Genomic DNA, 94788 nt, shown 5'->3' with positions numbered 1-94788 from the left:
GCAGCCAACACCGCGACAGCGCAAAATATGACGAATATTTCCATTCGATATTATTTTATGAACCATTTAATTTTAATACTCTAGCCAATACTCTAAATAGTTTGGGTTGTCGCTAGGCGGCAAACGAAGATATCGCGGGGAGCATACACAAGTATGTGACTCGCGTAGCTGAGTGTAGCCAACACCGCGACAGCGCAAAATATGACGAATATTTCCATTCGATATTATTTTATGAACCATTTAATTTTAATACTCTAGCCAATACTCTAAATAGTTTGGGTTGTCGCTAGGCGGCAAACGAAGATATCGCGGGGAGCATACACGAGTATGTGACTCGCGTAGCTGAGTGCAGCCAACACCGCGACAGCGCAAAATATGACGAGTATTTATGACGAGTATTTAGTCTTCGTCGTTATACGCAGGCCCCGCATAATTATCAAAGCGCGACCACTGCCCATTAAACGTCAACCGCACAGTACCAATTGGCCCGTTACGTTGCTTACCTAAAATGATTTCAGCAACCCCTTTGAGCTCGCTATTATCGTGATAAACCTCGTCGCGGTAGATGAACATGATTAAGTCCGCATCTTGCTCGATAGACCCCGACTCACGTAAGTCCGAGTTAACGGGGCGTTTATCCGCACGTTGCTCAAGGCTACGGTTCAACTGTGATAACGCCACCACAGGCACATTAAGCTCTTTCGCTAAGGCTTTGAGTGAGCGAGAAATCTCGGCAATTTCAAGGGTACGGTTATCAGAAAGCGAAGGAACACGCATTAACTGAAGGTAGTCAATCATGATCAGGCTTAAACCACCATGTTCACGGTAAATACGCCTCGCACGGGAACGCACCTCTGTCGGTGTCAAGCCAGACGAGTCGTCAATGTACATGTTGCGCTTTTCCATCAAAATCCCCATCGTGCTGGAAATGCGCGCCCAATCCTCATCGTCTAATTGTCCGGTACGAATACGCGTTTGGTCAACGCGAGAAAGTGACGCGAGCATACGCATCATGATCTGGTTACCTGGCATCTCCAAGCTGAAAATAAGCACCGGTTTTTCTTCTGTCATCGCCGCATTTTCACACAAGTTCATCGCAAAGGTGGTTTTACCCATCGATGGACGTGCTGCCACGATAATTAAATCTGAACCTTGTAACCCCGCAGTTTTCTTATCAAGGTCTTGATAACCTGTAGAAACCCCCGTTACCCCATCATGAGGTTGCTGGTAAAGCTGCTCAATTTTTTCGACGGTTTCGGACAAAATAGCTTCAATACCTTTTGGCCCTTCATCTTTGTTCGCTCGGGATTCTGCGATTTGGAAAACTTTGCTTTCCGCTAAATCCAACAAATCTTCACTGCTACGCCCTTGTGGATCGTAACCTGCGTCAGCAATTTCATTGGCAACAGAAATCATATCGCGCACAACCGCACGTTCACGCACGATGTCTGCATAAGCATTAATGTTTGCCGCACTTGGCGTATTTTTGGATAATTCAGCTAAGTAGGCAAAGCCCCCTACGCTATCAAGCTCACCTTCTTGCTCTAAGGATTCAGACAGGGTAATTAAGTCGATAGGCTTGCCCCGCTCTAGCAATAATTGCATCTGCGAGAAAATCGTGCGGTGAGGGCGGCTAAAAAAGTCAGCGTGTGTGACCCGCTCAGAGACGGTATCCCAACGTTCGTTATCCAACATCAAACCGCCTAAAACAGATTGCTCAGCCTCAAGAGAGTGCGGTGGAAGTTTCAAACCTTCCATTTGGTGATCCCGAGGGGCATCTGTTTTAAAATTCGATGAGGGTTTTTTAGCCATACATTTGCATCCAAGTCTATAATTAACGAACAGCTTCTAGTATACGCCAATCTGATTTTTGTTGTGGCTTTCTTTACGCCCTCAGGCAAGAGAATTGCCTGCTAACGTTTTCAACAAAAAGCACAAACCAATAATTCTTCTGATTGAAACATGGCGTTATAGTAAAACGATTGATATTGTAAACAAAACTAAATAGTTCTTACTGGAGATTGTCATGGCAAAACGTATCGAGTTCGCGCAACATGGCGGCGCTGACGTTCTAAATTTTGTAGATTATTCCCCAACCGCACCTGCTGATAACGAAATTCAAATCGAAAACCGCGCAATCGGCATTAATTTTATCGACACCTACGTTCGCAGTGGCCTTTACCCTGTTGCTAAACTGCCAAGTGGTCTCGGAACTGAAGCCGCTGGTGTCGTCGTTAAAACAGGTGCTCACGTCACAGGTTTCAAACCCGGAGACCGCGTGGTGTATGCCCAAGGCCCGCTGGGTGCCTACAGCGAAGTACACAATGTACCTGAACACGCTGTTGCTCACTTACCTGATGGTATTACCTTTGAACAAGCCGCAGCGAGTTCACTCAAAGGAATGACGGTGTATTATTTATTCCATCAAACGTATCAACTTAAGCGTGATGAAGTGTTTTTATTCCATGCTGCCGCAGGTGGCGTAGGCCTAATTGCCTGCCAATGGGCAAAAGCACTGGGTGCCAAAATGATTGGTACCGTGGGCTCTGCGGATAAAGCACTGCGCGCAAAAGACGCGGGTGCATGGGAGGTGATTAACTACCAAACTGAAGACATCGCTGCACGCGTTAAAGCGATTACTCAAGGCGAAAAAGTCAGTGTGGCTTATGACTCTGTGGGGCAATCCACATGGCTTGCTTCTTTAGATTCACTGAAACGCCGCGGGTTGATGGTGAGTTTTGGTAATGCATCAGGCCCTGTCACGGGTGTAAATTTGGGCATTCTCAACCAAAAAGGCGGTTTATACGTCACTCGCCCATCTTTGGGGGTGTATGTGACTAACCGTGCTGAGTTAGACCAAGCCAGCCATGCGTTGTTTGATATGATTTTAAGTGGCAATGTGAATGTGGATGTGCCGCAATCACAAATTTTTGCCCTAAAAGATGCGCAAAAAGCCCACGCAACGATTGAATCCAGAAAAACCCAAGGATCAAGCTTGTTGATCCCGTAACGGTTATCTCACCGATCAGAAAAAGCGCCTATTTGGGCGCTTTTTCTTTATAATCAACATGCTATTCACCGCGAGTCACGAACTCTAAAGCTTGCTCAACGACCGCTAAGTCAGCACCTTTTTTATGGGCATTTTCACTCAAATGGCGACGCCATTGGCGAGCACCAGGAATGCCTTGGAAAATTCCTAACATATGGCGCGTCATATGGCCTAAATAAGCACCTTTAGACAATTCACTTTCAATATACGGGTACATCGCCCGCACAGCATCAACACCATTCGTCACAGGAAAGTGCTCGCCAAACAATTGGTTATCAACCGCCGTTAAAATAGTCGGGTTTTGATAGGCTTCACGGCCCACCATCACGCCATCGAGATGTTGAAGGTGCTCTTTTGCTTCTTCTAACGTTTTAATACCGCCGTTAATCGCCATCGTTAAATGCGGGAAATCGCGCTTTAATTGATAAACACGTGGGTAATCTAAGGGGGGGATTTCACGATTTTCTTTCGGGCTTAGTCCAGATAACCATGCTTTACGCGCATGGATAATAAACATTTCACAGCCGCCCTTGGTAGAGACTGTTTCGATAAAATCACACAAAAATTCGTAGCTATCTTGCTCATCAATACCAATGCGAGTTTTAACCGTAACAGGAATGGATACCACGTCTTGCATCGCTTTTATGCAATCCGCCACCAACTGCGCATCCCCCATCAAGCACGCACCAAAACGGCCATTTTGCACACGGTCAGATGGGCAACCCACGTTTAAGTTAATTTCATCGTAACCGCGTTCTTCCGCCAATTTAGCACATTGGGCTAATGCCGCAGGGTCGCTACCACCCAGTTGCAGCGAAACAGGGTGCTCTTCTTCACTAAACGCAAGGTAATTTCCCTTTCCATAAATGATAGCCCCGGTTGTCACCATTTCAGTGTACAGCAAGGTGTTTTTGCTTAACAAACGATGGAAATAGCGACAATGACGATCAGTCCAATCGAGCATAGGCGCAACGGAAAAGCGGTTTAAATTTTGATAACCTTGTTTTGGTGTATTTTGATGCATTATTTACTTGCTTTATAAAATCAATGGAATAGCTCAAAAATAAAGAGCTAAGAAAAAATAATGAGCGAGTATACCATAGCGGCCACTTTGTGTGACGGCTAACTATCGTTTTTGATGAGCAAAAAACCCTCAATACCGTTTTGGCACTGAGGGCTGATAAATTTATCATCAGGTTAAAATAAAGGCTATTTTTTCCCTGAAAGCAATGCATAGCTGGTCATCAGATTACGATAATCTGGGATATGGTTTGAGAATAGCGTTCCTAAACCTTCCACGTCATTACGCCAGTCACGGTGTAATTCACATGCTGCACCAAACCAACTCATCAGCTGAGCACCTGCTTTGGACATTCTATCCCAAGCGGCATCACGTGTAATTGGGTTGAACGTTCCCGATGCATCCGTTATTACGAATACTTCATAATCCTCTTCTAAAGCAGATAGCGCAGGGAATGCCACACAGACCTCTGTTACCACACCTGCAATAATTAACTGCTTTTTACCTGTTGCTTTCACGGCTTTAACAAACTCTTCGTTATCCCACGCATTGATTTGTCCTGGGCGTGCAACATATGGTGCATCTGGAAACATTTCTTTTAATTCAGGGACTAATGGACCATTAGGGCCATTTTCAAAAGAGGTCGTAAGAATCGTTGGTAAGTTAAAATATTTGGCGAGATCAGCTAATGCTAAAACACTGTTCTTAAACTTGTCTGGGTCTTGGTCTCGAACCAGTGATAACAAACCTGTTTGGTGGTCAACAAGTAATACTGCAGCATTGTTTTTATCTAAACGGTTATATTTGAAACTCATGGCAACAACTCCTTAGAACAGGGGAAGTACTCTTATTTAGTATAGAAGATAATAATTTTCTTGATGGCGCTTACATTTAAAAATTAGCTAAGCGCCATTTTGGATAAAATATTTCAATAAGTTTTTTAGACTACCAAATTATTTAGTTTCTGCACTCATTGTGACAACATTACCCATACGAGCACTGGTAATTGTGTAGCTATCTGCACCTGCTGCTTTTGCTTTAGCGGCAATAATCGCTTCTGCTGAGTCCAGCGTATCGCCTGTTGCAGTTAATGTTGCTGCTGAAGCGCCAAATGCCATCATAGATAATACAGAAGCTGCCATCAGAGTTTTAAACATGTTCATAATATAATTCCTTCGGTGTTTATTTGGGGAGGCAACCCGTGTTGCCTTCGATGGATGTATCATAGCCCCAAAAGTTATTTGAGTTAAAGCTAATAAAATAGCTTGTTTAATTCAAATAAATTGAATAAGTAAAATCACTTAATATCAATTAAATGGTGAAGGAAAAATAGAAGGATTAGTATTGTGGGTGATGATATAGCGAGGTAAAGCAACCTCGCCATTGATGATTAGCTATTGAGTAATTCAATAATTTGGTCTGCAAGCTCAGGGCTTGCGGCAGATAATAAACTCCCCGCAAACATGGCTTGCTCACGTTCGCCATTAAGTGCACAAACGTCACCGCCCGCTTCACGAATACAAGGGATCAGTGCCGCACTGTCCCATGGCTTCATAATGGTATCAATCGCGCCATGAATGCGCCCTGCTGCAACCATTGCGTGTTGATATGCATCGTTAGCAAAAATAAAATCACGGGCTTGCCCCACCACGGCATCAAGGTTATATGCCTGTGTGCCTTCACGCCGGTTGTAGTTACTGCTATGAATGCCCGATGCACTAATCACCGCGTTTGAAAGTAATCTTGGCGAATCTTGCCCTAATGTTAGCTGCCGTAACGGCTGCCCGCTGATATCTATCCAGCACCCTTCGCCTTGAGAGGCATACACCATCATCGAAATTGCAGGGAAGCTAATTACGCTAAGTAATGGCTCACCATTTTCCACATAAGCAATCAAAGTGCTGAACAATGGCACACCATAGATAAATGCACGCGTTCCATCAATTGGGTCAATTACCCAGCCAGAGGTAAATTTTTGCTCCCCCGTAAAACCAAACTCCTCACCTAAAACAGGTACACTGGGTGTACGCTTGGCAAATAATTCACGAATTTGTTCTTCGACACGTAAATCTGTTTCGGTTACCACCGAGCGATCTGGCTTGTAATCGAATTTCCCTGCACTTTGAAACGCATCAAGGGCGAGATTTTTAACTCGATGGGCTGCATCGAGTGCAATCGTTAACATAAAGCGGATCCTGTTTAAAAACTAATTATAAACAATAAGATAAAATGACATAGATGCGAAAATGCCCCATTAGAAGCCAGTAAGGTAGCAAATTTAGTTTTGACGAAGGGAAACGTCACCAAATGTCATAAAAATCAAAGTATGCCCTGCAATACCACGGTAAACACCTTGCTGCTGGTTCAGTTCACAAGCCAGTGCTGTTAATTGCCAGGCATCATATTCTTCTATTTGGCTAACACGAGCCGTCAGTAATGCATTGTCTTTACGCTCACCATAAGCTTTTACTGTGATCGCATCTTGCGCTAACGTACTATCAATTGACGTATTCGCCCAACTCCACATCCAGCTACCTTGGCTTTGATCATAAGTACCAACAATCTGAACAGGCGCCGTCGCGACAATGTTATCAGGGGCATGAAAGATAATGGTACCTTCGTCTTGATCAACCGACCAATCAGCCTCATCCAGCTTCCATGTCTCACAATGAAATTGGTTTTTCGCTTGTAGGCTGTTCATACTACGTTCAATCAACGCCTCGTAAGGCAATTGTTCTAATTCATTACTCATTGATTATCCAATATTTTTTAAAGAATTCACAATTAATTGCCAAAACTTTTGATGATCAAGTTTGACGGCAACCTGCGTATGGCAATCCGCTGGAGCAGGATGACGGAAATCAGCAACGGTCATGCCAAGTGTTAGCGAACCTGTCAGTTCGATATCCACAGGGACTTTTTGCGTGGTCATCACTGAAGGGTCAATCACATAAGCGACTGCACAAGGGTCATGAACAGGTGGGGCATCAAAGTTTTGAGCTTGCTTGTACATCTTGCCGAAAAAATCCAGTAGTTCAACGACAAATTGCGAACAATCGGTACCAATCGCAGCAATTTCGTTTACGACTTCAGGCGTTGCCAATGCTTGATGGGTCAAGTCTAGCCCAACCATCGTTAATGGCCATTTTTCATTAAAGACAATATGTGCCGCTTCAGGGTCAATTTTGATATTGAACTCCGCCACCGCACTCCAATTACCGACATGGTAGCCACCACCCATCAAAACCACCTCTTTCACCCGCTCAACAATACGTGGCTCCAGACGAGCAGCAAGGGCAATGTTTGTCAGTGCGCCTGTCGGGACTAATGTGACGGTTTTCGGTGGGTGAGACATGATGGTATCGATAATCAATGAAACAGCATGCCTTTCATCAAGCTGTAAAGTTGGCGTGGGTAGAACAGGCCCATCAAGCCCTGAATCGCCGTGAATATCAGGTGCAACCTCAATGCCACGAACTAATGGGCGAATCGAACCCGCAGCAAATGGAATACCCGTGATCTTCGCCATTTCAGCGATCGCCAGTGCATTACGAGTAACTTTTTCAAGGGTTTGGTTACCTGCAACGGTTGTTACAGCCAATAAATCGATATCAGGGTTACCGTAAGCCAGTAATAATGCGATAGCATCATCATGGCCAGGGTCACAATCAAGAATGATTTTTTTGCTCATACCTTACCTCATAAAATTGGAGTCAGAGATGGCTCTGACTCCAATGTAACGACCCGATAAGGCAAAATCTACGCTTAAAGTCTGAATACGAAGGAAATTATTTTAAAACATGCGCATAGACACGTTTTTTCTCGCCTTCGTTTTTCGAAATATACACGCCTTGCAGCTCAGGAGCGAAACCTGGTAACGCATTAATCCCCGCTTCAAGTGCTTTGAAATAACGCAGCACAGGGCCTGACCACACTTCCCCAGGCACAACACACAAGACGCCAGGTGGATACGGCAAAGCGCCCTCTACCGCAATGCGCCCTTCGAGCTCATCTAATGGCAATAACTCACAATTACCACGAATAAATTCTAAATGCGCTTGCTGTGGGTTCATTTTGACTTCAGGGAAATGCGCCTTACGAAACATCTCTTTTTGCAACTGCTTGATATTGTCATTAACACTCAATTGATGCATTTCTTGGCATAAACGACGCAACGTATAACCTTGATAATGCGCTTGATAGCGCTGGTATACTGATGGAAGTACATCTTCTAATAACGCATCTTCATCTAATAATTGTTCAAAGCGTACTAAATGAGAAACTAACAGTGCGAGTTTTTCCGTCGTTTCTGCCGGGGTCAATAAAAACAAAATCGAGTTTAAGTCGCATTTTTCAGGGATCACACCGTGTTCACGTAAAAAATGCGCCAAAATAGTTGCAGGTACGCCAAACGACTCATATTCCCCACTTTCGACATCAATACCCGGCGTCGTTAACATGAGTTTGCACGGGTCGACGAAATATTGGTCTTGGGCATAGCCCTCAAAAGCATGCCAACGTTCCTTAGGAATAAAATTGAAAAAACGTTGTTCCGAAGCAATTTGTTCTGTCGGGTATTCATGCCATGCTTTTCCGTCAATCAATTCAGGCACAAACGGCCTAAAATAGCGGCAGTGCTCGAAAATTGATTTGCGCACTTCAATGCCCGTTTTTACGCAATCCATCCACATCATTTCACCCGCAGCACCTTGGTGAATGCGTGCATTAACATCTAACGAGGCAAATAAGGGATAAAATGGGCTCGTTGAGGCGTGCATCATAAAGGCATTATTCAGTTTCTTATGGGAAACAAAACGTTCTTGCCCTTTGATATGGTTATCTTTTTTATGAATTTGTGACGCTTGTGAAAACCCCGCCAGTTGCTTGTGCACTGACTGAGTGACCATAATGCCTGGGTCGTTTTCATTTAATTCAAGCAACAAAGGGGAACACTGGCGCATCATCGGGATGAACTGTTCATAGCCCACCCACGCAGAGTCGAACAAAATATAGTCACATAAGTGGCCTATTTTATCGACCACTTGCCTTGCGTTATATACGGTTCCGTCATAAGTACCGAGTTGAATTACTGCCAAGCGAAAAGGGCGCGTTTGTTGCGCTTTTTCAGGCATCACATCTTGGATTAACTCACGTAAATAATGCTCTTCAAAGCAATGGGCATCAATACCACCAATAAAACCAAACGGGTTACGCGCCGTTTCTAAATAAACGGGGGTTGCACCCGCTTGAATTAATGCACCGTGGTGGTTGGATTTATGGTTGTTGCGATCGAATAACACCAAATCACCGGGTGTTAATAATGCATTGAGCACCACTTTATTGGAAGATGATGTCCCATTGAGAACAAAATAGGTTTTGTCTGCATTAAACACTTTTGCCGCAAACTTTTGGGCTTCTTTGGCTGCACCTTCGTGGATCAGCAAGTCTCCCATCGCAACATCCGCATTGCATAAATCAGTACGGAATAAATTCTCACCATAAAATTGGTAAAACTGTTCACCTGTTGGGTGGCGGCGGAAAAATTGCCCACCTTGATGACCGGGGCAGGCAAACGTGACGTTATGACCCGCAGCATAATCCATCATTCGCGCAAAAAATGGCGGTAATAACTGCTCAAGGTACTGATTGGCAGCATCAAGCAATTGGCGGCTATTTTCTTCCCGCTCCGATGGCGTTGGTGGTAATAATGCCGTGATGTATGGCGGTAAACTCTCATTTGTTGGCAGCTGTTTATCACTGATGATAAACAGCGGAATACTCAATTTACTCTGAGCTATCCTTTCCCACAGCCCTTGGTCAGCATCTTGTTCAGATAGCACTACCGCAGCAATATTGTTTAACTGTGCATCGCGAACATCTACCCACTGAAATTGGTTAGTGAAATAGATTGCGACCCCCTGGCTACATGCCACATTGATTTTGTTCATAGCAGTCTGGCTCTTAGTTAGCTGAGGAAAAGAGGCGGTCAATATACTTGATAGATCAGGGAATTGAAATGATTTGCACTGCGGTAAAAAAGCGGTAAATGAGTGGAGTCGAATATTTTTTATAAGCCACTGGTTAATAGCATAAAAATATTCATGCTACTCAACACATCAACTGAAACATAAAATCAGATAAATTAAAATTTATAGATAAAATGACCAACTAATAACAGGAATCTATGAAATCAGTCGGTCAATTTATCCTGTATGGGACATTAGTGGTTTTTTTCCACATACAATGTTTGAGAAGGGAATGCAAAGTCTGCGCCGTGACGCTTAACAATCTCAATAATCTTTAAATAGACATCCTGTTGTGCCGCTAACCACTCAGCCCAAACCGTCGTTTTAGTAAAGCAGTACACCATAATATTTAACGATGAATCTGCAAATGCATCAAAATACACCAGCAGAGTTTGGCTGGTATCAATATTTTCATCTTGCTGCAGCATTGTGCGAATATCGTCGACGATCGCACCAATTTTATCGGAATCTTCATAACGCAAACCTAATTCAGTTTTGATCCGACGGTTAGTCATTCTCCCAGGGTTTTCCACGCTAATGGACGAAAATACTGAGTTTGGAATATACAATGGCCGATGGTCGAACGTGATGATCTTAGTGATCCGCCAACCAATTTCCACTACCGTACCTTCAATATTTCTATCGGGTGAACTCACCCAATCCCCAATATTAAACGGGCGGTCAAAATACAGCATCAACCCTGAGAAAAAGTTACTCAGGATATCCTTACCCGCCATACCGATGGCAATACCACCGATGCCACCAAAGGCCATCAGTCCTGATAGGCTCATACCAAAGTGTTCACCAAACAACAGTACCATAACGACAAATACCGTGGTTTTAAACACCCGGGCCACAATACGGGCCGAAGTTGGGTCACTGCCCTTTTTGATTTGTGTCTTCTCTAATCGATTGGCAAGTTGAAACAATTTTCGCATTAAAATCAAAGCAATTAATGCGATCGTGATAAAATTGACCAGCGGCGTGGAAATAAAATTCAAATCAAAATCAGCCGCGGCCATATCCACATATTGCGCCGCGACCACAACGACAGCACATAATACAACTGTTTGAATAACATGAATAATAATGCTTTTATGTTTGTGCTTATGTTTACGTCGTTTATGGAATATCTCAAAAAAGACATACAGCATGAGACATGCTGCGATGATGGTCATGCCAATGGCATATTTTTCAAGTAAGACTTCTATCATCTCTAACCGCCCTAAAATTCATCTGATAGATATTTTTTAATCGTTTTACTGTGTATTGTTTTACGTTATCTTGTTATTAAGATAACAATTATAAATATTATTTTCCCAATAATTATCAATTACTTTTTAGACCATCCAATAACGAATAATCCAATAATGAATAGTCCAATATTTTCCCCTAATGAGAAAGAAATTCAAAACGTTTTGGCTTTAAGTACTTCACAAAAATACCGCTATTTTGTCGGTAAAATTGCCGATTGGCAGCAAGTTTGGAGTATCGGCGATGGACAAAACCTCGTCACTACATGGCATGATGATAAGTGCCTTTCTTTACCCTTATGGCCTGCAAAAGCGTATGTCGAATTGTGTTTAATCGGTGAATGGGCCAATTTTACGCCCATGCCATTTACCCTTGAACACTTAATGACAGAAATTTTACCTGATATGCATGAAGCGAATATTAAAGTCGCGTTGATGATGCAATCTGATGGGAAAAAAACACCCGTTAATGATGCAGCGCAATTACTGGCCGATTTAGAAGAAGAGTGTCAACAATATGAATAAAAGGCAGCAAATTGCTGCCTTATGTTGTGAAAAACTACTTTTCAACACCTGTAGTTACCGTAAACTCACGGGTTTTTCCTGCCTCTAACCAAATTAGGGTTTGGTTATTCTTCGCCGCTAAGAAACCTTCAGGTCTGCACGTTGCAGGTAATACGAACGCCCCCACTTTTTGGTCGCCATTATATAAAATCCAACGCGTCGCATAATTCAATTCGCTGGACTTAAATTGCGTAACAAAGGTATCTCCTGCGGGGGAAGTCATTCTAAACTCAGGGTTTTCTGTATGTTGGCTCAGGTTATCCATAAAAAACACAATTTCAGGGTCGCACATTTGTGGCTGATTAAGCTGATTTAATTTTATGGCTCCCGATTTCAATGCCTCGTTAAATTCAAGCCATTTTTCCGTTGGGTGAACATGCCCTGGTATCGATTCACGTAATTTGATCACTTGCTCAGGAATATTTTGGGTCAATGTAGCATCATCCACATAGGCATAATTCATATGGCACATATATTGAAGTGGCATTGGTACTGAAGCCAAGTTTGTCACAGACATATGAATATCAAACAATGAGCTATTTGCCTTTAATGAAACAGACGGCGCGGCACGATAATGATGGCCAAACCCCATCACATACTCATATTCGCCGCAAATTTTCAAACCGTTTTCGGTGATTTCCAGCCATGCGCTGTCCATCGGTGCGCAAGGCATTTCGCCGTGCAATGGGTGGTTATCCTCTGGTGAAGGGCAGCCGTTACTGATTAATCCTGAGTGAAAAGCAAAGCAACCGTAGGTTTCAATTACCGTCGGAACTGATTTAGGTGCTGAAAACATATTTTCCATTTTCAGATTTTGGCCACAAAATTCGGCATCCCAAATCATTTGCCCTAAAAAAGGTAAAATCGTTAGATAACCTTGTTGGTTTTCAATGCGCAAACCTTCCACGCCAGTGTGATAACGAAATGCAGTGGCAGTGAATTGGTCATTTTTAAGAATAAGCGTCGGTTTTTCCGTAAATACGCTTTTGTGAAGAGGAATTTGTGTATTCATTTTCATACTCACGGTTAATAAAGGAAATTGGGTAGCTTTCACTACCCAAACTAGAGATTATTTGGCTTCTTGCTTCGCTTTAAAGCGGCGTTCTCCAACAAAATAAATACCGACATACACAAAGCACAGCATTGAAACTAAGAAAGAGAGTTGTAGGGAATGTAATACGTCGGCCACGTAACCTTGAACGGCAGGCACCACAGCTGCACCGACAATTGCCATCACAATCACAGCCCCTGCCATTTCTGTGTGTTCGTTATCTACTGTATCCAATGTGCCTGCATAAATTGTTGCCCAGCAAGGCCCAAACAGAATGCTCACCATCACTGCTGCATAGACCGCAGTGAAGCTCGGAATAAATGCAACGTAAATTAAGAACAGTGCGCCAATCACAGAGTAAATAATCAGGACTTTCTCAGCATTAAAACGGGTCATTAAGATATTGGCGATAAACTTACCAATAAAGAAACACGCGAAGCTGTACACCATGAAATTCGACGCATCACGTTCGTTAATATCACCCATTTCTAGCGCTAGGCGAATAGTGAATGACCAAACTGCAACTTGCATACCTACATATAAGAATTGGGCAATGATCCCTTTTCTAAAGCGGCTATTTTTTGCTAAATATCTTAAGGTTTCTAATGCGGTTGGGCGTTTATGATCTTGGGTTTCTGCCACTTTACATTTCGGGAACTTAGTAATGAGGAAGAGGATCATCACCACCACCAATACCATAATCATATAACGGTAGGGTTCGAGGGTGTTTTCCAACATCGCTAAACGGAACTCATGAATTTGCTCTGCATTCATGCCTGCCATCTGGCTTTGTAAGCTATCCCCTTCGGAGAAGACTAAATATTTACCCAGTAAGATCCCGCCCGCAGCACCAATTGGGTAGAATGTTTGGCTGATATTTAAGCGTAATGTGGCGTATTGTTTAGGGCCAATCATTGAGCTGTAAGTGTTCGCTGCTGTTTCAAGGAAGCTTAAGCCAATCGCAATGGCGAAGATTGCTGCCAAGAACATGGTATAAGTCGCCATATGGGACGCAGGGAAAAACATACTGCAACCTGCGATATAGAGAATTAACCCCACCATAATCGCATATTTATAACTGGTTTTTTTGATCACTAAAGAGGCAGGAATCGCAATTAAAAAGTACCCGCCATAGAATGCACTTTGTACTAAAGCTGATGCGAAATTACTGAGTTCAAAGACACTTTTGAACTGGGTAATTAAAATATCATTTAATGCTGCGGCACATCCCCACAGAGGGAATAAGCACGATAGTAGGATAAATTGGAATAGAGGAGTCCGGCTCAGGTACCCATCAGGCAACTGAGTGATGTTCTTAATGTTCATAGTAACCCTTATATTTTTATAATTTATACCCTAGGAGTTCCTATTCAGCTCTAATGGCGGATTAATACGTCAAAGGGTATACAGCTACGTTGAGTTTTATTATTTAGCTATGCATTTGAGGTGTTGATTTGCACAAATTCATTGAATTGCTCAACACTTGGATAAGAAGATTGAGTCCCTTTCCCTGTCACACTAAACGCAGAAAACATCACTGCTTTTTTCAGTGCTTCTTCAATATTCCCCGTATGTACATAGTAATGAGAGAAACAACCAATAAAGGCATCTCCCGCACCACTTGTATCGATGGCATTCACTTTGATTGCCGGTATGTATAACTCGCTATCGCGGGTCATCCACAAAGCGCCTTTTTCTCCTAAGGTCACAATGAGGTTTTTTAACCCTTTATCCAGCAGAGATTGTGCTGCTCGGCGGACATTATCCATCGTGTCGACTGGCATATTGGTTAAAATTTCTAATTCTGTTTCATTCGGCACAAAGAAATCACAGCGGCAAGCAAAATCCAGATCAAGTGAGCGTTGCGCAGGAGCTGGGTTAAGCAGGACAGGGATCCCATGTTTGTTACCAAATGAAATCGCGTGATAAACTGTTTCTAGCTGCACTTCTAATTGCAGAACGATCAACTTACATTTCTTCAGATCTTCCGCTGCACGGTCGATATCTTCAGGTGATAAGAACTTGTTGGCGCCTTTAACGATCAAAATACTGTTTGATGAGTTTTGATTAACAAAAATCGGCGCAACACCGCTTGATGTACAAGGCACTTTTTCAACATAACGGGTGTTAATACCGTAAGATTCAAGGTTACGAATGGTATTATCTGCGAAAATGTCATCTCCAACTTTAGTCAACATAATCACTTTTGAATTTAATTTAGCAGCGGCAACCGCCTGATTCGCACCTTTACCACCACAACCTATTTTGAATGCGGGCGCTTCTAACGTTTCGCCTTCTTTTGGCATTTGATCGATGTAAGTGATCAAATCAACCATGTTTGAACCAATAACTGCTATATCCATGATGCCCCTCGTGTTAAATAAATCACATAATGATATGATAGTAACATTATCATGTTGCAAAAATATCATTTGTGATTAGGATCTCGAATAACGAATGATCAAGTGTTACATCTACCACATTTCCTCATTCTTTGTTGTCTATCCCACATTTATATAGGAAAGTTGAAAATGCAAGACTTAGCAAAATATATTGATCACACTTTACTTGCTGCTAACGCAACTGTCAGCGATATCACAAAATTGTGTGCAGAAGCAGCTGAACACCACTTTGCTTCCGTATGTGTAAATACAGGCTATGTTCCTTTAGCCAATGAACTTTTAAAAGATAGCGATGTAAAAGTTTGCTGTGTGGTAGGCTTCCCATTAGGTGCTTGCTTAACAGAAGCGAAAGCTTTTGAAGCGGCTGAAGCAGTACGCCGTGGTGCAGATGAAGTGGACATGGTGATTAATGTTGGCATGTTAAAAAGTGGTGATTTAGACTTTGTCCGTAAAGATATTGAAGCTGTATTTGCTGCCTGCGGTAATGCAACATTAAAAGTGATTTTAGAAAATTGCCTGTTAACTGATGAAGAAATTACACAAGTTTGTGAAATTTGCCGCACAATTAAAGTCGGTTTTGTGAAAACCTCAACAGGTTTCAGTACAATGGGAGCGACCGAACACCATGTTGCGTTAATGCGTAAAGTGGTTGGTAGCGAAATCGGTGTCAAAGCCTCTGGTGGCGTGCGTGATCGTGAAACTGCGATTAAAATGATTGAAGCGGGCGCAAACCGTGTTGGTGCGAGTGCCAGTGTTGCGATTGTCACAGGAACGACAACAAAGCCGAGTGACTACTAAGTGATGGGGCGCGGTCTAACCGCGCCAATTTTGTATATCATAAAAGGATTGTAGGGTGATAGAAACTAAACAAAAAGAACGCCTTCGCCGCTTAAGTGAATGTTTGAAGCGTTCAGGACGGATTCATCTTAAAGAAGCCGCTAGGATACTCGAAGTCTCTGAAATGACTATCCGCCGAGACCTTAACGCAGATGCAGAAGGCCCTATTCCGATGTCACTGCTTGGTGGCTACATTGTTTCTGTTACCCAACCTGTAAATTTAGTTGCCCAAGAGCAGCAAGCCGATGTTTTCACGCCAGATCAAACCGAAGAACTCTACATTCCTAACCTCGCAGCCAGTATGGTGATAGAGGATGACGTTATTTTCTTTGATAATGGCATTGAGATGGCAACCTTGATTTCTCTGATCCCCGAAGAAATCAGCTTTACGGGGATTTGTTATTCCCATAACGTTTTTCTCGCTCTTAGCCAGAAAAAAAACGCCACCGCCTTATTATGTGGTGGTGAATACCGCCCTAAAAGCGATTCATTTTACAACCCTTCGCTGCCTTCCTTGCTTGACTCCATTAACCCCAAAAAGGCCTTTATTTCTGCCGCAGGCGTCCACAGCACATATGGCGTAACCTGTTATAATATTGACGATTTACCAATGAAGAAAAAAGCGATGGAAAAGTCCATCCGTAAAATTTTATTGGCGCCTTATAACTTGTTTGATGAAGTAGCGACCGCCAATATGGGGGAATTATCACAATTTGATGTGATAGTCACAAACAGGCAGCTTTCCGATGAGTATGAAACCTACTGTCGTAATGGATTTGTGAAAGTGATTTACTGAGTCAAAAATAAGTGGCGGGCTCACATTGCCCGCCAAATCAAACCTTCACCGTCAAATAATCTTCGGCAATTTGGGTCTCCGCGAATTCAGCTTGGCACTCCATTAATAACCTTGGAATATCTTCGCTCATATAACGCCCGCTCAAGTGAGTGGCAATAAAACGCTTTACCCCTGCTTCACGGGCTAATTGTGCCGCTTGCACTGTTGTTGAATGCCCACGCTCATTCGCTTTTTCTGCAAAAGCTGCTTCCAACGTGGTTTCATGCACCATCACATCTGCATTTTTAGCCAGCTCAAACGCTTTCGGGGTCGGTTGTGTATCACCAAAAATAGCGATGACTTTACCAGGGATAGGTTCACCAAGGTAATCTGCACCATTAACCACACGGCCATCTTCAAGGGTAATGGTCTCACCTGCTTTAAGCGCTTGCATCCATGGGCCACGGGGAATGTTATCACTCGCCAACTTGTTCGCATCTAACGACCCACTTTTGGCGTGTTCTTCAATACGATAACCATAACATTCTACGCGGTGATCAAGAGAGTAAGCCGTCACAATCAACTCGCCATCATCAAATAACTGACCTGCTTCAATTTCAATAATTTCAATTGGATAAGTCATATAAGACACACTAAGAGACAACACCGTTTCAATATATTGCTTGAGCCCTTTTGGCCCATACAATGTCAATGGCTCCGTTGCCCCGCCCATTGAACGGCTGCATAAAAGCCCTGGTAAGCCAAAAATATGGTCGCCGTGCAAATGGGTAATAAATATTTTCTCAATTTTTGGCGCTTTAAATGGGCTATTAAGGATACGGTGCTGTGTCCCTTCGCCACAGTCAAACAGCCAATAACTTTTTCGAATGCCGACCAAATTTAATATCATACTGGTGACATTTCGGTCTTTTGTGGGAACGCCAGCACTGGTGCCTAAAAATGTTAACTCCATGTTTTTACTCCTTTTACTACACAGAACACGATTTATCTATTGAATATTTTCCCAATCTAACCCAAATTTCGCCAAATATTTTCGTAGTCTATCTGCATCATTAGGTTGCTTTTTCTGTTGCCGAGATACTGCAAATAGTGCACGCCCCGCCTCTGAAAGGGATGAAGAACGGCGGCACACATCCAGTACTGTGGCTAACTGTTGTTGGTCGAATAAATCAATTTCACCCACGTGTTTAGGTAATGAATTGCTCGATTTAACTTGCCACTGGGATTGCAAACGCCCAATTTCCTCTTCAGCTATCGGCTTGGTGATCCGCCCTTTTTCCGCAAAGGTCGCCATTCGGCTAATCGATGCCCCCAGTTCACGGAAGTTACCGCGCCAGAGTGCTTGTTCGGAGCACGCAAATTTCACATACACGCTGCGCGCCTCGCTATCAAAACGGATTTGGTTTTGCGCATCTTGGCTGAACTTCACAAGTTCATAATCGATATTCGGCTCAATATCTTCACGACGATCGCGCAAACTGGGTAAAGCAAACGTCCACATATTGATACGGGCGAATAAATCTTCACGAAATTTCCCCTCTTCCACCTGTTGCGCCAAGTTGCGATGGGTTCCCGCAATTAATTGAAAATCACTATGAATTTCTTCATCGGCACCATAAGGGAAAAATCGTTTTTCTTCGATGGCTTTAAGTAGCATCGCTTGCTCATCAAGGCCGAGCTCAGCGATTTCATCAAGAAATAAAATGCCGCTATCCGCTTCTTTTAACAATCCTTTTCGGGAGTTTAACGCCCCCGTAAATGCCCCTTTCACATGGCCAAATAACGTCGACATGGCATTATCACCGCGTAACGTGGCGCAGTTCACTTCGACAAACCGCCCTTTCACTTGGTGGCGGCTTTCACGCAATTGGTAAATTCGTCGAGCCAAAAACGATTTCCCTGCACCTGTCGGGCCATTCAATAAAATAGGGGCTTTTGAGCGCAGCGCCACCCGTTCAATTTGCTCAATCATGGTATTAAACGCGCTGTTACGCGTGGCAATACCCGATTTTAAAAACGAAACTTGCTGCTGTTGCTCTTTTTGGAAGCGGCTAGTGATGTGGGTATAACGGCTTAAATCAAGGTCAATCACCGTATGAATACCCATCGGGTCTTTTTCCCTGCCCTTTTCACTGGGTGATGTTTGAATGAGTTTAGCCGGCAAATAATGCGCTTCAGTTAATAAAAACCAACAAATTTGCACCACGTGCGTCCCTGTAGTGATGTGCACAAGGTACTCTTCGTTGTCCGTATCAAAGGGGTAGCTCGCAGAAAAATCGAGCAGCGAGGTATACACCTCCTCGAAATCCCACGGATCTGCAATATCCACCTCATGCAATACGACCTCCGTTTGCGGTGAGGCTTGCTCAATATCCTCTTTAACACGCTGCGCCATCGAGTAGTCATTGACCTGATGAATCAGTTCAAAGCGGCCAATATTGATATTCGGCTGTTGGCATAGTCCCACAGTTGGGCGCCATTTGGTCCAGCGATTGGCTTTTTTACCTCGCCTGTCTAATACCGTGCCAAGCACACCTATCACAACCCTACGTTTTTCGCTCATGATTTATATAAATTTATAAAATACGATATAAAAAGATAACAAATAGCCTAATTCATTTTCTATCCCATTGTAAGTAACATTTAGCCAAAAAATAATTAATTGTTATTTTTCATTGAGATAAAAATATTTTTCATCTCATTTAAAAAGTTGGCATGCTTCTGGCAATTATAAATTCATCCACTGCCGGAAAATGTCTGAACTTCGCGTTCAACCGGTGCAGACATGGTGGCTGTTGTCACTACATGGTCTGTATACCGCCGTCGGTAAGATACCTTGGTAATAGCCTAGCTATCAGGTTCGACTCCTGAACTTAAAATACGATTCCAAACGTAAATAAAACCTAGCTGAAGTTTAGCTAAAAACTGGCACTCGAGGGCCTCACCGAGTGATGAGCAGAAATTTAGACAGCCGATCTGGCGCTCTTTCTTTCCCCTCATGGCTTCGTTTTGCTCTTCAGCGTCAGACACATAAATAAAAGGAAAAATAATGAAAAAAATAAATGTTGCTCAAGGACTTATTGCACTAACCTCAAAAAATGGTGATTTCAAACAACTGTTAGTGGCAGGCGAGCACCGCGTACAAGATTGGTTTAATAAACTGACAGTTTCATTTTTCACATTAAACAATGAACCGATTGAAGAAAAACTGGCAAACCATTTGCGCCAATTCCATATGGATTGGGTAAATGCGTATTGTGTTGACGTTAATTTATCCGATGATGAAGTCGCTTTTTTATACTTACATCATCATTTAGTTGAAATTATCGCGCCACAAACACGCCGTTTATACTGGAAAACCAACGATGATTTACGTATCGAAAAACATAACGTGACCCAATTAGCCATAACCAATGAATTAACAGATCAGTTAGTGCACAAAAAAGGGGTTAAAGGCCGTGATTTATGTGTAATAGCGCAAATTTTTGCAGGACAAATTGGCCTGCTCAAAGTGGATGGTGAAATAAAAAGCCTTTTAGAGGCAGGTAATTACGGTTTTTGGTCAGTTAAACAGAAGCCTGAAATTCAAATCATTGATGTTTGCTCACAGTCCATTGATAAACCAATTGACTCTGTGCTTGCTGAGCAAATTCGCCAATATCACCCAAATTGGGTAGCCTCCTATGGCGTTGATATTGATTTATTAGATGATGAGATTGGTTTTTTATATTCACACAATAACTTAGTTGAGATTTTATCGCCAGCAACACGCCGTCTGTACTGGAAATCTGGCAATACACTGCGTGTCGAAAAACAAAAAGTGGGGCATTTAGTGTTACCAGAAGTGTTAACACAGCGCTTAGCCGCGAAAAAACGTATCAAAGGCAGCGAACTGTGCCTTGTCGCTCAAATACCCGCTTGGCATATTGGCGTGTTAAAAATTGATGGTGAAATCACGGGTTTACTTGAAGCAGGTACTCACGGTTACTGGCGTGTAGAACACACACCTGAAATTGACATTATTGATACGCGTTTACAATCACTGGAAGTCAGCGGGCAAGAAATCTTAACCAAAGATAAAGTGACATTACGCATTAATTTGTCGGCTAACTGGCGCTATGCCGATGTACTACATGCATTTTCTCAATTGAGTCAGCCAGTAGAACATTTATACCGTGAATTACAGTTTTCATTAAGGGAAATCGTGGGCACCCGCACACTGGATGAACTATTAGAAAACAAACAGTTAATCGATGAGCTTATGCTAACGCAAGTGGTGAAAAGCATTGATGAGTTTGGCTTAGAGGTAGATAGCATTGGTGTGAAAGACATTATTTTACCGGGCGAAATGCGCACTATATTGTCCCAAGTGGTTGAAGCTGAAAAATCAGCCCAAGCTAATGTGATCCGCCGCCGCGAAGAAACGGCCGCCACGCGTTCACTGTTAAATACAGCCAAAGTGATGGAAAACAACCCTGTTGCGCTGCGCTTAAAAGAGCTCGAAACCTTAGAAAGCATCGCACATCGAATCGACCAAATATCCGTTTACGGTGGATTAGACCAAGTATTAAACGGATTGGTAAAAATTAAGGAATAACAATGAGTAATAATAATTTCAATCAATTAATTCAAGAAACTGGCGTGCCTGTAAAAATGTGGACTAACGGCGTTCCTGTTGACCCGAAAGCGGTAACACAATTGCAAAATACCGCCAAGATGCCCTTTATTTTCAAACACTTAGCGGTAATGCCCGATGTACACGTAGGGAAAGGGTCAACCATCGGGAGTGTGATCCCAACCAAAGGGGCGATTATCCCTGCCGCAGTGGGAGTCGATATCGGTTGTGGAATGATTGCAGTGCGTACATCCCTAACTGCATCTGATTTGCCTGATAGCTTACAAAATATTCGTTTTGCTATCGAAGCCGCTGTACCGCACGGACGAACTACTCATCGACACGGACGTGATAAAGGTGCATGGCACCGTACACCAGATATTGTGGATACCCATTGGGCACATTTAGATGAGGATTTTAAACGTATTTGCGATAAGTACCCAAAACTACGTGGGACTAACCATTATAACCATTTAGGAACATTGGGAACGGGGAACCACTTTATTGAACTGTGTTTGGATGAGCAAAATCGTGTGTGGGTGATGTTACATAGCGGGTCACGCGGGGTTGGGAATGCAATAGGTAACCTGTTCATTTCATTGGCACAAAAAGATATGCAACAACACATCGCTAATTTGCCAGATAGGGACTTAGCGTACTTTGAAGAAGGCAGCGTACATTTTAATGACTATATGGAAGCCGTGGGTTGGGCGCAGGATTTCGCCCGCCATAACCGCGAAGTGATGATGCACCGTGTGTTGGAAGCGCTTTCACGGGAAATTCCAAAACCGTTTACCACTCAACAAGAAGCGGTAAATTGCCACCATAATTATGTGCAAAAAGAGCAACATTTTGGTGAAGAAATTTTGGTGACGCGAAAAGGCGCAGTGTCTGCTCGAAAAGGCCAAATGGGGATCATTCCAGGGTCGATGGGAGCGAAAAGCTTTATTGTGCGCGGACTGGGCGATGAAGAAAGTTTTTGCTCTTGCAGCCACGGTGCAGGTCGTGTGATGAGCCGAACTGAGGCCAAAAAGCGTTTTTCAGTCAGCGACCAAAAAATGGCAACGGCGCACGTTGAGTGCCGAAAAGATAGCGATGTGATTGATGAGATTCCAATGGCGTATAAAGACATCGACGCTGTAATGGCAGCGCAATCTTCATTAGTTGAAATCGTGCATACCCTACGCCAAGTGGTGTGTGTGAAAGGTTAAAAAAGGAGAAAGCATGGAAACCAACAGTGGAAGCGTATCCGTGCTAATGAAAGAACGGATATGCCGTACCTTAAAAGAGATAGAAGAAAGTCACCACGTTAAAGTTCTTTTTGCTTGTGAATCAGGCAGTCGCGGTTGGGGCTTTGCCTCCCGCGACAGCGACTATGATGTGCGATTTATCTATGTTCATAAATTAGACTGGTACTTAACGCTAGACCCCAAGCGGGATGTTATAGAGAAACCGATAGATGATGAGCTGGACGTGTCTGGCTGGGAATTATCCAAGGCTTTAAAATTAATGCGTAATTCAAACCCCGCATTAATAGAATGGCTACATTCCCCTATTGTCTACTTTAAAGACAATGTTTTTTTTGCTGAGCTAGAGCAACTTGCTGCAAAATTTTATTCACCATTAAAGTCTAGATATCATTATTTATCCATCAGTAAGCGGAACTTACATACGGATTTTAAAGGTAAAGAAGTCAAACTTAAAAAGTATTTTTATCTGCTTAGAGCCGTTTTAGCACTGCGTTGGATAGAAATGCATAAAAGTATGCCACCGATGGCTTTTTCAGAATTAGTGACTGCAACCGTTACCGATAAATCTGTGTTGGCAGAAATTGAAGCGCTGTTAGTGATAAAGTCGAATGTCGACGAAAGCCATTATGGTGCAAGGCGCCTGGCGATAGATGCGCTAGTGATGGAGACCGTTGAACGCGCAGAGCGTTTGGATTTTCCTGAGCCAGCATGTCGAAACAGCAGCTTGTTAGACCTATTTTTCCGCGAAACTGTGTTGAAAAACGACTAATTCAACAGGTTATTGTTCAAAAAAAGAAGACCATCAGAAAATTTTGATGGTCTTCTTTCAAAAGCAATATCAAATACCTAATGAAAATTAACTTATCGCAAAAACGAATTTTTATAAATGAGAATGGGGATCTTGCGTATGATGTAATACTGCCAGCACCTCAATACCTTCAAGCGCTTTTCGATAATAAATAATATGGCTTTCGACAGGGAAGCTAAAAATCCCTAAATACAAATCTTCACTGCGATCACGACCAAGAAATGGCTGGCTTGCGAGCATGTCGGTCATTGTCACTCGTAATGAGTTAGCGTAAGCCTCTGCAATATTAGCCCCCCATCTACGCATAGAATAAAGCCTAATTAAGCGGATATGGCCTTTCGCTTTCTGAGTAAACCTAACGCTCATCCTTAAGCCTTATTATTAAGTTCATCCCTAGTTAACGGAGCAAATACATCATCGATACTATGCAATTCCCCACGCTCTGCTTGCGAAATAGATTCAGCTAAAACTGCTTTTAAGTTCTGTAATTTTAACTGCATTAACTGGTCATATTCATCAGAAGAGATAACAACAGCAACACGCTTCCCATGTTTACTTATTTCAACAGGCGCACGTTGAACTTTCATCAATAAATCACCAAATTGATTTTTAGCAACTTGTGCGGAGATCGTTTCCATACATCACCTACAGGACAAAATGGCTTGTTTAACCATTATAGCTAAAATGGCTTAAATTACCAATAATGCAAAAGTATCGCTCACCTTGAATTTCCAGTACGTTGGACAAAAAAATAAGACCATCAGAAAATTTTGATGGTCTTTTCTCAAAGCAATGTCAAAACACTTAATTAAAATTTATTTATCGCCAGCATGCATTGCGCATCACTGAAAATCGTCCTGATCCCATAAATGCCAATGCAATGGCACTTAAGAAGAAATACACAATACTTTCAATCGCCCATGCCCCTGTTTTATCCAGAACAAAGGTTTTATCTAAACCAATCATCAGCCATGCAACAACCATGGTGAACGCCACTAGCAATGCAGATGGACGAGTTAATATCCCTAAAATAATAAAAATAGGGGCAACGACCTCACCTAAAATAGTGCCGTAAGCGATAAATTCAGGTAGACCGTAAGAAGCCAGTAACGCCTTGATACCACTAGCACCTGTCATTAATTTACTCATTCCATGGAATAGCATTAGCCCGCCCACAGAAAGACGTAACAGTAATTTTCCCGCATCTTCATGGGACAACAGCCGATTAAATAGATTGACCACTTTATACCCCCTTCGCTGTAAATACCTATCATTAAGTAGTATGACGTAAAAATGTATTATGGCTTAGAAAATTAAAGTGGGAATCATTTTAATTTGCATTTCTTATAACTAAATCAATTTTCATTTAATTATAAATTGTTAACTATTTCCTCATTCAAATATTACGTTTAATTAACCATTTAACATTCAAATATACTGAACAAAAAGTCACCTTGATAAAAGACTAGCGGCATGATTTAACTGTCACTAGCGCTAACTCAGTTAATGGCGAATAAAAAGAATTTGGCATTGTTCTATTTAGTTGATGGTAAAACTGTGGTAACCAACTTTCCAAATGGTCAACAAGTAATTCTTTTAATGCACGCTCTCTCACCTCTGACGCTAATACCGCTGCCTGAAATAACATTAAACCAACATGGTCTGAAGGTTCTGGGTAACGTGTTTGCACTTTTAACCGCTCGCGTTGTAAAAATGCACTCAACGCTTGCGTTGAAGAACCTTGCAATACCCCCTCCGGGTCGAGATACACCGAGCCCCAAGGTGGGGCTGGTAATGTATTGGGGCCAATAAACAAATCAGCCCATTGCTTATGTAGTTGTTGCCGTTCAATATTTAGAGACTGCGTAATTTGATGACTCAATTGGGGACTTATTTTACAAGGCCATTGTTCAGCAAAATCATCCAATTTAAAAAAGCTTAATGCATAGTGACTTGCATCATCATTGGGCGAAAACAAATAGCAAGTCCCCAAAATATTAAAAGCCGCTGCGTAGTGTGAAAAGTGGATCATAATGACCAAGACTTCCTAAAAAATGAATCACAATTGCCTTAAATATGAATAGAGTAAAAGCAATAACGCAGCATAAACTCAGCAACAATCGCACAGGCACACCCCAGCACTAAATAGCCCTGACCGTTTGAAGTTAATACCTCACTTGGCGCTGGGCGCATACGGCGGAATATACCAACGCCTAAAACTATCACTGCTAACACTCCTACCACCCAGCTGGTCATACGTAATGACCAAATCGCTTGATAAGCATGAATGGAATCGATAGGAAAGGTTATCGACTCATTGTTATAACTCGTGTGGACAAGGTAACTTTCATAAGCAGATTGATAAACCAGGCGAATAAATAAGCTCACCCCTATAACTGTCCATAATATCCACAGCCCGCGGGTCGGAATTTGTACCCCACCGCTACCTGCTTTAAAACGCAGTAATAAACTGATTAATAAATAGTAACCCGCAGCGCCAGCCGTCAGCATCGTGCCGTAGAACATCAGGTAAGTATTATCATTCATCCACGTTAACATCGACGTATAACGATAGATTGACGCCATAGCATATACATCACACAGTCCAGCAATGATTGCCATCCCCAGTAGCAGATAAGACAATTCCTTTTTAAACCAAAGCCATAAAAAAGTGAGTCCTAAAAATGTAAAGTAGGTGGCGGTAAGCACCACTTCTCGACTTAGCCAAGAGGAAAAAAGATTTAACAATGAATTAGGTGCATTGAGTGGCACACCTAAGTGGGTAATCGAAGATAATAATCCCACCCCCGCGAAAACACAGGCCACAAATAAATACCACAAGAAAAATTGCGAATTAATTTTACCCGCAAACACCGAAGACAGTTTCTTTGCAAAAACGCCTAACATGATGCTTAACCCAATAGATAACTGCATCAAAAAGGTGAATAACAATAATGGCCATTCGTTCATTTGGTTTCTCCTTGTGTGCCTTGAGACTGGCGACCAGAACCTTGGTGTGGGTGAATAACAAGGTTAGGGTGTGTAATCGAGGAATCTGGTAACCCTCGTACATCCGCCAATTCACCATAACGTTTTCTAAGCTCGTCAATTGGGCCAAACTGAATTGCACCTAATGGGCAAGTTGCCACACATACGGGTTGCTCACCTTTAAGTTGCAGGTCAATGCAAAAATCGCATTTTGACATTTGTTGTATCTCAGGGTTCATTTGCGGTGCACCATACGGACAAGACCATGCACAGGTGCCGCATCCAACGCACTTGTCCGTATTAACCATCACAATGCCGTCACCTTCGCGCTTATGCATTGCGGTGGTCGGGCAATTTTTGACACACATAGGGTCGGCACAGTGGTTACATGAAATGGATAACGTATAGGCAAAGACATTATTCACCAGCCCCCCTGTGCCGTTTTCGATAAACTCACCGCCAGTTACTTCGTAAACACGGCGGTATTTGCGCCCGACGTCTAGGTTATTTTTATCTTTACAGGACACCTGACACGCTTTACAGCCAGAGCAGCGTGCAGAATCAATATAAAACCCGAGTTGTTTGTCGCTCACTGCGGGATAAACGTGGAATTTACTCATGCTTTTGTTACCTCCACCAATAAGGTTTGATGGGCATTTCCGTGAGCCATTGCCGTGCTACGCGCTGATGTTAATACGTTGGCGCACCCGCCTTGGTCAATGCCATTTTCATCAGGCTGCCACCATGCACCTGCTTGCAGTGCAACGACCCCGGGCATAATGCGCTGAGTGATTTTTACTGGTACTTGCGTTACTCCACGGTCATTGTTCACTTTGGCATAATCACCTTCAACAATGTTTCGGCGCTTAGCATCAATTGGATTAATCCATAGCTCTTGACGCTGGACCTCTTGCAGCCATGGGTTAGCAAATTGCGTTGAGTTAGCACGGTTTCGGCCTTTCCACGTAATAAGCTGCAGAGGGAAACGTGTCGTTAATGCATCTTCTGGCCCTTCAATCGCTGGGACATAATGAGATAACGCTGGAATATCAACATCATGACGCTCATACAAACGCTTAGAGAAAATCTCAATTTTCCCAGACGGCGTTTCAAATGGGTGTTTTTCAATATCATTAATGTTTTTTTCAAATGCCACATGCCCAATATGCGGTTTGTGTTTCAGCAAATGACGACGTTTTACCAGTAGCTCATCAAAGGTAGGAATTCCATCCTCAGGGCGTTTTTGGTGGGCATCATTTACAAGATGTTCAATCCACTGTTTTTCCGTACGACCTTCACTAAATTTCTCGCCAACACCAAGCTTTTCAGCTACTTCACACAACCATTCATAATCACTGCGGCGTTCAAACTCTGGCTCAATGACTTTTTCAGATAAAATAATGTAGTTACCCGTTCCCCAAGTTCCCCCCACATTCCAGCGCTCTAAAAAACTGGTTTCGGGCAGTAAAATATCGGCATATTTCGCGCTCGGTGTCATATATAAGTCGCTATAGACGATAAATTCCACCTTGCTTTCATCCTCCAGCACTTTGGCGGCATGCAATATATCGGGATTTTGGTTAGTCATATAATTACCCGCTAACGAGAAAATCATTTTTATCTCGGTATCGAGCTTTTCAGCATTTTTCAGGCCGTTATTTGGCGTGACAAGGCTTTTATCTTCACAGGCTTGAACCCAATTGGTAATGTTGATCTTCGCCTTAACTGGGTTTTCGAATAAGCTAGGGCCCGCCAACGTTTTGCGTAAATCTGGCGTAACGGCCATCCCATATCCCGCAGCCCATCCCCCTTTTACACCTACATTACCCGTGATAGTCGCTAATAACGTTGCACCACGCGCTGAGCGCTCGCCACAAATATGGCGTTGTGGCCCCCAACCTTGCATCAATGCTGCAGGTTTAGTACCCGCATATTCACGTGCTAACTGGCGGATCGTATCTGCGGGAACTTTGGTTATGGGTTCCGCCCATTCAGGGGTTTTCACTACCCCATCTTTTTTGCCCATTAAATAGGCCACCAATGACTCATTTTCAGGCACACCATCGGGCATCTGATGCTCATCAAAACCGACTGTATATTTATCAATAAAGGCTTGGTCATGGCGATTTTCGCTGATGATCACATACATCATCGCGTCCATCATTGCGTTATCCGTAGTCGGTAAAATGGGGATCCATTGGTCAGCTAACGACGACGCAGTATCGGAATAGCGTGGGTCGACAACAATAAATTTGGTGCCATTTTTCTTCATTTTTTGGAAATAATGATTGGAATGCCCAAAAATGGTTTCATTCGGGTTATGCCCCCATAAAATCACCAATGGGGTATTTTCCAACGTATCCAAAGTACTGCCACTCGCGGAAGTTCCGTAGGTATAAGGTGTTACCGCCATGGTATTGCCATTACTGACCGAGTGGTAATTCTCTAAAAAACCGCCCGTGATATTGAATAAACGGCGTAACATGTTCGCACCAGAAAAAATCCCCCCGGTAACCCCCGTACTTAAGCTAACAAAGCGTGAAGCGGGGCCATATTGTTCATTGATGCGTTGCATGTTACTTGCGATCAGCGTGGTCGCTTCCTCCCAACTGATCCGCTCAAAACGCCCTTCTCCACGTTTACCAACACGTTTCATTGGGTATTTCAGCCGGTTAGGGTGGTAAACAAATTTCCGATAACTACGACCACGCACGCATGCACGCATGATTGGCATCTCTTCATCAAGATCAGCATCAGGTCGCGTGCTAATACGCGTGACAACACCTTCTTTAACATGTGCACGAATATCGCATTTCCCACCACAGTCAAAACTGCTGCAAGTGGAAACCACACGCTCACCCTCATTATTAATCGTTTTTGTTGGAATGATATCTGGGTTTTCTGGCGTTGAAGCAACCGTATTTGTGGCTAAAAAAGGGACAGCCATGAGTGCAGAGCTGCCCTGAATAAACCGACGACGGGTTAAAGGTTCAATCAGGCCGACTTGCTCATCATTCTGATTGTTGTAATTTTCCATGATAACTCTACCTCAGGCATACATTGGGTTTCCGCGCTAGGGTAATCATTTTCCGTTTTACCAACTTTCGAAAAACAGCCAAAGAGATCGGAATTTCAGCCAACCATAGAAAACATGTGGTTATATCAATAAAAATTGCCTATATTCGAAAAAAAAATCATTATGTTTGTATTTCAGCCAAGAGGAATTTCCATGAGAAATATCCCCCTTAAAACCGTTGATGCAGTTCCACGTGATGTTCTCGCGATCGGAACTGATTACTTACCGAATGTGTTACTGGACTCTCATGTTCACCGCCGCGCACAATTTTTATATGGCGCAACAGGTTTGATTGAAGTAAGCACAGATGATGGCGAGTGGGTTATTCCTCCAGATAGCGGTGTGTGGATCCCCTGCAATACGCCCCATGAAACCCGCATGCTAAATGTGAGTACGCGCAGCTTGTATATCGAGCCCGCAGCGGCACCACGCAAAGGGAATAAATGCGAAGTGCTCCGCGTTTCGCCATTACTTCGCCAGTTATTACTGGAAGCTGTCGATACACCGATCGAATATGACCTTCATGGCCGAGATGGCGTTATGATCCAATTGATCTTGCATGAAATTGAGCGTGCGGAGCCTTTGCCATTTTATGCGCCGATCCCACGGGATGAGCACCTCGCTCATATGTGTCGTGAATTTTTAAAGGCGCCTCAAATCACCTCCCTTCCCCAAGAGTGGGCAGCGAAACTCCATAAAAGTGAGCGTTCTTTTAGCCGCTTTTTCGGAGCTCAAACGGGATTGTCTTTCTCAGATTGGCGCCAACAAGCTTGCTTGCTCAGTGCTATCACTCATATTTCCGCAGGGAAATCGATTACCGAAGTGGCTTTTGACTTGGGCTACAGCAGTGTCGGGTCTTTTTCCACTATGTTTAAAAAGTGGCTGGGACAAAGCCCTTCGAGTTTTATCCAGCGCATTGGTGAGTAATACCAGCCTATTATTCACTCATTGCTATCCACTGACTGCTAACTTTATGCGTTCATTGCATTTTTCATTTTTTAACCTTACGCCAGCCCCTATTATCCGTTAGGATAAAACAAAAAAGGAGCTTGCAATGACAACCAAATTCTATAGTTATCAACCAACTAAAGGGCATGGACTTCCCCATGACCCTATTCCATCTTTAATCGGCCCACGCCCTATTGGTTGGATCTCAACCTGTGATAGCCAAGGCCGAACCAACCTTGCTCCTTATAGTTTTTTCAATATTTTTAACTATTCACCCCCCATTTTGGCCTTTTCCAGCGTGGGTAAAAAAGACTCTGTCACCAATGCCATCGAGACAGGGGAATTTGTCTATAACCTTGCGACACTAAGCCTTGGCGAGCAGGTTAATATGAGCAGTGCCGCCCTTGAGCGAGGAGAAAGTGAGTTTGCTTTAACACAACTTTCTACCCTACCTTCAACATTGATTTCGCCACCACGCATAGCACAAACTCCCGTTTCGATGGAATGTGTGGTCACTCAGTATCAGCAACTTAAACGCGCTGATGGCCAATTACTGGATACGTGGATGGTCATGGGAGAGGTTGTCATGGTGCATATTGATGAATCCACCCTAACTGATGGACTGTACGATTGTGCAGTGCAAAAACCATTGCTGCGTGCGGGCGGCCCCGCTGATTACTATTGGATTGAACAACAACAAAATGTCAAGATGTACCGTCCAAAATAATCAATATTTTCAGCAGTCTACGAACAAGTTAGACCGCTGAAAATATCCCCTATTTAGGATAAAACTGACAATTTAATAGTTCATCTGGCGCAGGGTAAGAAAAATGTGCGGTGATTAAATCAAACTGTGTGTCTGAGGTGTGAAAAGGGTTTTCACCTGTTAAATTACGCGCTGCAAGGCGTGCTTTGCACTCATCACTGTCAACCTGTAAAACGTGAAAAACATACGGCACATCCGATAATTGGGCGAGTGACTTTAACCATTGTCGCTGATTCGGCGTATTCGCGGGGAAGTCCATCACTACCGTATTACCAGCATCCATCAATTGTTTGATATGTTTTTCCAACACTTTTTTCACCAACGTACTTTTGGCAATATAGTGGGCAAGCTCAGTGATTTCATTAGGGTACAACGTCGAAAGCCATTCATCTTCACTCAATAAAACCGTCCGAGGCTGCTTAGCTAACTGTTTGGCAAGCGTTGACTTCCCGGACGCAATTTTCCCACAGAGAAAATGCAAACGAGCTTTGTTATCAGAGAGTTGTGGTGATCCAGTTAAATTCATATATATTTCCTTGCTGATAATTGACCAGACAAGGAACAAAAAACCCGCCTTGCCTGGCGGGTTTCGGTTGTCGATTACCCCCACCACTAAGTGATGGTAATAATCATGCTTAAACGTGCGACAACCTGTGACATATTTTTTTCCTAAATAGAATTAACACTAACTTATCAGCCATCAATATAATTAGTCAAATACGGTTTTCACTCTCATTTATATTGTTCAGAAAAAGGCCTGAACATATTCAGGCCTCAGACTGCTGACAAACCGATTAGGTTTGACTGCAGGTTGGATAGGTTTTGAAAATAAACTAGTGTTTACCGTTTTTATGGTGATTCAGCGTTTCTTCTTTCAGATCCAATTCATCGCGTAAACGGTGATAAACCCGCTCATTAATGTTTTTATTTTTCCGCATGAGATATAACGCTTCACGTTTTGCTTTCAATGCAGAATTAGACATTTGTCGTTCCATCTCAATCATTCGATGTAAATCATATACATCAGATTCTGTTTCATCGGTATTATCGAGTCGTCTACCATAAATTTCTAACAATTGTGCCCCAACCTCGGTACGCATGGCGATTTCATCCATATCCTCTGAAGGGTGGTTCATTAGCTCACGTAAGTGGGCCATAGCCGCTTCATTTAGCGCTAACCGAGCACGAATTTCATCATTGTCATACGGTAAATCTTGGACTAAACCTTTTGTTAAAATCGGTAATGCAATACTGGCTATCAACAATGAACACAAGATAACGCCCATTGCCAAGAAAATCGCCACATCACGATTCGGGAATAAAGAACCGTCAGGCATCAATAATGGCAGTGTTAAAATACCCGCCAATGTAATTGCACCTCGTACACCAGCCGTCGCCATAATCGCCATCATGCGAATATGCACCACATCCGCTTCTTTACCACGGCGACGGTTATGGAATACGGTCAAGGTCATTGAGATCCAAACCCAACTAAAACGTAAGATTGCCAGTGCCACTGTAATAATTGCAACATAAACAAATAACATCCAAGGATGGCTTGCTCCTGCGGCGGCCGCAACTTCTGGCATGTTTGTCCACATACCTGGTAATTGCTCACCCAGCAAAATAAAGATCATCCCATTCAATGCCGTTTGAACAGTGTCCCAAACGGCTTTACTTTGCATCCGTGTCGCGGCCTGCATACGCCCTGCAATTTTCTCATAGTGCATAGCAATACCCGCAACAACCGCGGCTAAAATACCAGATACATGCAAGTGCTCTGCAAGTAAATAAGCCGTAAACGGCATTAGCAGGCTGATCATGATTTGGATAGCAGGTTCTTCACCTGTACGCTTAACCAAAAATTGGTTTAACCAACCAATTGCCCAAGCGACTACTAAGCCAATTAAAATTCCACCGAATGCGACAAAGACGAATTCTCCCGCCGCTGAAGCAAGGGAAAATGTCCCCGTTAACGCGGCCACTACGGCAAAGCTAAAGCAGACTAAACCTGTTGCATCGTTGAGCAGTGACTCGCCTTCCAGTATGTGTGCCATCCTTGATGGTAACGGCGAGTTTACTGTCATCGCAGAAACCGAAACAGGGTCGGTCGGTGATAAAATTGCGGCAAGCGCAAAAGCAACGGCCAATGAAATGGCAGGAATTAACCAATGAATAAAGAACCCCATGCCAATAACAGTAACCACAACGAGGCCTATCGCTAATGACATAATCGGTTTAATTTCTTGGAATAAAGCTTCTTTTGGAATACGCCAGCCATCAAGAAACAGCAATGGTGGAATAAATAAGAACAGGAATAAATGAGGCTCAAATTCAACCGTAAAACCATACAGAGACAGCCCTGCTCCCAGCGCTATCTGAATAAGGGGTAATGGAATAATATCTTTGAGCAATCGCGAGATAAATACACTCACAATAACCGCAAGTAAAAAAACGAGTACAAGTGTCACAACTGACATTGATTGCTCCATATTTAGCTAATCATTAATTATCAGTAATGAAGTTAATAGATAAATTGAATCAATGTAAAGTAGCAATTAATTAACAGATACAAAAAAAACAAAATTCAGAAATTACCTATCTATCATTAGGTTACCATTTATCCCAATAGTGTCACCAAGTGTGAGAAAGTTATCTATCAATTTGATAATTAACAATAAAAGCATCTGTAATACAAAAACCATTCATCTAAGATAAGATAGCTATCTAAGTTGTCATTAATTGATTATTCAATTGAATTTTTAGCGTTATTTTTATTTCTTATTTGTTTTTTGCTGACTGTTTTTTTCTCAGTATTTCCTGTCTCACTTACACTTTCTAAGCTATGACGCTCAATTAACTCCTGTAAGACTTCTTTGAGCATCTTACTCTTACGCAAACCTAGTGGAGCGAGTACCACCTCTTCATGTTGTTGTGCTTCAACTAAGAGACCATCAACTAATGCCATCCCACTGGAGGTAACACTCACCAATGTAATTCGCTTATCACTCCCACTATGATTATTGTGGCGCAGCACATGCCCTTGCTGTTCTAAGCGTTGTAAAACACGAGTAATTGTGGGTTGTTTACTAACTGTTTTTTGCGATAGTTCAGTGATCCCCATCGAGCCATTACCCGCCAATGTTGATAACACCCGCCACTCCAATACCGATAACCCTTTTTTTTCAACAATTGCATGAAATTCAGATGAAACTAACATCCATGCCTGCCCTAATAGGGCAGGCAAATAATTATCAACAAAAACCTTTGAGTCTGACATCTGTCCCTCTCGATACGCGCTATGCATAATTGCATTTAATCTAGCCCCTCAAGAGTAGCAGAAGGAGACGATAATTCAGCTAAAACTTTCCACTGAGTAAAGACCCAAACCCATCAGTCCGAGTCTCTAAGCCAAGCTTTTTCAACATCATATAGGTTGTCGCCACTGAAGAAGACAGTACAGGCAAACCCACTCGGTCTTCAATCAATTGCACTGATGGCAATGATGGCATTTGCACGCAAGCCGATGCAACTATCGCATCCACGTTGGTGTTGAGTCGCTTAGTGATTTCCACTGGCGCCAGCGGGTCTTGCCTACCTACCGCTAAGTTATCAGGGATTTCCAACGAAATGCTGTCCACCACTTCAATGCCTTCGCTTTCAATATACTCAATCACTAATTGCGTCAACGGCTTCATGTATGGTGTCAAAATAGACACTTTTTTTGCACCAATGGCATGTAGCCCATCCACTAACGCCCCCGCACTGGTCACAATCGGTGCGGGGTGCCCGTTATCCACCGTACGTTGGTGTAAACGGCTTTCCGATACACGGTGGTAACCTTTCCCCATGCTCATGATGGCAACCAAGCAGGCATACCCTAGGACATCCACCGCCGCATCCGATAGCTCAAGAGCGCAGCGGTCGCTGTCAGAGTCCATTTTGGCCAGCTCCTCTTTGGTCACTTTTTTCATCCGCATACGACTGGAATGAAAGGTAAAACGCTCCGCAAACTGCGCTTCCCGTGCTCGTAAAATAGCAGGAATTTCCGTTTCCATGGTGGTGTTCGAGGACGGAACAATCTGCCCAATCCGAAATGTGCGTGCCAGACTCATCATTTTTTCTCCCCAAACGGTTCATCGCTCTCAGTCATGGGATTTAATTCATCCACACTTTGCCCCTCGCCATAAAAGCGGGCAGCACTCAATGGACGGCGATTTACCTGTAAATCGAAGATATCAAAGCGGTTATAGTGCCCCGTGATATCGTGCATTTGCCGCGGTTGAATACAACGGTTTAAATCAATATCACCGTACACAATCCCTTCTTTATCAATCAGTGGTTCCCCCACCACACGACCATCGGGGCCGATAATGCCCGAAAATGCACTGTTTGGGCGAGCCAACAGATCACGCGCTTCAGGGTGGCTCGCTGACATCGCGTCGATAATCTCCGCCGACACCGTCGAACAGGAAATGATGGTGAACACTTTCCCCTCAAAACAATGTGCCGACGCACGCAGGCGGATGGCCTCAGCCATGTCATAATCTTTCGGAGCCACAGGCAGTGCAATATAGCTGGCAATGTGCACTAATTCCCCTTGTGCCAATAACGCGAAGCGCGCCAAAGTGTTGGTATTTTCACCGCACGCCAAGGCACCCAGTGGCCCTACGCTAGTTTGGTGCACTTTTAACGAAGACGCATCGCCATTTGCCCATGTAAGTTTTTCCGCCCATGTCGGCACCAATTTGCGGTGACGCCCCAGAATTTTACCCTCATCAGAAATGGTCACCAACGTGTTATACAAGGTGGCAATACCGTGCGGGTTACGCTCATTGACGCCAATCACCACATTGATACGGTGACGCGCCGCAGCTTGGGCGATTTTTTGGATTTCTGGCCCTGGAACTTCAATGGCCGATTTGCACAGTTTTTCAAACCACGGGCTGCCGTCAATCGGGTTCATCACCCAACTCCAATACGGGTAACCCGATATAAACACTTCAGGAAACGCCACTAATTTGGCACCGTTATCCGCCGCCTCTTCAATCAGCCGACAGGCTTTATCCACAGTGGCATTCGTGTCCAAAAACACAGGGGCCGCTTGCACCGCTGCGGCTTTAAATTGCGCTAAGTTCAACATGCTTTAGCTCCTTTTTTATACCGCCACTACAGGATGACGCAGCTCACCAATGCCTTGTACATATGCCTCAATCACATCCCCTGGCCACACCCACTCTTGCGGTGAACGTCCTGCCCCCACACCTTCAGGGGTACCTGTGGCAATAATATCCCCTGGCTCAAGAGTGATCCCCTTGCTGATATCTTCAATTAACGCGTTCACGTTAAACAACATATGACGGGTGTTGGATGATTGCTTAGTCACGCCATTAACTTTTAAGCTTAAGTCCAAGGTGTGTGGGTCTGGAATCTCATCCGCAGTAACAATACATGGGCCAAACGGTGCGTAAGTATCTTGCCCTTTTGAGTAAATCCATTGCCCAGCACGACGGCAATCGCGGGCGCTCATATCAATCATGAGGCTATAACCAAACACATAGTTCAGTGCATCTTTCGCTGAAACCCCTTTGGCTCGCGTCCCCATAATCACCGCCAGCTCCACTTCCCAATCCAGTTGTTGGGTAATTTGAGCGTTATGTTCAATTGCATCTCCTGGGCCAATCACTGTGGTTGGTGGCTTAGAGAAAATCACGGGCTCTTTAGGAAGCTCTTTCGATGTGTCTAAGGTACGACTGGATTCTGCCACGTGCTCAACATAATTGAGCCCAATACCAAAGATGTTTTTGCGGGGACGTGGGATCGGTGCCAAGATTTTCACGTTTTGCACTGGCCATGCGGTTCCTGCGGGAAATTGCCCGTCAAAACCATTAAGCAGTTCAGTCCCTGCACGCACCCCTTGCGGCCCTAAATCGATAAAGTCCAACATATTGTCTGGCAAGTATTGCCCTTGCTCTTCAGCAAGACGAGCTAAATCAACCACTTGGTGGTCAACAATCGCTCCCAAGCGAGCTGCAGCAGTGATATCAGAACGGTAAGTAATTAAGCGCATGGTGTTTTCTCCTCGGCTCACAGCATCTCGCTGCCAGCCTGTTTCACGTAAAATCGGTTAATCGAATAAAAATAAACTAATAAAATCAATTAGGTAAATAACTCCATCGAGATTAGGACGTGAATATTGCCCCTTACTCCGCCACCTAGCTCGTCACTTTTTGATGGCCATCGTTGTCCACTAAAGCCTCTTCGTAATACAGCCCCAATGACTGCATCACGGGTAAGTCGTTAAAACAGAATAGGCACGCATCATCAGTCTGTGAGGTGTTCACATGTTCATGGAACATCCACGATGGCACACAGAAAATATCCCGTTCTTGCCAATCAAAGCGTTGTCCATTAATAATCGAATACCCTTGGCCTTTCGCCACTTGGTAAATAAAGCTCCCCGTGTGACGATGGGCTTTGCCCACAAACCCTGGGCGCAGCAACTGCATACTCGCACCGATGGTGGGCATCACGTGCCCACCCGTTACAGGGTTGGTGTAATGCATTAGTACATCATCAAATAGCGAACCGTCGGCCACGTTTGCGGCGCGGCACAGTGCCTCATAGGTTGGCCCCCATTGGTATTTAAATAATGGCGAATAGGGTTTATCCCAGCCGATATCGTGTGGGCGCAAGGCGGTACCGCCCCACATCCCCACAGGGTAATCAATAGGGCGCGTGTGTGCTTGGTGTAAGTCAGGATGGACTTTGTAAAAACCCGCTTCCATCGCATTGACCAGCGGAATGTCCAGCCCATCCTGCCAAATGCATGGCAAGCCATCTTCTGCGACACCGTGTTCGTGCCACGTCCCATTCGGGGTTAACACAAAATCATTCGCTTCAAGCATCATCTTTTGCCCTTCCACGATGGTGTACGCCCCGCGCCCTTCCATAATAAAACGCAGTGCTGAAGAGGAGTGGGCATGGGCAGATGCTGCTTCCCCTGGGTGCATCACTTGCAAGCCAGAGTACAACCAGCCCACGGCTGCCGCCACATCTTGACGACCGGGATTATTGAGATAGACCACTCTCCTCCCCGCTTTTTCAGGGGTCACCAGCTCCACTGAACGCAATACATGTTCACGCAAGTCACGGTAACGCCACAACACAGGGACTGACGACGACTGCGGCTGCCATGGCTCAATCTTGTTTGCTACCGTCCACAAAGCCCCCGTTTTCAGGTCAGCTAACTCTTGGTAATACGCCACAAGCTCAGGGGTATCAGCTACATCTGCGCGGCCTGCCACGCTTTCACGGTATTGGTCATGGGATTTCATGTTCATCGGCTCGTTCTCCTCATTCACGGGGCGATTAACGCCCGTTGGATTTGACTTGCTGCAACAGCTGTTGACGCCCATATTCATACGGCGCAGGCCACGTGACCTCCCAACCGTGACGGGCACATTCGTGCAGCAGCCACGCAGGATCCGATAATAACGGGCGAGATAAAGCACAAAGGTCGGCACGACCCGCGGCAATAATGCTGTTGACTTGGTCAGCATCCGTAATTGCCCCCACCGCTATCACAGGGACTCCCGCCTCATTGCGCACACGGTCTGCCATCGGTGTTTGAAACATACGTCCGTATACGGGTTTTTGTTCAGGTGACACTTCTCCTGATGAACAATCGATAAGATCCGCACCCGCTTGTTTCATCGCCTTGGCCATCAATACGGCCTCGTCCACAGTAGTGCCTCCCTCAACCCAATCGATGGTCGAAATACGTACCGCCAACGGTTTCCCCCACACGTGACGTACCGCCTGAATAACCGCCAGTGGGAAACGCAGGCGGTTTTCAAGGTTACCCCCGAAGTTATCAGTGCGCTTATTCGTCAGTGGCGATAAGAAGCTCGACAATAAATAGCCATGCCCCGCTTGCAGCTCTAACCAATCAAACCCCGCATGGTCTGCCCGTTTAGCTGCTGCCACAAATTGGTCAATCACCGTCGCCATTTGCGCTTCTGTTAAAGCCGCTGGCGTTTGAGACACGTTCGGTAAATACGGCAAGGCAGAAGCAGAAACGAGCGGCCAATTCCCACTCGGCAATGGGTGGTTTTCCTGCTCCCACCCCCGCTGGGTTGAGCCACGGCGCCCTGCATGCCCCAACTGAATGCCGATTTTGGCCGTACTGTGTTGATGCACAAATTTTGTCACACGTTGCCACGCCACCGCCTGCTCATCATTCCATAACCCTGGGCATCCCAATGTCATACGAGCATCTGGAGCAATAGCCGTCATTTCGGTCATTACTAATCCCACACCACCTAAGGCACGGCTTCCCAAATGCACTGTGTGAAAATCCCCCACCACGCCATCAATGGCGCTGTACAACAAAGTCGGCGAGGCCACAACGCGGTTGTTCAACGTAATATCGCGCACCTGAAATGGCGTAAGCATTGGAGGAACGTGCCTTGTTGCGCCTGCTTGCGTAGCAAACCACTGCTCATAGTTATCCAGCCACGCTGCATCACGAACGCGTAAATTTTCATGGGAAATGCGCTGAGAACGTGTTAGCAGTGAGTAGGCAAACTGCTCAGGGGCAAGGTTTTCATAGCGACGAACATTTTCAAACCACTCTGTCGAGTTACGCGCTGCATTTTGAATTTTTAGCACTTCTACACTGCGTACCGCTTGGTAATGTTCAAGCCCTTTACGCAAATCCCCTTCTGTGGTTTTCAAGCTTTCGCACAATTCAATCGCGTCTTCTAAGGCCAGTTTAGTGCCTGACCCAATAGAGAAGTGGGCGGTGTGCGCTGCATCCCCCATCAGCACCACAGGTACGTCTTTACTTGGTGAAGGTTGTGTCCAATGCACCCAGTTATCACAAATCACCCGAGGGAAACGGATCCAAATTGCTGCACCGCGCAAATGCGCTGCATTGGCAATCAATTTCTCCCCATCTAACCACGGGGCAAACAGTTTTTCACAATACGCAATGCCATCTTCTTGGGACATCTGATCGATACCCGCTTTGAGCCATGTTTCTTCGGTGGTTTCAACGATAAAGGTCGATAACCCCTCTTGGAACTGGTACGCGTGAACTTGAAACCAACCGTGTTCATTTTTGGCGAATAAGAAGGTAAAGGCATCGAAAATCTTTTTGGTGCCTAACCAGACAAAGCGGCAACGACGTGGGTCTATGTCGGGTTTAAAGACATTTTCATAGCGGGTACGTACCGCGCTGTTAATCCCGTCAGAGGCAATCAGTAAGTCCGCGTTGTACTCACGCGCAATGGCTTGGTCATCCGTTACTTGGGTTTCAAATACCAGCTCTACTCCCAGCTCAAGGCAACGATCTTGTAAGATATTCAATAGCTTTTTACGGCCAATCCCAATAAACCCGTGCCCACCGCTGCGATTACAGACACCATTAAAGTGAATGTCGATATCGTCCCAGTGACTAAACTCCGCAGAAATTGTCTGCGCAGACACGGGGTCAGCGTGACGCAAATTGTTAAGCGTCGCATCAGAGAACACGACACCCCAACCAAACGTGTCAAACGGGCGATTGCGCTCAACAACCACTACGCGGTTCTGTGGGTTTTGCAGTTTCATCAGTAGCCCAAAGTACAGCCCAGCGGGTCCCCCGCCAATACACACTATATTCATGAAAGTACCCCTTTTTTTATACCGCTGACTGAGCCGTGAGTGCCTGATGTAAGGCCTCTGGAATAGGAATCGCTTGGTGTGTAATCAACGACGTTGTAACGTAGGTTTGTGTCACTTGCATGCGCAGCTCCCCCGTCACACTGATACAACGTTGGCGCAGCGTGAGTGACTTGCGCCCAATTCGCTCAACTACCAACTCTAAGATGACGTCATCCCCCATGCGGCTAATGGCTTTAAACTCAGCCTCTAGGTGCACAGTAGGTAACCCGAAACGTTGTTCGAGGATGTATCCCGCAAACCCTTGGGGGATCAGCGCATCAATCCAACGTTCAAGGAGGTTATTGAACATCACAAAATATTGTGGGTAAAACACGATCCCAGCAGGATCACACTCAGAGAAATGGATCTTATGGGGTTTAGTAAATTTCAATAAACTCATGATGTTATCCTTAATCCATAGCCAAACGTTGGCGACATTTCTTTAATTCATGACCATATTCATCAGCAAGCGCAGCTTCACGTAACTCGCGTAAGCTAATCGGTGCTAATTTGCTACCTTGTTGCGTCACGATGTCCATCAAAACCTGAAAGTTACGCAAACCCCTCGCATGAGTATCGCTATAGCCTTTTACTACCCGTTGGCATTGCGCAATTTCAGTTGCCAAAGCGGGGTTTGTCCGTGCGGCATCAACCACTGCTGCGAGCCATTTTTCAATTCGCTGATTTTCTAATTGATAACGTAAAGTTGAGCGTCTGCCTTTTCTCCAAGCGGCGAGCACATATAACTGTAAAAACCCCCACAAAGAACTGGTAGTGATTGTTCGCCCCCGTTGCGTAAGTTTGCGAAGCGCTTTGTGAAACCAATGTGGCTTCATCAACCAATTACCTAAATTCTTGGGAAGCGTTTCGCAAATCTCTTCAATACGTGGATGCATAAATTCATTGATATCCAATAATTGGTTATCTTTAGCGTGAACTTCATTACGTACTCGGGTGAATCGGCTATCACGAATTTTGAGGTCAGCCACGCGAATGGTGTCCTCATAAGACATCCATAATGCTAAGTGGCGAGCAAGTGCTCGTTGTAAACGTTCATCTTGGCCACCTTCTTGCGCAAATAGGTTGTTAAGGCGGTCTAAATACAACGCGGCATAAGCAGGGTCTTGGTAATCAACTAACCGGCGAACACCTTCCGTCACTAAATAATGAACATGAGGAGCGAATTCATGATCAATACGCGCTAATAACGCAGAAATTTGTTTATTTTTAGGGGGTGACGAAACTGTTTGAGCTGATTGAGCTTGGTATGCCTCTTCGGGTTGCGCGGCTTTTTCAGCGCCAAGTGCAAATGCACGCAGGCTGGGTTTTACCCCGACACCACCGCGCACGATGGTTTCTTCAAATTGCGCGCGGCTAAAAGGTAAAACACCTGAACCAAATAAAGCGCCAAATAATACTGCGCTGATCACGCTACCGCTTTCCTGAGCAGCTTGCGCCATATCAAAGTGAATGAATTGGCGAGCTGCAAGCCCCGCGTGGCGGATCAATGCTTGGCTATCAACCCGACCGTCACCCATGGCTGATTTCTCAGCAATAGAGTAAACACGGTGTGTAGAGCTAATTAACGTTGTGCGTTCTGGCGTAACAAAACCACGTTGAACAGAGCGACCTGCCTCCATGAGTTCAGAGGCAAGGACAACATCCACATCACCTGGCATTGGCATCAATGCCAAAACAGGTGCTGGCGTTTCTGGGTTATCCGCGCCAGGGAACAATTCAACGTAATAAATCGTTGCTCCTGTACGTTGAGCAACGCCTGGTACAGAGGTAGTTTGTGCGAAATAGCCATTCTCTTCGCCTAAATTAACAATCCAGTCCGCGAGAACGCCGCCGCCCTCCCCCCCCATGGCTAAAATGGCGATTTTAATGGGCTGTAATGCGATTGATGATGAAGATAAAAGCATTTATGCCCCCTTAGAAACTGAGTTCTGCACGACGACGTGCATCACGACGTTGTAGATAGCCAATAAACCAACCGCGGACACGGTGGCGTAATTTGTCCCAGCGATTTGGATTGGTAATAATTTGTGCTTTAAAAAACGAAGGGCAGAGAACGGCAGCGTGTGAGACCTCACCGCATAAACCGCATCCCACACAGCTGTCCATCACAGTCGCCACAGGATCTGTTCTTAATGGATCTGGATTTGGTTTTATCGATAACGATGGGCAACCCGAAAGGCGAATACAGGAGTGATCCCCCGTACAGGTGTCAGGATCAACACCAAAGCGCTCACGGACAACACGTTTTCCTGCAGCAACATCGCTACGAACTTTTTTCTTTTCACGACGCTGTAGATTTAACATGCATTCACTTTGCGCAATCAGTACTTTAGGGCCTTTCTCATCGGTGGTCAGTGCTTCACGCAATGTATTAGTCATTGTTTTTAAGTCATAAGTGCGCTTGATGGTTTTCACCCAATTCACACCGACTCCTTTCACTGCTTTTTCGATTTCATGGCCTGTGCTGCGGGTTGGGTTAAGGGCTGTTGATGACAGGATGTCTTGCCCACCCGTTGCTGATGTATAACTGTTATCAATAACAATGGTTAAGTTATCACTACGATTAAATACGCTATTAGCGATACCACTGGTTAAGCCGTTATGCCAAAAACCGCCATCCCCCATGACTGAAATCGCGCGTTTCCCTGCTTTGGCATTTAATGCCGCTGCTCCTGCACCACCCAGGCCGTACCCCATTGTTGTATTACCGAGATTGAATGGCGGAAGAATAGAGAATAAATGGCAGCCGATATCAGCACTGACATGGTGTTCACCAAGTTCGCGCTCAACCAGTTTCATTGCTGTAAAAATAGGTCTTTCAGGGCAACCTGTACAAAACCCTGGTGGGCGCGCATGCACAGTTTCATCAAGTGTTGGTTCTGCTGCATTGACATATTCAGGCAATGATTCTTCGGTTTGCCCAGCAGCAATGTTAATTGTTGGAATACGAATTTGTTTCGCAGCCGCTTTGACTTGAGGTTCTATTTTTCCGTATCGTTCAAAAAAAGAACGCAGACCTGCAAGTACCGTTGCCGTGTTATACTCTCCCGCCATTGGCAACATATCTTTACCATGTAATTCAATATCGATGTTTCGCTGACGTAAAATGCTAGCTACATTCTGCTCAACAAAATTCGGCTGTCCTTCTTCCAACACTAAAATCGCTTTTTTATTACGACAAAAACGTTCAAATTCCTCATCAATTAATGGGTAAGCAACATTCATGACGTATAGTGGAATTTTGCTATTACCAAACACATCGGCTAAACCAATCTGGTTAAGCGCGCGGATCAATGTGTTATAGCAGCCCCCTTGTAACGCGATGCCAACATCATCAGCATCCTCAGCAAAAAACTCATTTAATTCACGTTGTTGAATAAACTTAACAGCCGCTGGCCAACGTGCTTCGATTTTCTCTTTTTCATGCAAAAAGCTCGCAGGCGGCAATACAATGCGGCTCACATCGCGAGTTGGGTTTTCAAGTGCATCTTTAACTGTAAATTTTGGATGCTGATTATCTGCACAAACAAATTGCCCATGCACATGACATGAACGAATACGCATTTGCAGCATAACGGGCGTATTACTGGCCTCAGATAAATCAAAACCATCTTTAACTGCTTGAACAATCGAAGGTAAATTTGGGCGAGGGTCGAGTAACCACATTTGTGATTTCATCGCAAATGCATGGCTGCGCTCCTGCATAATTGAGGAACCTTCACCATAATCTTCCCCAACAATAATCAGTGCGCCACCTAATACGCCGCCTGACGCAAGGTTTGCCAGCGCATCGGAAGCAACGTTTGTTCCAACAGTTGCTTTAAATGTTACCGCGCCGCGCAAAGGATAATTAACAGAAGCAGCTAACGTTGCGGCAGCAGTCGCTTCGCTTGCACTATTTTCGAAACGAATACCATATTCAGACAGAATATCCTGTGCATCTGCCAGAACATCCATGAGATGTGAAATTGGTGCGCCCTGATACCCTGCAACATAGGAAACACCAGATTCTAATAAGGCTTTTGTCACTGCAAGAATGCCTTCACCACTGAAAACATCACCTTGCCCTTGTCGTAACTTTTGAACTTCTTGAACAAACGAGCGCTCAGCCATTTTAACCTCACCAGTCAACGTCAGAACGTTTTTTATCTTTTTTGTGTTTCTTAGTTGTATCTCTTTTGTTAATTAGAGGTCAATCCATGATTAATCATGTAAATTGAATTTATGCAGAGAGTGGATAAGCCCTGCAGATAAGGGACAAATCACCTTTAAAAACAAGAGAAAAAGAGAGATTTACGACAAGAAACAGCCCATAAAGAAGAACAAAAGATAATGTATAAAAAAGGCGTAAAATCATTAAGTAACAGTCAATTAACCCTACAATAAAAAAGGTTTTGGCGTTTTAAACTACAAAAATGTTAATTTTAAGATAATAAAACTAATCAGAAGTGAAATTTAAATACAAATAGATCAAACAATATGATTAATCATATATATTTTACTGAAATAAAATAAAAATAACTTTATTTTTTATATTGTTATGGAAATCACAATAACCACACTGTTTCTGATTTCTTGCACTTTCTGGATAGTTTTTGCACATATTTAGCTAGGTAAGAAAAATTGTTTATGATATGTTCAACTGGCAGTTGGTTAAAAATATTTTAATAAAATGTTAATAATAAAAAGGTTAATCATCATAATAAATAAAATAAAGTATGTTGAATAAAAGCCTAAAGCACTTTTGCCTTAAATAAAATAATTAATTGAATTCATTGAGAAAATCCATAATAAGCAAAAATAGCCAATCCACTACTTAAATCAGTCACTGGGGGGTTGGCGACTCATTTTGGAGGTACCTTCGATGTTGAGCAACTCGTGGTCCCATTCATCTGCACCTCAGATTGAAAATCAGATCTGTTCGTCAGAACGTTTGTTATTTACATCCGCTGATCCTGAAGAAATAAAATCAATGGTAGGTCGAGTAATGAAACCGCACCAATTTCATCAACTCAATCCCCATCAACGCCTTGATGCACGTATGCATTATATTCCTATGGGTGATATTTCCTTAAGCCGCTTACGCTATGGCGCGGATGTGACAATTGCACCAGGAAAATTAGAGGATTTTTTCCTTTTACAAATGCCACTTGCAGGCAGTGCGATCATTGAAAGTGGTGGAAAACGTCTAGAATCTACACCGCAAATGGCTTCTTTATTAAGCCCTGAAGAGTCAACAACCATGCGTTGGAATAGTGATAACGACCAATGCATGTTAAGAATTTCTCGATCATTATTAGAGAGATCATTAGTAGGCCAACTTGGTCATACGCTGGATAAACCACTCGTGTTTGAATTAGGCTTTGCATGGCAATCTTGTATTGAATGGCGTACGCTGATGAATTACCTGATTGAATGCGCTACGAGAACCCCTGATCTTCTGCAACATAAGTTAATTGCCACACAAGTGGAGCAATTAGTCTCTGTTACGCTACTTTCTACGCACGCCCATAACTATACTGAAGATTCGAGCTTACGCCGAGCGACAATCCGTCCCCGTCATGTTCGCCGCGTGCAGGAATACTTAGAAGCTCATGCCCATGAGCCAATTACAGTGGAGCAATTAGCACATATTGCAGGTGTCAGTTTACGTAGCTTATATGCCGGGTTTAAAGAGTTTTTAGATATTAGCCCCATGCAATATTTACGTGATTTGCGTATGGAGCGTGTGCGTGCAGAGTTATTATCAGGTGAGGCTACTAATGTCACCGGAGTCGCACTACGTTGGGGGTTTGCACATATGGGCCGTTTTAGCGCTGAATATAAACAACGCTATGGTGAATCACCAAGTCAAAGTATAAAAAAAGCTTAATAACAATAATTATTATATTTATTAAGCTGTTGTATATAATCTGATATTAAAATATAAGAAAAAAACCCCTCTTTACTCTAAAGTATAGAGGGGTATCTAATATAGAGACAAAAATGAAAAATACGTTATTCAGATTTTTAATTAATTTTCAACCCACACATAAAAATTCAAAAATAAGGCCATAAAGCATTCATATAATTTTTTACGTTAAAGTAAAAATGTTATCTTTTCAAATAATTAAAACACCATGATAAAATAAACCAATTAAAATCAATACAATAAGAGCACCTTAATATAGAACATTTAATGCTAGTTTATATTAAAACTAAAAATCGAGCGAGATAATATACACTTAAAACATTAAGTCAACTCTATTTTCAATATTAAGGATAAATTAGTTAATTTAACTTACACCAATAAAATGGAAGTTAAATTACATTAAACCTTCATTTAAATATAAAGATACATTTTTATCTTTTTATTCACAAAGAATATCATTTATATATTTACAGCATAAATAAAAATGCACAGCATGGTTTTTATTATGCTATGCATTCAAATCAATAAAATTAAATAGTTAGAAAGGAATAGAGGCTTTTAAATAAATTTGTGAACCTTCTGGGCGATTTCTGACTTCAAAATCTTTTTCCCATTTAGCAGTAAACAACCAGCCTTGTGAATTCGCGTAGCGAATTGAAGGGCCGATGGAATAAGCACGCGCTTTTCCTTGGGCCGAATTCGGGCCACTGTCATCCGTTGTTTGCCAAAAAGCATAGCCGCCTATCCCTGCTACCCACCCATTACCAAACCCCCAACCTAAACCATAATCTGCATGAAAGGCTTGCCCTGAGCGAGTTTTCGTGTCGTTATTGCGAAAATTGAAGTCATACATCATTTTTAAATCCGCATTCACGCCCACAGGGGGAATATAGCTAATTGCCCACACGGGTTGTAACGCCCAATAATTTTTACCTAAACTAGAAGGGTCTGTTTTACTGTATTTTCCTGTCGGTGCATAGGCATCTAACCCAACCACATAATGTAAATCAGCCGAAGGATGGAAGCCCAGTGCAGGTCCAAACGTTACATCTCCTAGCCCACGGCTCGTCTCTTTTTTACCTGCCGCTTTTGCGGTGACATCCAATAATGGCACGATGGTATGGAAGGCTAAATCACCACCCAGTATTTTTTGATCCGTTACCCAAATTAAGCGGGGAGCCAATACATTCACATTCACGCTAAAACCTGGCACAGGAATTTTATCCCCTTTATTATCGCGAATGCTGTCATAATGGGCATTTCCACCATACATCAGCACATGTACACCTTGCGGAGGTAATGCACCTGACATAAAGTTTTCGAGACCATCAGGATAAATTCCTAGCCCGCCCCCTTCCGTCGCGAGGGTACCAAACGAAAGTATGCTGAGACACGAACCTGCAACAAGCTGACTGATTATTTTTTTATTCATCATGTTTCCTGCCATAGTGGGTTGTCTTACTGTGTGTGCTTTGCCTGTTATCTCGCGGTTCCCTTGCGTTTTATTTATGTCCTATTTTTTCGCCAATTTTTGCGCAACAAGGTAACCTGAACCACCGCTAAGACCGGGCCCTGGATGTGTTGATGCACCAATATGAAAAAGGTTTTTAACTGCCGTTTGGTGTGTTTTTGTTTGGCCTGATGCTGCAAAAGGCCGTAACCAGAAAAACTGGTCGGGGGAACAAGTACCTGAGTAGGGATCGCCACCGACAAGATTACAGTTATAATTTTCTAAATCTGCTGGAGAAATTGCGTGACGCCCCACGATCAACGAAGAAAAACCAGGCATAACTAACTCTAAACGTTGCTGAATTCTATCCGCGACCGCCTCTCGTACGTCTTCATTCCACCGCCCATCTTCAGGGATGCGAATTTCCCCTGCGGAATCGCCTTTTAGTCGCCTTGGCAATTCTTGCATTTGGATCCATAAAATCCACCCGCCATCTGGTGCACGGCTGGGATCTAACGTAGTAGGTTGCCCAATGCCAAACGTTGGTTTTTCAGGTAGATAACCATTATTAGCTTGAGTGACAGATAAGCAGACCTGCTCCATGCTTTCGGTAAAATGAACAAGAGGCACATTTAATAATTCGGGATTACACCAAGGTGGTGGCGCACTTAACGCAAAATGAATTTGCATGCCTGCACGACCATAGCGGTAGCCTTTTGCTCTTTCCATCACCTGAGGAGACACATTATCGAGTAATGAGCCATACAGCTGCGTTGGGGTCACGTTACATACCACACTTTCGATGGCATTAATCATTTGCCCATTAACGATAACGCCTGTCGCACGGTTATTTTTCCCCTCACCTTGAGTCACTATTTTCTCAACATGCATTCCCGTTTTAAGCTCGCCACCATGGGCTTCAATCACTTTTGCAAAAGCCTCAACGATGCGATAACTGCCGCCTTTGACGACAGGCATCCCACCAGCAACAACAGCTGCAAAGGTTAATTTACCAATTAACGCAGAGCTTGCTTCATCAGGCCCTAATCCTGTATGAAGTACCCATGGCGCCATCAATGCGCGGCTAAAATCGTGCTGTAATTCACGCTCTGACCAGCGGCGAAAGCTTTCCACACCTGATTTAGCAAAATCCAGCAATCCATCAACACCGCGTTTACGCCATTCAGAAAACAATAGTTTTAACATGCCACCGCTATAGGGATTTTGCCCTAATAAACCAAACGTGAGCGCTGCATCTTGGGTAAACAATTTGTCTGCCATTTTACGAAATGCTAGCCCATCACCGGGCGCGATAAGATCTAGCTGTTTCGCTGCCTCAGCAACATCCCGCTTCAATGCGATAGACTGTCCATCAGGTTGCACTAACCCTGTTGAGTAATCACACTGAGCAAACGCTAATCCATACTTTTTCAGATGTGGTTCTAATTCTTGGTAGCCAGGACTGCCAACAAATAAGGAATACCAGCAAGAAAGCAAATCATGGGTATAACCTTCAAATAAATTTTCAGTCCGAATACAACCGCCTAAGCGGTCGTTTCGTTCTAGCACCAACACCGACTTTCCGCGCACAGCTAACAAAGCAGCACACATCAAGGAGTTCATTCCGCTACCAACGACGATCACTTGTGGGTTAGAAAGTGTTGCCATACCTCACCCCACAAGCGCCAAGACGCGTAATGGGCTACCTGATCCCCCTTCGATTTTCAGCGGTGCCGCAACAATTACCACGCCTGTTGGTGGTAATTTATCGAGGTTTTTCAAGCACTGTAGGCCATATTTATTATTGCCATGCATTAAGGTGTGGCATGGGTAAGGTACAGGCCAACTGTAGGACTGCCCTGCATCAGTATTGATGGTCTCAACACCAAACCCTTTTACGTCACGCTCATGAATGAGCCATTCAACCGCTTCTTGAGAAGGCCCTGGTGTGTGAGCCCCATCTTCACGCATGCTCACATAAGCCGCAGGGTCATCCGCTTTTTTCGACCAATCCGTTCTAAAAAGTACCCAAGCCGCTTTGGGAATTTTGCCATGCTTTTCTTCCCATTTTTGCAGAAACTCGACTGTTAACACCCAGTCTGAATTTTCAGCCACTTCTTTGCTTGCATCAACCACCACGGCAGGGGCAACAAAATTTTCAACAGGGATGGTATCGACCGTGTTATTCGCTTGGTCTTTACCACTGATCCAGTGAATAGGTGCATCAAAATGCGTGCCAGTATGTTCGCCACAACTAAAGTTATTCCAATACCAAGCAGGGCCGTTCTCGTCATAACGGGAAATTTGCTCCATACTGAACGACCACACCTGCCCAAACTGCTCAGGTAATTGCAGTGCAGGGAATGATGGCGATAAGGTTTGTGTTAGGTCGACAACCTGAATATTGCCTTGCTGTAATTCTTTAGCGAATGTCATCAATGCTTGCTGATTCATGGTGTTTCTCCTACGCCAATGGCGATTCATGTAAAGCGGTAAAGCCACCGCCGTGGAAAACTAACGGCTTACCCGTTTCACTACTGATACGGCGCACATGCCCCACCATCAATAAATGGTCGCCTAGAGTGTCTTGCTTATGGTTTTCACAAACCAGCGTCGCAATCGCACCGTGCAAGGCAGGCACGCCTTCAGGGGTCAGATGGATAGCCACCTCTTCAAACTTGTTTTCAATGCGTGGATTCGCAAAACGCATAGCAAGTTCTTGGTGCCCATGCCCTAAGATATTGATGGTGAAATGTGAGCAATCACGAAATACCGCCAAGTTTGGTGAATGATTCACTAGACTCCATAAAACTAATGGAGGATCGAGAGATAACGAGGCAAATGAGTTAATGGTTAGCCCCACGTCACGCCCATCTTTGGTGCGTGTCGTTACGATTGCCACCCCTGTTGGGTAGCACCCGAGCAAGTTGCGCAAGGTTTTCGATTCAAATTCGGTATGACCCCATTCCCTTTCGCACATAAATGTATCCTCTGCAATCATAGACATAGCCAATCCTCCCCGTTAAGCGCGGGCTTCTTCCATCATTTGTGATTGAATATAGGCCTCACATGCAGCCCCATCTTTCCACCAAGGGAACAGGACTGGCGGGTAGTTAAAGGCATTTGCGATAGTGTGTGCGAGGGATGGTAATTGCTGAGCAGCACCTAACAGATGCAAAATATGTGGCTCTGGTGGCGCTAATAATGAGTTTGTCCATTCCACAACATGGCGACCATATTTCCAGAACTGTTCGAAAGTGTCGTTCATCCACTGTGCGGTATAGGGCTTATCACCGTGCGCTAAGATCGCGTCATAGTAAACTTTACAAGCCTTAGTCGCGTTATTCGAGCCTTGGCCTGTTAATGGATCGTTTGTCACTAACGCATCCCCTAAACCAAATACAATCTTACCCGATGGCAACGTTAATACAGGCTTGCGCACCGTCGGTGCAAAGCGCCCAGCTAAGATGCCGTTATCATCCGTCAATTCGATATTGCGACAGCGATCCGCTTCCCAAGGCAAATAGGTGTTAAGGATTTTTTTACTGTACGCCAAATGCTCTTGCGGTGTACGCGCCTCACCCCACTGATCCATTGGGCCACCAGGGATACCTTCAAAGACCATAATGTGGCAATCACCGCTATTGGTCAGGGATGGAAACACAAAGTACTCACCAACACCAGGGATCAAGTTAAACGACACTTGGGAGTATTCAGGCGTTGGCAACATGCCGTGCACATAAGTGAGCGCCAAGGCACGTTGGGGTTTATCATATGGAGAGCGCGTTTCATCACGTTCAAGCAATTTAACAATTTCCCCTTTCCCTCCCGCCAACACAACAAGGTCATGGGTTTCTGCCAAACGCTCCAGCTCTGCAACGCCAACATCTTCAATACGCAAATTGCCGCCACGTGCTGCAAATAACTCCATCCAATAAGGCATTTTAATGCGCTGATCGACGGCTTGTGCATAGTTGTCTAAGCGCGAGCGCCAAGAAATGGCTTTTTCACCTGCTTTTTCAGGATGAGGAACAGTAAAACCAATGCCTTCAACAGGAGGACATTTGTCTTCCCAAAAGTTAATCCCCAAATCACGCTCAAATTGCAGCGAAATGTCAAACATGCATTGGCTCGACATCACACGACCATTTTTAACATCCTCTGGTGTGCGGTTTGTCGCAACAGTAACGAAATAGCCTTTATCTAACAAACCTAAAGCCAACGGCATCCCCGCTTGACCACCACCTACGATAGCAATACGACGCATAGTATTTTCCTCAGTAAAGTTTAAATGGTGTCTTATTGTGCAAGACGGGGAATTGCAGGTTTCGCCTGTTCAGGCCCCATAGCGGAGTACCCGCCATCAACAGCGTAATCTGCGCCAGTCACGAAACTCGCCAGATCAGAAAGTAGGAACGCAACAACTTGAGCCACCTCTTCAGGGTCACCCACGCGTTTTAATAAGTGATAATCCGCAGCAACACGGTCGGTTTTTTTGCGGTCGCCCCCCGTGATTTCATCCATTACACGAGACCATGTCCAACCAGGGGAAACCGAATTCACACGAATACCGTTATCGGCATAATCCATCGCTTGGCTACGAGTCACTTCCAGCATGGTGGCTTTCGATGCGGGATAGAGCCAACGGCCTGTTTGAGCAACAGAAGACGAAATACTGGTAAAGTTGACGATGGCACCTTTACCTGCTTTCACAAAGTGTGCTTTGGCAAATTGTGCCGCCATAACGGCACTGACCACATTGATATTTAATGCAGTTAACCAATCTTGTCGTGAAGATAACTGGCCTTCGTCAAGGTAAGTCGCCGCCAGATTAACCAAAAAATCGAGTTGCCCATACTTTTGAGCAACTCGATCAATACCCTGTTTAAGTTGTTGATCATCAGTGATATCCACAGGTAAGAAATCAATATTTGTCTCATTCTGTGCGACTTTTTCACCATTAACGGCGTCAATATCAAAAATAGTGACTTTAACACCATAACTGCTCAGCACTTTTGCCACCGTAGCACCAATTTTGGTGGCGCCTCCAGTCACAATTGCAATTTTGTTATTCAAACCTTTCATCGTTGACGCCCTCTTTTTGCTCTCATTCCATTACAATGAATTTACAAAAAATTAACATGACTAATAATTACGCAGAATGAGCGAAAAGCTGTAGCCGCTGGGCGCAAAAAATATCCACCCAGTGCGGCAATTTAGTCAACAAATCGATGATATATGAAGGGAAATAGCCACTTTTCGCAGCAGCTATCCAAAAAATGAAAAGTGTGATTAATGGCAGGACATCATTCTATCGTTATTTAAGGTCGCTCTAAAATACGTGCACCTGGGCCTCTTTTCCCTAATACGTCATCAGGGTTACGTAACGGGCAATCACTTAATGATAAACAACCACAACCAATGCAATTATCCAATTCATTACGTAAACGCGTGAGCTGCCGAATACGTTTATCCAACGAAACACGCCATTGTGTGGACATCTCCTTCCACTGCTCGGACGTAAGTGCACTATTTGCAGGAAAACGGCCTAATGCATCCTGAATTTCTTGCAATGGAATACCTGTACTTTGCGCAACTTTAATAATGGCAATATAGCGCAATACGACTGAATGGAATCGCCGTTGGTTGCCGTGTGTTCGGGTACTTTGTATTAATCCTTTTGATTCATAAAAGTGCACAGTAGAAACAGGAACACCTGAACGTTTAGCCACCTCACCAACCGTTAGTGCCCTTGTAGGATCGATGTTTATTCCGCCATTTTTTTGGGGTTTTATCGCTTTCGTGTCTTTACTTGCCATTTTTGCTTACCTTTGCTTGACCTCAACTTAACTTAAGGTTTTATAGTGCGACCCTGTGACTTTGTCAATTGACGTTATTTTTTGAAAGGGGATAGGTTCATGCCATTGGTTATCACCAAAATGTTAGAAAGCAATAGCTTATGGTTTATTGCTCGCTTACTTGTCTTGGTTTTATTTATTTCATCAGGGTTAGCCAAAGTACTTAACTATGAAAGTAGTCTCGCTGAAATGCGTGCAGCTGGTCTGCATCCAGACTGGTTCTTCAATATTGCCTCTGCCGCTGTAATGCTGATTGGCTCAGTTTTCGTATTACTTAACCGTTTGTTATGGCTTGCAACAGGGGCACTTGCCACCTTTTTGTTCCTCACCATTGTGATAGTGCACACATTTTGGAGTTACACGGGAGAACAAGCACAAATCGCCATGTTTTGGGCTATTGAACATATTGCCGTCATTGGTGGATTAATTGCCATCGCGATTGCAGGGCATTTTCGAGGTCTTTATTTCTCGCTGAAAATGCAGAAATAGAAGGAAAATTAAATGAGTAAAAAAACAATAATCACACTGTGTACTATTTTAATCGCAGCAGGGGGCGGTAGCGCCATTTATTCCACCTACGCACAAAATGAGGACGGCGAAAAAGCGGCATACCAATACCCGCCAACTAAGGTTGCACTCGCAGCGGTCACTCTAGATACTGCACCACGAACATTTTACGGTGTGGGAGAATTAGAGGCTGGCAGCCAAGTGCAAGTTGCGGCAGAAACAAATGGCCGCATTACTAAAATAACCTTTGAATCTGGACAACAAGTTAAAAAAGGCCAAGTTTTAGTGCAGCTCAATGATGCTGTAGAGCAAGCGGATTTATCTCGCTATCAAGCACAGTTGCGTAATGCAGCACGCTTATATCAAAGAACCAGTTCGTTATCTGCACAACATTTAGTGGCTGAAGCCCAAGTTGATAGTACTCGAGCAGAGCGCGATATTGCTCAAGGGCTCATTCGCCAGACTCAAGCGTTAATTGCGCAAAAAACTATTCGTGTACCTTTTGATGGCACGATTGGTATTCGTCAAGTGCATGAAGGACAGTATTTAACACCTGGTGAAACCATCGCAAGCTTGGTTGATACCAAAACGTTAAAACTGAATTTTTCATTAGATGAACAAGCATCCCCTGAATTACATCAAGGGCAAGTGGTTGATGTTACGGTAGATGCCTACCCAAATAAAACCTTCCCTGCTCGCATTACTGCGATTGATCCTCTCATTGGTAAATCACGCACCATTGCGCTACAAGCGACATTAGAAAATAGCGATGGCACGCTCAAAGCAGGTATGTACGCCAACGTGAATGTGGTTCGCCAAGCCAATAATCAGGTACTTACTATCCCAGAAACGGCTGTCACTTACACCGCTTACGGGGATACAGTCTTTATTACAGAGGGTGAAGGTGATGCCATGACGGTCAAACGCGTTTCCGTCAAAACCGGTCAACGCTGGGATGGCAAAATTGAAATTGAACATGGGTTAAGTGCTAACGATAAAGTGGTCACATCAGGCCAATTACGCCTCAATAATGGTTCTGCAGTTACGCCAGTTGCACAAGATACCTTGTCTGAACCCACCGCACACACTCAGCAAGGTTCATAAGGAGGCGCGATGAAATTTACTGATATTTTTGTACGCCGCCCCGTTTTAGCTTTAGTGGTCAGCGCGTTAATCGTGTTGATTGGCTTATTTGCTCTAAGCAAATTACCCATTCGCCAATACCCACAGCTAGAAAGTGCCACGGTAACGATTACGACACAATATCCTGGTGCATCAGCAAAACTGATGCAGGGGTTTGTCACTCAGCCTATCGCCCAAGCCGTTTCTTCAGTTGAAGGCGTCGATTATTTATCCTCATCTTCTGTACAGGGTAGCAGCCTTGTCACCGTGCGTATGGAATTAAACCGCGACTCAACTCAAGCCCTTGCGCAAGTGATGGCGAAAGTTAACCAAGTGCGCTACAAGTTACCGAAAGAAGCTTATGACCCAGTCATCGAGTTATCTTCTGGAGAATCAACCGCGGTTGCCTATATTGGGTTCTCAAGTACCGAGTTGTCCATTCCTGCGCTAACCGACTATATTTCTCGTGTGGTCGAACCGATGTATTCTTCTATTGAAGGCGTCGCGAAAGTACAGGTATTTGGTGGGCAACAACTTGCCATGCGCTTATGGCTTGATGCCGATAAACTGGCTGGCCGTGGGCTTTCCGCTGCTGATGTTGCGCAAGCTGTTCGCCAAAATAACTACCAAGCTGCACCAGGTAAAGTCAAAGGCGAGTATGTCATTTCTAATGTCTATGTGAATACCGACTTAACCAATGTGGATGAATTCCGTGACTTAGTGATCCGCAATGATGGTAATGGATTAGTTCGCTTAAAAGATGTTGGAACCATTGAACTCGGAGCCGCTTCAACAGAAACGAGTGGCTTAATGAATGGTGAACCCGCAATCTACCTTGGTTTGTTTGCAACACCAACAGGCAACCCACTTGTCATCGTTGATGGCATGAATAAATTAATGCCAGATATTGATAAAACTTTGCCACCAGGAGTGAAAGTGGAAATGGCCTTTGAAACTTCACGGTTTATTAAGGCCTCTATCGACCAAGTTATCAATACGTTAGTCGAAGCTTTGCTGATCGTTATTGCCGTAATTTACCTATGTTTAGGTTCAATTCGCAGCGTAATTATTCCTATCTTAGCTATTCCTTTATCCATGTTGGGTGCTGCCGCTCTCATGATGGCTTTTGGCTTTAGTATCAACTTATTAACCTTACTAGCCATGGTCTTAGCGATTGGGTTGGTGGTCGATGATGCCATCGTGGTAGTAGAAAACGTCCATCGCCATATTGAAGAAGGGAAATCCCCTGTATTAGCCGCCTTAATTGGTGCTCGAGAAGTCGCAGGCCCAGTTATCGCCATGACAATTACCTTAGCCGCCGTTTATGCGCCTATTGGTTTGATGTCTGGCCTAACAGGTGCGTTATTTAAAGAATTCGCCCTAACGCTTGCAGGTGCGGTGATTGTTTCTGGTATCGTGGCATTGACCCTTTCCCCTGTCATGAGCTCCTTTATGTTGAACTCAAAACAAAATGAAGGCCGCATGGCGCGGATGGCGGAAACGTTCTTCAGCACACTGGCTCACTATTACACCATTTTATTGAACTTTTCATTAAAAAACCGCTGGATAACAGGTGTGATTGCTGTAGCGGTGTTCATCAGTTTACCGATACTTTACCAATCCGCCCCGCGCGAATTAGCCCCTGTTGAAGACCAATCGAGCGTATTAACCGCGATTAAGTCCCCACAACATGCCAACCTTGAGTATGTCGAACGGTTTTCTCGTAAATTACATGATGTTTTTATGGAACTCCCTGAAACAGAAAGCACATGGATTATTAACGGGACTGATGGCCCATCCGCAAGCTTTGGTGGAACTAATTTATCCTCTTGGGAGCAACGAGATAGACCTGCCTCTGCTATTCAAGCGGATTTACAAGGACGCGTTGGCGATGTAGAAGGAAACAGTATTTTTGTTTTCCAATTACCAGCCTTACCTGGTTCAACAGGCGGATTGCCGATTCAAATGGTGTTAAGAAGCCCGCAAGATTATTCAGTGCTGTATAAAACCATGGAAGAAATCAAGCAGCAAGCACGGGAGAGCGGCTTATTTATGGTCGTAGACAGTGACCTCGACTATAACAACCCTGTGGTAGAGGTACGCATTAACCGCTCTAAAGCCAACAGTTTAGGCATTCGCATGCAAGATATTGGTGAATCCCTGACTTTATTAGTCGGCGAAAACTATATTAACCGTTTTGGGATGGATGGCCGTTCTTACGATGTGATCCCACAAAGTATGCGCAACCAACGCCTGACGCCAGAAGCGCTTTCACGCCACTATGTCAAAGCAGAAACTGGCTCAATGATACCTTTATCTACGGTAGTGGATATTCATACGCAAGTTGAACCGAACAAACTTACGCAATTTAACCAACAAAATGCGGCAATATTCCAAGCCATTCCTGCTCCTGGTGTTACTTTAGGACAGGCAGTTGCTTACCTTGATGAAATTGCCAATGAACTTCCAGCTGGCTTTAGCCATGACTGGCAATCCGATTCGCGCCAATATAAACAAGAAGGTAACACCCTCGCCTTCGCCTTTATGGCGGCGCTTATCATTATTTATTTAGTCCTCGCAGCACAATATGAAAGCTTGGTCGACCCGCTGATCATTCTTATCACCGTACCATTATCGATTTGTGGTGCACTAATCCCACTTGCCTTGGGCTATGCCACACTGAATATTTATACCCAAATCGGCCTTGTGACCTTGATTGGTTTAATCAGTAAGCATGGAATATTGATGGTGGAGTTTGCCAATGAATTACAGGCTAATGAAGGATTAGACCGCCGTCATGCCATTTTAAAAGCCGCGCAAATTCGTTTACGCCCAATTTTAATGACAACAGCGGCCATGGTGATTGGCTTGGTGCCGTTGTTATTCGCCACGGGTGCGGGTGCTAACAGCCGCTTTGGCCTCGGGTTAGTCATTGTTACAGGGATGTTAGTTGGGACGCTATTTACGTTATTTGTTCTACCAACTATTTATTCAGTATTGGCACGCAATCACAGTGCTACCGCATTGACACCTAGGCGTTATGAGCTTGCTGAAGCCAATCGCCTGATCAAAGAAACTCAGGAGACTTCGCAATGAGAAATACAGCAAGTAACAAGCAAAACCACCGCCAAACGCCCCATACTGTAGAGATGAATACGATGAGTAACAGTATGGCAATGCTGTTAATTTACCACGGGTTAGCGAGTAACACAGGCAAATCCAGCATTGCAGATAATGAAATAATGACGACTAAACCAACCCGTTAATTAGCCTTTTCAAACCAAACCGCATAACTCATTATGATTATGCGGTTTTTTGTCATTATCCTTCGTAAAAGGCGAATATCAAATTGCCCTCTCGAATAATTATTGGATTGCCAGGAAGCGCATCAATCAATTCATGTTGTGAGCCTTCCACAACGACAGCCACATTTTTGTATTGATGACTTTCTAATAATGCAGGTAATTGACTTAAGCGATAAAAACGGTTTGCAGCATCAGGATATTGCAGCCCGTAGCCTAATTCCCCCGTTTGATGCAACATCGTAATATCACTGCGTTTTAACACCCAAGCTAGTGCCGTGCCTAAACCCACATTGTTGGTCAATAATACCGATTTATTTTCCAGTTGATGGGAATACTTGGCGACTAACTTCTGAGGTGTATTATTACTTGCCACATAATTTGGGATCACATGGCCCACACTTAAGCTAATCGCTACCGTACATACAGCGGCTAAATACCAAAACCGCGGCTTCATTGAAATGAAAGCAACCACTAGCCAAAAAATAAAGGCCCCTGCCGCCAACCCTAATTTATGGCTTTCATCTGCCTGGTAAATATTAATTTTAGGTATATATGGTGATGCAATGATTACGCCCGCAGCCAGCCCGCCAATCACCATATTAATCACCGCGTTTGCACGGATGGCGAGTGTTTTTTTCTCTATTAGCATTTTTTCAATATACGCCGCCATTAAGATCGCAACAGGTGCAATACACGGCAAAATATACGTAAGTAGCTTACCTTTAGTGATGCTAAAAAAAACAAACGGCGCAAGGAACCATAATAAGAAATAAAAATGCATCCCTTTTTGCTGCCATGCTTGGCGCAAAGCACCAAATAAGTAACCTAACCACGGCAAAACTGCCGCCATCATGATAGGAATATAAAACCAAAATGGCGATTTGTTTTGAGCGTTATCTGCCATAAACCGCTGAATATGTTCGACCCAGAAGAAATAACGCCAGAAATCAGGTTCACGGCTGGCAATCACAAACGCCCATGGCAAGCAAACCACAAAAGCCGTGAAAATCGACACAAATGAAAAAACAAAAACATCTTTAAATTTTTTAAAATAAATCCCAGCAACCGAACACACTAACACTGGCAAAACTAAAACTAAGAACCCTTTCGTTAATACCCCTAAACCACAGGCCACCCCCAGTAAAATATAGGCCAAGAGCTGGTGGGCAAATCGTTTAGTGGTCAACCCCCATTGGAAAAAGAAAATCACCATCGTGATAAATGCAGTAACGATAGGGTCAAGAATGTTATAAGTGCCAATGGTAAACACCATCAACATAGAAAGGTAAATAAACGAGGCATTAAACGCGATACGTGGGTTTTTCCACGCCATTTTAGCGCTAAGGTAAACAAATAACCCACTGATTAGTGTACTAAATACAACACCAAGGCGAACAGAAACGTTATTCTCGCCAAATAACATTTGAAAAATAGCACCAACCCAATAACCAAAAATGGGTTTTTCGAAATAACGAACATCCAGCAGTTCCGGCACACTCCAATTATAACTGATGATTAATTCACGACTAATTTCAGCATAACGAAGTTCATCAGGTTGCCATAACAGCCGCCCGTTTAACGGTAAAAAATAGGTTGCAACAATAAATACAAATAGTAGGCACCACTTAAGGCAGGCAATTTTATTATTTGCCATAATCATCTCATCTCAACCATTCTTGTTATTAATATTTAATATTTTTAAGCTGTTAGCGTGAAGGTAACGCTTGCCATTTCCTATTAGGTTATTATCATTGCGACAATTAAACCCTGTATAAACAAATCAATGATTACCCTGCTTTCACATTACGATTTATAAACAATCAATAAATGAATACCATATTTTATTCATCATAAAAAAGAGATAAGAATCGAGTATTAAGACTCGTTATATAAAAAATAGTTCATTTCGAATAGTATTCTATTAATATTAAAAATTAATTAATTCTTAATGTTTAAAATTAAAATAAAATCCTTTTTATTTATGCTAAAACCAAAAAAATCAGCCATGGTATTACCCATGACTGATTTTTCTTGATAACAGCTAACAACTATTTTGCAGCGACTAAGGCTTGCTCAAGGTCTGCAAGAATATCGTCAATATGTTCAATCCCGATAGATAAACGGATCATATCTCGTGAAACACCTGCTTGGGCGAGTTCAGCATCATTTAACTGACGATGAGTCGTGGATGCAGGGTGACACGCCAGTGACTTGGCATCACCAATATTCACCAGACGAACAATCAGTTGCAGTGCATCAATAAAACGAGCCCCTGCTTCTTGTCCGCCTTTAATACCGAACGACATAATGCTCGCAGGCTTACCGTTCATGTATTTCTGCGCTAACGCGTGCTCTGGATTACTTGGTAACCCCGCATATTTAACCCATTCTACTTGAGGGTGTTTTTCAAGGAAATTAGCCACTTTTAGCGCATTTTCTGTGTGTCTATCCATTCTTAATGCCAAGGTTTCTAAACCTTGTAAAATCAAGAATGAATTAAATGGGGATAATGCAGCCCCCGTTCCACGTAAAGGGGCGACACGGCAACGAGCAATAAAGGCTGCTGCACCAAAGTGTTCGGTATAACTGACTCCGTGATAAGCCACATCGGGCTCAATCAGTAGTGAAAAACGATTTGGATATTGTGTCCATGGGAATTTCCCTGAGTCAACAACCATACCTCCCAGTGATGTACCATGACCGCCAATATACTTAGTCAATGAGTGAACAACAATATCCGCGCCGTGTTCAAAAGGTCGGCATAAATAAGGCGTTGCGACCGTATTATCTACAATGAGTGGTACGCCATGACGATGTGCAACTTCCGCCAGCGCAGCAATATCGACAATAAACCCTGCGGGGTTCGAAATAGACTCACAAAAAACCGCACGGGTTTTTTCATCAATCAACGCTTCTAATGCGGCTAAATCATCGTGTTCTGCGAAACGAGTTTCAATCCCTAAACGAGGCAAAGCATGAGCCAATAAGTTATAAGTTCCGCCATACAGCTTTGCAACGGAAACAATGTTATCCCCAGCTTGAGCAATCGTTTGAATCGCGTAGGTAATCGCCGCCATCCCAGAGGCAACCGCCAGCCCAGCGACACCGCCTTCCAGTGCAGCAATACGTTTTTCCAGCACATCATTGGTTGGGTTCATAATTCGCGTGTAAATATTACCCGCAACTTTTAAATCGAACAGATCCGCACCATGTTGCGTATCATCAAAAGCATAAGAGGTGGTTTGGTAAATCGGAACGGCGACAGACTTCGTTGTCGGGTCTGGAGAGTAGCCGGCGTGAATCGATAATGTTTCTAATTTCATTTGTTATCCTTGTTATGATGCACTGGAAAAACACTGCCAGATTAGGTATCGAGTAAGAGGTTCGATGCTGTGTTAACACTAGATATTACCTAAGACTCTTTGGTAGACAACTATCTGAACTTGAAATTATTTCATATGAGTTAGTTCATTTAGTTATAACTGTGCGTGATTTTCATCTCCTTCAGCTTAACCATCAGGTTATATCGATGTCGATGCTTATAACCTATTGCATCTTGATATAAAAAAAGCCACGTCCCGTAAGGCAGTGGCTTTCTCTGTACGTTATTCTCTCAGATATTTACTGGAACGCGCCGTAAATAACCGATGTAATCGAAGCTAATCCGCAGATAAAGGTAAAAATTTGTGCCAGTTTTGATGTGCTAAATTTCTTCATTGCAGGAATAATATTCATCGACACGACAGGCAAAATAAACAGGATAGCGGCAATCATTGGTGCCCCCATCGTTTCAATCATGCCTAAGATGCTTGGGTTACGAATGGTGACAATCCATGTCGTAATCACGATAAACAGCATCGATGCCATTTCAATTTTCTTTAGTGAGAAAGAAGAACGTGATTTGATTAAACCCACTAAGCCTTCATGAGCCCCTAAAAAGTGCCCAAAATAACTTGATACGATTGCGGCGAAGGCAACAATTGGGCCTAAATAAGACAGGATCGGGGATGGATTAATATTCGCAATATGCGATAACACACTGATATTTTGTTCTTTGGCGATAGCCAGTTCTGCTGGGCTCAACGATAACACCACAGAGAAAACGAAGAACATCACAAAACCTGTGAGCATCAGAGCTGCGCCGCCAGTGATCATGTCAGTTTTGATAATTGCCTTATCACCAAATTGTTGGCGTTGGTCTTTGGTGAATTGGCTAATGATAGGGCTGTGGTTAAATGAGAATACGATCAATGGGATAGCCATCCATACCACCACTGGCATTGAACCCCAGTCTGGGGCGACTTCTAACATTGACATATTCCATTCAGGAATTAAATACAAAGATAGTGCTAATAAAATAAATACCAGCGGGTAGACCATAAGCGAGGTCAGCTTTAACATTAAATCACGACCAAAAACCACGCCTGCTGTCATTGCTGCAATCAAAACACCCGATAATAACCAACGTGGAAGCGGGTCCATACCGATTTGATTCACGAGGAAAGAATCAACCGTATTTGTTATCCCAACACCATAAATTAATACGATTGGGTAAATCGCAAAGAAATAGGCAAAAGTAATAATATTTGCGCCTGTTTTACCGAAATGCTCTTCAACGGTATCGGTAATATCCGCGTTTGGATTTTTAGACGATAAAACAAAACGTGCAAGCCCTTTATGCGCTAACCAAATCATTGGCGTTGCAATCAATGCCAACACGACTAATGGCCAAAAACCCCCCGCTCCCGCTTTGATAGGTAAAAATAAAACGCCTGCTCCAACTGCGGTACCAAATAAAGAAAGTACCCACGTAAAATCCTTATACGTCCATTTACTTACTGGCTTATCCGTCGCAACCACTGCTTTTTCAATTGTGCTCATAGTGTGTTTTTCATCATTAACGTTATTAAAAATAGATGAGCCGATTTTGCATTAAATGCGTACCAGTACCTAATTTAATCGCGTTATTTCGCTCAACTTTTTGGCGTAGATCTCGTTAATAACGTAAAATAAAAAAATGAGATGTCATTGTTCTGCTAAAAAATATTTTCCTACGTTATTAAAATGGTATTTTTTATATATAAAGCATTTAATTTCATACATACAAAAAAATGGCTGGGTAAAATTAACCCAGCCATTTATGACACTCATTAAAAATTTACAGATGAATAGGCACTAAAATTTCAGTCGCAATAACCACAACAACCAAGCCCACTAAGACTGGAACTGAAGTTCTTTTTACTACTTCAAACGGTGAGATTTTCGCCATACCAGAAACTGCAACCACAACCCCTGAAACTGGGGATAAAGTACGTCCCAAGTTAGATGCTTGTAGCATTGGAATAACCAAGTAAGCGGGGTTAACCCCCATTTGTTTTGCTAAGTGTGGGATTAATTCCACAAAAGCATAGAATGGTGCATTACCTGAACCCGTAGTCATCGCAGCTAACATGGTGATGATCACTAATGCAATCATCATCACAATAGCACCTGACCCAAAAGATTGTGCAAGGTTAATCAGCCCTGAAATAAAGCCAATTGTGCTTAAACCTTGCGCAAATACCCCAGCAGCTACTAACAGCATGACCACCGTTGCGAATGCTTCTGCCATACCTTTATAGCAAACTTCCAAACCGCCATAGACGTGTTTAGCGCTGAAACTGCGTAAAAATTCAATAATTGCAGCTAAAATAATACAGCCAACAATAATCGTAACAATGTGCAATTCAGGTGCCCATTTACCGTCAAACACGAGCACACCAATAATAGGTGTGAATGGTAAGATGGCATAGAAAGAAGGTGCATGGGTTTTGATTTCATTCACATCTAACATTTCTGTTTTAACGTGCTCTTTCCTATCGAGATAGCGTTGCCAGAAGAAATGCGCAATCGACATCGCAACAATCGCAGCGATGGAAATTGGTAATGTGGTTTTAAAGGCAAAATCAATTAATGGCATTTCTGCAGCTTGTGCCGCCAAGATCACGTCACCCGATGTTGGCGCCAAGATAATCGCAGCGGGTGAAGCACAAATTGCAGCGGCAGCACCGCGGCTAATCCCAACGTTTACCATCACGGGGAACAAGGTTGCCATTAATAGCACCCCTAAGCCAGTTGCTGATGAAACCGCCAGTGACATCAAGCATGCTACAATATAAGCCGCTACCATTAATAAATACGGTGAGTTGATCATTTTCAGTGGTTTCGAGGCGATTTTCACCACGACATCGTTGGCACCAATATGAGTCATATACGATGCAAACCCACATAGCACCATGATCATCATACCAAGGTCACCACCTCGGCTCATTAAGAGGAATTTAATGTATTCCAGAATGTCTGTTACACGCCACCCCGTCGTTGGAACAGAACCTGGTAAAATACTTTTTCCCATAATAGCGGTAATAATTAGCAGTAAAATACCGCCTGTCATTAACACGCCCGTTGCCGAATACCCTTTGATGATATAACGCCCAACTCCAATGGCGACAATGACGCCGATTAAGAGCTCAATCATTTGTTTCTCCTGCCTGTCTTATTTTGTAATTATAAAAAATCACTCTGCCTAATAGTTAAGCAAAATTCACTGACGATGATCATGTCAGCAGGTGTTTTTTAATATAGAAATGAGTAAAAATACAAGAGAAATAAATAATAAATCTTTTTACTAACTTACTTTGCAGATAATCTTATCGATTATTATTTAAACACTGGAGGATAAGGCTTTTATTCATAAGGAAATAGTGAGCATGATAGGCCGACTTAGCAATATTTCTGTTTATCATCGCTAATTAAATACGTAAATTTACCCATTAAAGAGTTCGTAAATCATATCGCCAAAAAAACCACGATATTGTAGATAACGGATTTGCTTACTTTTCTCTTTAAAATCATCGGGCAACACATCACCAAATTTTTTGTTGCGCACTTCAGCCGCTTTTTCAAACCAATCTACCTCAATATTGGCAAGATGTTGGTCAACAAGCGTTTGAGGAAATCCCTTTTGGCGCATTTCTTGTTTGATACGTAGCGGCCCGTAACCTTTGCGTACATAGCCTTGCAGTAATAGAGCAACCACTCGGTTATCATCGAGAAAATGTTGATCACTTAGTCTCTCCAATACTCTTTCAATCAAGGTTTCATCAATGATGCCGTCATTTTTTTCGTACATACGCCGTTTCATCCGAGCAAATAACTCAGCTTTTCCATAGTCACGGCGTGAAAGCATAAACAGGGCGTATTGGTAGAGGTCAGATTCATTCATCACATTAAGCTTTTAACAGTAAATTGGGCGCATTACGCGCCCAGTCTACCATGCCAAAAGCGACTAATGAACTTGTGCGCCGCTAAGCAACTTGTATATTGTGTCAGGGGTGTAGCTGCCGTCTTGGAAATAAATTGTCCAATCCGTAATGTCATCACGGGTTAATGGATAAACCTCCCCTTCTTGCATTGTTTGCACATAGAAAGGATGGTTAATTAAGCGCCCTTCAAATTGGTCTCCATTCCATGATACAGGCTCGAACCACATGTGTTCATGGCCATCAAAGTCCTCTTCCGCATCATGATAACCAATGCCGCACTTCACCAAGAAACGCCATTCAGACCCTTGCTCTTCATCATTTTTACCAAGGAACTTAGCAAAGAAACCTTTTTTCTGCACCACGGGTTTCGGGCCATAGTTATCCAACATATGGGTGAAATATTCCCAACGCAGCTTCGCTTTACGGGACATATCCGCCGTTTCTTCATCTGTGCGCATAAACATCATCGCATTTTGCTCTTCAAACCCTTCAAAGAAGCTTTCCAGTGTTGGATTTTCTTGCGTTACGCGAAATAACATGGCGGACGGGTGCTGGTGAGACTCGTCTCTATCATGCCAATCCCCCATAAAGCGTTCAGATGTTTCATCACCAAATTCGAAATTCATCTCTTCCAGTGGTTTTAAATCATCCACTGGTGTTGATTTACCCACGTGCAGCAATCCTTCTTCAAAAGGTAATGCCACCAAGTATTCATAACCTGATTGTGTTTGCCCAATAAAAATCGGCTCATTAAAGACAATTTTACCGTGGGTGATGCTGTTATTCACGAAACTCCAAAACAATTCAGGAATACCATAATAAGAAGAAATCGGATGCGGGATAATAATTTCAGCTTCAGATAACCCACAACGCGCTAGACCATGGGTATGGAACCAGTACATAGTCGGTGCGCGTTCCTCTTCAGGTTTATCTTCGTTATCGTCTTGGTCATAAATCGCATGAACAACATATAAAGAATCAATACTTGGCATTAAATCATCAATTAATTGGAAGTTTAACCATTCACGGGTAAAGACTTTCCCTGCCGCTGAAATATCCAGCCCTAATAATAAATCGGGCACTAAAATTTGGATGATTTTTAATTGCTGCAAGTAATTAACCAGCGGTTGATCTTGGAAGACGCACTCAACAATAACCGCTTGTGCCGCAGCACTCGCTTCAGCATAGAGCTCAGGGGTAATGGGGTCAGTCGCAAAATAAGGATTAATTGTATAATCTGGGTCGCTATCCACTAACGCCACATAAAAACGCAGCTCTTCTTCCCCTTTTTTACAATTAAAGAAAAAACCGTCTTCATCTGGAATATAATCAATTTCACCTTCAGTGAAATAGGTTTGTTCTTCTAAACGCTGTTCAAGTAATGCAGAGGTCAATTCAGATGCAGGAATAGCAACCATCATGGAGGCTTCTTTTTCACCTTCACCTGCAGCTGTATCAAGGTAGTATTGTTTATTGTTCATTATTCAGACCCGTTAATAAGTGACTGAGGCGAGGATATCAGCTTATATTCATTAAGAATATTGTGAATATTCTTAACCAATTCAGATTGTGATTTGATCCCTCACATTTCATCTAAGTAGATAAATTATCATTATTCGACAATGATTTATTCTACTTTTCATACGCTATTGGCTGAGGCACAATAGTGCTCTTTCTTTTATTTCCCTTAAAATAACGGGTAAATAACTCCATTCCAATATAGGCGATGAAAATATGGCTGACTTAACAAAAGAACAAAAAGAATATGTTGATGACCTCGCGATGCAGCGTGTTTTCGATATGAATAATGACGATGTATTTGTAAATGCGTTAGAGCAAAAAATCCATCAGATGGAAGATCACCTAAAAGCCTATTTCCATGAGCGTGTCCGTTTTCACCAACAAAATAAGCCATAAATCCATTTTTTATTTAAGCCGATATGGTTCATATCGGCCGAGGTTGTTGACAAAGCAGGATAAAAGCGTGGTTTTTCCTGCTTTGTGTTATCAGCCGAAAACCAATAAATTGATTTTCCTTGTTTATTTTCAAAACCAATCCAACCTGCCGTCAAACCTAGTCGGTTTGTCTGCAGTCTGAGCCGATATGGTTCATATCGGCCTTATTTTTACGACAGAATAACCATCTTAAATATTCCTTCAACAAACTTGGGTTAACTTAGTTTCGTGGTTTAAAAAGCATTAAGCGCCACCCGAATAATCAACATCAGTGATAAAATTCCGACTATTATTGTGAGATTATCAATAAACCGCTTTATCCACTTCATTGTTCCCTAAATATTGAGTTAACTTTATGAGACGCATTCAACTCAGCACTGCGCTGATCCTTTCATCCTTTATAAGCATTTCTACCAGTTTTGCCGACAGTGACCGTCCTTTATTTTCAGTCACCATGAGTGAGTCTGGTGTCCCTCAAAATAATGACCAAGGGGGTATTACTCGTTCTTCTTCCTCAGAGTCACGAGTACTGCCTATTTGGGGGGATGAAGCCCGTGCCAGAGGTTATGACTTACCTGAGCCTTTTGGGGTGAGTTATGGGTATATGAATATGCGTCAAGACATTGTGGTAGATAGAATCGGTTTTATTACCCCAGAAAACCCTGGTTTTTCAGATGCATTACATATTGAAGCTGGCCACACTCGACAAAAAAGTGAAACTCACACATTAAAGCTTGATTCATGGGTGTTCCCATTTCTAAACATCTACGGTTTATATGGCCACACAAAAGGTAAATCGCATACCACACTAAAAGGTGGGAGTATGGACTTTGGCGGTGGTTTTGTTATCCCATTAGATCCTATCCTCAAAGGTGAACCTTTTGATTTAGATTTTAAAGGGAAAACCTACGGTGCTGGTTTTACTTTAGCAGGTGGCTATAACGACTTTTTCACCACGTTAGATTTAAACTATACAAAAACCGATCTTGATATTATTGATGGTGATATTAAAGCTCTCATTATTTCTCCACGAGTTGGTTATACTTTTACTTTCAATCCGCTTATTGAAGGACAAGGAGATACTAAAGTTCAAATATGGACAGGTGCGATGTATCAAGATATCACTCAACGATTTAAAGGTGATATTAGTAAACTTAGCCTACCGGCTAAATTCCAAGGTATTATTGACTCCATGGATGAGCCTGGTATGAAATTCGATGTTAAACAACACCTTGCCCATAAATGGAATAATACGGTTGGAGCACGCGTCGAATTTACACGTAACTTTAACGTTCTCACTGAGTTTGGTTTTAATAATCGCAATACTTTCTTTGTCTCAGGAGAATTTCGTTTTTAATGAAGCGATTGGCTCTTATACAGGGGCTGGCACTCGCTAGCCTTTTTATACTCTTTCCTGCAAAAGCAGATATTTTCCCCGATCGTCCGCAAATCGATGGCTGGCTAAATGAGCTTGGGGGCGAAAACCACTTTGATGAAAGCAAAACGATTGATTGGGGCGTTTTGCCTGGCCCATTTTATACCCCAGAAATGGGCATTGGTATAGGCACCGCACTGGTCGGGCTATATCGAGTAGACAAAGACGATAAAACAACACAACCTTCTTCCATTGGGCTCAGTGGCTTTGCCTCCTCCACAGGGGCTTTTGGTTTAAATTTCACCAATTATAATTTTCTCGATAATGACCAGTGGCGGTTATTTGTCTCTGGTACAATAAACAACGTGCCAACCTATTATTGGGGGAAAGGCTACGCGGCGGGGAAAAATGACCATAATAAAGAAAAGTATCATTCTCAAGAATTTCAAATTACCCCAAGAGCACTTTATAAACTAACGGATGCTACCTATGTTGGCCTTGGCTGGAATTTCTCATCTATCAATGCCAGTGATCCTGATGATGGTGCAAAAACCTATTTTGCAAAATCCGTGGGGGGACGGTCAGTCTTAAATTCAGGGATCAGCGCTTACTATAGTTTTGATACCCGTGATTTTTTACCCAACGCACATAAAGGCCAAACTTTTGAGGTGACTTATACTTATTTTGCACCAAGTCTCGGTAGCGATACGCGTTTTCAAACCACACAATTTCAATATGCCTACTATTATGAGCTAACGCCAAACACCGTTGTTGCCCTTGATAACTATGCTCGTTTTGCGACAGGGAATGTACCATGGAATCAACTGTCCCTATTAGGTAATGGCAACCGCATGCGTGGTTATTACGAAGGGCGTTATCGCGATAACAATATATTCACTAGCCAAATAGAAGTGCGGCAGAAGCTGGATTGGCGCCATGGTATTGTCGGTTGGTTAGGCACAGGGACGATGAGTGATGCATCATCGGACTTAGGTAAAGGGCACTGGCTACCAACGGTTGGTGTAGGTTATCGATTTGAATTTAAACCCAGAATGAATGTGCGTTTAGATTTTGGCATGGGCCGTAACAGCTCTGGGGTTTATTTTCAGGTAGGAGAGGCATTTTAATGGGTAAGTTGTTGACAGCACTAAGTTTTACACTATTTTTAGCCGCTTGCCAAAGCCGTGAGCCATTTGAGCTTCCCACCGTAAAACCTGTGTTAACCACATATTCATTCGAAGAAGCACCTCAAGCCTGGCCTGTGGTAACGTCATTGTCTCCTCCACAAGGCTTACGCGCCTGCTGCGCTTTCGGCTATAACCTACAAGCGGAACTGTGGGGGTTCCCTGTCCCATTTTATACTATCGATAATATTGTCGAAGCCGATAAACTTGGCGAACACCATTATAATGATAGCTTTTTGGGTGCATCTGCAGCATTGATGGGGCTGAGCAATGAGAAAATTGGCTTACTCTATACTGAGCAAGGCGGGTTTATTGATATCTCCCATGTTAGGGATACCGCAGATTATACATTCTATTTGTTCAGCCAAATTTATTCGCGCCTTGGTGAAGCATGGTCACTAACACTCAGTGACGAACTTGCGGGCCGGCAAATCCATTTTAGTGCTTTCACACCGCCGCAATCCCTTGAACAACGCTATACCCTCAGCGCTTATCTTGCCGCGAAGCTTGCTTTTCAGCTAGCGGCTTGGCATGAAATCGCGCAATGGTATGGTTATCAATCTGTCCCGGGTTTTTCTGAGGGTATTTCTGCATTTTCACCAGAAGATCTTTACTCGAATCTCCTCGGAGCACGCCTTGCGATGACTTTAATTCTACAGGGACGCGCAGCTTCTTTACCAATTTACTCACAATCAATGGAAGATATCTTACCGTTAGCCCTTGAGCAATTAAGCAATACGGATAAAAAAACGACCCAGAAGATGTTTGATAGTGTAGATGGCTTATGGTGGAACAGTTACCGACGCGTACCTGAAAAATTTCTTGTTTTAACAAGGGACTACGAAACAGGTGATAGCCGTTTTCCTTTACTTCCCATGCAAGTGGTACCCACGCAACGCCTAATGTTAACCTTACCAAACCAATACCATCAGTATGATTTATCCTTACTGGCACAACTACGCTTGCTCCCCACAAAACATATGGCGAATTTGCCCATTCCTATTCAGTATTGGACTAAAAACGATTTTTCTTGGTTAGCTGAAGAAGCAAAAAAACAGGATTTACAGCAACAAATATTGCAACCTTAAAACTGTTTTTTCCACGATTTTAACGCACCAATTTTCCAATTTTATTCTGATTACTTGATAAGCAAAAAAGTAACTTTTTTGTGTTTTTTTTCGTTATCGAGCGCTATTTTTATTTAACTTAGTTCGCCATGGCCATATCTAAGAAAAGGATTAGTTTCTCATTTTGGTCAATAAATAGCCCACCAACAGCCTACTTATTGACCAAAATATCCATATAATAACCAAGTGAACTGTTCATTTTTTATTCAAATTTAGCTTAAGTTAACTAGGTGGAGAGTGAAATAATGAAGCTTTATTTATGAATAACAATAAGTGAATATACCAAAAATGACTTAATTCCTGTTTAAAAACATGTAAATCACAAAAATATAAAAAACACAATAAAATTATACAGCAATTTTGCTAATGTCAGCCTGATAAATGTAGCTCGTGAAAAATTATTCTGCTACTATTCGCTCGAATTTTGTTCAGAGAAACTTAGGAGAAGCAAATGCCCTCTCGAACGATGAGGACAAAAGCCGTCTTCGCTTTCTTATTTTTATTATTATTTTCGAGCTTAAGTCTCGGCTCCACCAGTACCAGCAAAATGCTCAGTAAAGACTACTCAAGTAGTACTGTGCAAAATGTCAGTCAGGCTAAAACCTCACTGCCTGATTTGCGAAAATATCCCTCTGGTACGCCACGAAAGAAAGCATTTTTGAAAACGGTTGTCCCTGTAATTGAAAAAGTGAACAAGCAAATTTTGGAAGAACGTAATTGGTTGTTATCCGTTCGTGCAAATAAGAAGTGGAGCGCTCAAGAACTGCGCCGTCTTAGCCAAATTTGTGATAGCTATGGTGTGAAGTGTAGTAACCCAAAACGCGTTAACTGGGACAAACTACTTAGTCGTGTTGACATCATGCCGACGCACTTAGTTGCAACACAAGCAGCAACAGAGTCTGGTTGGGGTACATCACAACTCGCTCAACAAAATGGTAATTTATTTGGTATGCGCTGCGGTAGCGGCTGTAAGACCAACAAAGGTAAGATTAAAGGTTATTCAACCTACTCAACCGTAGAAGAAACAGTAACCGCCTATATGAAAAATATGAATACCCACAATGCTTATGAGTCTCTACGTACATCGCGAGCTAAGCAACGTTTATCAAAAGATGAGTTAGATACCAATAAACTTATCAACGATATGAAAGGGTACTCCGAGTTAGGTTCATCCTATAACCGCTATCTACAAGAGATGTACGCGAGTAACGAAGAATTGATTACACAAGCTCAAAAAAGAGCATCCACTCGCATCTAAATTTTTGTATCACCAGGTACAAGACATAAAAAATCCACTTTGCTAAGTGGATTTTTTTTATTCTTTTTGAGCCGCGTGTATGTAATTTTTTCAGATCTCAAGGGTTGCTCTAATCAAGAGCTGCTCTAAATAATTTGAACTACAGGTAGGCGCCGAGTAAAGATATCCTAGGGAGCATACATAAGTATGTGACTAGGGTAGCTGAACGCAACCAACAAAGTCACCGTTTGTACTAAAACGCGCAATTGCTCTAAATAGTTAAAGTGGTGGCAAGGCGGTAAGAGAAGATATCCCTAGGAGCATACATAGGTATGTGATTAGGGTAGCTGAACGCAACCAACAAAGTCACCGCTTTAACTATGACGAGCAATATTCTGATTGCATAGAACCAGATAATAAATATCATAGGCTATCTTCTACCAAAATAATTAACATCTTTGAGTCTAATATGAATTTCTTCTCGTTTGAGTTTCTTGGCTCTTTTTTAATTTTTTTTCTTATTTATTGGGGCTGTCAGCCCAGTGCAAAACTACAAAATGGGCTCTTAATTACTGCTAGCTATTTTTTTGTTTATTCTTTTAGTCCTGACTTTGCTTATATTTTATTTGGCTATACCCTTTTTATCTACTTATTAACTAATTGGGTAACGAACTGGCTCTCCAATCGTTGGGTTTATGTCATTCTCGCTACAGGTATTATTGGGTGTTTTACGTATTTTAAATATTATTCATTTTTTCAAGAAAGCATCCAACAAACATTAGATAAATTCGGTTTTAGCGTTGGGCTGCCTATTTTAGAAATACTGGCGCCGTTGGGGCTTTCTTTCTATGCCTTTCATTCCGTCAGCTATACGGTTTCAGTTTGTCGAAAAGAGATTCAAAAAGCCGATTTTTTTGATGTGACACTATACCTTGCATTTTTTCCAAGCATCGTTGCAGGCCCGATTAACCGCGCGAAAAACTTTCTTCCGCAGATCCAAGCTGAAACTCGCACAATTCTAGATAGCCGTAAAGCCATTCTCTTAATTTCATTAGCGTTGGTAAAACTTTTCTTATTTAGTTCTTATTTATCTGAAAACTATGTTAACCCTATTTTTGATGCGCCAGTTGGTTATAGCGCAGGAGAGATCCTTATAGCCACCTACGCTTACGCTTGGAATATCTATTTTAACTTTTCAGGTTATACCAACCTTGTCACTGGGATTGCCTTATTATTAGGTTTCAGAGTTCCTGTTAACTTTAATGCACCTTATTTAGCCGCTAATTTAAAAGAGTTTTGGGCTCGTTGGCATATCAGTTTATCCACCTTCATTCGCGATTATATTTATATCCCCCTTGGTGGGAACCGCAAAGGTTTCAGCCGAATGAATACTAACGTCTTCCTTGCAATGGTCATTTCAGGGCTCTGGCATGGCGCAGCAATGACATTTGTCGTATGGGGTGCAATTCATGGCTTAGGGATTGTATTACTCAACCTTAAGACTTTATGCATGGAAAAGTTAGGGTGGACAAAAGTCATTCCTAACAAAACGCTATCCACTTGGGTTTCGCGGATTATTACGTTCCATTTTGTCTGCTTTGCGTGGATTTTTTTCCGCAGTCAATCCTTTGATGACGCAATATTAATGTTCAACCAAATCATTGCACCAGGCTTTATTGCTTCTATTCAAGCCAGCCTTGGTTTGTTAATTGCGTTCTGGGTCTTGTTAATTGCTTATCCTTATTTTGTGCAAGGCTACCATGTTGTCGCGAAACATTATCAAAGCGTGCCTTGGTATTATTACCCTATTCCCCTTGCCATTATTTTAACGATTATGTTTATGCTTTCGCCTTCAGGAATGCCGGGGTTCATTTATGCTAACTTCTGAGTTTAAAAAGACCCTCGTTAAAATGGTTCAGGTGCTGTTAATTGTCTTAGTAGCTGGTTTACTCTTAATTTGGTTAAACCAAGGCTCTCTAGAGCGTTTCTGGCAGCAAAAATACCACCAAGATACCCCATGGGCGAAAATGGCAGGTAATCCTGTCTGGGATTATGGGGCTTATTTGCATGACGGCGCATTAGAAGCGGGTTCCACATTTACTTATCATGCATCAGGGCAAAAAGCCCAAGAAGAGAAAGAAGCCGCGCAGCTCGCATTGGAAAACCAAGGCAAAAAATTGGCCTTCCCAACAGATTTCCAGGTGGGTCTGCACTTTCTTCATGGTTACACTTACCCTGCGGAAAGCTTGTCTGTGACTTTCCCTGAACTACTGAAGCGCCCGCAAGCCAGAGAAAAAACAAAAGGGGTTAATTTTAGCGGCTTGGCTATCAAAAAGAATCAGCCGATTGTTGCCAAACACATCGCCAATATCGAAAAAGATCAGAAGGTGTTATTTGCTGGTGATTCGATGATGCAAGGCGTTGCTCCCCATGTAAAAAATATGCTGTTGAAAAAGTATAATATCGATAGCATTAATTTAAGTAAGCAGAGTACTGGGCTCGCTTATCCACGCTTTTTCAACTGGCCACAGACTATTGCTAAGGCTTTGAATGACAATCCAAATATTAAAGTATTAGTGGTATTTTTAGGGCCTAATGACCCTTGGGATATGCCGCCACAAACAGGTTATAAATACGTCAAATTTAAGAGTGAAGATTGGGAAAATGTTTACCGTGAGCGGATTAGTGATATAATATCCACCGCCCGCCAGCACAATGTTGATGTTATTTGGGTTGGCCCCCCTAATATGCGTAAAAATACGCTATCTGATGGTATGAAATTCTTACGAAGCCTCTACCAATCTGAAGTCGAGAGCAACGGTGAAATCTACTTCTCCGTCAATGATGTCTTTAAATATAAAGGCGATACCTACTCTGACTATATCGGCGATGAAAGCAGCACAATTAAATTACGAAGTGGTGATGGCATTCATTTCAGCGGAAAAGGCCAACAGCTCATCGCGGAAAAAGTGTTTTCTCTGATCCACCTCGTAGAGGAAGAAAAGGAACCTCATGAAACTGAACAACCTGCGTCAAGCTAAGTCCAAAATTTTGGCTGGTAGCGTTATTGCGCTGCTGTCATTAGGCTTATTGTCTTGCCAGAACACATCAGACAAAACGCGCACACCGAGTTCGACGAAAGGTCAGAACGCGGTTGAGCGTGGGCAACTCGTCAATAACGCAGAACCAAACCTGCGTCAATTTGCCAATAAATTGCACCAAGGCAACCAGCAAGTGCATATTGTCCAAATTGGTGACTCTCATACTGCCGCTGATTTTTTCAGTGGCAATCTGAGAACGTTATTTCAGCAACGCTACGGTGATGCAGGCCCCGGTTTTATCCCGCCAATTTCAGTACCGGGTCAACGCACTGCAACCATCAACCGCATGAGCGAAAAAAAAGAATGGTCGCTATCTTCAAGCCGTAAAGATGAACGCTTTGATTACCCACTAGGGGGCTTTATTGCAGAGCCCCAAGCAGTGAACAGTAATGTATTGTTAAAACCATTACAGCCCGCACTAGGGGCTTATCAGTTACAGGCGCTATATCAAGGTTCAAATGATTCACAAATGCGTGTATCCCCCGCAGTTTCCCCAAATGTGGCATTACCTGCAACAGGGAACCAATGGCGCTTCTCAACGCCAGTAAATACCCAGTTACCTGCGCAGGTTTCCGTGAGCAAAGATAACAACCTCAAAATTGGCGGTTGGTTAGTGCGCTCCACAAAACCAGGCGTGATGGTGTCTGCACTGGGAATTAACGGCGCGACATTAACAATGGTCGATAAATGGCAGCCTCAGTGGAGCGAAACGTTAGCGCAGATGTCCCCTGACATGATCATTTTGGCTTACGGTACCAACGAAGCGTTTAACGATACATTAGATTTGGCCGCTTATGAGCAAAATTTGCGGGCGAAAATACGCTTAATCCGCCAGCAAATGCCAAATAGTGTAATTCTATTGGTTGGCCCGAATGATTCACTAAAATTTAGTCAGGCGGCGAGTTGCCAAGCACAAATGCCTGTGAATTTAATGAGTGTGATTCAAATTCAAAAAACCGTCGCTGCGCAAGAAAACACGCTGTTTTGGGACTGGCAAGCATTTATGGGCGGCCCATGCTCAATTCGTACGTGGGCAGCGCAAGATTTAGCGCGACCAGATAACGTGCATTTGTCAGTCGAAGGCTACAAGAAGAGTGCTCAGGGCTTATACAGCCAGTTAAACCAAATATTGAATTAGTAGATTACTCAACAAACAACAAGGCAGAGGCATTTTCAACGTCCTCTGCCTTTGTATTCATCACTACGATATTTTTCTATTTTCGCTCTTCATCCTACTCTATCTTGTTTGTTACTTATCTGTTTATTGACATCAAAGTCTCAATTCCAACATTTCAATAGAAATAATTATTAAAATAAAAAAACAATGAATTAACTAAGTAACATTCTGAATAACACTGACTAACTATGAATTGTTTTTTCTTCTTAAGAAACATAAAAAATCATGGCCATTAGCTAAATCAATCTACCGCGCATGAAACTAGTATCCCCTGCATCCTTTTCAGTGAATGACATCAGTTTACTAAATAAGGAAAAAGCAACACACCATTATTCAGTTCAATAAACTTCAAGGTTTGCTATTAACAATATGAAAGCCGTGAACAGTTCTTTGACACAACCCGAATAGTTTTACAGTGATCATCGTAGGTAATATTTTAGTTAGGTTTAAAAAATGTCGACTAATTTTTGTGTAAAAACGTTTCATACCTATATTGGAACCTTATCAAGTACAATAAAAAACAGCTTTTATCTGACTCAGTCCCTGCTATTTAAAATTAGCTCAGGGGAAATTGAAATGCGGATAGAAGAAGGGCCATGGCAAAAACTAACAACCTCAGATATCTGCTTTCTTCCTAAAGGAGCATCAATTGAGATAATTAATCTTGATAGTCATAATCCACTAACTGTAGATGTGCTTCCTGTAACCACAGATATGCTGAAATGCTTTTATCAACAACATGCTGCACTATTTATCGATAAAAAAATAGTGCCTTCGATACGCCATATTTGTAGTACTAGTTTGCAAGAAAATCCAATTATTGAAGATGTATTTAACTCTGTAATAAAAGCAGTTAATTCATCTACCAATCATAATGTTATTCATATTCATTTAAGTTTTATTTTGTCATTTTTTTTATTCGTGAACGAATTTATATCTACACTGTGTGCATCAATAAATATCCAAACAAAAGACAAAGTATATGACTTAATTTTTCACAGTATAGGGAAACAATGCCACACTCTAGATACTGTTGCGAAAAAACTTCATATGAGTCCTTCAACCCTTAAACGGCGTCTTAGTAATGAATGTACTAATTTTTCTAAGATTAGCTTAATGTCTCGAATGAACAAAGCAATGATATTATCTATAACAGAGAGTATACCCATGGCTCGTATTGCACATGAAGTAGGCTATGACGATGTGCCTTACTTTCTGCTCACATTTAAAAGTTTTCATGCTCAATCAAACAATTCCCATCTTTGCCTATAAAAGGCACTCTCGCCAATATAAGGAGGGTGGGTAAGCACTACTCCTCCACGGAAATCTGGCTTCTGAGCAGTTAGACAGTCATCCACGAATAGGGATTTCCCCTCCAGAATCACGAAATTCAAAAGTGAGGAAGGATATGAATCTTTGTCTTAATTTATGACTATCCCTTTAATATTCTTCAATAAGAATTCGAGCCTTACCTATCCATGGTATGGCTCTGATTTAACTAGAAATAGTGATTATCCACTTCTATTTGCATCATTGTGCTATCTATCTGGGGAATATCAACATGGGTAGCTACTGTGTTATCTATTGGTGCAAGAGTAACAGTTGCATCAGGTAACTCCGTATAGACAGTCATCTTACCTTTAAACTGCGCCTGATTTTTCGCTTTATCATATACATTGATTTCATAATCATACGCCCCATCTGCTAATGGGCTCCCCACCGAAATACTCCACTCGCCTTGTTCATTCGCTTTTTGTTCATAGGTCTGATTATTAATTGTTAACAATACTTTACTATCAGGCTCAGTTGTCCCGCTGAACTTTGGCGTATTAATATTGGTTATCTCATCGCCTTTTTCACTGGTGGCGGATATTGTCTCTAAATGAGCAGCAAGCTCTGGGGCTTTGGTATCAATAATCACCGTTCCTGTTTCCTGTGCCTGATTGCCTGCGTTATCACTGACATTTATTTTATAATCATATGCACCATCTGCTAATGGGCTCCCCACCGAAATACTCCACTCGCCTTGTTCATTCGCTTTTTGTTCATAGGTCTGATTATTAATTGTTAACAATACTTTACTATCAGGCTCAGTTGTCCCGCTGAACTTTGGCGTATTAATATTGGTTATCTCATCGCCTTTTTCACTGGTGGCGGATATTGTCTCTAAATGAGCAGCAAGCTCTGGGGCTTTGGTATCAACTGTAATTTTTCCGGTTAAATTACCTGCCCCTAGGTTCCCCGCAGAGTCGGTTACCCTTATATGATAATCATGTGTACCATCTATTAGTGGTTCTGTTAACGTAAAACTCCATTCCCCCTGTTTATCAGCAAGAATATTCGTGTAGATATGTTGACCAACTGTAATTTCCAAATAAGCGCCGGGCTCGGCAATTCCTGCAAAAATTGGCTTCGTCTTACTGGTTAAAATATCCTGTTTTTTAGTGGTAGAGTCCGTGGGATCCACCCCCCCCCCCATAAGATAGTCAGGCGCTAATGTATCAATCATCAATTGCCCAGAAACTTGGCCTTGAATACCCTGAATATGATCAATCGCATAAATGACATACTCATGAAGACCGTCACCCAATTCAGTGTCTACCTGAATAGTCCACTCTCCTTTCTCATTGGCGGTAGTTTCAAAAGTTGATGCCGTTTTATTATCAAACACTAAACGAATTATCGCATTTGGTTCAGTCATTCCACTAAATATAGGCTTGTTTACATTGGTACAGTTATCGCCCTGAATACCTGAGTCTAAATTTGGCTCTAATTCTCCGCTCACTGAGGCTACTGTTTTGACAATAAAGTTACCAGAGACTTCGCTCTGGTTTACTTGCCCAAGCACATCCTTTGCTTTTATTTCATAGGTATGCATACCATCAGTAAGCGCCTCGCTATCAGACAATTTAATCTGCCATTTACCTTCTAAATCAGCGACTGTCTGATAAACATTCCCACTTATTATCAAATATACATCTGCATTTGCTTTCGTTATTCCGCTGAATGTGGGTTGGTTAATATTCAATACATGGCTGCCGCTCAGTACATCATCCATTGATCCCGTTAAATTGGGAGGGGTAACGTCATACACTAAACGAAAATCGAATTGTGTTTCACGATTCGCTAAATCTGTTGCGGTTACCGACAAAGGAATGCTTTCACCATCCTTGATGCCAATCGGAACGATGTTATCTGGTAATTTTACTTGCCAAACGCCTTGATTGTTCGCCTTTACCGTACCAAGCGTTTTTCCATTAACGTCTTTTATGGTTATCAACCCCGCGGCACTTGTCGTACCGGTGAGTCTTAAGTCATTCTGGTTAAAGAGTAATGTGCCATCTTTTTTAGTGATTAATTGCTTGTCATTCACGCCAAACTCAATGCTTGGGGACGTCTTATTATCCATATCACTAAGCACTTTAATCATCACTTCATGTTCGGTTTTATTACCTGCGATATCAAATGCAGTTATTTTTGCTACATGCTCGCCATTGGGTAATGCCAGTTCATTAGCAAAAACAGTTTTAGAGCCATCATATTTAGTTTGTTGTTTATTATGTTGAACCGTTTTCCCATTTACACTTATCAGGTAATAATCCATATTTCCATTGTAAGTGAAAATCAGTTTAGGGTTGGTGACATTGGCCACTAACGTCCCCGAGTGAACCTGTGTCTCACTAATATGAAAATCATTAAATGTTGACGCCTTCGTAAGAACATTCAGTGTTGTTTGCCCAACTGAAACAGTACCATCATCTTGGATAAAGCTAATATGATAGGCGCCATCCCCTTTAATAGGCACTTCAAAACGCCACTCCCCCTTCTCATTTGCTTGGATAGAATAATTCTTACCATTGACTTTCGCTGAAATTGAGCCGCCAGGCGTTATTTTACCTTTGTAAGCCGGATTTTTATGGTTAGTATAATGGTTACCGATTTGACCTGAGTCGGTGTCTGGGTCAAGGTAAAAATTAAAGTCGGTGATCCGTACAGAAGAAGAAAATGTCCTTACTGAGCCATAAACATCTGTAAATTTGAGGGTATAGGGGACTTCTCCTAGTGGCAATTGAACATCATCAGGGACTTTAAAATTCCATGAACTTCTGCTTTTCCCAAAACCGACTGAATAACTTTTCCCGCCAATAAAAATAATTCCTTTAAGCTCATCCCTATCTGATGATCCTGAAATCATTCCCTGTAATTTTGGCGAACGGCTAGAGCTCAATGAGTTATTAGCGTCCCCTGTGCTACTCGACTCTGCTGCAACTTCAAATGTCACATTTAAAACATTATCCTTTATTTGAATGCCTTTTTTCTCAATAACCCTTTCCGCCATCAACCCAGCAGGGGACGTGGCGATTAACGATATATTATCAAGATCATAACGACGGTCTGATTTAAGAAGGCCTGATGGCAAGCTAAATCGCCAATGACCATCTTTATCAATGTCTGAAATAGAAAAAATATGCTCATCTTTCTTATTCAGTCTAAATTTAAATTTTAAACTTGAACCTGGGGTTACTTTTCCTTGAAACGTCGCCATCAAATGATTAGTCGATTTCTCTCCATAAAATTTACCTGTACTCCAAGGGGAAATTAAAGCAGCATCGCTGATCTCCGGTTTATTCGCATTAACCGTCAGTGTGTCTATTTTTTCAAATTGGTTATCTGCTGCATCCGTAACCGTGATTTGATAATCACCAATAAAATTTTTCGGTAGCTCATTAAGAAGCGTTAAGCTCCAAATACCATTACTATCGGTCATCGTTGAAACCGACTCACCATTTAATTGCAATGTCACTTCACACCCCGGCTCACCTTTACCTGTAAATACCGGCCTGCGATGCGTAGTAATAAAGTTTCCTTTCGTTCCCGTATCAGTTTCTGCGCTTAATTCCACTGTAGATACAGGCGCTGTAGCATCAATAAAAATACTGCCTGAAATATCGGTCTGTTTTCCATTCGCCGGATGCTCTGCTGTCACTGTGTACTGGCAATTTCCTTCCGGCTGTTCTTTCGCTTGGATTTCCCAACGCCCAGTGACTGTATCTGCCACTGTAGTGAAACTTTCATGGCCCATTGTTAACGTAATTTTAGCGCCTGCTGTAGCGCCTCCGGTAAATTTAGGTGCTTTAATATGGGTGATGTAATCACCTTTCTTTCCACTATCACAAGCCGCATCTAATGCGACAAACAGAGTCGGAGGTGAAGCCTCACCCGTCCCTGCCGATGAGGGGAAATATGAGAAACTTTGAGTGAGGATCTTTTGGTTACCGGCGGCATCTTCTGCCGTGATCTGGTAGTGATTATTCTTACCTACATCTGCATCTACATCAAAAATCAGAGACCATTTTCCTTGGCTATCAGCATAAACGGTTTTAATCTGCCCTTTAAACTCAGCGGTAATTTTACTTTCAGGATCCGATGTACCGCTAATTTGCGGGCGTTTTAAATTCGTAGCCAAAGCATTCGAATTTTCCTGACTCGCGGGATCTAACCGAGCGGTCAACATGATCGTGCCATCAACCGTAAACTTCCCATTAAACGCCCCGATATTCCCGACATTATCAGTGACCTTCACGTGGTAATCATAATCGCCGTCTTTATCCACCGAAGGCAATACCGCTTGCCACTGGCCATCATTATCCGCGATTACACTCAGCGCTTTCCCTGCAAATTGGATCTCAACTGTTGATTGCGGCTTGGTGCTCCCGCCCAGTGTCACCGCTTTTTGTTGGGTGATATTATCCCCTCGGATCCCCGAATCGCTGTTTTCAACCAGTTCCGCTTGCGCTGAAGGGGGTGCGGTATCCAGCCATACCGTTTCGCTAATTTTTTCGCTATTTCCTGCAATATCCGTGATGAGTACTTTAAGCGGATGATTTCCTGGCGTGAGCGGTGAAGTTACTCTAATTGACCAAGCGCCTTGGTCATCAGCCACCGTTGAGTAGCTTTCTCCCCCGAGCGAAAGCTGTATCTTCCCATGGGGCTCTGACTGCCCTGATAACGTCGGGGTCTGCTGGTTAGTGATAAAATTAGGTTGGCCATTGAGCTGCAAAGTTGTCGACTGCAATATGGTTTTTATCTGTACAGATTCAGTGGCCGTGTGAATATTACCCGCCACGTCTGTCGCAGTAACTTCATAATCATATTGACCATCAACTAACGCTTTTTGAACCACCACAGACCAGTTCCCATGACTGTCCGCTATCGTATTCAGTTGTTGTTCCCCTAGAGTCAACTCAATGCGACTGCCAGCTTCCGCTTTCCCAACAAAGTGTGGGCGAGTGTCTTTGGTGATGTTATCCCCAACCTTGCCACTGTCAGAGAGGGGATCTAGCTGTACAGATAGGTGGTCAACCTGAGTATCAACCGTAAACTGTCCATTAAACTCTCCGATATTCCCCACATTATCAGTGACCTTTATGTGGTAATCATAATCGCCGTCTTTATCCACCGAAGGCAATGCCGCTTGCCACTGGCCATCATTATCCGCTGTCACACTCAGCGCTTTCCCTGCAAATTGGATCACGACTGTCGATAGTGGCTTTGTACTCCCTGCCAGCGTCACCGCTTTTTGTTGAGTGATATTATCCCCTCGGATCCCCGAGTCACTGCTCTCAACCAATTCTGCTTGCGCTGAAGGGGGCGCAGTATCTACCAACAGATTCTGTACGAATACGCCTTGATTCCCCACAATATCTATTGCTTTGATATTCAATACGTAGGAGCCATCTTCTAAATTATCGCTTATGGTGAGTGACCAATTACCCTGTTCATTGGCTTGGGTAACATACTCTTTTTCTGCCACTTTAACGATGATATTGGCACTAGGATCTGTTTTTCCAGTAAGGGTTGGCGCCGTATTATTGGTTAAAAAACCAATAATACTTTCAAGTTTGGCACTTGCATCTGGCTTTGATGTTTTGATGGTTACTGTTTCCGTAACCATTTTATGATTACCAGCCACGTCTTCAGCTGTAACTTGATAGGTGAATAGTCCATCCGGTAACGGCTTTTCAACCGTTGTTTGCCATCTTCCTTGTTCATCCGCAACGGTTGATAATGTTTGGCCTGCAATAGTCAGCTTTATCGTGCTACCTGCTTCCGCTTTCCCTGAAAAAGTGGGGACCGGCTTATTCGTTAGCTTGTCTACCGTGACGCCTATATCCGAGTGCATAGCAAGCCCAACAGACAAAATATCAAGCTTGGTATCTACAGTCAGTTGCCCACTGACTGTAACTGTCTTTTCTCCACCCGATGATGCTGTTAATACATATTCATATACGTCATCTTTTAATGGCTCTGTAATTTCTAATGTCCACTTCCCATCTTTATCTGCTCTAATAAGGTATTTTTTATTATCAATAGTTAGATAAGCTTGGCTATCAGGAGAGACAACGCCAGTGAATATCGGCGTGTTGATATTCGTAACGTTATCGCCATTTTTTCCTGAATCAAATTCTTCGCTTAATTTTCCCTGGATAAAAGCGGGTATTTTGGGCTTGATTATTTGTGGGGCAATTGAAGTCTTATTAGCAGGCAGGCTAGGTGATGATGAACTCGTTGGTGTCGCAGCAACTGCTGGAGGCGATGAGAAGGCTAAATCACTCCCTTCTACCTGTGCATTTGCCGCTTTTTCTTTTTGATTTAGCTGTTTCTTCGCTTCAGTGAGTTTAGTTAATGATGAACTTAATAACACCTCTTTTTCAGAAGATAGGTTTTTCAGCGTTTGTTCTAATTGCTGATTTTTTTGATTTAATTCTGCCAACTTTTTACTGAAGCTTTCTTCGTCATCTTGTTGAACATCACCTTCTGTATACTCACGCTTATTTTTTGAGTCTTGAGGATCAGAATACTCAACGATATCACTCGTTAATTGTTCTTTAATATAAACAGTATCAGCACCAATATTTAATTTTATGGATGATAATATTTCATCTTGAGAAAGGACAGTTCCTTGCCCTGTTGATAACGTCATATTCCCTAAAATAATTTCGGATAAGCCATCCTTAATAGTTTCAACCGAACCATCAAGCTTAGTTATAATTAAATCAAGCCCTTGAACTTTAAACGTTTGGATTTCTATGTTTTCTAATTTATCTGTGATAGTTGTATCTTTCATGTTCTATATCATTATATAAATAAATGGAGTACCCAGCTAATATTTAAGCTGCCGTTAATGAAAATGATTATATCCTTTTAATTAGAAATAAAACGTCATTTAATACAATTTGACCTAACACTCTTTTTTTTTGAACCAAAACTCCAGTGAGTTCATTTTAATAGTAACTATAATACATTTCCAAATTAACAAACTCATATCTAAAATGAAATGATAGAAGAAGATGAAAATAACTCTGAAGAAGAGCTAGCCCCAATGGTTGATGGACTGAGTGGAACACTATGTATCATCATTTTAGTTTCTATGGTTTTCATTTTTAGTGGTATGAAGACCGCTGAAACTTATATTAATTATAGAGAGCTCAATTTTGAAAAAAAACAAATAGACTTACCTAACAAGCGTCTTTACTTTAAAGGCGGAATTCATTTATCAAACGATGAAATATCTTTACTAAAAGAAGAAACAACTAAAGTTAACAGTAATAAAATAATCATTAGTGGCTATGTAAATAATAAAATTAGCCATAGTAAAGAAAAAAACACCTACAATCTTCTTTACATTTCATCAACACTTAAAAATCTGGGTATTAATAAAGAAATTGTTCTAAAACAAGGAACAAGTGAATACTGCCCAGGCTGGAACTCATGCATTTATTGGGATTATAAATAACATGTATTATATTGGATTGTTTTTCTACGCCGCGACCTTTCTTGCTTGCTTTTTGTTACAAGCTGTACGTGAAATGGTTCAACAATGTCTATTACTTGCACCTGAAATCAGTTATACCATGATTGGTATTTATATTTACCCTTTAATCATATTCCTATTTCATCGGCTATTTAATAAAAATAAGCAAAGTAACTATTTGTTATTGTCAAACCAAACAAAGTTATCTGCATCGGTTACTGTGTCCCTTGGGCTAATAGGAACCTTTATTGGATTAACAGGAATGATCACGGCTATTTCAGCATCTCTTGGTGGAGATGGGGATATCGCAGAGAAAATGAATGCGATGATTTCATCTATCTCAATGGCACTAAACTCAATGTCATTTGCATTTTTAACGTCTATCCTTGGCGTTTCTATTTCAGTTCTATTGCTAGTAAGCTTGAATTTTTTCAATTTTTTCTACCAAAAAGAAAATAATAAAGTCAGAGAAAAATCATCAAAAAATCACTCTAGTGACCTCAAAATCATTCAAGAAAGACTCGATACATTAACCGCTGTCAATATCGACATAGCGCAAAAAATGCTTGTCACTACTGAAAGCAATCAGCTTGCGACTGAAATTTCTGCGCATCTTTTAACATTATCCACGGTGTCACAAGAAAACTTGGTAGTTTTACAATCAATAAAAGAGACTAATAACGACTGGAAAATAAAATTAGCTGACTATTTATTAGAAGAAAAAGAAGATAGAAAAACTGAAAATAATAAAATATCTGAAGAAGTGTTGAAAATTGGCCGAACTACACAATGGCTTAAAGAAAAAATGACTGAAAACAGAAAAAAATTATTAACACTATTATCAATGGAGTAAATACATGCGTCTTTTCACCTTAGGATTATTATTAGTATTATTATCACCGACTTATAGTTCAGCGAATAAAGGAATGGAGAGTTTCCAATCCTTTATCAGTCGAGTATTAGATAACTCTAATCCAGTTCAAATAAAGGCATTAGAGCTAGAAGCTGAAAATATCAGAGCAAAGCAGACAGATTATTATTACCTGCCAAAGGTATCAACGTCAGGAAAAATAAAAAGCCATGATGGTAGTACCAACAGTAATGTTACTGTAAGTTCATTAATCTATGATACAACGTTAAGCCATCGATTTAACGAAAAAGATTTAAAATTACAAATTTCTGCTCTTTCACTAAACAAAGAAAAAGAAGAACTTTATACTGCTGCAACAGGTAACTTAATTGGTATTTATTACCTCAATGAGCTAACAGAAACGACAGCCGATTTAAATAACAACGCTAAAAATATTTTCAAGCTCATTACTCAACGCTATAACAGCGGCATAGCTAAACACAGTGATGTTGAGCAAGCCTCTTTATTGATGCAACGGATTGAAACAGAGTTGCAAAATATAGAAAAAGAAATTGAACAATACAAATCAAATATTGAGCTTCTATCAGGTATCACCTTTCCAGCCAAAGGTGTGCAGGTTCCAAAAAACTTACTCAAAAAACTACACAAAACCATTATTGACGGTGAGAATGCACAGGAAAATAGTGAATATAATTTGTTACGCATGCAAGCTGATGTGATGAAAGAAAATGCTTATCAGCAAAACTCTTTCTTAAATATTAATGTCGTTGCCGAAGAACGTTTTGTTGGACAAGTTAGAAGCCGTAATGAGTCTTATATGGGAATGGAAGTTAAATTAAACATATTTGACCTTGATAAAATACTGAATGAAAAATCTCAGATGAAATTGTATCAAGCAGCAAAAGGAAAAGCGGATTACAAATATAAAGAATCAATAGCTAAAATTAAAAATTTAAAATTAATTGCTAACTCAAATGCCAATGAACTCTCAGGACTACAAGAACAACGTAGAACCATGCGTTCAATAATTAAAAGCCAGCAACGGGAATATGAAATATCACAGTCTTCTTTCTATGAAATGGTGAACACACTGTTTGATATTTTAACAATAGAAAGACGTATTGCAGAATTAATGATTGCAGATACAAAAAACAAGTTGGAATATATACAATTAACAGGGAAGTTAGCTGAAATTGAAACGTTATCTAAATAAACTAAATCAACTTCCTAAAAAATCAAAAATATTACTAGGTATCACACTCTTATTTTTCGCTTATACCTTATTAGCTAAAATAGAAATATCCACTCCTGGTGAAGGCGTTATCTCAGGGGGCTCGAACAGACTGGAAATAGTAAGCCCAGCCTCTGGGTTTATTAATCAATTTGCTATCAAAACTGGCGACAAAGTCCAAAAAGAGCAAATTTTATTTTCCTATACCAATTTAGATGTCTTTCATCAGGAAAAAACTTTAACTAATCTAGTATCATTTGCTAATGAACGTATTGATGAACTAGAGGAGAATAAAAAACTATTAAATAGGATCCTTGATGGAAGTATAAAGACAGAGTCTGAATATTTTTTCTTTGCAAAGGGCTTACAGAGTAAAACTTTAAGCGCCTATAGAGAGTTATATGGCCATATTCTTTTAAATATGGAGATAAATGATTTACGAAATAAATATATTTCGCAAATTAAAGAATCTAGTGAACTAGAAAATCAAATTAAAATCCTGAGAAAAAAAGACTCATTATTAAAAAATGCAAGAGCACCAGAAATTGAAAAACTCAGTAATAATGCCGAAATCAGCCGTACTACCGCACTGATGATGTCAGGAGAATTAAATTCTCAAGGTTTATTGCGAGAGATCTCTCTAATCGAAAAAAAATATACCGCACGGCTTATTGGTGAAATTCAAGAAAATGAAACCCTACTAAATAAGATAAAAAAAGAGAAATTAGAAAACAGTGGGCAAATGGAGCTACTACGCAACAAAATAAGAGCGAATAGTGTACTCTCCCCAGCGGATGGCGTTGTATTAAGCATCGAAAAAGATTTAGAAAAAGGCTCTTATGTTGAAGCATCAAATTTAGTGATGGTGATTAAAAAACAGCAAGACACAAGAGTCATTGAAGGTAAAATATTAGCGAAGTATCGCCCCTTTATTACATCACAGCTACCTGCAAAAATTGTGGTGAACTCCCCCGGATTTAAAAAAATTATTCGAGGTAAGGTCACTAAAATCAGTGCTGACTCCTTTAGTGATAGAGAACGAGCTAATCAAGAACGCTATTATTCAATACAAATTACACCTGAACAACATACTGAAATTCTTCCTGAACACGATGGTTTACCTGTTCTGATATACATTTCCAGTAAAGAAATTTCTGTTCTCAATTATTTAACCGCACTAATTAGCGATAACATTATATTTAACGTTTGGTGACTTATGTTAGGTTTTATTTCTGCATTATCTGCTGCCGTAGCAACAATGACATTACTTATGGCTGTGCTCCTAGCAAATGTGTTATCGAGTACCATGGACGCCGAAAAAAATAAAGATAAAGCCATCTTAGCAGGGGTTGATAACAACGAAGCTAGCTCCTCTTCATCTACCAATAATGATGATAGTAATACCTCGAAAAATGGCAATAACATTCTAAAGTCATTAATGTTTAGCCATGATACTTTTAAATTAATTGATAATAAAAAAATTAAATCCATTGATGTTTATTGCACCTATGGAAATAACATATCTTTTGATACAGCAATGACTTATACCATTTATAACACTGTATTAGTCAAAAAAAGCATACCAAATGTACACGTTAAAGCCTTAAAACCTATTGAAGATAATCAAAAGGTTAATGCTTGCTTCCTGAAGAGTGAAGAAAATGAAAGAACGTAGTTTCCATGATATCATTAGCCAATACTTTAAAATATTAGGGGAGCCATTCACGCCCCCAGCACTCTCATATGATAATAAATATATACTAGATAATATAAATGAATTTATTGATAACGATTTTTTTAGTTACCAATATACCGCCATCTCTGATTTAAATGAAAAAAACCTTCCTTTTCTCTTTATTATGGAGGTAACAGACGGGAAATATATTATTATTAAAAATCATAAAGGTCAGCTAACCAATCTAACAACTGACACAGTGATCACAAGCCAACTCATTGAAAGTAAAAATTTATTTTCCTTTACCGAAAGGGAAAATACACTCAACGAAGATAGCATATATAAGTCTCTAATTAATTTAACACCAAAGAGCAGCTTGTTTTCACTGCCGCTCATTGCCTTTGCACTATTATTACCCTTATATTCCAACCTTTTTAACTCCAGACTAGTTTACGGCGAATCAATAAGCTCACTGTTATATATTAGTTTCATTTTTATTGTAGTTATTGGATTAGAGTTTTTCATTAAACACATTATTCATGAGAAAAGTATAAAAAAAATAAAACTCAACATGGGTATTTTTAACCGTTACTTTGTTCATTTGTTAAAACAATCCAGTTGCAAAAGTGCCTCCATCAAAGTAAGAACAGCAGAATCTTCAATTCTACAGGTATGGGAAATTAAACCACAAATTATCTATGATATTGGGTTAGCGATTTTATTTTCATTCTGCATTATGGCAATGTTAGGCTTTTACTCATTATTGCTATTGAGCTATTACGCTGGGCTTATTTTTTTATGCCTGCATGTCCGTTTCCTTTCCTACAAGAACATGCTTCGCGCTAATACCTTAAACTATGAAAAATCAGCCATGTACTATTCGTTAGAACAAAAAAAACATGAGCTTTCTTTTGCCAGAGATAACCATTTTAAGCAATACATTAGTATAAAAACCAATGAAGATGAGAAATTAAAACTAAAACTCAATGAAGCCAATCACCATTGGATGGAAATCATCAAAGTAAATACGTTTTTATCCATGATCGTCATGTATGTTGCTTGTTATTTGGCTATTGCTGAAGGAAGTTTAAGTTTGGCGTCCATTATTGCCGTAATGATTATTAATGGTCGGCTTTCTGGCGCAATTACAGGGGCAATTAACCGCGTGTTTATGGTGAAAACACATCTATTTCATATCAAGTCCAGTATTGAACAATTAAAAAACAATCCGCTTATCCATTTCAAAACAGATGGTATAACAGCGGATTCGATTACGCATTTTACTGCAAAAAATCTCAGTATAAACATTAACGGTAAAAACATTATTAATCAGTTCAATATTAAAGCAAAGCCAGGCGATGTTATTGGTATTACAGGTGCTTCAGGAGTAGGAAAGACATCACTAATGAAAGCATTATGTGGAACCTCTGAATTCTCATCAGGGGATATCGCGATCAATGGCATTTGTATTGATGAAATTTCCCAATGCTTTTTAACAGAAAAAATCACTTACCATAATGGGAATTCATCATTCATTCATGGCAGCATTCGTGACAATTTTAATTTCTACGGTGTATTTGATAACCATATGATTGTTCGCCTTACCAAACTATGTTGTCCAACCTTACTGATAAGTAAAGAAACATTAGATGATACACTCGTCACTGATATTGCAGCCTCGACAGGGGAGAAACAAAAATTACAGCTCGCTCTTACACTGATGAAACAACCTGAAATGATATTATTAGACGAATCAACATCATTTATGGCTACCTCTGACGCGCTCTCATTTCTACAATCAATGAAACAAGAGTTTGAATTAAATAAATCAATTATTTTCTTGTCTACTCATGATTTAGGGTTAACCCCATTTTTTACAAAGCACATTGCGTTATCGTCGGGTCATGCTAAACACATAAATACCCCACAACATCACAATGAAATTATTATTCCTAAAATTAGCTTAAACTAATCAACAAAATGCCCACTTTACTGTGGGCATTTTGTTGAGTTTTACATGAATAATTTAATTTGACGAGTAGCATTACAAGAACATAAAGAACACCATACCGACAATTGCCCCTGTTGTCCCGAGGATAGTTTCCATTACCGTCCACGTTTTCAGGGTTTGTGCTTCTGTTGCGCCCGTAAATTTACCGAACAACCAGAAACCAGAGTCATTCACATGACTTAAAATTAATGAACCACCTGAAATACAGATTGCGAGTGCGGCTAACTGCGCACCAGAGTAACCGAGTTCGCTGATAACAGGTAACACTAAACCAACCGTTGTTAAACAAGCTACAGTTGCTGAGCCTTGGATCACACGTACGGCTCCCGCAAGTACGAAACACGCAACGGCAATCGGTAAACCTGCACCAATTAAAGAATCACCTAGCGCAGGGCCAACACCAGAATCCACCAGAATTTGTTTAAATACCCCACCAGCACCCGTTACCAGTAAGATAATCCCTGCGGGTTGAATCGCAGCCGAACAAATTTCCATCACTTTTTCTTTGTTTAAGCCATAACGGAAGCCTAAACCATAGATTGCCAGTAAACAGGCTAACAATAATGCAGTAAAAGGGTGCCCAATAAATTCTAGCCAATGTTCAAGCGGGGTTCCTTTCTCAACTAAGTGTGTTCCAATCGTTTTTAAACCCACCAACACTAATGGAAACAGCACTAAACATAAGCTGAATCCAAAACTTGGCATTTTGCCGTGCTCTGTTTTAGGTGCTTGGTAATCTGCAGGGATATCAATATGAACAAACTTACTGATAAAGCTACCGAATAATGGGCCAGCTAAAATCATACTTGGAATAGCAGCACATAAACCGATTAAAATCATCCAGCCGTAATCGGCCCCCATTTGTGACGCAACGAGCATTGGCGTTGGCCCTGGCAGTAAAAAGGCCGCCGCAGCTGCGACCCCTGCAAATAGTGGGATTGCCAAACGAACAACGTTATGACCTGTACGGTTAGCAACAGCAAAAACCACACCAATCAATAAAACAATTGCCACATCAAAAAACAGAGGTAAAGCACAAATTAGCCCTGCAATTCCCACGGCATAGTGCGCACGTTTTTCACCAAACAGGTTAAGTAATTTATTCGCCACTTGGTCTAATGCACCTGTTTCATGCAAAATCTTACCAAACATTGCACCGAGTGCGACCACGATTGCCAAGAACCCTAATGTTCCCGCCATCCCTTTTTGCATGGTTTCCGTGATTTGCTGCACAGGCATCCCTGAAAATAGCCCTGCACCTATGGAAACAATCATCAACGCGACGAAAGCATGCAAGCGCGCGTACATCACTAAAAATAGCAGCAGAACAACGGAGCCCACTGCGGTGAGCACTAACGTGAGCGTGCTGAGCGTTTCAACGGTATTCATACTTTATCTCCTGCGACAATCTGTGTAATCGTTGAGCAGGTATTACCGATGACGTCTTCAAGAGGCTGGCGAATATCAACCGCATGCACATCAGTTTCTGCTTCATTTGGTTCTTCTAAAGTAGCAAATTGCGTTTTGAGCATTTCTGGCTTGAAAAAATGCCCTTTACGCGCTTTGAGTCGTTCTTCAATAACGTTAGCATCGCCTTTTAAATAGATAAAAAATAAGTTTTTATTACCTTCTCTTAAAATATCACGATAGGCTTTCTTCAGTGCAGAACACACCACTAACGAAATCGTATTCGTTCTTTGCATAGCAAAAATGGCTTGGTTCAGCGCCACCAACCAAGGCTGACGATCCTCATCATTTAGAGCATGCCCTGATGCCATTTTTAAAATATTTGATTTAGGGTGCAAAAAGTCACCATCAAGAAAAGCGGCTTGTAATTGCTGTGCCACCCCATTAGCGACCGCTGATTTACCACTACCCGATACCCCCATTAGGACAAATGTGTAGTTTTGTTTTTGGGTATCACTCATAGGAAACTCCTCAGGCTTTATTGTTGTTCTATTCTTTTCATCATCCAGTAATATGTTACCGGTAACTTTGTTACGGGTAACATATTATCAGTACGGATTTATTGCAATCAAATTGGCGAATAAGAGAACAGATCTGTGATGTTAATCTCAATCTGACTTTAGTGAGGATAGGTGAAGAAAAAAGTAAAGATAACAATATTGAAACTAAAAAATATATTTAATTTTATTTTCAATTAGTTCACTACTACTTTTAGTATTCCTCTAAATAATTCGTGGGGTCGCTAGGCGGCAATCGAGCCAAACCCTAGGAGCATATATCAGTATGTGACTAGGGTAGGTGAGTGCAGCCAACAACGCGACAGCGCGAAGTATAACGGGGAAATTCCCCTAAATAATTCGGACTATAGGTAGGCGGCAAGTGAGGATATCTTGGGGAGCATACATCAGTATGTGACTAGGGTTGG

General features: G+C 42.3%; 77 protein-coding genes. 29 read left to right on the top strand and 48 right to left on the bottom strand.

What is annotated here, in order from left to right; genetic code table 11:
* Positions 1-399: 399 nt before the first annotated feature.
* Complete coding sequence (gene dnaB, locus KDJ85_RS17395) at positions 400-1812, bottom strand: replicative DNA helicase (protein WP_206086317.1); 1413 nt, start codon at positions 1810-1812, stop codon at positions 400-402.
* A 214-nt stretch (positions 1813-2026) separates the two neighbouring features.
* Between dnaB and KDJ85_RS17390 the strand changes: the two genes are divergently transcribed.
* The gene (locus tag KDJ85_RS17390; RefSeq protein WP_225820726.1) at positions 2027-3010 is read left to right on the top strand and encodes a quinone oxidoreductase; all 984 of its coding nucleotides are present in this window, start codon (positions 2027-2029) and stop codon (positions 3008-3010) included.
* 61 nt (positions 3011-3071) lie between these two features.
* Here the strand turns inward: KDJ85_RS17390 and dusA are convergent, their stop codons facing one another.
* From dusA to KDJ85_RS17350, 8 genes are all read right to left on the bottom strand, one after another.
* The gene (gene dusA / locus KDJ85_RS17385) at positions 3072-4073 is read right to left on the bottom strand and encodes a tRNA dihydrouridine(20/20a) synthase DusA (RefSeq protein ID WP_225820725.1); all 1002 of its coding nucleotides are present in this window, start codon (positions 4071-4073) and stop codon (positions 3072-3074) included.
* A 185-nt stretch (positions 4074-4258) separates the two neighbouring features.
* A complete protein-coding gene (ycaC, locus tag KDJ85_RS17380) occupies positions 4259-4885 on the bottom strand; it encodes an isochorismate family cysteine hydrolase YcaC (protein ID WP_225820724.1) in 627 nt (208 codons plus the stop codon).
* Between the two features lie 138 nt (positions 4886-5023).
* Positions 5024-5233 carry a YdgH/BhsA/McbA-like domain containing protein gene (locus tag KDJ85_RS17375; RefSeq protein ID WP_225820723.1) on the bottom strand — a complete coding sequence of 70 codons (210 nt, stop codon included), beginning with the start codon at positions 5231-5233 and terminating at the stop codon, positions 5024-5026.
* A gap of 227 nt (positions 5234-5460) precedes the next feature.
* Positions 5461-6255, bottom strand: a complete 795-nt coding sequence (locus KDJ85_RS17370) for an inositol monophosphatase family protein (protein ID WP_225820722.1) — start codon at positions 6253-6255, stop codon at positions 5461-5463.
* Between the two features lie 93 nt (positions 6256-6348).
* Positions 6349-6822: a DUF6882 domain-containing protein gene (locus KDJ85_RS17365; RefSeq protein WP_225820721.1), complete on the bottom strand. Its 474-nt coding sequence runs from the start codon at positions 6820-6822 to the stop codon at positions 6349-6351.
* A 3-nt stretch (positions 6823-6825) separates the two neighbouring features.
* Entirely contained in the window at positions 6826-7761 is a 936-nt protein-coding gene (uriH, locus tag KDJ85_RS17360; RefSeq protein WP_225820720.1) for a uridine-preferring nucleoside hydrolase UriH, read from the bottom strand.
* Positions 7762-7858: 97 nt separating this feature from the next.
* On the bottom strand, positions 7859-10018 hold the full coding sequence (locus tag KDJ85_RS17355; protein WP_225820719.1) for an ornithine decarboxylase: 2160 nt from the start codon (positions 10016-10018) through the stop codon (positions 7859-7861).
* 272 nt (positions 10019-10290) lie between these two features.
* Positions 10291-11310, bottom strand: a complete 1020-nt coding sequence (locus KDJ85_RS17350; protein ID WP_225820718.1) for a mechanosensitive ion channel family protein — start codon at positions 11308-11310, stop codon at positions 10291-10293.
* A 156-nt stretch (positions 11311-11466) separates the two neighbouring features.
* Between KDJ85_RS17350 and KDJ85_RS17345 the strand changes: the two genes are divergently transcribed.
* Positions 11467-11874: a DUF2750 domain-containing protein gene (locus KDJ85_RS17345; protein ID WP_225820717.1), complete on the top strand. Its 408-nt coding sequence runs from the start codon at positions 11467-11469 to the stop codon at positions 11872-11874.
* Between the two features lie 34 nt (positions 11875-11908).
* Here KDJ85_RS17345 and KDJ85_RS17340 read toward each other — a convergent pair whose 3' ends face one another.
* The 3 genes from KDJ85_RS17340 to rbsK form a co-directional block, all read right to left on the bottom strand.
* Positions 11909-12925 carry an aldose 1-epimerase family protein gene (locus KDJ85_RS17340; protein ID WP_225820716.1) on the bottom strand — a complete coding sequence of 339 codons (1017 nt, stop codon included), beginning with the start codon at positions 12923-12925 and terminating at the stop codon, positions 11909-11911.
* Between the two features lie 57 nt (positions 12926-12982).
* Positions 12983-14290 carry an L-fucose:H+ symporter permease gene (gene fucP / locus KDJ85_RS17335; protein ID WP_206086304.1) on the bottom strand — a complete coding sequence of 436 codons (1308 nt, stop codon included), beginning with the start codon at positions 14288-14290 and terminating at the stop codon, positions 12983-12985.
* A gap of 107 nt (positions 14291-14397) precedes the next feature.
* A complete protein-coding gene (gene rbsK / locus KDJ85_RS17330; RefSeq protein WP_206086303.1) occupies positions 14398-15327 on the bottom strand; it encodes a ribokinase in 930 nt (309 codons plus the stop codon).
* A gap of 168 nt (positions 15328-15495) precedes the next feature.
* Here rbsK and deoC point away from each other — a divergent pair, with 168 nt between their 5' ends.
* Both deoC and deoR read left to right on the top strand, forming a co-directional pair.
* Positions 15496-16164, top strand: coding sequence for a deoxyribose-phosphate aldolase (gene deoC / locus KDJ85_RS17325; protein WP_225820715.1), 669 nt, complete (start codon positions 15496-15498; stop codon positions 16162-16164).
* 55 nt (positions 16165-16219) lie between these two features.
* The gene (deoR, locus tag KDJ85_RS17320) at positions 16220-16999 is read left to right on the top strand and encodes a DNA-binding transcriptional repressor DeoR (RefSeq protein WP_225820714.1); all 780 of its coding nucleotides are present in this window, start codon (positions 16220-16222) and stop codon (positions 16997-16999) included.
* 37 nt (positions 17000-17036) lie between these two features.
* Here deoR and rnz read toward each other — a convergent pair whose 3' ends face one another.
* Together rnz and rtcR are read right to left on the bottom strand one after the other, a co-directional pair.
* Complete coding sequence (gene rnz / locus KDJ85_RS17315; RefSeq protein ID WP_225820713.1) at positions 17037-17951, bottom strand: ribonuclease Z; 915 nt, start codon at positions 17949-17951, stop codon at positions 17037-17039.
* A gap of 36 nt (positions 17952-17987) precedes the next feature.
* Entirely contained in the window at positions 17988-19562 is a 1575-nt protein-coding gene (gene rtcR, locus KDJ85_RS17310; RefSeq protein ID WP_225820712.1) for an RNA repair transcriptional activator RtcR, read from the bottom strand.
* 909 nt (positions 19563-20471) lie between these two features.
* Here rtcR and KDJ85_RS17305 point away from each other — a divergent pair.
* The 3 genes from KDJ85_RS17305 to KDJ85_RS17295 are packed head-to-tail and all read left to right on the top strand — an operon-like array spanning position 20472 to position 23633.
* Positions 20472-21596, top strand: a complete 1125-nt coding sequence (locus KDJ85_RS17305) for a slipin family protein (RefSeq protein ID WP_225820764.1) — start codon at positions 20472-20474, stop codon at positions 21594-21596.
* A gap of 2 nt (positions 21597-21598) precedes the next feature.
* Positions 21599-22825 (top strand): RtcB family protein, encoded by a 1227-nt coding sequence (locus tag KDJ85_RS17300; RefSeq protein ID WP_225820711.1) that lies wholly within the window; start codon positions 21599-21601, stop codon positions 22823-22825.
* 13 nt (positions 22826-22838) lie between these two features.
* The gene (locus KDJ85_RS17295; RefSeq protein ID WP_225820710.1) at positions 22839-23633 is read left to right on the top strand and encodes a nucleotidyltransferase domain-containing protein; all 795 of its coding nucleotides are present in this window, start codon (positions 22839-22841) and stop codon (positions 23631-23633) included.
* A gap of 111 nt (positions 23634-23744) precedes the next feature.
* Here KDJ85_RS17295 and KDJ85_RS17290 read toward each other — a convergent pair whose 3' ends face one another.
* From KDJ85_RS17290 to KDJ85_RS17260, 7 genes are all read right to left on the bottom strand, one after another.
* The gene (locus KDJ85_RS17290) at positions 23745-24038 is read right to left on the bottom strand and encodes a type II toxin-antitoxin system RelE/ParE family toxin (RefSeq protein WP_225820709.1); all 294 of its coding nucleotides are present in this window, start codon (positions 24036-24038) and stop codon (positions 23745-23747) included.
* A gap of 2 nt (positions 24039-24040) precedes the next feature.
* Positions 24041-24310, bottom strand: a complete 270-nt coding sequence (locus KDJ85_RS17285) for a type II toxin-antitoxin system Phd/YefM family antitoxin (RefSeq protein WP_225820708.1) — start codon at positions 24308-24310, stop codon at positions 24041-24043.
* 181 nt (positions 24311-24491) lie between these two features.
* On the bottom strand, positions 24492-24914 hold the full coding sequence (locus KDJ85_RS17280) for a DoxX family protein (protein WP_206086291.1): 423 nt from the start codon (positions 24912-24914) through the stop codon (positions 24492-24494).
* Between the two features lie 223 nt (positions 24915-25137).
* Positions 25138-25704 carry a molecular chaperone TorD family protein gene (locus KDJ85_RS17275; RefSeq protein WP_225820707.1) on the bottom strand — a complete coding sequence of 189 codons (567 nt, stop codon included), beginning with the start codon at positions 25702-25704 and terminating at the stop codon, positions 25138-25140.
* A gap of 38 nt (positions 25705-25742) precedes the next feature.
* Positions 25743-26642, bottom strand: coding sequence for a dimethyl sulfoxide reductase anchor subunit family protein (locus KDJ85_RS17270; RefSeq protein ID WP_225820706.1), 900 nt, complete (start codon positions 26640-26642; stop codon positions 25743-25745).
* Entirely contained in the window at positions 26639-27280 is a 642-nt protein-coding gene (locus tag KDJ85_RS17265; protein WP_225820705.1) for a DMSO/selenate family reductase complex B subunit, read from the bottom strand. Before KDJ85_RS17265 ends, KDJ85_RS17270 begins: the two co-directional genes overlap by 4 nt.
* On the bottom strand, positions 27277-29697 hold the full coding sequence (locus tag KDJ85_RS17260) for a DMSO/selenate family reductase complex A subunit (protein WP_225820704.1): 2421 nt from the start codon (positions 29695-29697) through the stop codon (positions 27277-27279). The genes KDJ85_RS17265 and KDJ85_RS17260 overlap by 4 nt, the downstream gene beginning before the upstream one ends.
* A gap of 192 nt (positions 29698-29889) precedes the next feature.
* Here KDJ85_RS17260 and KDJ85_RS17255 point away from each other — a divergent pair, with 192 nt between their 5' ends.
* Positions 29890-30663 (top strand): AraC family transcriptional regulator, encoded by a 774-nt coding sequence (locus KDJ85_RS17255; protein WP_225820703.1) that lies wholly within the window; start codon positions 29890-29892, stop codon positions 30661-30663.
* Between the two features lie 127 nt (positions 30664-30790).
* Positions 30791-31411 carry a flavin reductase family protein gene (locus KDJ85_RS17250; protein ID WP_225820702.1) on the top strand — a complete coding sequence of 207 codons (621 nt, stop codon included), beginning with the start codon at positions 30791-30793 and terminating at the stop codon, positions 31409-31411.
* 49 nt (positions 31412-31460) lie between these two features.
* Here the strand turns inward: KDJ85_RS17250 and KDJ85_RS17245 are convergent, their stop codons facing one another.
* The 11 genes from KDJ85_RS17245 to KDJ85_RS17195 all read right to left on the bottom strand — a co-directional run bounded on the left by KDJ85_RS17245 (position 31461) and on the right by KDJ85_RS17195 (position 45292).
* Positions 31461-31976, bottom strand: a complete 516-nt coding sequence (locus KDJ85_RS17245) for a P-loop nucleotide/nucleoside kinase family protein (protein ID WP_225820701.1) — start codon at positions 31974-31976, stop codon at positions 31461-31463.
* A 307-nt stretch (positions 31977-32283) separates the two neighbouring features.
* Positions 32284-33930 (bottom strand): Na+/H+ antiporter, encoded by a 1647-nt coding sequence (locus KDJ85_RS17240; RefSeq protein ID WP_206086283.1) that lies wholly within the window; start codon positions 33928-33930, stop codon positions 32284-32286.
* A gap of 266 nt (positions 33931-34196) precedes the next feature.
* The gene (locus KDJ85_RS17235) at positions 34197-34730 is read right to left on the bottom strand and encodes a MarR family winged helix-turn-helix transcriptional regulator (RefSeq protein WP_225820700.1); all 534 of its coding nucleotides are present in this window, start codon (positions 34728-34730) and stop codon (positions 34197-34199) included.
* 79 nt (positions 34731-34809) lie between these two features.
* Positions 34810-35565, bottom strand: a complete 756-nt coding sequence (locus tag KDJ85_RS17230) for a maleate cis-trans isomerase family protein (RefSeq protein WP_275967696.1) — start codon at positions 35563-35565, stop codon at positions 34810-34812.
* Positions 35565-36593: a carbon-nitrogen hydrolase family protein gene (locus KDJ85_RS17225; RefSeq protein WP_225820699.1), complete on the bottom strand. Its 1029-nt coding sequence runs from the start codon at positions 36591-36593 to the stop codon at positions 35565-35567. Before KDJ85_RS17225 ends, KDJ85_RS17230 begins: the two co-directional genes overlap by 1 nt.
* A 15-nt stretch (positions 36594-36608) precedes the next feature.
* Positions 36609-37520 (bottom strand): fumarylacetoacetate hydrolase family protein, encoded by a 912-nt coding sequence (locus KDJ85_RS17220; RefSeq protein WP_225820698.1) that lies wholly within the window; start codon positions 37518-37520, stop codon positions 36609-36611.
* Positions 37521-37665: 145 nt separating this feature from the next.
* Positions 37666-38793 carry a cupin domain-containing protein gene (locus tag KDJ85_RS17215; RefSeq protein ID WP_225820697.1) on the bottom strand — a complete coding sequence of 376 codons (1128 nt, stop codon included), beginning with the start codon at positions 38791-38793 and terminating at the stop codon, positions 37666-37668.
* Between the two features lie 28 nt (positions 38794-38821).
* Positions 38822-41119, bottom strand: a complete 2298-nt coding sequence (locus KDJ85_RS17210) for a bifunctional salicylyl-CoA 5-hydroxylase/oxidoreductase (protein WP_225820696.1) — start codon at positions 41117-41119, stop codon at positions 38822-38824.
* A gap of 16 nt (positions 41120-41135) precedes the next feature.
* Positions 41136-41558 carry an acyl-CoA thioesterase gene (locus KDJ85_RS17205; RefSeq protein ID WP_225820695.1) on the bottom strand — a complete coding sequence of 141 codons (423 nt, stop codon included), beginning with the start codon at positions 41556-41558 and terminating at the stop codon, positions 41136-41138.
* Between the two features lie 10 nt (positions 41559-41568).
* A complete protein-coding gene (locus KDJ85_RS17200) occupies positions 41569-43083 on the bottom strand; it encodes an indolepyruvate oxidoreductase subunit beta family protein (protein WP_225820694.1) in 1515 nt (504 codons plus the stop codon).
* Positions 43084-43093: 10 nt separating this feature from the next.
* On the bottom strand, positions 43094-45292 hold the full coding sequence (locus KDJ85_RS17195; RefSeq protein WP_225820693.1) for a thiamine pyrophosphate-dependent enzyme: 2199 nt from the start codon (positions 45290-45292) through the stop codon (positions 43094-43096).
* Positions 45293-46043: 751 nt separating this feature from the next.
* Between KDJ85_RS17195 and KDJ85_RS17190 the strand changes: the two genes are divergently transcribed.
* Complete coding sequence (locus tag KDJ85_RS17190) at positions 46044-47051, top strand: AraC family transcriptional regulator (protein ID WP_225820692.1); 1008 nt, start codon at positions 46044-46046, stop codon at positions 47049-47051.
* 577 nt (positions 47052-47628) lie between these two features.
* Here the strand turns inward: KDJ85_RS17190 and KDJ85_RS17185 are convergent.
* The 7 genes from KDJ85_RS17185 to soxR all read right to left on the bottom strand — a co-directional run bounded on the left by KDJ85_RS17185 (position 47629) and on the right by soxR (position 54359).
* Positions 47629-48522 carry a SphA family protein gene (locus KDJ85_RS17185; RefSeq protein WP_225820691.1) on the bottom strand — a complete coding sequence of 298 codons (894 nt, stop codon included), beginning with the start codon at positions 48520-48522 and terminating at the stop codon, positions 47629-47631.
* An 81-nt stretch (positions 48523-48603) separates the two neighbouring features.
* A complete protein-coding gene (locus tag KDJ85_RS17180; RefSeq protein ID WP_225820690.1) occupies positions 48604-50208 on the bottom strand; it encodes a phytoene desaturase family protein in 1605 nt (534 codons plus the stop codon).
* A 3-nt stretch (positions 50209-50211) separates the two neighbouring features.
* A complete protein-coding gene (locus KDJ85_RS17175; RefSeq protein WP_225820689.1) occupies positions 50212-50994 on the bottom strand; it encodes a cyclase family protein in 783 nt (260 codons plus the stop codon).
* Between the two features lie 10 nt (positions 50995-51004).
* Entirely contained in the window at positions 51005-51547 is a 543-nt protein-coding gene (locus KDJ85_RS17170) for a flavin reductase family protein (RefSeq protein WP_225820688.1), read from the bottom strand.
* Between the two features lie 15 nt (positions 51548-51562).
* The gene (locus tag KDJ85_RS17165) at positions 51563-52807 is read right to left on the bottom strand and encodes a styrene monooxygenase/indole monooxygenase family protein (protein WP_225820687.1); all 1245 of its coding nucleotides are present in this window, start codon (positions 52805-52807) and stop codon (positions 51563-51565) included.
* A gap of 32 nt (positions 52808-52839) precedes the next feature.
* On the bottom strand, positions 52840-53625 hold the full coding sequence (locus KDJ85_RS17160; RefSeq protein WP_225820686.1) for an SDR family oxidoreductase: 786 nt from the start codon (positions 53623-53625) through the stop codon (positions 52840-52842).
* 236 nt (positions 53626-53861) lie between these two features.
* Complete coding sequence (gene soxR, locus KDJ85_RS17155; RefSeq protein ID WP_225820685.1) at positions 53862-54359, bottom strand: redox-sensitive transcriptional activator SoxR; 498 nt, start codon at positions 54357-54359, stop codon at positions 53862-53864.
* Positions 54360-54458: 99 nt separating this feature from the next.
* On the opposite strand from soxR, the gene KDJ85_RS17150 reads away from it, so the two are divergent.
* From KDJ85_RS17150 to KDJ85_RS17135, 4 genes are read left to right on the top strand one after another with little or no spacing between them, the layout of a single operon-like run.
* Positions 54459-54887, top strand: coding sequence for a DoxX family protein (locus KDJ85_RS17150; RefSeq protein WP_206086270.1), 429 nt, complete (start codon positions 54459-54461; stop codon positions 54885-54887).
* Between the two features lie 12 nt (positions 54888-54899).
* A complete protein-coding gene (locus KDJ85_RS17145; protein ID WP_225820684.1) occupies positions 54900-56009 on the top strand; it encodes an efflux RND transporter periplasmic adaptor subunit in 1110 nt (369 codons plus the stop codon).
* Positions 56010-56018: 9 nt separating this feature from the next.
* Complete coding sequence (locus KDJ85_RS17140; RefSeq protein ID WP_225820683.1) at positions 56019-59123, top strand: MexW/MexI family multidrug efflux RND transporter permease subunit; 3105 nt, start codon at positions 56019-56021, stop codon at positions 59121-59123.
* Positions 59120-59293 carry a hypothetical protein gene (locus tag KDJ85_RS17135; protein WP_225820682.1) on the top strand — a complete coding sequence of 58 codons (174 nt, stop codon included), beginning with the start codon at positions 59120-59122 and terminating at the stop codon, positions 59291-59293. The genes KDJ85_RS17140 and KDJ85_RS17135 overlap by 4 nt, the downstream gene beginning before the upstream one ends.
* Before the next feature lie 55 nt (positions 59294-59348).
* On the opposite strand, the gene arnT is transcribed toward KDJ85_RS17135, so the two are convergent.
* The 6 genes from arnT to KDJ85_RS17105 all read right to left on the bottom strand — a co-directional run bounded on the left by arnT (position 59349) and on the right by KDJ85_RS17105 (position 68117).
* Positions 59349-60992, bottom strand: a complete 1644-nt coding sequence (arnT, locus tag KDJ85_RS17130) for a lipid IV(A) 4-amino-4-deoxy-L-arabinosyltransferase (RefSeq protein ID WP_338050607.1) — start codon at positions 60990-60992, stop codon at positions 59349-59351.
* 388 nt (positions 60993-61380) lie between these two features.
* The gene (locus KDJ85_RS17125) at positions 61381-62655 is read right to left on the bottom strand and encodes a bifunctional O-acetylhomoserine aminocarboxypropyltransferase/cysteine synthase (RefSeq protein WP_225820680.1); all 1275 of its coding nucleotides are present in this window, start codon (positions 62653-62655) and stop codon (positions 61381-61383) included.
* A gap of 298 nt (positions 62656-62953) precedes the next feature.
* On the bottom strand, positions 62954-64213 hold the full coding sequence (locus tag KDJ85_RS17120; protein ID WP_225820679.1) for an SLC5/6 family protein: 1260 nt from the start codon (positions 64211-64213) through the stop codon (positions 62954-62956).
* Positions 64214-64490: 277 nt separating this feature from the next.
* A complete protein-coding gene (dcuC, locus tag KDJ85_RS17115; RefSeq protein WP_225820678.1) occupies positions 64491-65849 on the bottom strand; it encodes an anaerobic C4-dicarboxylate transporter DcuC in 1359 nt (452 codons plus the stop codon).
* Between the two features lie 288 nt (positions 65850-66137).
* Positions 66138-66596 (bottom strand): regulatory protein RecX, encoded by a 459-nt coding sequence (locus KDJ85_RS17110; RefSeq protein ID WP_225820677.1) that lies wholly within the window; start codon positions 66594-66596, stop codon positions 66138-66140.
* A gap of 63 nt (positions 66597-66659) precedes the next feature.
* Entirely contained in the window at positions 66660-68117 is a 1458-nt protein-coding gene (locus KDJ85_RS17105; protein WP_225820676.1) for a DUF4026 domain-containing protein, read from the bottom strand.
* A gap of 253 nt (positions 68118-68370) precedes the next feature.
* On the opposite strand from KDJ85_RS17105, the gene KDJ85_RS17100 reads away from it, so the two are divergent.
* The 9 genes from KDJ85_RS17100 to KDJ85_RS17060 all read left to right on the top strand — a co-directional run bounded on the left by KDJ85_RS17100 (position 68371) and on the right by KDJ85_RS17060 (position 79065).
* Positions 68371-68553 (top strand): hypothetical protein, encoded by a 183-nt coding sequence (locus tag KDJ85_RS17100; RefSeq protein WP_206086260.1) that lies wholly within the window; start codon positions 68371-68373, stop codon positions 68551-68553.
* 394 nt (positions 68554-68947) lie between these two features.
* Entirely contained in the window at positions 68948-69949 is a 1002-nt protein-coding gene (locus KDJ85_RS17095; RefSeq protein ID WP_225820675.1) for a hypothetical protein, read from the top strand.
* The gene (locus KDJ85_RS17090; RefSeq protein WP_225820674.1) at positions 69949-71094 is read left to right on the top strand and encodes a BamA/TamA family outer membrane protein; all 1146 of its coding nucleotides are present in this window, start codon (positions 69949-69951) and stop codon (positions 71092-71094) included. Before KDJ85_RS17095 ends, KDJ85_RS17090 begins: the two co-directional genes overlap by 1 nt.
* A complete protein-coding gene (locus KDJ85_RS17085; protein ID WP_225820673.1) occupies positions 71094-72239 on the top strand; it encodes a DUF4056 domain-containing protein in 1146 nt (381 codons plus the stop codon). The genes KDJ85_RS17090 and KDJ85_RS17085 overlap by 1 nt, the downstream gene beginning before the upstream one ends.
* A gap of 490 nt (positions 72240-72729) precedes the next feature.
* Positions 72730-73536, top strand: a complete 807-nt coding sequence (locus tag KDJ85_RS17080) for a protein bax (protein ID WP_225820672.1) — start codon at positions 72730-72732, stop codon at positions 73534-73536.
* Positions 73537-73984: 448 nt separating this feature from the next.
* On the top strand, positions 73985-75403 hold the full coding sequence (locus KDJ85_RS17075) for an MBOAT family O-acyltransferase (protein WP_225820671.1): 1419 nt from the start codon (positions 73985-73987) through the stop codon (positions 75401-75403).
* The gene (locus KDJ85_RS17070) at positions 75390-76556 is read left to right on the top strand and encodes an SGNH/GDSL hydrolase family protein (protein WP_225820670.1); all 1167 of its coding nucleotides are present in this window, start codon (positions 75390-75392) and stop codon (positions 76554-76556) included. The genes KDJ85_RS17075 and KDJ85_RS17070 overlap by 14 nt, the downstream gene beginning before the upstream one ends.
* Positions 76528-77754 (top strand): SGNH/GDSL hydrolase family protein, encoded by a 1227-nt coding sequence (locus tag KDJ85_RS17065; RefSeq protein WP_225820669.1) that lies wholly within the window; start codon positions 76528-76530, stop codon positions 77752-77754. The genes KDJ85_RS17070 and KDJ85_RS17065 overlap by 29 nt, the downstream gene beginning before the upstream one ends.
* A gap of 492 nt (positions 77755-78246) precedes the next feature.
* Entirely contained in the window at positions 78247-79065 is an 819-nt protein-coding gene (locus tag KDJ85_RS17060) for a helix-turn-helix domain-containing protein (protein WP_225820668.1), read from the top strand.
* A gap of 226 nt (positions 79066-79291) precedes the next feature.
* On the opposite strand, the gene KDJ85_RS17055 is transcribed toward KDJ85_RS17060, so the two are convergent.
* The gene (locus KDJ85_RS17055; protein ID WP_225820667.1) at positions 79292-85921 is read right to left on the bottom strand and encodes an Ig-like domain-containing protein; all 6630 of its coding nucleotides are present in this window, start codon (positions 85919-85921) and stop codon (positions 79292-79294) included.
* A gap of 210 nt (positions 85922-86131) precedes the next feature.
* Between KDJ85_RS17055 and KDJ85_RS17050 the strand changes: the two genes are divergently transcribed.
* From KDJ85_RS17050 to KDJ85_RS17025, 6 genes are all read left to right on the top strand, one after another.
* Positions 86132-86590 (top strand): hypothetical protein, encoded by a 459-nt coding sequence (locus tag KDJ85_RS17050; protein WP_225820666.1) that lies wholly within the window; start codon positions 86132-86134, stop codon positions 86588-86590.
* A 1-nt stretch (position 86591) separates the two neighbouring features.
* Positions 86592-87461 (top strand): hypothetical protein, encoded by an 870-nt coding sequence (locus tag KDJ85_RS17045; RefSeq protein ID WP_225820665.1) that lies wholly within the window; start codon positions 86592-86594, stop codon positions 87459-87461.
* A 4-nt stretch (positions 87462-87465) separates the two neighbouring features.
* Positions 87466-88692: a TolC family protein gene (locus KDJ85_RS17040; protein ID WP_225820664.1), complete on the top strand. Its 1227-nt coding sequence runs from the start codon at positions 87466-87468 to the stop codon at positions 88690-88692.
* The gene (locus KDJ85_RS17035; RefSeq protein ID WP_225820663.1) at positions 88673-89923 is read left to right on the top strand and encodes a putative HlyD family type I secretion protein; all 1251 of its coding nucleotides are present in this window, start codon (positions 88673-88675) and stop codon (positions 89921-89923) included. Before KDJ85_RS17040 ends, KDJ85_RS17035 begins: the two co-directional genes overlap by 20 nt.
* 3 nt (positions 89924-89926) lie before the next feature.
* Entirely contained in the window at positions 89927-90385 is a 459-nt protein-coding gene (locus tag KDJ85_RS17030) for a hypothetical protein (protein WP_225820662.1), read from the top strand.
* 571 nt (positions 90386-90956) lie between these two features.
* Positions 90957-92357 (top strand): ATP-binding cassette domain-containing protein, encoded by a 1401-nt coding sequence (locus KDJ85_RS17025; RefSeq protein WP_225820661.1) that lies wholly within the window; start codon positions 90957-90959, stop codon positions 92355-92357.
* A 72-nt stretch (positions 92358-92429) separates the two neighbouring features.
* Here KDJ85_RS17025 and gntU read toward each other — a convergent pair whose 3' ends face one another.
* Positions 92430-93785, bottom strand: a complete 1356-nt coding sequence (gene gntU / locus KDJ85_RS17020) for a gluconate transporter (RefSeq protein ID WP_225820660.1) — start codon at positions 93783-93785, stop codon at positions 92430-92432.
* Entirely contained in the window at positions 93782-94324 is a 543-nt protein-coding gene (gene gntK / locus KDJ85_RS17015) for a gluconokinase (RefSeq protein ID WP_225820659.1), read from the bottom strand. Before gntK ends, gntU begins: the two co-directional genes overlap by 4 nt.
* Between the last annotated feature and the right edge of the window lie 464 nt (positions 94325-94788).

Origin of the sequence: Providencia vermicola (genome assembly GCF_020381325.1) — a bacterium.
In the GTDB taxonomy this organism is placed as follows: domain Bacteria; phylum Pseudomonadota; class Gammaproteobacteria; order Enterobacterales; family Enterobacteriaceae; genus Providencia; species Providencia vermicola.
The sequence above is the reverse complement of the archived record's forward strand: the minus strand, read 5'-3'. Positions and strand labels throughout refer to the sequence as shown.

Excerpts from the sequence above, each read along its gene's own strand:
- KDJ85_RS17065 (WP_225820669.1), top strand. The coding sequence starts at position 76,528 with ATGAAACTGAACAACCTGCGTCAAGCTAAGTCCAAAATTTTGGCTGGT.
- KDJ85_RS17230 (WP_275967696.1), bottom strand. The coding sequence starts at position 35,565 with ATGAGTCTGGCACGCACATTTCGGATTGGGCAGATTGTTCCGTCCTCG.
- KDJ85_RS17260 (WP_225820704.1), bottom strand. The coding sequence starts at position 29,697 with ATGGAAAATTACAACAATCAGAATGATGAGCAAGTCGGCCTGATTGAA.
- KDJ85_RS17295 (WP_225820710.1), top strand. The coding sequence starts at position 22,839 with ATGGAAACCAACAGTGGAAGCGTATCCGTGCTAATGAAAGAACGGATA.
- KDJ85_RS17120 (WP_225820679.1), bottom strand. The coding sequence starts at position 64,213 with ATGAGCACAATTGAAAAAGCAGTGGTTGCGACGGATAAGCCAGTAAGT.
- KDJ85_RS17045 (WP_225820665.1), top strand. The coding sequence starts at position 86,592 with ATGTATTATATTGGATTGTTTTTCTACGCCGCGACCTTTCTTGCTTGC.
- KDJ85_RS17275 (WP_225820707.1), bottom strand. The coding sequence starts at position 25,704 with ATGATCCACTTTTCACACTACGCAGCGGCTTTTAATATTTTGGGGACT.
- KDJ85_RS17375 (WP_225820723.1), bottom strand. The coding sequence starts at position 5,233 with ATGAACATGTTTAAAACTCTGATGGCAGCTTCTGTATTATCTATGATG.
- KDJ85_RS17140 (WP_225820683.1), top strand. The coding sequence starts at position 56,019 with ATGAAATTTACTGATATTTTTGTACGCCGCCCCGTTTTAGCTTTAGTG.
- arnT (WP_338050607.1), bottom strand. The coding sequence starts at position 60,992 with ATGATTATGGCAAATAATAAAATTGCCTGCCTTAAGTGGTGCCTACTA.
- KDJ85_RS17390 (WP_225820726.1), top strand. The coding sequence starts at position 2,027 with ATGGCAAAACGTATCGAGTTCGCGCAACATGGCGGCGCTGACGTTCTA.
- KDJ85_RS17170 (WP_225820688.1), bottom strand. The coding sequence starts at position 51,547 with ATGTCTATGATTGCAGAGGATACATTTATGTGCGAAAGGGAATGGGGT.
- KDJ85_RS17075 (WP_225820671.1), top strand. The coding sequence starts at position 73,985 with ATGAATTTCTTCTCGTTTGAGTTTCTTGGCTCTTTTTTAATTTTTTTT.
- KDJ85_RS17125 (WP_225820680.1), bottom strand. The coding sequence starts at position 62,655 with ATGAAATTAGAAACATTATCGATTCACGCCGGCTACTCTCCAGACCCG.
- KDJ85_RS17215 (WP_225820697.1), bottom strand. The coding sequence starts at position 38,793 with ATGAACATGAAATCCCATGACCAATACCGTGAAAGCGTGGCAGGCCGC.
- KDJ85_RS17355 (WP_225820719.1), bottom strand. The coding sequence starts at position 10,018 with ATGAACAAAATCAATGTGGCATGTAGCCAGGGGGTCGCAATCTATTTC.
- dusA (WP_225820725.1), bottom strand. The coding sequence starts at position 4,073 with ATGCATCAAAATACACCAAAACAAGGTTATCAAAATTTAAACCGCTTT.
- KDJ85_RS17165 (WP_225820687.1), bottom strand. The coding sequence starts at position 52,807 with ATGCGTCGTATTGCTATCGTAGGTGGTGGTCAAGCGGGGATGCCGTTG.
- rnz (WP_225820713.1), bottom strand. The coding sequence starts at position 17,951 with ATGGAGTTAACATTTTTAGGCACCAGTGCTGGCGTTCCCACAAAAGAC.
- KDJ85_RS17195 (WP_225820693.1), bottom strand. The coding sequence starts at position 45,292 with ATGGCTGAGCGCTCGTTTGTTCAAGAAGTTCAAAAGTTACGACAAGGG.
- KDJ85_RS17110 (WP_225820677.1), bottom strand. The coding sequence starts at position 66,596 with ATGAATGAATCTGACCTCTACCAATACGCCCTGTTTATGCTTTCACGC.
- dcuC (WP_225820678.1), bottom strand. The coding sequence starts at position 65,849 with ATGATTGAGCTCTTAATCGGCGTCATTGTCGCCATTGGAGTTGGGCGT.
- gntU (WP_225820660.1), bottom strand. The coding sequence starts at position 93,785 with ATGAATACCGTTGAAACGCTCAGCACGCTCACGTTAGTGCTCACCGCA.
- dnaB (WP_206086317.1), bottom strand. The coding sequence starts at position 1,812 with ATGGCTAAAAAACCCTCATCGAATTTTAAAACAGATGCCCCTCGGGAT.
- KDJ85_RS17290 (WP_225820709.1), bottom strand. The coding sequence starts at position 24,038 with ATGAGCGTTAGGTTTACTCAGAAAGCGAAAGGCCATATCCGCTTAATT.
- KDJ85_RS17080 (WP_225820672.1), top strand. The coding sequence starts at position 72,730 with ATGCCCTCTCGAACGATGAGGACAAAAGCCGTCTTCGCTTTCTTATTT.
- KDJ85_RS17200 (WP_225820694.1), bottom strand. The coding sequence starts at position 43,083 with ATGCTTTTATCTTCATCATCAATCGCATTACAGCCCATTAAAATCGCC.
- KDJ85_RS17180 (WP_225820690.1), bottom strand. The coding sequence starts at position 50,208 with ATGGCAACACTTTCTAACCCACAAGTGATCGTCGTTGGTAGCGGAATG.
- soxR (WP_225820685.1), bottom strand. The coding sequence starts at position 54,359 with ATGGCAAGTAAAGACACGAAAGCGATAAAACCCCAAAAAAATGGCGGA.
- KDJ85_RS17025 (WP_225820661.1), top strand. The coding sequence starts at position 90,957 with ATGGGTATTTTTAACCGTTACTTTGTTCATTTGTTAAAACAATCCAGT.
- KDJ85_RS17090 (WP_225820674.1), top strand. The coding sequence starts at position 69,949 with ATGAAGCGATTGGCTCTTATACAGGGGCTGGCACTCGCTAGCCTTTTT.
- KDJ85_RS17095 (WP_225820675.1), top strand. The coding sequence starts at position 68,948 with ATGAGACGCATTCAACTCAGCACTGCGCTGATCCTTTCATCCTTTATA.
- KDJ85_RS17050 (WP_225820666.1), top strand. The coding sequence starts at position 86,132 with ATGATAGAAGAAGATGAAAATAACTCTGAAGAAGAGCTAGCCCCAATG.
- KDJ85_RS17135 (WP_225820682.1), top strand. The coding sequence starts at position 59,120 with ATGAGAAATACAGCAAGTAACAAGCAAAACCACCGCCAAACGCCCCAT.
- KDJ85_RS17150 (WP_206086270.1), top strand. The coding sequence starts at position 54,459 with ATGCCATTGGTTATCACCAAAATGTTAGAAAGCAATAGCTTATGGTTT.
- KDJ85_RS17070 (WP_225820670.1), top strand. The coding sequence starts at position 75,390 with ATGCTAACTTCTGAGTTTAAAAAGACCCTCGTTAAAATGGTTCAGGTG.
- KDJ85_RS17085 (WP_225820673.1), top strand. The coding sequence starts at position 71,094 with ATGGGTAAGTTGTTGACAGCACTAAGTTTTACACTATTTTTAGCCGCT.
- KDJ85_RS17300 (WP_225820711.1), top strand. The coding sequence starts at position 21,599 with ATGAGTAATAATAATTTCAATCAATTAATTCAAGAAACTGGCGTGCCT.
- KDJ85_RS17205 (WP_225820695.1), bottom strand. The coding sequence starts at position 41,558 with ATGAGTTTATTGAAATTTACTAAACCCCATAAGATCCATTTCTCTGAG.
- rbsK (WP_206086303.1), bottom strand. The coding sequence starts at position 15,327 with ATGGATATAGCAGTTATTGGTTCAAACATGGTTGATTTGATCACTTAC.
- KDJ85_RS17145 (WP_225820684.1), top strand. The coding sequence starts at position 54,900 with ATGAGTAAAAAAACAATAATCACACTGTGTACTATTTTAATCGCAGCA.
- KDJ85_RS17350 (WP_225820718.1), bottom strand. The coding sequence starts at position 11,310 with ATGATAGAAGTCTTACTTGAAAAATATGCCATTGGCATGACCATCATC.
- KDJ85_RS17030 (WP_225820662.1), top strand. The coding sequence starts at position 89,927 with ATGTTAGGTTTTATTTCTGCATTATCTGCTGCCGTAGCAACAATGACA.
- KDJ85_RS17245 (WP_225820701.1), bottom strand. The coding sequence starts at position 31,976 with ATGAATTTAACTGGATCACCACAACTCTCTGATAACAAAGCTCGTTTG.
- rtcR (WP_225820712.1), bottom strand. The coding sequence starts at position 19,562 with ATGAGCGAAAAACGTAGGGTTGTGATAGGTGTGCTTGGCACGGTATTA.
- KDJ85_RS17060 (WP_225820668.1), top strand. The coding sequence starts at position 78,247 with ATGTCGACTAATTTTTGTGTAAAAACGTTTCATACCTATATTGGAACC.
- fucP (WP_206086304.1), bottom strand. The coding sequence starts at position 14,290 with ATGAACATTAAGAACATCACTCAGTTGCCTGATGGGTACCTGAGCCGG.
- KDJ85_RS17370 (WP_225820722.1), bottom strand. The coding sequence starts at position 6,255 with ATGTTAACGATTGCACTCGATGCAGCCCATCGAGTTAAAAATCTCGCC.
- KDJ85_RS17345 (WP_225820717.1), top strand. The coding sequence starts at position 11,467 with ATGAATAGTCCAATATTTTCCCCTAATGAGAAAGAAATTCAAAACGTT.
- KDJ85_RS17160 (WP_225820686.1), bottom strand. The coding sequence starts at position 53,625 with ATGAAAGGTTTGAATAACAAAATTGCAATTGTGACTGGAGGCGCCACC.
- KDJ85_RS17100 (WP_206086260.1), top strand. The coding sequence starts at position 68,371 with ATGGCTGACTTAACAAAAGAACAAAAAGAATATGTTGATGACCTCGCG.
- uriH (WP_225820720.1), bottom strand. The coding sequence starts at position 7,761 with ATGAGCAAAAAAATCATTCTTGATTGTGACCCTGGCCATGATGATGCT.
- KDJ85_RS17055 (WP_225820667.1), bottom strand. The coding sequence starts at position 85,921 with ATGAAAGATACAACTATCACAGATAAATTAGAAAACATAGAAATCCAA.
- KDJ85_RS17240 (WP_206086283.1), bottom strand. The coding sequence starts at position 33,930 with ATGTCAGTTGTGACACTTGTACTCGTTTTTTTACTTGCGGTTATTGTG.
- KDJ85_RS17185 (WP_225820691.1), bottom strand. The coding sequence starts at position 48,522 with ATGAATAAAAAAATAATCAGTCAGCTTGTTGCAGGTTCGTGTCTCAGC.
- KDJ85_RS17105 (WP_225820676.1), bottom strand. The coding sequence starts at position 68,117 with ATGAACAATAAACAATACTACCTTGATACAGCTGCAGGTGAAGGTGAA.
- KDJ85_RS17270 (WP_225820706.1), bottom strand. The coding sequence starts at position 26,642 with ATGAACGAATGGCCATTATTGTTATTCACCTTTTTGATGCAGTTATCT.
- KDJ85_RS17225 (WP_225820699.1), bottom strand. The coding sequence starts at position 36,593 with ATGTTGAACTTAGCGCAATTTAAAGCCGCAGCGGTGCAAGCGGCCCCT.
- KDJ85_RS17210 (WP_225820696.1), bottom strand. The coding sequence starts at position 41,119 with ATGAATATAGTGTGTATTGGCGGGGGACCCGCTGGGCTGTACTTTGGG.
- ycaC (WP_225820724.1), bottom strand. The coding sequence starts at position 4,885 with ATGAGTTTCAAATATAACCGTTTAGATAAAAACAATGCTGCAGTATTA.
- gntK (WP_225820659.1), bottom strand. The coding sequence starts at position 94,324 with ATGAGTGATACCCAAAAACAAAACTACACATTTGTCCTAATGGGGGTA.
- KDJ85_RS17265 (WP_225820705.1), bottom strand. The coding sequence starts at position 27,280 with ATGAGTAAATTCCACGTTTATCCCGCAGTGAGCGACAAACAACTCGGG.
- KDJ85_RS17220 (WP_225820698.1), bottom strand. The coding sequence starts at position 37,520 with ATGCGCTTAATTACTTACCGTTCTGATATCACTGCTGCAGCTCGCTTG.
- KDJ85_RS17235 (WP_225820700.1), bottom strand. The coding sequence starts at position 34,730 with ATGTCAGACTCAAAGGTTTTTGTTGATAATTATTTGCCTGCCCTATTA.
- KDJ85_RS17285 (WP_225820708.1), bottom strand. The coding sequence starts at position 24,310 with ATGGAAACGATCTCCGCACAAGTTGCTAAAAATCAATTTGGTGATTTA.
- KDJ85_RS17190 (WP_225820692.1), top strand. The coding sequence starts at position 46,044 with ATGTTGAGCAACTCGTGGTCCCATTCATCTGCACCTCAGATTGAAAAT.
- KDJ85_RS17175 (WP_225820689.1), bottom strand. The coding sequence starts at position 50,994 with ATGAATCAGCAAGCATTGATGACATTCGCTAAAGAATTACAGCAAGGC.
- KDJ85_RS17255 (WP_225820703.1), top strand. The coding sequence starts at position 29,890 with ATGAGAAATATCCCCCTTAAAACCGTTGATGCAGTTCCACGTGATGTT.
- deoC (WP_225820715.1), top strand. The coding sequence starts at position 15,496 with ATGCAAGACTTAGCAAAATATATTGATCACACTTTACTTGCTGCTAAC.
- KDJ85_RS17250 (WP_225820702.1), top strand. The coding sequence starts at position 30,791 with ATGACAACCAAATTCTATAGTTATCAACCAACTAAAGGGCATGGACTT.
- KDJ85_RS17040 (WP_225820664.1), top strand. The coding sequence starts at position 87,466 with ATGCGTCTTTTCACCTTAGGATTATTATTAGTATTATTATCACCGACT.
- KDJ85_RS17365 (WP_225820721.1), bottom strand. The coding sequence starts at position 6,822 with ATGAGTAATGAATTAGAACAATTGCCTTACGAGGCGTTGATTGAACGT.
- KDJ85_RS17340 (WP_225820716.1), bottom strand. The coding sequence starts at position 12,925 with ATGAATACACAAATTCCTCTTCACAAAAGCGTATTTACGGAAAAACCG.